Below are 114,245 nucleotides of genomic sequence, written 5' to 3'. Positions count from 1 at the left end.
GCGCCGCGGTCGTGAGCAGCTTCTTCGTTCCGCGGATACGGCCCTTAGGCCGCTCCTCGGTGTCGTCCGGGTCGCCCTCCACGTGCGGCATGACCGCCACGCCCGTCTCGAAGCCGGAGAGGCCGAGCGCCAGCTTGGGGAAGACCAGCAGGGCCACGCCGACCATCGCGAGGGCGTTGCCGTGCTCGGCGGTGAGGGCGCTGGACCAGTCGGTGATCACGTGGCTCTCCGTGGCCAGGTGCCAGAGGCCGGTGGCGACGACTACGGCGTTGAGCGCCAGGTAGAGGCCCACCAGGACGACCGCGACGCCGATCGCCTCCAGGAAGCCCTTGAGGAACACCGCGCCGAGCAGGGCGATGAGGATGAGGGTGATCAGCACCTGCTTGTCGTGCAGGACGCTGGTCAGGTGGGGGTTCTCCACCAGATGGGTGGAGGCGTCCGCCGCCGAAAGGGTGATGGTGATCAGGAAGTCGGTCGCGGCGAAGCCCAGCAGGGTGAGCACGAACAGCTTGCCCTTCCAGAAGGACAGCAGCCGCTCCAGCATCGCGATCGAGCCCTGACCGTGCGGGCTCTCCTCGGCCACCCGCCGGTAGACCGGCAGCGCGCCCGCCAGGGTGACGAGGACGAGCACGATCGTCGCCACGGGGGACAGCAGCCCGGCCGCCAGGGCGGCGATGCCGGGCTGGTAGCCGAGGGTGGAGAAGTAGTCGACGCCGGTCAGGCACATCACGCGCCACCACCGCTGCCCCTTGTGCGCGGGCACCGGCTCGGCGGGGCGGGGCACCTGGCGGCCTTTGCCCATGTCGGACAGGCCTTGCAGCATCCACGCACGCAGACGAGGCATACGGGGACGGCGCGTACCGGCATCGTGGTCGGCGGTGGCCATCGGCGTGCTCCTGACGTGCTGCCAAGCGGTGGGTTCCGATCATCGGGGCCGCGCCACATTGAGAGGAACGTCTCTGTTTGTCCGTGCCCATTGTGGCCATCAGGAGCGGGGTTGGCACGACGAGATCGTTGCGGGGCTGCCGATTCAGTCCAGCCCCGACACCTTGAACACCGTCACTGCCGTCTCGCGGTCGATGCGTTCCGAGACGCGGCGCAGTGCCGTGGCCCCGTAGGTGAGGGAGCCGCGCTCGGCGGAGATGCGCGCGTCGTCGTTCAGGCGGTGCCACAGCGGCGGGTTGGAGACCAGGACGCGGGGGTCGATCTCGACGCGGGCGCCGGAGGTGTCGCGCAGGACGAGCCGCCGGCCGACGCCGTCGAGGCAGCGTACGGACACAAGGCGGTCGGTCCGTACCCGGCGGCCGCGCAGCAGTCCGTGCGAGGACAGCCAGCCCTCCCCGGCGGCGACCCGGGCGGGGCAGAGGACCAGGAACAGCAGCACCGAGGCCTGAATCAGCCGGTCCGGAGAGACCTGCATCACGGTTTCGCGGGCCCCGCGCCAGAGGTCCCGCAGTGCCCCGTAAGGGATGCGTCAAAGGCGTACCGCGCCCCGTAAGGGAGGCGTCAACGGCGGCCGCATCCGGCCACGGAGGCGTTTTCCTCTAACAGTCAGTTCAACCCGAACCTCATCTAGGAGCTCACGATGGCCGACGTGGCCTTCGTCGTCACCACGATCGCGGTGTTCGCGCTGGTGGCCCTCGTCGCCAAGGGGGTGACGAAGCTGTGACCGCCGAAAACGTCGTCGGCCTCGTCGTGGCCGTCGCCCTGCTGGGCTATCTCGTCCTTGCTCTCGTTTTCCCGGAGAGGTTCTGAGCCCTGATATGAGCTCCGTCCTCGCCGGCGTGCTCCAGCTGCTCGCGCTCATAGCCGCACTGGCACTCGCCTACCGTCCCCTCGGCGACTACATGGCCAAGGTCTACTCCTCCGACAAGCACCTGCGCGTGGAGAAATGGATCTACAAGGGCATCGGCGCCAACCCGAACACGCAGATGCGCTGGCCCGCCTACCTGCGCGGTGTCCTTGCCTTCTCCGCCGTCAGCGTCCTCTTCCTCTACCTGCTGCAGCGCATCCAGGGCGTGCTGCCCGGCTCGCTCGGCTTCTCCGCGATCGACCCGGACCAGGCGTTCAACACCGCCGCGTCGTTCGTGACGAACACCAACTGGCAGTCGTACTACGGCGAGCAGGCCATGGGCCACGTCGTGCAGACCGCCGGTCTGGCCGTCCAGAACTTCGTCTCCGCCGCCGTCGGCATCGCGGTGGCCGTAGCCCTCGTGCGCGGCTTCGCACGCTCGCGCACTGGTGAACTCGGAAACTTCTGGTCCGACCTGGTGCGCGGTGTCGTCCGCATCCTGCTGCCGCTCTCCGTCGTCGCCGCGATCGTCCTGGTCGCCTGCGGTGCGATCCAGAACTTCTCCGGCGTCCACGAGGTCGGCCAATTCCTGAATGGGCACAGCATGGGAGGCTCGCAGGAGTGGAACGGTGGCGCGGTCGCCTCGCAGGAGGCCATCAAGGAGCTCGGCACCAACGGTGGCGGTTACTTCAACGCCAACAGTGCCCACCCCTTCGAGAACCCGACCCCGTTCACGAACCTCTTCGAGATCTTCCTGATCCTCCTCATCCCCTTCGCGCTGACCCGCACCTTCGGCCGCATGGTCGGCAGCCTGAAGCAGGGCTACGCGATCCTCGCCACGATGGTCACCATCTGGATCGGCTTCACGGCCTTGATGATGTGGACCGAGTTCTCCCATCACGGCCCGGCGTTCGACATCGCCGGGGGTGCGATGGAGGGCAAGGAGAGCCGCTTCGGCGTCGGCGCGTCGTCCATCTTCGCCGTGGCGACCACGCTCACCTCGACCGGCGCGGTGGACTCCTTCCACTCCTCGTTCACCGGTCTCGGCGGCGGCATCACCATGCTGGGCATGCAGCTCGGCGAGATCGCGCCCGGTGGTGTCGGCTCCGGCCTCTACGGCGTGCTGATCATGGCGATCATCGCGGTGTTCATCGCGGGGCTCATGGTCGGCCGTACGCCTGAATACCTGGGCAAGAAGATCGGCACTCGCGAGATCAAGTTCGCGGCCTGCTACATCCTCATCACCCCGGCGCTGGTGCTCGTCTTCACCGCCGCCGCGATGGCGCTGCCCACCCCGGGCAACTCGATGACGAACAGTGGCGCGCACGGCTTCTCCGAGATCCTGTACGCCTACACCTCGGGCGCCAACAACAACGGCTCGGCCTTCGCCGGTCTGAACGCCGACACGCAGTGGTTCAACACCACCATCGGTATCGCGATGATGCTCGGCCGCTTCCTGCCGATGGTGTTCGTCCTCGCGCTGGCCGGCTCGCTCGCCGAGCAGAGGCCGGTCCCGGCAACGGCGGGCACCCTGCGCACGGAGAAGCCGCTGTTCACCGGCCTCCTCGTCGGCACGATCCTGATCATCACCGGTCTGACCTACTTCCCGGCCCTGGCGCTGGGTCCGCTGGCCGAGGGGCTGGCGTCATGACCACTCGTACAGAGAAGCAAGAGGACTCGATGTCCACAGCCACTCCGACCCGGGCCCCGCACAGCGATGTGCCGACCGGCCACAAGGACGAAGGCAAGGTCGGCGCCGGCCTGTTCGACCCGAAGCAGCTGCTGAAGTCGCTGCCGGACGCCTTCCGCAAGCTCGACCCGCGGGTGATGATCAAGTCCCCCGTGATGTTCGTGGTCCTCGTCGGCTCGGTGCTGACGACGGTCTTCGCCTTCAAGGACCCGGGCGACTGGTTCGGCTGGGCGATCAGCGCCTGGCTGTGGCTGACGGTGATCTTCGCGAACCTCGCGGAGGCCGTGGCCGAGGGCCGCGGCAAGGCGCAGGCGGACACCCTGCGCAAGGCCAAGACCGACACCGTGGCGCGCCGGCTGGCCAAGAACGGCGAGCCCGGCAAGAACGAAGTGCAGATCCCCGGCACCGAGCTGCGCGTCGGCGACCTGGTCGTCTGCGAGGCGGGCGACATCATCCCCGGCGACGGTGACGTCGTCGAGGGTGTGGCCAGCGTCGACGAGTCGGCCATCACCGGCGAGTCGGCCCCGGTCATCCGTGAGTCCGGCGGCGACCGCTCGGCCGTCACCGGCGGTACGAAGGTCCTCTCCGACCGCATCGTCATCAAGATCACGACGAAGCCGGGCGAGACCTTCATCGACCGGATGATCGCCCTCGTCGAGGGCGCGGCCCGGCAGAAGACGCCCAACGAGATCGCGCTGAACATCCTGCTCGCGTCGCTCACGATCGTCTTCCTGCTCGCGGTCGCGACCCTGCCGCCGTTCGCGGACTACGCCGGCACGCACCTCACGATGGTCGTCCTGGTGGCCCTCCTGGTCTGCCTGATCCCGACCACCATCGGCGCCCTGCTCTCCGCGATCGGTATCGCGGGCATGGACCGGCTGGTGCAGAGGAACGTACTCGCCATGTCCGGCAGGGCAGTCGAGGCGGCGGGCGACGTGTCGACCCTCCTCCTCGACAAGACCGGCACCATCACCCTCGGCAACCGCCAGGCCTCCGAGTTCGTGCCCGTCATGGGCACCACCGAGGCCGAGGTCGCCAACGCCGCGCAGCTGTCGTCGCTGGCCGACGAGACCCCCGAGGGCCGTTCCATCGTCGTCCTGGCGAAGGAGCAGTACGGGCTGCGCGAGCGGCACCAGGGCGAGCTGGTGCACGCGGAGTGGATCGCCTTCACCGCCCAGACCCGTATGTCGGGTGTGGACGTGGACGGCAGGAAGATCCGCAAGGGTGCGGCCGGTTCGGTCATCACCTGGGTCAAGGAGCAGGGCGGTACCCTCTCCGAGGACGCCGGCACCCTCGCCAACCGGATCTCCGAGGCGGGCGGCACCCCGCTGCTCGTTGCCGTCGAGGACGCGGAAGGCGCCCGTGTCCTGGGCGTCATCCACCTCAAGGACGTCGTCAAGGACGGCATGCGCGAGCGGTTCGAAGAGCTGCGCCGCATGGGCATCAAGACCGTCATGATCACGGGTGACAACCCGCTGACGGCCAAGGCGATCGCCGAGGAGGCGGGCGTTGACGACTTCCTCGCGGAGGCCACTCCCGAGGACAAGATGGCGCTCATCAAGCGCGAGCAGGCGGGCGGCAAGCTCGTCGCGATGACCGGTGACGGCACGAACGACGCGCCGGCGCTGGCCCAGGCCGACGTGGGTGTGGCCATGAACACCGGTACCTCGGCCGCCAAGGAGGCCGGGAACATGGTGGACCTGGACTCCAACCCCACCAAGCTCATCGAGATCGTGGAGATCGGCAAGCAGCTGCTGATCACCCGGGGCGCGCTGACGACGTTCTCCATCGCCAACGACGTCGCGAAGTACTTCGCGATCATCCCGGCGCTGTTCGCGGCGGTCTACCCGGGCCTGGACAAGCTCAACATCATGCACCTGTCCTCGCCCGACTCCGCGATCCTGTCGGCGGTCATCTTCAACGCGCTGATCATCATCGCGCTGGTGCCGCTCGCCCTGCGGGGTGTGCAGTACCGGCCGGTCAGCGCCGACAAGATGCTGCGGCGCAACCTCGGGATCTACGGTCTCGGCGGCCTGATCGCGCCCTTCATCGGCATCAAGATCATCGACCTGCTCATCTCCCTCATCCCCGGAATCGGCTGATCGGCTATGAACAACTCGGTTACGAACACGGCCCGGTTGCTCTGGGCCGGCCTGCGAGCGCTTCTCGTGTTGACTGTGGTCACAGGTGTCATCTATCCGCTGGCCATCACAGGCGTTGCCCAGGGACTCTTCTCCGACCAGGCGAACGGCTCGGAGATCAAGGCGGACGGAAAGGTCGTCGGCTCCTCGCTGATCGGCCAGTCCTACAACCTGCCGCTGAAGAAGGGCCAGGAGACCCCTGAGCCCGACCTGAAGTGGTTCCAGGGCCGCCCGCAGAACGGCCTGGGCACGAACTCGGTCAACACGCAGTACAAGCTGATCCTGTCCGGCGCCACCAACCGTTCCGGCGACAACAAGGACCTGATCGACTGGGTGACCGCCGCCAAGAAGGCCGTCATCAAGGACAACTCGGTGAACGGCTACACGGTCAAGCCCTCCGACGTACCCGCCGAGGCGGTGACGTCCTCCGGCTCCGGCCTCGACCCGGACATCTCCCCGGAGTACGCCGACATCCAGGTCCACCGGGTCGCGGCCAGGAACAACGTGTCCGTCGCCCAGGTGCGGAAGCTGGTCGACGAGCACTCCCAGGGCCGCACCCTCGGCTTCATGGGCGAGCCCCGCGTCAACGTCCTCGAACTCAACATCGCGCTCAAGGAACTCGTGGCGAAGAGCTGATGGGCTGACACGCACCACGCAGGAGTTGACGGTTCCGGGAGACCTCCCGGAACCGTCAACTCCCGCTCCCGTGGGGGACATTGCCCACCGACCAGGCCTCCCCGCAACGCTCCGCACGATCCGGAGAGTCCGCCGTACACCCCTCTCTGCGACAGGAAAGGCCCACACCGATGACCCGCGTGCTGGTGGTGGAGGACGATCCACAGCTCGTACGGGCGCTCGTGATCAACATGCAGGCGCGCGGGTACGGGGTCGACGCCGCCCCCGACGGCGCCACGGCGCTGCGGATCGCCGCGGCGCGCCAGCCCGATGTGGTCGTCCTCGACCTGGGGCTGCCCGACATGGACGGCACGGACGTCATCAAGGCCCTGCGCGGCTGGACCCGCGTACCGATCCTGGTGCTGTCCGCGCGCCGGGCCTCCGACGAGAAGGTCGCCGCGCTCGACGCGGGCGCGGACGACTACATGACCAAGCCGTTCAGCATGGACGAACTGCTCGCCCGGCTGCGCGCCGCCGTACGCCGTAACGAGACGGTGGCGCTCGCCCCGGAGACCGTCGTGGTCACCACGGACGAGTTCACCGTCGACCTGGCCGCCAAGAAGGCCAGCCGCGACGGCCGCGATATCCGCCTCACCCCCACCGAGTGGCATCTGCTGGAGATCCTGGTCTGCAACCCGGGGCGGCTGGTGACGCAGCGTCAACTCCTCCAGGAGGTGTGGGGAGTCTCGTACAAAAACAAGACCAACTACCTGCGCGTCTACATGGCGCAGCTCCGGCGCAAACTGGAGGCTGACCCCTCCCATCCCCGCTATCTGATCACCGAGCCCGGCATGGGCTACCGCTTCGAGGCATAAAGGGCCGGGAAACACCATGGGACGCGGCAAACTCCGGATCTACCTGGGCGCGGCTCCGGGCGTCGGCAAGACGTACGCGATGCTCTCCGAGGCGCATCGTCGTGTCGAGCGGGGCACGGACTGTGTGGTGGCGTTCGTGGAGCACCACAGCCGGGCGCGCACCGAGGTGATGCTGCACGGCCTGGAGCAGGTGGCGCGCAAGGAGCTGGAGTACCGGGGCTCGGTGTTCACCGAGATGGATGTGGACGCCGTGCTCGGGCGTGCCCCGGCCGTCGCCGTGGTGGACGAGCTCGCGCACACCAACATCCCGGGCTCCCGCAACGACAAGCGCTGGCAGGATGTCGAGGAGCTGCTCGCTGCCGGGATCGATGTGATCTCCACGGTCAACATCCAGCACCTGGAGTCGCTGGGTGATGTCGTGGAGTCGATAACGGGTGTGCGGCAGCGGGAGACGGTGCCGGACGAGGTGGTGCGCCGGGCGGACCAGATCGAGCTGGTCGACATGTCGCCGCAGGCGCTGCGGCGGCGGATGGCGCACGGCAACATCTACAAGTCCGACAAGGTCGATGCGGCCTTGTCCAATTACTTCCGGCCCGGGAATCTGACCGCGCTGCGGGAGCTGGCGCTGCTCTGGGTCGCCGACCGGGTCGATGAGTACCTCACCGAGTACCGCAGTGAGCACCGGGTCTCGAAGATCTGGGGTTCCAGGGAGCGGATCGTCGTCGGGCTGACGGGCGGTCCCGAGGGCCGTACGCTCATCCGCCGCGCCGCCCGCCTCGCGGAGAAGGGCGCGGGCGGCGAGGTCATGGCGGTCTACATCTCCCGCAGTGACGGGCTGACCTCCGCCTCGCCCAAGGAACTCGCCGTCCAGCGCACGCTTGTCGAGGATCTGGGCGGAACCTTCCACCACGTCGTCGGGGACGACATACCCGTCGCCCTCCTGGACTTCGCGCGGGGCGTCAACGCCACCCAGATCGTGCTCGGCTCCTCGCGCCGCAAGACCTGGCAGTACGTCTTCGGGCCGGGCGTCGGCGCCACGGTGGCCCGGGAGTCGGGGCCCGACCTCGACGTCCACATCGTCACCCACGACGAGGCGGGCAAGGGGCGGGGCCTGGCCACCGTCCCGCGCAGCCAACTCGGCCGCGCCCGGCTCATCTGGGGCTGGCTTACCGGTGTCGCCGGTCCGCCGCTGCTCACCCTGCTGCTGAGCAGCGGGCCCGATCTCGGCCTCGCCAACGACATGCTGCTGTTCCTGACGGTGACGGTGGCGGCGGCGCTGCTCGGCGGCCTCTATCCGGCCCTCGCCTCGGCGGCCTTCGGCTCCCTGCTCCTGAACTACTACTACACGCCGCCGCTGCACCGGCTCACGATCGCGGACCCCAAGAACATCGTCGCCCTCGTGATCTTCGTCGGCGTCGCCGTGTCCGTGGCGTCGGTGGTGGACCTGGCGGCCCGCCGCACCCATCAGGCGGCGCGGCTGCGCTCGGAGTCGGAGATCCTCTCCTTTCTGGCGGGCAGCGTGCTGCGCGGCGAGACCAGCCTCGAAGCCCTGCTGGAGCGGGTGCGGGAGACCTTCGGGATGGAGTCGGTCGCGCTGCTGGAGCGCGAGAGCGACGTCGATCCGTGGACCTGCGCGGGCAGTGTGGGCCCGCGGCCCTGCGTGCGCCCCGAGGACGCGGACGTCGACATGCCGGTGGGCGACCACATGGCGCTGGCGCTCTCGGGCCGGGTGCTGCCGGCCTCGGACCGCCGGGTGCTGGCCGCCTTCGCCGCCCAGGCGGCGGTCGTGCTGGACCGCCAACGCCTCCAGCACGAGGCCGACCAGGCCCGCGACCTCGCCGAGGGCAACCGCATCCGTACGGCGCTGCTGGCCGCCGTCAGCCACGACCTGCGCACCCCGCTGGCCGGCATCAAGGCGTCGGTCTCCTCCCTCCGCTCCGACGACGTGGAATGGTCCGTGGAGGATCAGGCGGAACTCCTGGAAGCGATCGAGCAAGGGGCCGACCGCCTCGACCACCTGGTGGGCAACCTGCTGGACATGTCCCGCCTCCAGACCGGCACGGTCTCCCCGCTGATCCGCGAGATCGACCTCGACGAGGTGGTCCCGATGGCACTCGGCGGCGTCCCCGAGAACAGCGTCGGGCTGGACATCCCCGAGACCCTGCCGATCGTCGTCGTGGACCCCGGACTGCTGGAGCGCGCGGTCGCCAACGTCGTGGAGAACGCGGTCAAGTACAGCCCGGCGGGTGAACCGGTCCTGGTCTCCGCGAGCGCCCTCGCCGACCGCGTGGAAGTGCGCGTGGTGGACCGCGGCCCCGGCGTCCCCGACGAGGCCAAGGAACGCATCTTCGCCCCCTTCCAGCGCCACGGCGACTCCCCGCGCGGCGCGGGCGTAGGCCTTGGCCTCGCGGTCGCCCGCGGCTTCGCCGAGGCGATGGGCGGCACCCTCAACGCCGAGGACACCCCCGGCGGCGGACTCACCATGGTCCTCACGGTCCGGACGGCGGCGAGCCTTCACCCGGAACACACGGATCTGCCGGCGGCGCCGGTCAGTTGAGGCGCGGTGCCGGGGGCTGCGCTTGCGGACGCCCTGACGGACGGCCGCTGGGGCACGGCCCCGGTCGCCGTCGGGCACGAAGCACCGCCCTACCCGGAGGGTAAGGCGGTGTGGTTCGACCTGAGTGTGCGGTGAGGGGCCACCGGTGGTTCACAAGAGGTGGGCGAAGACGACCAGGTTCTCGGTGTAGTCCATGACGGTACGGTCGTAGGCACCGGCGCAGGTGATCAGCCGGACCTGGGCGTCGCGGGTGTCGGCGTACACGTACTCGTCGGGGAAGGCGTTCTTCGCGAACCTCTCGACGTCGTCGACCACGAACTCGGCCATGCGTCCGTCGGCCCTTTCCACGGCGAACTCGTCGCCCTTCTCCAGCCAGCTGAGCTTGGCGAACACGGCCGGGGACGTCGTCGTGTCCACGTGCCCGGCGATGAGCGAGGTCCCCAGCTCCCCGGGGGACGCGCCCTCGGCGTGCCAGCCGACCAGATTCGTGTCCTCGGCGGGCGGAGCCTCGAGCTTGCCCGTTTTGTCGGTGGCGAGGGCGATGAAGGGGGCATCGACGCCGATCTGCGGGATCAGCAGACGCGTCGGCTTGGCGCGCGGCAGGTGCTTCTCTTCGGCCGGCTGGGGGGTCGACTTCGACTTCGCCTTCGTCGTCGATGGCGGCGCGGGCGCCGCCACGGTACGCGGCGGGAGGGGGTCGTCGTTGGGCGGCTTTTCATTACCGCCGCCGATGAAGTTCAGCGCCAGGACCACAAGCGCGATGCCCCACAGCACGTAGGGCAGGCCGGAGTGAGAACCCCGGGCGGGCGGCACGGATTCGTTGTCGGCAGGGGAGGACGGCTTCGCTGCCATCGGGCACCACCTCACTAGGACACGGCAGCAGATCGAACAAAAGAGAGAGATGAGAAGAGAGACGAGAAGGAAGAGAGGTAAGGGCAGGTCAGGACGGGTCAGGCGGAAAGAAGGGGACCAGCCGGGCCGCCATCATGCGCGCAAGTGGCGGCCCGGTCTGCTATGTCACCTATGTCGTCTATGCCGTTGTCGGACATCGGTCAGGACGCATTCCCAGCGGCGTTCCTGCGGCGCAGCGCGTACATACCCGCGGCGCCCAGTCCAAGGACCGCCAGCCCGCCGGCCGTGAGACCCGGGTTGGCGAGCCCGCCGCCACCGGTGTGCACGCCGCCCTTGGGCTTGCCGTAGTCGGAGTCGCCCTTGCCGTAGCCGTTGTCGTCCTTGCCCTTGCCGTAGTCGGAGTCGTCCTTGTTGTAGCCGGAGCCACCCTTGCCGTAGCCGGAGTCGTCCTTGTAGGAGTCCGGGTCGAACTTCTTGTCGTCCTTGCTCCAGTCGTCGCCGCTGCCCAGGAAGGTCAGCGCACCGCCGCCGGCGTGGACGCCACCATTCGGCTTGTCGTAGCCGCCCTTGTCGTAGCCGCCCTTGTCGTGGCCGCCCTTGTCGTGGCCGCCCTTGTCGTGGCCGCCCTTGTCGTGGTCGTCGTCATCGTCCTTGTCGTGGCCGCCCTTGTCGTGGTCGTCGTCGTCATCCTTGTCCTTGCCGTTGTCGTCGTCGTCCTTGCCGTTGTCGTCGTCCTCGTCCTTGCCGTTGTTGCCGTTGTCGCCGTTGTCGTCCTTGCCGTTGTCGTCGTCGTCCTTGTCGTAGCCGTTGTCGCCGTTGCCGTTGCCGTTGCCGTTGCCCTTGTCGTGGTCGTCGTCGTCGCTGCTGCGCAGGGAGGTCAGCGCGCCGCCGCCGGTGTGGACGCCACCATTCGGCTTGTCGTAGCCGCCCTTGTCGTAGCCGCCCTTGTCGTGGCCGCCCTTGTCGTGGTCGTCGTCATCGTCCTTGTCGTGGCCGCCCTTGTCGTGGTCGTCGTCGTCATCCTTGTCCTTGCCGTTGTCGTCGTCGTCATCCTTGCCGTTGTCGTCGTCCTCGTCCTTGCCGTTGTCGCCGTTGTCGTCCTTGCCGTTGTCGTCCTTGCCGTTGTCGTCGTCGTCCTTGTCGTAGCCGTTGTCGCCGTTGCCGTTGCCGTTGCCGTTGCCGTTGCCGTTGCCCTTGTCGTGGTCGTCGTCGCCGCTGCGCAGGGAGGTCAGCGCGCCGCCGCCGGCGTGGACGCCACCATTCGGCTTGTCGTCATCGTCCTTGTCGTAGCCGCCCTTGTCGTGGCCGCCCTTGTCGTGGCCGCCCTTGTCGTGGTCGTCGTCATCGTCCTTGTCGTAGCCGCCCTTGTCGTGGTCGTCGTCGTCATCCTTGTCCTTGCCGTTGTCGTCGTCGTCCTTGCCGTTGTCGTCGTCCTCGTCCTTGCCGTTGTCGCCGTTGTCGCCGTTGTCGTCCTTGCCGTTGTTGCCGTTGTTGCCGTTGTTGCCGTTGTCGCCGTTGTCGTCCTTGCCGTTGTCGTCGTCGTCCTTGTCGTAGCCGTTGTCGCCGTTGCCCTTGTCGCCGTTGTCCTTGTCGCCGTGGTCGCTGTCGTCGTGGTCCCTGCTGTAGGAGGAGTCGTCGGACTTGTCCCAGTCGCTGGCGAAGGTGGCGTAGGCGCCGGGAGCGCCGATCGCGATAGCGGCCGTGGCCGTCGCGGTAGCGAGGAGCATGCGGGCAGATCGCATCTTCGGAATCCTTCCGTCGCAGCCAGGCAGCTGACACCGTGTCAGCGTGTGAGGAACCCGACCCCGACGTGATCCACCGTCAGGCCGTTGCGCGCGGCCCACCACTCGAGGCGCTCACCTGGCGGACGTCCGAGCTAACGCCCGCTCAGCCCCTCATGGCCCGTCAGAAGCGACCCGGACCGCCCTGACCTGGCCTTTCTCCCCGATTCTGGGGCCCCATCAAGCCTCGTAGCCCCCTCTACGCATAACCCTTTCGGTCGCAACACGAGTGCGCGCATGTGCTGTTCCTGGCGCGTCCTTGACCCCCCGGCGTGGCGGGGGGACGGCCACACTGGGCCCCGCGCTGATCCGCCTTCCCGCTGCCCCCTGGCCTCTCCCCCCTGCCCTCTTTGCACCGCGCGGTCCCCGGTGGCGTACGGTCTGGCCCGCCGCGAGCTGCGGCCGAGAGTCCCGTTGCGGCCGGGGAAGGGCGAGCGGCGGCACCTGACGAGTCTCGAAGGGCTCGCCGCGCTGCCGGAGACGCCGGCCATCGCCGCGTTGCTGACGGCCGCTCGCGCCCCCCGGCCGCGAGGTCGCCGCCGGATCGCCGTGCACGGCGATCCGGCGAAGGTCCATGCCCTGCAAGCGAGTTGGTGCCGAACCTGTGAGGCGCGGCCGGGGACACGGCTACAGCCCGACGTCCCGGCGGCTCATGTCGTCCAGCGATTCACGGCGTACGAGGACACGCGCGATGCCGTCGGCCACCGCGACGACCGGAGGCCGGCCGACCAGGTTGTAACCGGAGGCCATGGACAGCTGATAGGCACCGGCTGCCGGGACGGCGAGCAGGTCCCCGGGGCGTACGCACCCGGGAGCGCCACGTCGTCCGCCAGGACGTCGCCCGCCTCGCAGTGCCAGCCCACGACGGTGACTGCGCGGGGCGGCGCGGAGGAGCGGCGGCCGATGAGCCGGGGCGCGTACCGCACCCCGTACAGCGCGGGCCTCGGGTTGTCGCTCATGCCGCCGTCGACGGCGACGAAGGTGTGCTCGCCGGTGCGCTTGACGGCGAGGACCCGGTAGACGGCGACTCCGGCGGGACCGGCGACCGCCCGGCCGGGCTCGATGACGAGCTGGGGCACGTGCAGTTCGGCACGGGCGCAGCCGTCCTCCAGCTCGGCGCGGACCCGCCCGGCGAGGGCGGAGACGTCCATGCTCTCCTCGCCGGGCCGATAGGCGATGGAGTGGCCGCCGCCGATGTTCAGCTCGGGGAGGGTGACGCCGTGCTGGTCCCTGATCCGGGCCAGCAGTCCGACCACCCGTCCGCGACGCCCCGCGCCGACCACCAGCAGGTCAGCGTCCCGATCGGCCGTCTCCACCAGCGCGCGCCCCGCCGGCCCCCGTACGACCAGCCCCTGAAACGGAACCCCGGGCCCCGCGTCACCGAAGGCGGTCCGCAGAGCGTGGAGCAGCCGCTCGCCGGCCTCCCGGCGGAAGTCGAGCACCGGAGACGGACAGCTCGCGCGCCGCTGGCCGGCGTCACCGCCGGGCGGCTGCCAGGCGAGTACGGCCAGCAGCTCGGCGCGAGTACGCCGGGCCTCGTACGCGGATCGGTGCAGCGCCGCCAGACTCCCTATCGAGCCACTCACCCCGGCGACAACCCGCCCTCGCTGCCCATCGACTGCTCACCCCTTGGCGTACTCGCAGCAGGGCGGTGAAGCTGAGGACAGCCTTTCCCGGGAGGTGCCGGGGAGGGCGGGAGCGGTCCTGACAAAGCCGGGACGTGCCAGTACTGCCAGATGGTGGCGCACGCTGCACCGCTGGAGCGGGATGGAGGTCCGCCGCTGGCTCGTCAACCCGGCCAGGGGTCGATGGAACAGGCCAGTAGTGGAGGGGGTCGAACTGTTCAATCTCGCAGCAGTCCCCATCACCCGGTACCGCTACCGGGGAATCGCCAAGATCCCTAGCCCATGGGTCCTGCCCAACCACGCTTGCAGCAGAAACCGTGGAGAGCCCGGTGCGGTGAGAGTCGCACGCCGGTGGCGGCCCAGCCGGATCCGCGCGGTCTCGGAGGAGCCGGGGCAGGCGGCACCTCAGCGCCGGCCGCTGACCAACCGTGGTGACCTGATCAGGCGAGTTCTCCAGTTCAGGGCCACACCAGGCAGTACGGCTGATGCCCCGCCTCATGCAGCCGATGGCTGAAGTCCTGCCACTCGTGCAGCAGCTGATACACGTTGAACGCATCCCGCGGTCCGCCCCGGTCCGGCACCGTCGACCAGATGAAGGCCGCCGCGCCGACCGCCTCCTCGCCGATGCCCCGCAGGGGATCCACGACGGTCATGGGGAGTTTGACGACGGCGTAGTCGGGGTGGAGGACGACGAGTTCCAGTGGGGGGACCTTGTGGAGGGGGACGCCCTCGATGCCGGTGAGGACCATCGCGGCCATCGTCTCCGGCTTGATCTTGGTGAACATGCCGTTCATGCCGAGTTCGTCGCCGCCGAGCTCCTCGGGGCGCATCGAGATCGGGACGCGGGCCGCCGTCGCTCCGTCCGGCGCGCCGAAGTATTTGTACGTCACCCCCACCCGGCCACCATTCCCGCTCCCCGCCCGCAGCCGGTCGACCGTGCGGTCGAGCCGGTCGGACTCACCCTGCGATACCTGCGATCCCTGAGGCCCTTGAGAACCGTGCGCTCCCGGAGATCCCTGCGATCCCTGTGCCTGTCCGGCCCGGGTCTCGGCCGCCTCCTCCGCTTCGCGTCGGTGCCTTCCCCGCCGGGCACGCCGAGGACCGAGGTCATCGGTCCCCTCGCCCAGTCCGCCACCGCGATGCATATCTCCACCCGACTGCTTTTCTAAGGCGCGCGACCCCCGCCACGCAACCCGATCATCGTGACAGTGACCTCCCCCACGGCCGCACGCCGAAACGTGCGTTGAAACACCTGTCCGCAGGATATTCGCGGGCCCCTGAACGCCATCGTTCGTGTGACCTGTCCGTACGAAGTCCCAGTTTCGCAGATGGCCGGGGGACGGCGCCCGGCCGTTGTACCGGGGACCCGTCCACCGGCCACCACGATGGCCGGGATCTTCCCTACATCACAGCCGTACGTTGAGCGGGAATCCTCCGTTCACGGCCGCCCGCGGCCCCTGGCCTACCCTGAGGAGGTCACTAGCCCCCGGAGTCGGAGACGTCGCAGGTCATGACCGAACTGCCTTATCCCTACGAAGCACCAGCCTCGCAGTCTCTATTCGACCGTGCGACGGTTGTCACGCCCGGCGGCGTGAACTCGCCCGTGCGCGCCTTCCGCGCCGTGGGCGGTACGCCCCGGTTCATGGTGTCCGGTGACGGCCCGTACCTCACCGACGCCGACGGCCGTGAGTACGTCGACCTCGTCTGCTCCTGGGGGCCGATGATCCTCGGCCACTCCCACCCCGAGGTCATCGCCGCCGTCCAGGATGCCGTCTCTCGCGGTACATCCTTCGGTACGCCCGGTGAGGGCGAGGTCGCGCTCGCCGAGGAGATCGTCGCCCGCGTCGAGCCCGTCGAGCAGGTCCGGCTCGTCTCCAGTGGGACCGAGGCGACCATGTCCGCCATCCGACTCGCCCGCGGGTTCACCCAGCGGTCGAAGGTGATCAAGTTCGCCGGGTGCTATCACGGGCATGTGGACTCCCTACTCGCCGCCGCGGGCAGTGGGGTGGCCACCTTCGCGCTGCCCGACACCCCGGGCGTCACCGGCGCCCAGGCCGGCGACACCATCGTCCTTCCCTACAACGATGTCGAAGCCGTGCACGCCGCCTTCCACGCGCACCCCGGCGAGATCGCCTGCGTGATCACCGAGGCCTCGCCCGGGAACATGGGCGTGGTGCCGCCCGCGCCCGGCTTCAACCAGGGACTCAAGGACGCCTGCGCGAAGAACGGCGCCCTGTTCATCTCCGATGAGGTCATGACCGGGTTCCGCACCAGCAAGGCCGGCTGGTACGGGATTGACGGCGTCCGGCCGGATCTCATGACCTTCGGCAAGGTCATGGGCGGAGGGTTCCCCGCCGCCGCCTTCGGCGGGCGGGCCGATGTCATGGCGCACCTCGCCCCCGTGGGCCCGGTGTACCAGGCGGGCACGCTGTCGGGCAACCCCGTCGCCACCGCCGCCGGGCTTGCCCAGCTGCGGCTGCTCGACGACGCGGCGTACGGCAAGGTCGACGCGGTCTCGGAGCAGATCCGGACGCTGGTGACCGAGGCGCTCACCAAGGAGGGCGTGGTGCACCGGCTGCAGAACGCCTCCAACATGTTCTCCGTCTTCTTCACCGGGCGTCAGGTGCGCGACTACGAGGACGCCAAGGCGCAGGAGTCCTTCCGTTACACCGCGTTCTTCCACTCGATGCTGGCGCAGGGCGTGTATCTGCCGCCGTCCTCCTTCGAGTCGTGGTTCGTGTCGGCGGCCCACGACGACCAGGCGGTTCAGCGGATTGCCAACGCCCTTCCGGCGGCGGCACGGGCAGCGGCGGAGGCCACGGCATGAGCAACGGCGGCAACGGCGGCAACGGCCGCCACGGGAGCGTCGGCAACGCGGACGACATCACCGTCGTCCACCTGATGCGGCATGGCGAGGTCGCCAACCCGGACGGCGTTCTGTACGGGCGGCTGCCCGGGTACCACCTGTCCGAGCTGGGGCGGCAGATGGCCGAGCGGGTCGCCGAGCACCTCGCGTCGCGCGACGTGACGCATGTCGTCGCCTCGCCGCTGGAGCGGGCGCAGGAGACGGCCACCCCGATCGCCAAGGCGCACGGGCTGGATCTCGCGACCGACGGCCGGCTGATCGAGGCCGACAACGTCTTCCAGGGCAAGACGTTCGGCGTGGGCGACGGCGCGCTGAAGCGGCCGGAGAACTGGAAGCACCTCGTCAACCCGTTCAAGCCCTCCTGGGGCGAGCCGTACGTGGATCAGGTCGTACGGATGATGGGGGCGCTGGACGCGGCCAAGGACGCCGCGCGCGGGCATGAAGCGGTGCTGGTCAGCCACCAGTTGCCGATCTGGATCGTGCGCAGCTACGTGGAGAAGCGGCGGCTGTGGCACGACCCGCGCAAGCGGCAGTGCACGCTGGCGTCCCTGACGACCTTCACCTACAAGGGCGACAAGATCGTGTCCGTGGGCTACACCGAGCCTGCACGCGATCTCGTCCCGGCCCATCTCCTCGCGGGCGCCAAGCCGGTGAAGGGGAAGGACAAGGCGTTCGGCGCGTAGATCCCTATATGGGGAGACTCGTGTACGTGTAGACCCACGTACGTATGGAGTCGTTCCTTATACGTGTTACTTCGTAAAACAGACAAAAAATGCGCGTTTGATGGAACCTCCGTCTTCGTCGCGCCCTCTGAATGAGTGCCAGCTGGGAGCCAGTTGGGAGGGCGCGACGAAATGGGGACGGCATGCGGGACGTCAGCCGGAGGGGAATGATCGGCCTCGGGGCAGGTGCCGCGGCCGCGGTGGGACTCGCGGCGTGCGGGACCGGTACGGGTACCGGTCCCGGTTCCGGTGCCGCACGGCAGGACGGTGTGAGTCGGGGCGGCGACACCCAGGGTTCCGGGAGCGGGCGGCCGGGCGCCCCGAAGCACCCCGCACGTCCCATCGGTGACGGCTCCACCGCCTTCACCGGCAAGCAGCCCAACCAGCCCAAGTCGCCTCGGCCGTTGGAACCCGGCGAGACTCCCCCGCAGTTCGTGGTCTTTTCCTGGGACGGCGCGGGAGAGGTCGGCGCCGGTCTCTTCGACCGCTTTCTCGAACTCGCCAAAGATCACGACGCGCACATGACGTTCTTTCTCTCGGGGCTGTATCTGCTGCCCGAGTCGAAAAAGCGCATGTACGTGCCGCCCAATAACCCCAAGGGCGCCTCGGACATCGGTTATCTCACCGACGATCACATCAAGGCGACGCTGAAGCTCGTCCGTCGGGCCTGGCTCGACGGCCACGAGATCGGCACGCATTTCAACGGTCATTTCTGCGCCGGTTCCGGCTCGGTCGCCAACTGGACGTCCGCGCAGTGGCGCAGCGAGATCGACCAGGCGAAGTCCTTCGTGAAGGAGTGGCGGACCAACGCGGGCTGGACCGATCTGCCCGCGCTGCCCTTCGACTACGAGAAGGAGCTCATAGGCGGCCGCACCCCGTGTCTGCTCGGCCGGGACAACCTGCTGCCCACCGCCAAGGAGCTCGGCTGGCGCTACGACGCCTCCTCGCCAGGCGGTGTTCAGCGCTGGCCGCGCAAGCACCAGGGCCTGTGGGACCTGCCGCTGCAGGCGATGCCCTTCCCGGGACACACCTTCGAGGTGCTCTCGATGGACTACAACATCCTCGCCAACCAGTCGGTCAACTCGACCAAGGCACCCTCGTACAACTACCCGGCCTGGCGCACCCAGGCGACCCATTCCTACATAGCCGGATTCAAGCGGGCATACGAGACAAATCGTGCACCCTTCTTCATCGGCAACCACTTCGAGGAGTGGAACGGCGGCATATACATGGACGCCGTCGAGGGGGCCTTCACGTACATAGCCCGCGAGAAGGAGAAGGGCGCGGACGTACGCCTCGTCTCCTTCCGGCAGTTCGTGGACTGGCTGGACGTACAGAAGCCCGAGGTGCTGACCAGGCTCCAGTCGCTGGAGGTGGGACAGGAGCCGGCCGCCGGCTGGAAGTCCTACCTGGGTGGACAGGCCGCGTGAAATGCGGGTTTCCACCTGCAAGGGGGGTGCGGAAGATCCCCGAAACGGGCATGCGAAACTTTTCACATGAGTGCCGCCTCGCCCGCCTGCCGTGCCGACCAGCGCCCGCACCGCACCCGTAGCCGCGCCGCCCTGCTGACCGCCGGGGCCGCCGTCGCGGCGCTCCTTCTGTCCGCCTGCGGTTCCGGGGGCACCTCCGGAGGAGCGGGCAACACCAACTTCGTCGCCGGCAAGGACGGCGTCGACACCGCGGCCAAGGGCGAGCGGGCCGCCATCCCCGACCTCTCCGGCACGACCGTCGACGGCAGGCAACTGGACGTCCGCGCCTACACGGGCAAGGTCGTCGTCCTCAACGTCTGGGGCTCGTGGTGCGCGCCGTGCCGCGCCGAGGCCAAGAATCTCGAGAAGGTGTATCAGGACACCAAGGACCAGGGCGTGCAGTTCGTGGGCATCAACACCCGCGACTCCAGCACCAGTCCGGCCCTGGCGTTCGAGAAGGAGTTCGGGGTCACCTACCCGAGCCTGTACGACCCGACGGGCAAGCTGATGCTCCGCTTCGAGAAGGGCACGCTGAACCCGCAGTTGATCCCCTCCACGCTCATCATCGACCGGGACGGGAAGGTCGCGGCCAGGACGCTCCAGGCGCTCAGCGAGGACAACCTGCGCAAGATGCTCGCCCCCGTCCTCGCGGAGAAGTGACCTGACGTGTCCCTCCTCGCCATGACCCTGGCCGAGTCCACCGGCAGGAACGAGACGGTCTTCGGCGGCGCCCTGCTGCTCGCCCTGCCGATCGCCGTGCTCGGCGGACTCGTCTCCTTCTTCTCGCCGTGCGTACTGCCGCTGGTGCCCGGCTACCTGTCGTACGTCACCGGGGTGAGCGGCACCGACCTGGCGGACGCCAGACGGGGGCGGATGGTGGCGGGCGCGGGTCTGTTCGTGTTCGGCTTCACCGCCGTGTTCGTCTCCGGCGGCGCGCTGTTCGGATACTTCGGGTCGACCCTGCAGGAGTACCAGGGCACGCTGTCCAAGGTGCTCGGCGTGCTCATGATCCTCATGGGTGTCTTCTTCCTGGGTCTGATGCCCTGGCTCACCCAGCGCGAATTCCGTTTCCACAAGCGGCCGGTGGCCGGACTCTCGGGCGCTCCGCTGCTCGGCGCGCTCTTCGCGATCGGGTGGACCCCCTGCCTCGGCCCGACCCTCTCCTCCGTGCAGGCTCTCGCGATCAATGAGGCGAGCGCCGGCCGAGGGGCCATACTGACCGTCGCGTACTGCCTCGGTCTCGGCATCCCCTTCGTCCTCGCCGCGGTCGCCTTCCGCAAGGCGCTCGGTGCCTTCGGCTGGGTCAAGGCGCACTACGCGTGGGTGATGCGGATCGGCGGCGGCATGATGATCGTGACCGGCCTGCTCCTGCTCACCGGTGCGTGGGACAGCATCGTGCAGCAGATGCAGACCTGGTCCGACGGCTTCACGGTAGGGATCTGACCCATGAGCACGACTGACACCGGCAAGACGACGGACACCGGCGAGACCCGCGAGGCGGCGGACACCGGCGAGACGACGGACACCGGTACGGCACAGGCGGCGCAGGAGGCACAGGACGCGCGCGATCTCGGCGCGGCCGGATCCCAGCTCTCCACCGCCCCCGTGGAGACGGCTGTGCCCGGCTCGTTCGGCGGGATGCGCGGGCCCGGTGTCGCCGGGTGGCTGGCCTGGTCCGGCCGGGAGGTCCTCGGCTGGGCCCGCTGGTTCTGGCGGCAGCTGACGTCCATGCGGGTCGCGCTGATCCTGCTCTTCCTGCTGTCGCTCGGGGCGATCCCCGGCTCGCTGATCCCGCAGTCCGGGACCGACGCGGTGAAGGTGGCGGACTTCAAGGACGCGCACAGCGTGCTGGGGCCGATCTACGACAAGCTCGGGCTCTTCCACGTCTACAGCTCCGTGTGGTTCTCGGCGATCTACATCCTTCTGTTCGTCTCGCTCATCGGCTGCATCGTGCCGCGCACCTGGCAGTTCGTCGGGCAGCTGCGCGGCCGTCCGCCGGGCGCGCCCAAGCGGCTGACCCGGCTGCCCGCGTACGCGACCTGGCGCACCGACGCCGAGCCCGAGCAGGTCCGCGAGGCCGCCCTCACGGTGCTCAAACAGCACCGGTTCCGGGCCCATGTCGACGGCAACGCCGTCGCCGCCGAGAAGGGCTACCTCCGCGAGGCCGGCAACCTGATCTTCCACATCGCGCTGATTGTGCTGCTCGTCGCCTTCGCCTGGGGCCAGCTCTTCAAGTCGGAGGGCAACAAGCTGATCGTCGAGGGCGGCGGATTCTCGAACACGCTCTCTCAGTACGACGACTTCAAGTCCGGCAACCTCTTCAGCGACGACGACCTCACGCCGTTCAGCTTCGACCTGAAGAACTTCACCGGCACGTACGAGCGGAGCGGGCCCAACAAGGGCACCCCGCGCACGTACCAGGCGGAGCTCACCTACAGCGAGGGCGCCTACGGCAAGGAGAAGAAGACCACCGTCAAGGTCAACGAGCCGCTGGAGATCGGCGACTCGAAGGTCTACCTGGTCAGCCACGGCTACGCGCCCGTCGTCACGGTCCGGGACGGCAAGGACAACGTCGTCTACCGCGACGCCGTGCCGATGCTGCCGCTCGACTCGAATGTCACCTCGCAGGGCGCGATCAAGGTCATGGACGGCTACAAGAACGCGCAGGGCCGCAGCGAACAGCTCGGCTTCGCCGCCTTCTTCGTGCCGACCTTCGCGGGGGCGGGCAAGGGCGACATGTTCTCCGTGTTCCCCGCGCTCGACTATCCCGTGCTCGCCCTGTCCGGCTACCACGGCAGCCTGGGGGTCAACTCGGGCATTCCGCAGAACGTGTACCAACTGGACACCTCCAAGATGAAGCAGTTCAAGGACGCGAAGGGCGACATCCTCAAGAAGCGGCTGCTGCCCGGCGAGACCATGCAGCTGCCGAACGGCGCCGGCTCGATCACCTTCGAGAAGGACGTCAAGGAATGGGCCGGCTTCCAGGTCGCTCAGCAGCCCGGCAGCGTGTCGGCGCTGGCCGGAGCCTTCGCCGCGATCTTCGGTCTCGCCGGGTCGCTGTTCATCCAGCGCCGCCGCGTCTGGGTGCGGGCCACCACCGGCGCCGACGGAGTCACCGTCGTCGAGATGGCCGGTCTCGGCCGCAGCGAGTCCGCGAAGCTTCCCGAGGAACTCGGCGACCTGGCCGCGCTCGTACACGAACAGGCGCCCACGAAGGCCGACGAGCCCGCCGAGCCCGCCGAAGACGAACCGCACCCCGACGCCGAACCCCCCGTACCTGCCGCCGAAGGGGCTGAGAACAAGTGACTCTCGCCGCCGCAACCGAACTGGCCACGGCCACCAACGAAAACCTCGCCAATATCAGCAACACGCTGATCTACTCCGCGATGGCCGTCTACACCCTGGCGTTCTTCGCGTACATCGCCGAGTGGCTCTTCGGCAGCCGCAGCAAGGTCGCCCGTACGGCCGCCGCGCTCACCAAGGAGCCCGGGACGGCCAAGGCCGCCGCTCCCGCGGTCACCGTGAAGCAGGCGGGCGGCACCGCCGTCCTGGAGCGGCCGCAGGTCGTCACCCGGTCCGCGGCCGGCGCACGTGACGTGCCCGACGGGCCCGGTGCGCACGGCGGGGACGAGCAGGGCGACCTCTACGGCCGTATCGCCGTGTCCCTCACCGCGCTTGCCTTCATCGTCGAGTTCGCCGGCGTTCTCTCGCGCGCGCTCTCCGTGGAGCGGGCGCCGTGGGGCAACATGTACGAGTTCAACATCACCTTCACCACCGTCGCCGTCGGCGTGTACCTCTCGCTGCTCGCGCTGAAGAAGAACGTCCGCTGGCTCGGCCTGTTCCTGACCACGACGGTCCTCCTCGATCTCGGTCTCGCCGTCACTGTCTTGTACACCGCGAGCGACCAGTTGGTTCCCGCTCTGCACTCGTACTGGCTGTACATCCACGTCTCGACCGCGATCCTCTGCGGCGCCGTCTTCTACGTGGGCGCCGTCGGCACGCTGCTCTACCTCTTCAAGGACTCGTACGAGAACAAGCTCGCGGGCGGCGGAAAGCCCGGCCGTTTCGCGACCTCCGTCCTGGAGCGGCTGCCCGCCTCGGCCTCGCTCGACAAGTTCGCGTACCGCGTGAACGCCGCTGTCTTCCCGCTGTGGACCTTCACGATCATCGCGGGCGCGATCTGGGCGGGCGACGCCTGGGGCCGCTACTGGGGCTGGGACCCCAAGGAGACCTGGGCATTCATCACCTGGGTCGCGTACGCCTGCTACCTCCACGCCCGCGCCACGGCCGGCTGGAAGGGCCGCAAGGCCGCCTACATCGCGCTGATCGCCTTCGCCTGCTGGCTGTTCAACTACTACGGCGTCAACATCTTCGTCACCGGCAAGCACTCCTACGCCGACGTGGGCCTGAGCGCGCTGAGCTCCGTCGGGTTCTGACCGTTTCATAACCCAGGGAGGGGCTCCAGGTCCCCTCCTGGGGGCGCGGCCCCGGAGCCCGTCTCCGGTTCAGGGAAATGGCAGGTCAGCGCCCCTCACGCGTGCAGAAAAGCCCGTCACGCGCGACGCTGGAGTCATGACCTACCCCGTCGGCCAACCCATCGACTCACCCATCGAACAGGGCCCCACCGAGGCCCGGGGGGACGCGCGGCTCCTGCACTATCTGCTGCGGCTTCCCCAGCCTGTGGAGAAGGTCTGGACGGCGGTGGCCACCCTGGAAGGGCTGACGGGGTGGCTGGCCGTCGTCGAGGTGTTCGAGCCGCGGCTGGGTGGCGCGGTCAGTGTGCGCGGGCTGGGTTCCGGGCGGGTCACCGCCTGGGATGTGGAGCGGGTCGCCGAGTACACCGTGGAGGGGCGCGGGCGGATCCGGTTCCATCTGGAGCACGGGGTGCCGCGGGGTACGACGGTCCGGTTCACCCATGAGTTCGAGGGAGAGGACACGCCGGAATGGCGGGCCCGCTTCGAGCGGCTCCAGCACGCACTGGATCGCTAGGTCCTGTCGCCTCGGGGCAGACGGGAGTTTGACGACAGGGCCTAGGACGGCGGCAGGCACTCCGCCGCCGGTGGCTTCCCCTCCGGCCAGGCGATCCTCACGAAGCGCGTGCGGCTGTCGGGGGTCAGTTCCACGATCGGGACGGCTTTGTCGTACGGATTGCCGTGGGCGTCGAGGCAGATCCACCCGCTCGCCCCGCTGACCCGCAGCTGCGCGCCCTTCACCTGCGGCCACTGGAGGCCCACGTCCGCGAGCGCCGGGATCTTCCCGGTCGGCGACGCCCCGCGGATGCCGCGCACCGCGAGCCGCATCGCGTCGTACCCGATGATCAACTGGCCGTCGTCCAGGGCGACCTTGCCGATGGGCCCGGCCGGCTCCCGCTCCGCGCTGTCCAGCAACCGCTGCAGCACCTTGGCGTCGGCCTCGCTGCCGCCGGTCTTCGCGGAGTCCTTCAGCCAGGCCTGCGGATGGGCGAGGGCCGCGTAACGGACGGACAGCCGGGGGTCCTTGAGGGCGGTCGGGTCGAGGTCCTCGTCCCCGGCCAGGTACGAGCCCTCGTCACCGGTGAGCACGGTGAAGCGCCGGTCGACGCAGCCGCGTGCGCCCAACGCGTTGATGAACTGGCGCAGTTGGGTGTGCCGCCCGGCGAAGAGGAGGGTGTCCGTGCTCTTCGGCGTGTTGCACAGAATGTTGGTGATCTGCGCGAAGACGTTGGCGGTGCTGCCCTCCTTGCTGCGGTCGGCGGGCGGGGTGAACGGCTGGGCCTCGTAACGCGCGCCCTTGAGCATCTTCTCGAAGGACTGCTGCAGCGTGCGCGTGTACGGGTCGCCCGTACGGTCGTAGACCAGGAACGCGTTGGACGCCGAGACCTTGGCGAAGGAGGCGAGCGCGCGGGCCTCGTCGGTGTTGGTGGGGGAGACGCGGGCGAGCCCCGGGAACGGGTCCTTGCCGTCCTGCCCGTTGGCGAGGTCGTCCGCCGTGATCGAACTCCCTATCACCGGGATGCCGCGACGGGTCAGCTCCTTGACGGCCTCCTTGTTGTTGTCGGTGCTCAGCCCGACCCCGGTCACCGCGCGCAGCCGGTCGGGGCTCTTCGTCATGCGCTCCAGCTGGTCGACCGTGTGCCGCCAATGCGTGCCGGTGGCACCGGGGTTGGCGAGCACGAGACGGATCTTCGGCTTCAGCCCGGTGGTGTCGTGGTTGGCCTGGTACTGCGCCAGATAGGCACCCTGGAGCTCGTGCAGCACATCGTCCAGGTTGTCCGGGTCGGTCGCCGTGAAGGGTTCGAGCAGGGCGACGGTGACATAACTGCCGGGCGCCAGACGGTGGTTCTCGCGGTTGATCGCCCGTACGGTCTCGGTGAACTGAGCACGGCCGAAGGCGTACGTCGTCGACGACACGCCCACGCACTCGTCGCTGCCCTCCGGCCTGACGACCCCCGCGGCGCAGGAGCGGTCCTCCTTGGTGGCCGTCAGGCCGCCCCACGCGCCGAGACCCACGAGGACGGCCGCGAGGGCCAGCGCGACATAGCGCCGGAAACGAATCTCCCACACGTCCTCGCGCAGCCACGTCCACCAACGTGCCATCACCGGCCCCCGCCCCCGTTCCACATACGCGCCATCACCGGCCCCCGCCCCCGTTCTCGTCGTCGTCGCCCGGGATGCGGAAGGGGCGGCCGGCCAGGGCGTCCGACGGCCAGTCCCGCGAGGCCCGCCACAGCAGGGCGTTGCCCGCGGGCCGCAGATTCGACAGCTGCTCCAGTTCGAACCGCAGCCGCTCGGTCACCTTCGGGTCCGGCAGCACCAGCGGATCGGTCAGCTGCCAGACGGAGTGCAGCAGCCGTCGTACCCGCAGATGCAGTACGGCGTCCACGCCCGCCGGCGGTGTCTGTGCCGCGTCCGTGTGCCCGAGCGCGATGGAGGCGCGGTGGTCATGGCCGTCGAAGTCGCGGCCGTCCGGGTCGTGCGCGTGGTAGTAGGGCGCGGACGCGATGAAGACGAGGGAGGAGAGCCAGCCGCGGGTGTCGGTGCGGGGGAAGGTGTCGCGCAGGTGCGCCACCGCGAACTCCGCCGTGCCCAGCGCGAGTTCGTGATGCAGCCGGTAGCGGGCGCCGTCCGGCGGGTCCTCGTCGCCGTAGTGGTCGATGAGGGTGCGGTGCACGGTCCGCCACCGCTCGTGGTCCGGGTCGAAGTGGTGCAGCCGCAGCAGGAGCAGGGCGCGCAGGAAGGGGTCGCCGACGAACTGTCCCGCCGCCGTCGGCCAGCCCTCCGCCGCGAGCCGCTCCTCCAGGTCGAGGACGCCCGACGCGCCGAAGTCCTCCGGCAGTCGGGCCTGGGCGAGCGCGCAGGCCGAGTCGCGGTCGTGGGCGGCGGCGAGCACGGTCAGCTCGTCCAGGCGGCCGCCGGGCACGAGCCGGTCGAGGAGTTCCTGATAGGCGGGGCGGCCGTCGTGGTCCTCGTGCGGGGCGACGTCCGACGTGAGCAACTCGCCCAGTGACGCCGCCCCTTGGGGGAGGTTCTGCCGGGCCGACGCGGCGAGCACGGTGATGCCGAGCGGACTTCCGCCGGTCAACCGGTGGGTGGCGTGCGGGAATTGCGACGGTACGGTCGTGACGCCCGTACCGTTGGACGCGGTGTCCACGATGTGCAGCGTGTCGTCGGGCGTCAGCGGCGGCAGGGAGACGAGCAGCGCCCGCGAGGACGGCGAGGTGCCCGGCTCCCAGCCGGTCTCCCGGGCGGTCTCGGTGAGGGTGCGGCGGCCCGCGTTGCGCAGCGCCGGATGCGTGTACCCGCGGAGAGCCGCGAAGAAGACGACCCGGTCGGCGATGCCGTCGGTGCGGTCGCGCAGCACCGGCTCCAGGAGGCCGAGGCCCGCCGGTTCCTGCACGTTGTCGATCAGCACGACCGGGCGGCCGCGCCGGTGCGAGCGCTGCACGACCCCCGCGTACGCGTCGTCGAGGTCGGCCAGCAGGGCCCGTACGAGATAGCGCTCGGCGTGCGTGCGCGAGTCGCCGCCCGCCCGGAAGTGCCGGGAGAGCAGGATGAGCGCGAGCTTGGGGCTGCCGCCCGCGTTCGGATAGTCCCGGTACCAGCCGGCCGCCTTGCGCAGCCGGCGGTGGGCCGGGGCGACCCCCTCGGTGAACGCCTCCAGGGTCGCCTCGATGATCGGCTCGACCACCGGACCCGTACCGCTCATCGAGGCGATGAGCTTGGAGACGAGCTTGCTCACCCAGCGGCCCGCGAAGCCCGACAGCCACGAGCCGGTCTCGTTCAGCAGCAGGATCCGCTCTGCCTCCTGCCGGATGCGCGGCACGTCACGGTCGCTCCAGCCGCCCGCCGCCACGGCGAGCAGCCCCGACGCGAGCCGCGGGAAACCGACCCGCCCGGCGCCCGTCACCGGCTCGGCGAGCTGCTCGGCGATCGTGGTCAGCGCCTGTCCCACCGGCGACCAGGCCTCCGCCGGACGCTCGGCCGGGGGAGCGGCGAACTGCTGCTCCTCGCCGTCGATCAGCGCGACGGGAGTGTGCCCGCGGTACGCGTCGCGCAGTTCCCGCAGTACCGCGCTCTTGCCCAGCCCCCGGCCGCCCGCGAGCACCACGAAAGGCAGCTCGCCCGGGTGTTCGTACGGCGTGGCGCGGAGCTGGTTCGGACGCAGGCCGACAAGCCGTGACGCGAGCCCTGGCGGATCGGTGTCGAACAGCGCTCCCCGGCCGTGCAGCCCTCCTGGCACCGCATCTCCCCCTGGTCCGCGGTTCGTTCCGATGTGCTGCTGTGAGGTGTATCAACACCAGTGTAAAAAGGGGGACTTGATTCGGGATAGGGCGCCTGGTGTCCGTTGGGTTACGAAAAGTTTCCGCCCGTCACCCGACGGTGATCGCATCCAGCTTCTCGCGCAGATAGACATGGGAGTCGACGGGTTCGTACGCCACGCGGCCCACGGGGGCGGGTACGGACTCGACGACCGTTCCCGGCGTGCACTCCCCGAAGTACACGAGCGACATCAGCTCCTCGGCGGGCGCGTCCGCGGGCGGCGGCAGCACGCGGTGACGTCCGGAACGCCAGCGGTCGCCGGTCCAACGGGCCATCAGGTCACCGATGTTGATCGTGAACGCCTCCGGGTCGAACGGCGCGTCCTGCCAGCCGCCTTCGTCGGTGTAGACCTGGAGTCCGCCCTTGCCGGCCTGGCGGTCGAGGATCGTGACCGTGCCGAAGTCGGTGTGGGGGCCGATGCGGAACTGGTTTCCTTGGGGCTCTCCGATGATCTCCGCCCCCGGATACCAGTTGATGTTGAAGCCGTACGTCGGGTGGTCCATGTGCCGGGTGAAGAAGTCGGGGGCGAGTCCGAGGGCCTCGCCGAGGAGGGCGAGGAGATGGTTCTCCAGCTCGCCCATCCTCGTCAGGTACTCCTCGCACAGCTCCTGAAGCTCCGGGGTCTCGGCGGGCCACACGTTCGGCGCGTACCACTCCGCGTTGATCTGCGGGTCCTCGAACGGCTCGTGCGTCGCGAAGGTCAGCGACTCCTTGAGATCCGGCGGTGTCTCCGTCCCCTCCGCGTACGCGTTCGCCTCGGCCCCCGGGCCGAGCCAGCCGCGCCCGCCGACCCGGGCCGCGTACGGCTGCTTCGTCTCGGCGGGCAGCGTGAAGAAGGCGCGGGCGGCCGCGCGGATACGGGTGCGCAGGCCGGGGTCGACGCCGTGCCCGGTGACGAGGAGGAAACCGGCGCTCTGGAGGGCGTCGTCGACGGTACGGGCGATGGCGGCGCGGGCGGCGGGGCCGCCGGAGAGCCAGGGGCGCAGGTCGATGGTGGGGATGCGGGGGCCGGCCGGAGCCTGGGGGTCACTCACCGATGTCCTCGTTCCACAGGGCCGGGCTGTTCTTGATGAAGTCGCGCATCAGCGCGGTGCACTCGGTGTCGTCCAGGACCAGGATCTCCACGCCGTGCTCGGCGAGCCAGTCGTGTCCGCCGTGGAAGGTCTCGGCCTCGCCCACCACGACCCGGGAGATGCCGAACTGCCGGACCAGACCGCTGCAGTACCAGCACGGCGAGAGGGTGGTCACCATGGTCGTACCGCGATACGTCCGCTGCCGGCCGGCGGCCCGGAAGGCGGCCGTCTCGGCGTGCATCGAGGGATCGCCGTCCTGGACACGGCGGTTGTGGCCCCGGCCGAGGAGGGTGCCGTCCGCGCCGTACAGCGCCGCCCCGATGGGGATGCCGCCCTCCGCGAGCCCCGAGCGGGCCTCCGCGACGGCGGTAGCGAGCCACGCACGTGCCTGTGCCTGATCGATGCGCTCCATGAGGTCCACTCTCGCACTGACCCTCCGCGAGAAGCTGTCCGTCGGCTCCGTCGCGGCCGGCGCCTGCGCCCGGTCCTTACTTGCTGTGCACGATCTGAATCAGGTTGCCGCAGGTGTCGTCCAGGACCGCGGTGGTGACCTGGCCCATCTCCAGCGGCTCCTGCGTGAACCGCACGCCGAGCCCGCGCAGCCGCTCGAACTCCGCCTGTACGTCGTCCACGGCGAAGGAGACGGCCGGAATGCCGTCCGCGGCCAGCCCGTCCTTGTACGCCTTCACCACGGGGTGGCGGGAGGGCTCGAGGAGCAGTTCGGTCCCGTCGGGGTCCTCCGGTGAGACCACGGTCAGCCACCGGTCCTCGCCCAGCGGGACCTCGTGCTTCTTCTGGAAGCCGAGCACGTCCGTGTAGAAGCGCAGCCCTTTGTCCTGGTCGTCGACGAAGACGCTGGTCAGGTGGATCCTCATGGTGTGCCCTCCGGTGTTTCGGGCCTGAGCCACCGGGTCGCGATGCGCTCAAGCGGTTCGGTGTTCAGATCGTGGAACTTGTAGCGGCCCCGGCGCCGCGAAAGGACCAGACCCGCGGATTCCAGTACGGCCAGGTGCTGGCTGATCGCCTGGCGGGACAACGTCAGACCGTGCTTGGTCACCAGCCGTGTGCAGATCTCGAAAAGGGTCTGGCCGTCCCGTTCCACCAGCTCATCAAGGATGCGCCGCCGGGTGGGGTCGGCCAGTGCCTTGAAGACGTCCTCCGCCATGACCCACACCATAGGCAAGTGGCGACTTGCCTATCAAGTCAGGCAGAAGGCCAGACCGTCAGGCCCGTCCCGCATGCGCGTTTCGTGCAGCGACAACGCGCCGTTCGTGCAGGCGATCACACGGACATAACTCCCACACTCGGAAGCCATGCAAAGGCGCATCTCGACCGAGAAGGGGAGGCGGAACTCCATGCGGACGTTCGTCTACACATCCCATCCCTCACGGGTGGTCTTCGGTTCCGGCACGGTCGGCCGACTCCGCGAGGAGGTCGAGCGGCTCGGCCGCTCCCGGGTTCTGCTGCTGTCCAGCCCACCCCTCGCGGAGGCTTCCGCGAGGGTGCGTGAGGTGCTCGGCGACGCAGTGGTGGCGGAGTTCGACGGTGCCGCCATGCACACCCCGGTGGAGGTCACCGAGCGGGCGCTCGCCGTCCTGCGGGAGGCCTCGGCCGACTGCCTGGTGGCCGTCGGCGGCGGTTCGACGACGGGCCTGTCCAAGGCGCTGGCACTGCGCACGGACCTGCCGCAGGTGATCCTGCCGACCACATACGCCGGCTCCGAGGTGACGCCCGTGCTCGGCGAGACCCGGGACGGACGCAAGATCACACAGTCCTTGCCGGCGGTCCTGCCCGAGACGGTCGTCTACGACGTCGACTTCACCCTCTCCCTGCCCCTGGCCATGTCGGTGACCAGTGGTGTGAACGCGCTCGCGCACGCCGTGGAGGCGCTGTACTCCGCCGACGCGAACCCGGTGACCGACCGGCAGGCCCTCGACGCGGTCTCCGCCATCGCCGGGGCGCTGCCCCGCCTCGCCGCCGACCCGGCCGACCCGGACGCGCGTGCCGATCTGCTGTACGCGGCCTGGCTCGCCGGGACCTGCCTGGCCACGGTCGGCATGGGCCTGCACCACAAGCTGTGCCACACGCTGGGCGGCAGCTTCGACCTGCCCCATGCCGAGACGCACACCGTCGTCCTGCCGTACGCCATGGCCTACAACGCGCCCGCGGTGCCCGACGTCATGCGCCGCATCGCCGAGGCACTCGGCGTACCGGACGCTCCCGCCGGCGTCCACGACCTGGTGGCGTCCCTGGGCGGGCCGACCTCACTGCGCGACCTGGGCATGCCGGAGGACGGCCTGGCACGCGCGGCCGGGCTGGCCGCCTCGACGCCGTACCCGAACCCGCGCGAGGTGACCGCCGAGGGCATCGCGACTCTGCTGTCCGACGCCTGGCACGGGCGCCGTCCGACCAGTGGGCCGCCCTCTGCGGACCCCAAGCTGACCCGTCTCACCGAACAGGTCGTGGCCAGCTTCGAGAACGCGCCGAATCCCCGCGTCGGCGACCTGCTCACCGGACTCGTCCGGAGCCTCCACTCCTTCGTGATCGCCAACGACGTCACCGATTCCGAATGGCAGTACGCGATCGACTTCCTCACCCGGACCGGACAGATCTGCAGCCCGACCCGCCAGGAGTTCGTTCTGCTGTCGGACACCCTCGGAGTCTCCAGCGTGGTGGACCTGCTGACCAACTCCCGCACACCCGGCACCACTCCGTCCGCGGTTCTCGGCCCCTTCTACGTGGAGGGCCCGCCCGAGATCGCGCACGGCGGCGACATCTCCGGTGGACTCCCCGGCATGCCGCTGTGGGTGGACGTACAGATCACGGACACGGCCGGTGAGCCGGTCAAGGACGCGGTCGTGGACGTATGGCAGTCCAACGAGGACGGCTTCTACGACGTGCAGCTCCCGGATCTGGACGGGCCGGTGCTGCGCGCCCGGCTGCGCACCGACGCCGAAGGGAGGATCACGTTCTGGTCGATCCTGCCCTCGGAGTACCCGATCCCGGGCGACGGCCCGGTCGGGCAGATGCTCGACGCGGTCGGCCGCCATCCCTACCGGGCGCCCCACCTGCACTTCATGATCGACGCGCCCGGCCACCGCAGGCTCGTCACCCAGCTGTTCGTCGCGGGCGGCGCCTACCTGGACAGCGACACCGTCTTCGGCGTCAAGGACGAGCTCATCGTCGACTTCGCCCCGCAGACCGGTCCCGCCCCCGACGGCCATCGCGGCGACGGGGAATGGCGCCGCCTCGACCACACCTTCCGTATCGCCCCACTGGCCGACTGACCGAGGATCGCCGACCATGACTCACACGCACCCCACAGGACCAGGCACCTACGACACCGATGTCCTGGTCGTCGGCAGCGGCCCCGCCGGCGGCTCCGCCGCCCTGTTGCTCGCCACGTACGGCATACGCACCCTGCTGGTGACCAAGTACGGCTGGCTGGCCAACACGCCACGGGCGCATATCACCAACCAGCGCACCATGGAGGTCCTGCGCGACCTCGACGTCGAGGCCGAAGCGCTGGCGGTGGGCAGCCCGTCCCATCTCATGGGAGACACGGTGCTGTGCACCGCGCTCGCGGGGGAGGAGATCGGCCGGATCCGCAGCTGGGGCACCGGCCCCGCCTCGCGCACCGAGTACGCGTCGAAGAGCCCCTGCGAGATGATCGACCTTCCGCAGACCTACCTCGAGCCCATCCTGGTGAGCAAGGCGGCGGCCCGCGGCGCCAAGGTCCGCTTCGACACCGAGTTCCTGAGCTTCACCCAGGACGAGGAAGGCGTCACGGCGCTGCTGCGCGACCGGGTCCGTGGTGACGAATTCACCGTACGAGCCCGCTACTTGATCGGCGCGGACGGTGCGAACAGCCTCGTCGCCGAGCAGCTCGCCCTGCCGTTCGACGGCCGCATGGCCAAGGCCGGCAGCATGAACATCGTCTTCAAGGCCGACCTCGCCCGGCACTGCGCCCACCGTCCGAGCGTCCTGTACTGGGTGCTCCAGCCGGGCGCGGAAACGGGCGGGATCGGCATGGGACTGGTCCGCATGGTCCGCCCGTGGAACGAATGGCTGCTGGTGTGGGGCTACGACATCGAGCAGCCGCCGCCGGAGATGAACGAGGAGGAGGCACGCCGGATCGTGCGCGACCTCATCGGCGACCCCGAGCTGCCGGTGGAGATCACGTCGACCTCTCTGTGGACCGTCAACCACAGCTATGCCTCGGCGTTTTCGTCCGGGCGGGTGTTCTGCGCGGGTGACGCCGTGCACCGGCACCCGCCGTCCAACGGGCTCGGTTCCAACACCTCTGTGCAGGACGCGTACAACCTCGCCTGGAAGCTCGCGATGGTGATCCGCGGCGAGGCGGGGCCCGCGCTGCTCGACAGCTACTCGGCCGAACGTGCCCCCGTAGGACGGCAGATCGTCGAGCGGGCCAACCTCAGCCGCGACCAGTTCGGGCCGATCTTCGACGTGCTCGGCGTCGGCGGCGGCAGCGACGAGGGGACCATCGCCGAGGGGCTCGCGGCGGTACGGTCCCAGACCGCGGAGGGCGCCAAGCGGCGACGTCTGCTGGAGGAGGCGATCCAGCTCAAGAACTACGAGTTCAACGCACACGGTGTCGAGATGAACCAGCGCTATGTCTCCGGGGCGGTCCTCGCGGACGGCACTTCCGCGGAGGCCGAGGTCTGGGAGGAGGACCGGGAGCTGTCGGCCCGGCCGACGACCCGGCCGGGCGCCAAACTTCCGCACGCGTGGCTCGTCGACACCCGCGGTGAGCGGATCTCCACGCTCGACGTGGTCGGCAAGGGCGTCTTCACCGTCCTCACGGGTCTGTCGGGCGGCGTCTGGGACACGGCGGCGGACGCGTGCCGCGACGAACTCGGCATACCGCTGCGGTTCGTACGCATCGGCGACGCGGACTTCCGTGACGCGTACGGCGAGTGGAGCCGGGCGAGCGAGATCACCGAGGACGGGGTGCTGCTGGTCCGTCCGGACGGCCATGTCGCCTGGCGCCGCACCACCGCCCCGCAGACCGCGGCAGAGGCCCGGCAAGAGCTGCTCGGCACCCTCCGCCAGGTGCTCGGGCGACAGGAGTGACGATGGACAAGCAAGTCGCCACGGCCGCGGAGGCACTGGCGGATGTGGTGGACGGGCAGTCGTTCGCCGTCGGAGGCTTCGGGCTCAGCGGGGTGCCAGAGGTCCTGATCGGCGCCCTGTACGAGTCCGGGGCGCGTGACCTCTCGGTCGTGTCGAACAACTGCGGTGTGGACGGCCGAGGCCTCGGCGTCCTGCTGGCCGCGGGCCGCATCGCCCGGGTCACGGGCTCGTACATCGGGGACAACAAGGAGTTCGCGCGCCAGTACCTCGGTGGCGAACTGGAGGTCGAGCTGATTCCGCAGGGCACGCTCGCCGAGCGGCTGCGCTCGGGCGGCTGCGGCATTCCGGCCTTCTTCACGCCGGCCGGTGTCGGCACGCTCGTCGAAGAGGGCGGCCTGCCGTGGCGGTATGCCGCCGACGGCTCTGCCGCCCTGGCCTCGCCCCGCAAGGAGGTGCGTGTGTTCGACGGCAGGGAGTACGTCATGGAGCGGGCCATCACCACCGACTACGCGCTGGTCAGGGCCGCCCGGGGCGATCGGCACGGGAATCTCGTCTTCCACCGGGCGGCCCGCAACTTCAACCCGCTGACGGCGATGGCCGGGCGGATCACCGTGGCCGAGGTGGAGGAGCTGGTCGAGCCGGGAGAGCTCGGCCCCGACGAGGTGCACCTGCCGGGCGTGTTCGTGCAGCGCGTCGTCGCGCTGACGCCGGAGCAGGCGGCCGACAAGGGCATCGAGAAGAGGACGGTCCGCGAGCGATGAGACAGAACTTTTCGTGGCAGTCGTGGCAGTCGTGGCAGTCGTGGCAGTCGTGGAAGGCGGTGCGTACGCCGTGAGCTGGAGCAGGCATGAGATGGCGGCGCGGGCCGCGCGCGATCTGCGCGACGGCGACTACGTCAACCTCGGTATCGGACTGCCCACGCTGGTGGCCGACTTCCTGCCGCCGGACGCCGATGTCGTTCTGCACTCGGAGAACGGACTGCTCGGCGTCGGCCCCTATCCGACGCCGGAGGAGGTCGATGCCGACCTCATCAACGCGGGCAAGGAGACCGTGACCGTCCGTGCGGGGGCGTCCTTCTTCGACTCCTCGCTCTCCTTCGGCATGATCCGCGGCGGCCACATCGACACCGCCGTCCTCGGCGCGCTGCAAGTGTCGGCGCGTGGAGATCTGGCCAACTGGGCGGTCCCCGGAAAGATGATCAGGGGCATGGGCGGTGCGATGGACCTCGTCCACGGAGCCCGCCGGGTCGTGGTCCTCATGGAGCACACGGCCAAGGACGGCAGCCCCAAGATCGTCGAGGAGTGCACGCTGCCGCTGACCGGGCGGGCCTGCGTGGACCGGATCATCACCGACCTGTGCGTGCTCGACGTCACCCCGCGTGGCCTCGAACTCGTCGAGACCGCACCGGGTGTGCCGGTCTCCCAGATCACAGCCCGGACGGCCGCCGCCGTCAGCCTCTAGTCCCGCAAGGAGCCTTCGATGATCGAGCGACCCCGCGACGTCTACATCGTCGACGCCGTCCGCACCCCCTTCGGCCGCTACGGCGGCGCTCTGTCCGGCGTACGCCCGGACGACCTCGCCGCCGGAGTGCTGCGCGCCCTCCTCGACCGTAGCCCGGACCTGGACCCGGCCCGCATCGACGACGTGCTGCTCGGCAACGCCAACGGCGCCGGCGAGGAGAACCGCGACGTGGCCCGCATGGCCGCCCTGCTGGCCGGGCTTCCGGTCAGCGTGCCCGGAGCCACGGTCAACCGGCTGTGCGGTTCCGGAATGGAGGCCGTCGTCCAGGCGGCCCGCGCCATCGCCCTCGGCGACGCGTCCGTCGCGGTCGCCGGCGGTGTCGAGTCCATGAGCCGCGCCCCCTGGGTGCTGCCGAAGCCGGAGCGGGCCTTTCCCGCCAGGGACCAGCAGCTGTACTCGACCACGCTCGGCTGGCGGATGGTCAACCCGAAGATGCCGGACGAGTGGACGATCCCGCTCGGCGAGAGCGCGGAGCTGGTCGGCGCCAAGTACGCCATTACGCGCGAGGACCAGGACGCCTACGCTCTCGCCAGCCACCAGGGCGCCGCGCGTGCCTGGCGTGACGGTCTCTACGACGGAGAGGTGGTCCCCGTCGAGGGCGTGACCCTGCCGCGCGACGAGAACATCCGCGACACCACCTCGCTGGAGGCGCTCGCGGCACTGAAGCCGGCGTTCCTGGCGGACGGCACCATCACCGCCGGCAACGCCTCACCGCTGAACGACGGGGCGGCCGCTCTGCTGCTCGCCGACGAGGAAGGGCTCGCGGCGATCGGCCGCGAACCGCTGGCGCGGGTGCGGGCGGCCGCGGTCACCGGCATCGAGCCCCAGTACTTCGGACTCGGCCCGGTGGACGCCATCCGCAAGGTGCTCACCAAGGCGGACGTCACGCCTGACGCGCTGCACACGATCGAACTCAACGAGGCCTACGCGGCCCAGGTGCTGGCCTGTCTGGCGGCACTGCCGGAACTCGACCCGTCCGTCGTCAACCCGCGCGGCGGCGCCATCGCCATCGGCCACCCGCTGGGCGCCTCGGGCGCCCGCATCGCGGGGGCGGTCGCCCACCAGCTGGCCGCGGCGGGCACCGGGACGGGGCTGGCGGCGCTGTGCATCGGGGTGGGCCAGGCGGTGGCGCTCGTACTGGAACGCTGACGTGAGGACGGATCCGAAGCCGGTGCCGACGGTCCTCAGCCCGCGCGACGCACCGCGGCCGGGGTCGTGCCCAGCCGGGCGCGCATCACCCTGGTCAGATGTTCCTGGTGGGAGAAGCCGCAGTCGACGGCCACCTGTCCGATCGGCGCTGACCCGGTACGCAGCAGGCGGCTGGCCTGCTCCAGGCGCAGCCTGAGCAGGTACTGGTGCGGAGACTGCCCCGTGCTCGCCCGGAACTGCCGCGTGAACTGGCTGCTGCTCAGCGAGGCCGCGGCAGCCAGGTGACCGATCGGCAGCGGTTCGGCGAGCCGCTCCTCCATGAGGTCCTGTACGGCGGCGAGCTGCCGGGCGGACAGGCCGGACCGGGCGGACAGGCCGGACCGGACGGACGGCGGCTCGGCTGGACGGGCCCCATGCCGCCGCACGAGCTGCGCGGCGAGCATTCCCGTCAGCTGGTCCACGTACGTCCGGGCCGACGGCTCCCAGCATCGCACCGTGCCGTCCAGCGCGAGCATGAGCTGCTCGATGAGCGGATCCGTGACTCCGAGCTCCTCGGACAGCTCGACGGGGCGCCCGTCGTTGGCGTCGCGCAGCGCCTCGTCCGTCAGGTAGGCGTGCACCGAATCGAGCCGGCCGCCGAGCTCGACGGACAGGGTCCGGCCGGCCGGCTGAAGGAACAGTCCCCCGGCGGGGATCTTCCCCGACCGCGCCTCCGTGCCGCGCCCCCTTCGTACGGTGACGGGCCCGCTGAGATGCAGGATCAGCAAGTGGGTGGGGGCCGGGTCGAAGTCCGCACTATAGGACTGCTCCTCCTGGGCAGACAGATACAGCCGCTCCCACCCGAGCCCCGCACTGGTGCCCTGCGTCCGCACGCCGGGCCGGCGCAGGATCCCTACCGTGTCGGCGACGCCGAGCTCCGCCATGGCGAGACCTCCTCGTGGCCCCCCAATCATTGATTGAACATTGAATCACTGTTTGGTGAACGCGTCCAGCGGATCGCGGTGGGATCCGCGAAGCAAGGCCGTACAGGCGGCCCTATCGAAGGCGCCGATGGGCCCATCGGCAGGACGCCCCACTGGCTCGTGGCCCGGCCCCCGCCCCCGCTCCTACCTTCGGGCCATGACCTCAGAGAACAAGGGCACGGCACAGCTGACGGCAGCGATGATGCTCTCCGGCACCCTCGGCGTCTTCGTCGTCGAGTCCGGAGCCTCGCCCTTCAACGTCGTCTTCTTCCGCGTCCTCTTCGGCGCGCTCGCCCTCGGCGGCTACGCCCTCGCCCGCGGTTACTTCCGGGACCACGGACTCACTCCGCGCAAGCTCGGCCTCGCCGCGCTCGGCGGCGTGTTCATCGTCTTCAACTGGGTCTTCCTACCCGCCGCACCAGCTGCACCAGTCACACCCGCCAGACCAGCCGCAGTCGCCAGTTCGTGATCCGGCGCCGCCACCAGCGCCAGCGGTTCCACCGCCAGCACCTCGCTCTCCAGGCCCGGGTGACGGGTCTCCTCCTCCATCAGGAAGCCGAGGTCGTACGTTCCCTGCCGCAGCGCCTGCCGGGTCTCGTCGCCGATGGTCGTCCGCAGGGACAGGCGCACCTTCGGGTAGCGGTGGTGGAAGTACTCCAGCAGGGGCGGCAGCCGGTAGGACGTCAGCGACTCCATCGTGCCGACGGCGAGCGAACCGGCCGGCTCCTCCGTGCCGACGACCGCCGCCCGCGCCTCCTCGCTCAGCTCGATGATCTGCCGGGCGTAGGGGAGCAGCCGCTCGCCCGCCTCCGTCAGGCGGATGCGGCTGCCGAGCCGGTCGAAGAGCTCCGTGCCGAGCGAGGACTCCAGGGCGCGGATCTGGCTGGTCACGCTGGACTGCGCGTACGCCAGCCCGGCCGCGGCCTGGGTGAAGCTGAGTACGGTCGCGACCTTCTCGAAGGTGACGAGCAGCCGCAGTTCCACTCAGGACTCGTCGTCGCGCTCGCGCCGCTTCAGCTCCTCCTCGCGGCGGCGCAGGTCGGCCTCCCAGTCCTTGAGGAGGTCCTCGTCCTTCTTGTTCCCTTCCTTGAGGGACTTGAGGAACTCGGGGTTGTCGTCGGGTGCGACGTACTCCGTGCGATGGTTGCGGTGCCACGCGGAGGGCGTGGAGCCGTTCGCGGGGGCGCGGCGCACCTTGCCCGCGACGAGCCAGGCGATGGGACCGACCAGCACCTCGCCGAAGAGCAGGACGATGATCACCCAGACCACCTTGGGCAGCCCCCGCACCTCTTCCTCGGGGGTGTTCAGGCAGTCGATGAAGGCGTAGATCCACAGCGCCAGGACCAGCAGAAACGGCAGATACCTGAGCATGGCCGAACGTTCCCCCAGTGAGCGGTGGCGGGGCGGCACAGGCCCCCGGTGACGGGCACAGAGTAGCGGGTGGCCGATACTTGGGCCCATGGCTTACGACGATCTTCGCTCCCTGCTCAGGGCCCTGGAGCGCGAGGGAGACCTCAAGCGCATCAAGGCCGAGGTGGATCCGTACCTGGAGGTCGGGGAGATCGTCGACCGGGTGCAGAAGGCAGGCGGGCCCGCGCTGCTCTTCGAGAACGTGCGCGGGTCGAGCATGCCGCTCGCCATGAACGTCTTCGGGACCGACCGGCGGCTGCTGAAGTCCCTCGGGCTGAAGTCGTACGGCGAGATCTCCGAGAAGATCGGCGGACTGCTCAAGCCCGAGCTGCCGCACGGGTTCGTCGGAGTGCGCGAGGCCTTCGGGAAGCTCGGCGCGATGAGCCACGTACCGCCGAAGAAGGTCAAGGACGCGCCGGTCCAGGAAGTCGTCCTCCGCGGTGACGACGTCGACCTCGACGCCCTCCCCGCCCTGTTCACCTGGCCCCAGGACGGCGGCTCCTTCTTCAACCTGGGGCTCACCCACACGAAGGACCCGGAGAGCGGTATCCGCAATCTCGGGCTGTACCGCCTCCAGCGCCACGACAAGCGCACCATCGGCATGCACTGGCAGATCCACAAGGACAGCCGGAACCACTACCAGGTCGCCGCGAGGAGGGGCGAGCGGCTCCCGGTCGCGATCGCCTTCGGGTGTCCGCCCGCCGTGACATACGCCTCCACCGCCCCGCTGCCCGGTGACATCGACGAGTACCTCTTCGCCGGGTTCATCCAGGGCAAGCGGATCGAGATGGTGGACTGCAAGACGGTGCCGCTTCAGGTGCCGGCGCAGGCCGAGGTCGTGCTGGAGGGCTGGCTGGAGCCGGGCGAGATGCTGCCGGAGGGGCCGTTCGGCGACCACACCGGGTTCTATACGCCGCAGGAGCCGTTCCCGGCGCTGACCATCGACTGCGTCACCATGCGCAAGCGTCCGCTGCTCCAGTCGATCGTCGTAGGACGCCCTCCGACGGAGGACGGACCCCTGGGCCGTGCGACCGAGCGTTTCTTCCTCCCCCTCCTGAAGATCATCGTGCCGGACATCGTGGACTACCACCTGCCCGAAGCGGGGGGTTTCCACAACTGCGCGATCGTCGCGATCGACAAGAAGTACCCCAAGCACGCTCAAAAGGTGATGCACGCCATCTGGGGCGCCCACATGATGTCGCTGACGAAGCTCATCGTGGTCGTCGACTCGGACTGCGACGTGCACGATCTGCACGAGGTCGCATGGCGGGCCCTCGGCAACACGGACTACTCCCGTGACCTCACCGTCGTCGAAGGCCCGGTCGACCACCTCGACCACGCCTCCTACCAGCAGTTCTGGGGCGGCAAGGCGGGCATCGACGCGACGAAGAAGTGGCCCGAGGAGGGCTATACGCGGGACGGGGGCTGGCCGGAGATGGTGGTGTCGGACCCGGAGACATCCGAACGGGTGACGCGACGCTGGAAGGAATACGGACTGTGAGGGTCAGGGTGATGATGGGACGTGGTAGCGCGGCGGCGGGGCTTCTCCGCTGCCGCGGAGGTGACCCGGTCGATCGCCGTTGGACGGAGTACGGCCTGTGAGTGCCTCCGCCGCCGCGATGCCTCAGCCCGGGAGGGCCAAGGCGTTCCTGCGCCTCGTCATGATCGAGCACTCGGTGTTCGCGCTGCCCTTCGCCTACATCGCGGCGCTGACCGCGATGTTCCAGTGGGACAAGAACATCCACTGGGGGCGGCTGCTGCTGGTCACCGTCGCGATGGTCGGTCTGCGGACCTTCGCCATGGCGGCGAACCGGATCATCGACCGCGAGATCGACGCCCGCAACCCCCGCACGGCCCACCGCGAGCTGGTGACCGGCGCGATGACGGTGAAGCACGCGTGGACGGGCGCGCTGGTCGCGCTGGTGTTCTTCCTCGGCGCCGCCGCGCTTCTGAACCCCCTGTGCCTCGCGCTGGCGCCCATCGCGGTCATCCCGATGGTCGTGTACCCGTACGGCAAGCGGTTCACGAACTTCCCGCAGGCCATCCTGGGTCTGGCCCAGGCGATGGGCCCGGTCGGCGGCTGGCTGGCGGTCACCGGCGAGTGGTCCTGGGACGCCGTCGTCCTCGGTCTCGCGGTGGGCATCTGGATCGGCGGCTTCGACCTGATCTACGCCTGTCAGGACGTCGAGACGGACCGCGAGATCGGCGTGATGTCGGTGCCCGCGCGCTTCGGCATCCCGGCCGCGATCTGGGGCGCGCGCGGCTGCCATGCCGTCACCACGGCCCTGTTCGTCTGGTACGCCCTCGCCACCGGCGCCGGTGCCTTCTTCTGGCTCGGCCTGCTGATCGTCGCGGGCGCCTTCCTCTATGAGCACTCCATCGTCAAGCCGAACGACCTGTCCCGCGTGAACCGGGCGTTCTTCAGCGTCAACGGTTTCATCGGCATCGCTCTGTTCGCCTGCGCCCTGCTGGATCTGCTGGTGCGCGGGCTCACGGTCTGACTCCCGGCGGTGGCCGGATAGGCTCGACACCATGAAGCCAGGACAGACGCAGCGCCGGCCTTGGATCGTGGGGGTGTCGGGTGCCTCCGGTACGCCGTACGCCGCCGCCGTGCTGCGCGCGCTTCTGCGGGCGGGGGAGAGCGTCGACCTGGTGGTCTCGCGCGCCTCCCGGCTGACGCTGCTCGACGAGACCGGTCTGCCCTTCCGGGACGCCCACTGGCAGGACGACCTGCGGGAGTGGCTGGCGCGGGGCGCCGACGGCAAGCCCGGCACGTTCGACGTGAGCGTCGATGGCGTACGGCACTGGAGCGCGGGTGACCTGGCGGCGGGGCCGTCCTCGGGCTCGTACCCCGCGAAGGGCATGCTCATCGTGCCGGCCTCGACCGCCTGCGTGGCCGGAGTCGCCCTCGGGCTCTCCAAGGACCTGCTCCAGCGCGCGGCGAGCGTCACGCTCAAGGAGCGGCGCAAGCTGGTCGTCGCCGTGCGGGAGACTCCGCTGAACGGGCAGACGCTGCGCCACCTGGTCGCCCTGGACGATGCGGGCGCGACGGTGCTGCCCGCCTCGCCGGCGTTCTACGCGGGCGCCACGCACATTCAGGACCTGGTGGACTTCGTCGCCGGGCGGGTCCTCGACGCGGCGGGCGTCGAGCACGGCCTGTACCGGCGGTGGGAGGGCGAGCTGGGGGGCGGCGCGCGCGGCAGCACCCCCTGACCGACGCGCACGGGGGACTCATCGCTTCCCGGCATTTCAGTTCACTTCAGTTCAGGTAAGTACTTTCAGGCACGTCAGTTCAGGTAAGTCAGGACCTCTTCAGACCTTTTCAGCGGAAGGCTTCGATCGCATGGACGCGGTGGACAGGCAGCTCATCCAGGCCCTGAGGGAGAACGGCCGGGCCTCCTACGCGGAGCTGGGGCGCCTCGTCGGTCTGTCGGGACCCAGCGTCACCGACCGCATCAACCGGCTGGAGGCCGCCGGCGTCATCACCGGCTACCGCGCGACGGTCGACGCGGCCTCGCTCGGTCTCGGTGTCACCGCCCTGATCGGCATCTCGCTCTCCGACGCCGCCGACCACGAGGACGTGGCCCGGCGCCTGCGGGACCTCGGCGAGATCGAGGACTGCTGGTTCATCGCGGGCGACGACTCGTACATGCTCAAGGTGCGGGCGAACGACGTGGACGGCCTGGAGAAGATCATCCGGCGCCTTTCCGGGACGAAGGGCGTCTCCCGGACCCGTACGACGATCGTGCTCTCCACGAAGTGGGAGAACCGGGTGGGTGAGCTGCCGGAGGAGCAGTAGGGCACCAAGTGCCTGATGGGGGCTCCTCTCACCCGAAGGGTGGGGGAGTACGGTTGCCAGGGTTTGTCACGAGGAGAGGTAGAGGCATGGATGTCGGGCTCAAGCGCGAGCTGGAGGACAAGGTCCGGGCCGGTGAGCGGCTCACCCGCGAGGACGGCATCGCGCTGTACGAGTCGGACGACCTGGCCTGGCTCGGCGGGCTCGCGCACGAGGTGCGTACCCGCAAGAACGGTGACGTGGTCCACTTCAACGTCAACCGTCACCTCAACATGACGAACGTGTGCACCGCGTCCTGCGCGTACTGCTCGTTCCAGCGCAAGCCGGGCGAGAAGGACGCGTACACGATGCGCATCGAGGAGGCCGTCCGCCTCGCCAAGGCGATGGAGAACGAGAACCTCACCGAGCTGCACATCGTGAACGGTCTCCACCCGAACCTGCCGTGGCGGTACTACCCCCGGTCGCTCAGCGAGCTGAAGAAGGCGCTCCCGAACGTCTCCCTGAAGGCCTTCACGGCGACGGAGATCCACCACTTCGAGACGATCTCGGGTCTGTCGGCGTCGGAGATCCTCGACGAGCTGATCGACGCGGGCCTGGAGTCCCTGACCGGCGGCGGCGCGGAGATCTTCGACTGGGAGGTCCGTCAGCACATCGTCGACCACCGCACCCACTGGGAGGACTGGTCGCGCATCCACCGCCTCGCGCACGAGAAGGGTCTGAAGACCCCGTGCACGATGCTGTACGGCCACATCGAGCAGCCGCGGCACCGGGTCGACCACGTCCTCCGTCTCCGCGAACTCCAGGACGAGACAGGCGGCTTCCAGGTCTTCATCCCGCTGCGCTACCAGCACGACTTCGTGGACATGAAGGACGGCAAGGTACGCAACCGCCTTCAGGCGCGTACGCAGATGGCCACCGGAGCCGAGGCCCTGAAGACCTTCGCGGTCTCGCGCCTCCTCTTCGACAACGTTCCGCACGTCAAGGTCTTCTGGGTCATGCACGGCGTGCAGACGGCGCAGCTCGCGCTCCAGCACGGCGCCGACGACATGGACGGCTCGGTCGTCGAGTACAAGATCACGCACGACGCCGACAACTACGGCACGCCGAACAAGCTCACCCGCGAGGACCTGCTCGACCTGATCCGCGACGCCGGGTTCCGGCCGGTGGAGCGGAACACGCGCTACGAGATCATCCGCGAGTACGACGGCCCCGACCCGGAGCGCCGGGAGTCGCCGCAGCCGATGCGCGTGTGACTCGTAGTCGGACCCGGACCCGGCGTCGGGCGTGCGGCCGGCGGAACTTAGGGTCGCTGACCATGGAGCTCACCTACCGGCTTGACCCCGACCTCACGCCCGCGTTCCTCGACGAACTCACCCGGTTGTGGACGGACGTCAGCAACGCGGGCGGGGCGGTCGGCTTCGCCGGCGCGACGACGTACGAGGAGATACGTCCCCAGACCGACGCGTACGCGGAGTCGGTCGCGGCCGGGAGCCACCGTCTGCTCGCCGGTCTCGACGGCGACGGGCGGCTGCGGGCCACGGCCTTCCTCGGCTTCAACAGCCACCGGCTCCAGACCCACTTCGCCTGGCTGACCACTGTCATGATCGACCCGTCCCTCCAGCGCGGCGGCCACGGCCGCGCCCTGCTCGCGGCGGCCGAGGAACACGCCCGCACGTTCGGCCTGGAGGCGCTGAAGCTCACCTGCCGGGGCGGGCTGGGCCTGGAGCACTTCTACGCGTCCTGCGGCTACAAGGAGGTCGGCCGGGTGCCGGGCGGGCTGCGCGTCTCGGCGGACGACTACCGCGACGACATCGTGATGTGGCTCCCGCTCCTGTGACCCGTCGTGCGCCCCGTCGGGGACACCCCCTGCAAGATCGTGTGCGGGGCGTGCTTCACTGGACGATGCCCTTTGGGAAGGTTCGGAACGGAAGAGTGGATTGACATGGGCCGCTACACACTGATGCGCCTTGGTATCTTCGCGGGCTGCTTCATGGTCGTCTGGGGCCTCGTCTACTCCGGTATCGCCCCGCGCGGACTCGGCGGGTCCAACTTCATGTGGGTCATCCTGCTCTCCCTGGTGATCTCCGCCCCCATCAGCTTCGTCGTCCTGCGCAAGGAGCGCGACCGCGCCTCGGCCCAGGTCGTCGCCCGCGTGGACCGCGTCAAGACCAACCTGGAGCGCAACCGCAACCAGGAGGACACCGCGGACGACACGGCGCGTGAGGGTATCTAGCCCGTCCGGCGTTTGAGGACGAGGCCGTTCAGGCCGATACGGGGGTCTGGCGGCAGAGCCCCCAGAGAGGGCAAGCCCGGCCCCGGGCACCCCATTCCCCGCCAAGCCGCCGGCAGACAAACCGTACGCTTGCGCGTATGGGTGCAGTGAAGAACAAGCGGATGCCGCGTGCGGTACGTGAGCGGCAGATGCTGGACGCCGCCGTACGGACCTTCGGGCAGCGCGGGTACCGGGCCGCGTCGATGGACGAGATCGCCGATCTGGCGGGCGTGTCCAAGCCGTTGGTGTATCTGTACCTGAACTCGAAGGAAGACCTCTTCACCGCGTGTATCCGGCGGGAGGCCAAGGCGCTCACCGCCGCCGTCCGCGCGGGCGTACAGCCCGGCCTGCCCGCCGACCGTCAACTCTGGGACGGGCTGCGGGCGTTCTTCACGCACACGGCGGAGAACCCGGACGGCTGGGCGGTCCTGCACCTCCAGGCCCGTACGCACGGCGAGCCGTTCGCGGCCGAGGTCGCCGCGACGCGCGAGGAACTCGTCGTGTTCGTCACGCAGTTGATCGCCGTGGCCGCGCGTGAGGCGCACCGGAATCCGTCGCTGCCCGACCGCGAGGTCGCCGGGCTCGCGGAGGCGCTGGTCGGCGCCGCCGAGTCCCTCGCGACCTGGGCCAACGCGACGCCGGGTGTCTCCGCCAAGCAGGCCGCCGCGACCCTGATGGACTTCGCCTGGGCGGGCCTGGGCAACCTCATGGAGAGCCGCCCGTGGTCGGGTTCGGGCCCGGCGGACGGACTTCACCGGTGAGGTGAACGCGCTCGCCGCCCCGCAGTTCGAATGCGGGGCCCTCGGCGGCGTACGTGACCGTGCCCGGCAACAGCACCGGCGCCTTGAACTCGGCGCGCACGGTCACCGCGTCCCGCGGTCCGTACTCGGCGAGACAGCGGGCGACGGTCCACATGCCGTGGGCGATGGCGCGGCGGAAGCCGAAGAGCCGGGCGGTGACCGGGTACAGGTGGATGGGGTTCCGGTCCCCGGACACGGCCCCGTACCGCCGCCCTACGTCTCCGGCGAGGCGCCACTCGGCGAGGGCGGGCAGCGGCTCCCGCTCTTCCCGCGGCCTGTGCTGCGCCTCGCGCGGTTCCGGGGCGGGGCGGCTTTCGGTGCGGTGCCGCGCGAGGTACGTACTCCTCGACTCCCATACGCGCCCGCCGTCGGCCCGCGCCTCGGTCACGACGGTCGCCTCGGTGCCGCGCCGGTGCGGCGCCAACCCCTGGACGTACACGGTGAGTTCGTACTCCGCCGTGGCGGGCAGTCCACCCCACCGGGTGGCCTCGAACGAGGTGTGCACCAGGCCGAGCAGCGGCAGCGGGAACGCACGGCCCGACATGATCCGCATGGCCAACGGAAACCCCAGGACATGCGGATACGTGACCGGCAGCGCGTCCGCCCCCGTCGCGAACCCGCAGACCCGCTCGTACCCGGCCAGCCGCGCGAGATCGACGCGCACGCCCGGGACGACGAGCCGGGTCCTGGGGACGGGCGCGTCGGCGCGGGGCCGCTTGAGGGGGGAGAGCAGGGCACCGCGGGCGAGGAGGGGACTGAGGGAGGGGGACATCAGGGCTCTCCCGGCTCGGTGGACTCCGCAGTAAGGTTACCCGAGGTAAGGGCTACAGCCCGTCCGGCGTTTGAGGACGAGGCGACGAGCCGTGCCCCACCCACCCGCCCGAATTCCCACCCACCCCGGCCGGCGAAGGTGTCAGCCCGTCCGGCGTTTGAGGACGAGGCCGTTCAGGCCGATAGCGGGGGTCTGGGGGCGGCAGAGCCCAGGCACGGGACGGGTAGGGGCACAGGGGGCGAAAACTCCTCCCACCGCGACCGGCGGTGACGACCCCCGAACGCCCGCGACGCGGAGGCTGGTTGACCCCGGCCGGGAGGCACCGCGTGGTCGCCGAGGCTGCACACCCCCGCCCCCGGACCACCACGAACCCCCCACGCACGCACCGTACGATCTCCGGCCATCCAGCGCTAACCCCCGGCCGCGCGCGGCTGGTGAACACCTCGGTACGCACCGCGCGTATCTCATGCAGCAGAGCAGTCCACAGCTGCACGCCCCAGGAGCTGCCCATGTCCATCCCGCACGCGTCCGAGCCCTCGCCCGGCCTCAGCCCCACACCCGCACCCACGCCGGCCCCCGACTTCGACCTCGACTACGACGGCGGCCCCGTACTCGTGAAGCCGGAGATACGACGGCTGGACGGCGTGGCACGCGAGGCGTCCGTGCCACCGATCGCCCCGCCGGCGACCCACGGTTCGCTCGCCGACCTGCCCTTCGACAACGCGGAGGCGGCCCCGGACAAGGTGGTCCTCAGCCGCAAGGGGCCGGACGGCCGTTGGACGGACGTGACGGCGGCCGAGTTCGCGGCACAGGTCCGTGCCGTGGCGAAGGGGCTGATCGCCGAGGGGCTGGTGCCGGGCGACCGGATCGCCATCATGGCGCGGACGACGTACGAGTGGACGCTCCTGGACTTCGCCGCGTGGGCGGCGGGTCTGGTGACGGTTCCCGTCTACCCCACCTCCTCCGTCTTCCAGGTCCGCTGGATCCTCCAGGACTCGGGCGCGGTGGCCCTGGTCACCGAGACGGTGTCCCAGGCGGCGGCCCTCGGCCCGGAGCGCGAACGCCTGCCCGACCTCGGTTACATGTGGGTCATGGAGAAGGGCCACGTCGACCTCCTGGCGGAGTCGGGCGAGTCGGTCCCGGACCAGGAAGTGGACGTACGCCGGGGGATGTTGATCCCGGACACCCTCGCCACCCTCATCTACACCTCGGGCACGACGGGCCGGCCCAAGGGCTGCGCGCTCACCCACGGCAATTTCTTCGCCGAGATCGACAACGCGATCGAACTCCTCTACCCGGTCTTCAAGGCGAAGTCGGGCGACGAGGAGTCGGTCCTCCTCTTCCTGCCCATGTCGCACGTCTTCGGCCGCATGATCGCCATCGCGTGCATCCGCGCGCGGGTTCGGCTCGGCCACGCGCCGAGTCTCAAGGCGGACGACCTGCTCCCGGACCTGGCGAGCTTCAAACCGACGTGCCTGCTGGCCATCCCGTACATGCTGGAGAAGATCTTCAACGGCGCCCGCGCCCGCGCCGAAGCGGGCGGACGGGCCTCGTCCTTCGACCGCGCGGCGAACGTGGCCATCAAGTACGGCGAGGCCATGGAGGCCAAGCAGACCGGCACCGGCCCGGGCCCCGTCGGCACGCTGAAAGCCGCCCGCGTCTTCTACAACCCCCTCGTCTACCGCCGCATCCGCAACGCCATGGGCGGCCGCGTCCGCAACGCGATCTGCGGCGGCTCCCCGCTGGGCCGCCGCCTCGCCGCCTTCTACGCCGGCGCGGGCATCGAGATCTACGAGGGCTACGGCCTCACGGAGACGACGGGCGCGGCCACGGTCACACCCCCGCTCCAACCCCGCCTCGGCACGGTCGGCTGGCCGATGCCCGGCATGAAGGTCCGCATCGCGGCGGACGGCGAGATCCTGCTCTCCGGCGAACAGGTCCTCCGCGGCTACTGGGACCCCCAGGCGGGCGGCGTCGTCCCGGCCGCCCCCGACGGCTGGCTGCCCACCGGCGACCTCGGCGCCCTGGACGACGACGGCTACCTCACCATCACCGGCCGCAAGAAGGAACTCCTCATCACGGCGGGCGGCAAGAGCGTGGCCCCGGCCCCCCTGGAGAACTGGCTCCGCTCCCACCCCCTGATCTCCCAGTGCATCGTCCTGGGAGACGGCCGCCCCTTCGTCACCGCCCTGATCACCCTGGACCTCGACGGCATCACCCACTGGCGCCAGATGAACGGCAAGCACCCGGTGCCGGCGAAACTCCTCGTGAATGACGACGAGTTGCGCCAGACCCTCCAGCGCGCGGTGGACGAAGCGAACAAACTCGTCTCCCGCCCGGAGTCCATCCGCCGCTTCGCCGTCCTGCCCGTGGACTTCACGGAGGAGGCGGGCCACCTGACCCCGTCCATGAAGCTGCGGCGGGATGCGATCATGCGGGACTTCACGACACAGGTGGAGCAGCTGTACATGCCGTAGGGAGGCCCGCTTAGCCCACGTGGCCCACGCGACGGTGCCGGTCACCGGTCCGCGCCGCCTCCCGTGCTTCCATCGCGCCAGGAGGCATACGACATGACGATCGACAGCAGGACACCCACTCCAGACTGGCCGCGTCCCGCCACCGTGTGCGGGCCGCGGCCGGTCTTGCTCCCGTACGCACCGGGCGGTCGGCCGACGCCCATGCCCGACGTCGTACCCATGCCCGGAGAGGAGCCGGCCGATGACCGGTGACAAGGAGACGGCCGTCTGCCCGTTCGACTTCAGCGAAGCCCTGGAGTTCGACCCCGCCCTCGCGGAGTTCATGAACCGCGATTCCCCCACCCGGATCCGGCTCCCCTACGGCGACGCCGACGCCTGGCTGGTCACCGACTTCGACTCCGTCAAACGCGTGACCACCGACCAGCGGCTCAGCCGGGCAGGCATCATCGGCCACGACTACCCCCGGATGACGGCGGAGCCCATCGTCTCGCCCGAGTCGGTCAACGTGATGGACCCGCCGCACAGCAGCCGCGTCCGCCAGCTGGCCTCGCAGGCCTTCACCCAGCAGCAGGTCGACGGCATGCGGAGCCGGATCACCTGGCTCGCGGAGGTCCTGCTGGACGAGATGGAGGAGAAGGGCGCGCCGGCGGACCTGGTCCAGCACCTCTCCAACCCGCTTCCCCAGCACACCATCCTGGACCTCCTCGGCATCGAACGGAACGAATGGCCCCGGATGCAGGAGTCCGTGAGCCAGCTGCTCGTCGTCGGCGCGGACAACAAGGAGGCCGCGGCGCACGCCAAGGCCGATCTGACGGAATACTTCGCCAAACTCGTCAAGGAGCGCCGGAAGTCACCCGGCAAGGACATCATCAGCGCGATGGCCGAGGCGCGGGACGGCGAGGACCAGCTCGACGACAGGGAACTGGCGGTCATGGCCCTGACGCTGACACTCAGCGGCCAGGACACGGCGACATGCCAGATCAGCGACATCGCGTACCTGCTGCTGACGCGTCCCGAGCTGATGGAACACCTCAGGCGCAGGCCGGAGACCATCTCCGACGTCGTGCACGAGATGCTCCGCTACATCCCGTTCCGCAAGGGGGTCGGTATCCCCCGGATCGCCCTGGAGGACGTGGAGCTGGGCGGCGTACAGATCCGGGCGGGCGAATTCGTCCACGTGTCGTACCTGACGGCCAACCGTGACCCGGAGCGCTACCCGGGCGCGCACACCATCGACCCCGACCGGAAGTACCTGCCGCACATGACGTTCGGCTGGGGCGGACACCGGTGCATCGCCGTGCCCTTGGCCATGGCGGAGCTGGAAGTGGCGATCGGGCGCCTCTTGGAGCGTTTCCCCGGGCTGCGGCTCGCGGTGCCGCCGGAGGACGTGCGGTGGGACACGGATACGATCCGGCGGTTCCCGCACGAGCTGCCGGTGACTTGGTAGGGACAGGTTCGGCGGGGGCGGGGCGGTGGGGGCGGTGACGTTCAGTGCGCTGGTCGAGCCGCCGGCTCCGGCGGTCCAGGTGATTCGCGCAGGTCAGGGGCCCACCGTCGCCTCGGAGCAGGCCAACTACGTCGCGACCCTGCTCTCGGCCAGCCCTCCCGGTGCCCGCCGGGACCTCTACCACCTGCGGGCGGAGCCGGGCGCGGCCCGGGAGTCGCAGCCGCACATCCCGGGCACGGTGGAGCACCTGATCGTGAGCACGGGAAGGGTGAAGGCGGGCCCGGTCGCGGAGGCGGTGGAGCTGGGGCCCGGCGACTACATGGCGTACCGGGGCGACGTACCGCACGCGTACGAGGCGCTGGAGCCCGGGACGACGTTCGTCCTCGTGATGCAGCACGTATGAACGCGAAGACGCGCGACGGCGTACGAGTGCCCGCAGGCGGCGTACGAGTGCCCGCAAAGGAAGGCGTACGTGTGCGCAAAGGCAGGAGCCCCGCGACCGGCTGGCGCGGGGCTCCTTGGGTACTGCTATCCGTTCCGGATCAAAGCATTGGGCTCTTGGAGCCGAAGGCTTAGAGCGGGGTGACGTTCTCCGCCTGCGGACCCTTCGGGCCCTGGGTGACGTCGAAGGAAACCGACTGGTTCTCTTCGAGAGAGCGGAAACCGCTCGCGTTGATCGCGGAGTAGTGGACGAAGACGTCCGGGCCGCCGCCTTCCTGGGCGATGAAACCAAAGCCCTTTTCGGCGTTGAACCACTTCACGGTTCCGGTAGCCATAAGCCCTCCTTGGGCCCAAAGGGTTGCCCTGCTCCAGAACCTGCGATTGTGTAAACAACTGCATACGTCTGAAAACGACGAGAGCCCGCGGTCACATGCTCCGCAGGCTCTGTACTGCAAGGGAAACCAAACTGCAACTTGCGGCGAGCCTAGCACGCAGGCAGCCGAAAGCAATAGAGGGCAAGATCATGTCGCCCGGAGGTTTGACCCCGCTCGGGTATGGGTTGACGTCGCGGTGTCGACCTGCTGTCGCAAGGGTTGACATGAGGGGTCGGGACGGTTTCCGAAACCGCATCTGGACCCTGAAGACTGCACCGTACCGCATGGGGTCTAGCCTCGCGATGTGGACAATTCTCGCACCCGGCCGCGCGTCGGCCACATCCAGTTCCTGAACTGCCTGCCCCTGTACTGGGGGCTCGCGAGAACAGGCACGCTCCTCGACTTCGAGCTCACCCAGGACACCCCGGAGAAGCTCAGCGAGAAGCTGGTGCAGGGAGATCTCGACATCGGGCCCATCACGCTCGTCGAGTTCCTCAAGCACGCCGACGAGCTGGTCGCCTTCCCGGACATCGCGGTGGGCTGCGACGGCCCGGTGATGTCCTGCGTGATCGTCTCGCAGGTCCCGCTGGACCAGCTGGACGGCGCCCGGGTCGCCCTCGGCTCGACCTCGCGCACGTCCGTACGCCTCGCCCAGCTGCTGCTCGCCGAGAAGTTCGGCGTCCAGCCGTCGTACTACACGTGCCCGCCGGACCTCAGCCGGATGATGCAGGAGGCGGACGCGGCGGTGCTGATCGGGGACGCGGCGCTGCGCGCCAACCTGCACGACGGGCCGCGGTACGGCCTCGATGTGCACGACCTCGGTTCGCTGTGGAAGGAGTGGACCGGCCTGCCCTTCGTCTTCGCGGTGTGGGCGGCCCGCCGTGACTACCTGGAGCGCGAGCCCGCCGTCACCCGCGAGGTGCACGAGGCCTTCCTGGCGTCCAGGGACGTCTCGCTGGACGAGGTCTCCAAGGTCGCCGAGCAGGCGGCCCGTTGGGAGGCCTTCGACGAGAAGGTCCTGGAGCAGTACTTCACGACGCTCGACTTCCGCTTCGGCGGCCCGCAGCTGGCGGCCGTACGGGAATTCGCGCGCCGGGTCGGCTCAACCACCGGCTTCCCGGCGGACGTGAACGTACGGCTGCTGGAGGCCTGAGGTCCCGGGAGTGCTCGGGCCGGGGACGCGTACGGCACTACGCTGCTGGGCAGTGCGTCCACTGCGTACGTGTACGGGGGAGGTGTGAGCGCCATGCAGCCGCTCGGAGTCGACGAACCCACCGTTGTGGGGCCCTACCGGCTGCTCGGCCGGCTGGGCTCCGGCGGCATGGGGCGCGTGTACCTGGGCCGCAGCGCGGGCGGCCGTACGGTCGCCGTCAAGATCGTGCACCCGCACTTCGCGCTCGACGAGGAGTTCCGCGCCCGTTTCCGCCGCGAGGTCGAGGCCGCGCGTCGGGTGGGCGGCGCGTGGACGGCCTCCGTCCTGGACGCGGACCCGGAGGCGTCGGTCCCCTGGGTCGCCACGGCGTACGCGGCCGGCCCGTCGCTCGCCGCGGCGGTCGCGGACGGCGGCGGTCCGCTTCCGGCCCATTCGGTACGGGTGCTGGGCGCGGGCCTCGCCGAGGCGCTCTCGGCGGTCCACGCGCTGGGCCTCGTCCACCGCGACGTCAAACCGTCGAACGTGCTCCTGACCCTCGACGGCCCGTTGCTGATCGACTTCGGTATCGCGCGGGCGACGGACGGCACGGCGTCACTGACCTCGACCGGCGTCTCCGTCGGCTCGCCCGGCTACATGTCCCCCGAGCAGATCCTCGGCAAGGGGATCACGGGGGCCGCGGACGTCTTCTCCCTGGGCGCGGTCCTCGCGTACGCCGCGACCGGCGAGTCTCCCTTCCCCGGCGAATCCTCCGCCTCCCTCCTCTACAAGGTGGTCCACGAAGAGCCCCACTTGGACGCCGTGCAGGGCGAGTTGCGGGAGATCGTGGCGGCGTGCCTGGCCAAGGACCCCGCCGGGCGGCCGACTCCGGACGAGGTGGCGCGGCGCCTGGCCCCCGCGGGCGCGGCCCGGCTGGTGGCGGCCGGGTGGCTGCCGGGGGCCCTGGTGGAGCAGGTCAGCCGTAGTGCCGTACAGCTGCTGAATCTTGAGGCGGCGGAGGATGCGGCGCCCTCGGGGCCGGTGGGGTTCAGCAGTCCTTCGGTGGAGGCGGGTTCGGCGTCCGGGACTTCTGCGCCCGGCGGGGCGTTCGGGCCGCCGCCGGAGGGGTTCGGGCCGCCACCCGCGATGCCGCCGGCGCCCGGTCCCGCCGCGTCCGTGCCGGAGCAGCGCGAGGTGCGGGACGCGACGCCCCACCCCGAAGACCGCCCCGGCAAGGTGTCCGTCAGCGTGGCCGCCACCGCCGTACCCGGGGCGAACGGCCGTGGCCGCAAGCTGAGTTGCACCGTCGTGCTGGCGGTCGCGGGGGCCCTTGCCGCGGTGACGGTGGGCTCGGCGTTCCTGTTCGGCCTCATGCCGGGCGGTGGCGCGGAGAAGGACGGGGGGAACGTGGCGGGGCAGCGCCCCTCGGCCACCGCTCCCGGTGATGCGCAGCGGCCGTCCACGATCCCGGCGTCCTACCTCGGCACCTGGGAGGGCGACGGCCTGGCCCTGGGCGGCGCCCTCCCCATGGGCACCTTCCGGGTCACCGTCCACCAGGCCGCCGTGGGCAAGGAGTTGGGCACCTTCCGCCAGACCGATCAGATCGGCGGCATCTGCGACACCGTACTCATCCTGAAGAAGGTCACCAAGGAGCAGCTCGTCGCCACGAGCGTGGCCAAGGTGCCCAGCCGCGACGTGTGCACGAAGGGCAGGCACGAGGTGCGGCTGATTCCCGTCGGGGACGACCTCAAGTACGAGACGGACAACGCGGAGGCGGGGGATCCGGTGGCGCGGATGTCGAAGGTGAAGTAGCCGGAACAGCCGGTGATGCGGAGCGGGTTCTGTTCGCTGCCGTGGTGTGAATCCGGCCTGGTCCCCGGAGTTGCCGGGGACCAGGCCGGTGTCGTACTACATCGGCGTCGTCACGGTGAGCGGCTCCCCGTTCCCGAGGTGCAGCAGCCCCCTGCCGGGTGCGACCGGTCCGCCGACCATGCTCCGGTTGGTGCGGATGCCGATCAGCTCGCCCGCGGAGGAGTCCTGCGGGGAGAGCAGGATGCCCCGGCGGCCCTTCTTCATCTCGACCTGCCAGCCGGAGAAGCCGCTGCACACGTCTTCCTCGTCACCGGCGATGACCAGGCCGAGACCGCGCTCGGCGCCGCGCTGGACGATCCGCTTGAAGACGGTCTCGGCGTCGCAGTCCTCCAGGACCTCACCGTCGTCGACCAGGACCACGATCGGCTCCTCGGGCGTGGCCGAGTCGATGACCTCCCGCAGGTCGTCGCTCTCGATGTCGTCCTCGTCGAAGACCTTCAGCACGCCGTCCTGGCCGTCGAGTTCGCGCAGCGGCGAGGGCCGGGGCGCCGCGATGACGATCCGTACGCCCTGCGCCAGGTAGGACCGGGCCATGTTCAGCAGCGTCGTACTGCGGCCCGACTTGGCCGGACCCGCGATGACGAACGTCGGCACGCCCTGCGCGAGGTCGGGGCCGAAGCCCATGATGTCGTCGCCGCCGATGCCGACCAGGCCCCACAGCCTGGAGCGCGAGGCATCCGGGTCGCGCATCTCCCAGGCGTCCATGAAGCTGATCCGGGTGGGCAGGACGTCCACGCGGAAGGGACGGCGGCTGCGCGGCAGGTCCGCGTCCCGGGCCGTGGCCGCCTCGCCGATCGCCGTGATCGCGGCGGCCTGTCCCTGGCCCGTGGCGTCCTCGGTGAGCAGGGCGAACTGGGTTTCGGTGCCGTGCTCGTTGCGGTAGCCGCGGCCCGGCGGGATCTCCTCGGGGACCTTGCGGGGGTTGATGCCGACGAGGGAGAAGTCGGAGCGGTCGGCGAGCCGCAGACCGTACTTGTCCTCGGTGAGCGAGCCGATCCGGGCCGAGAGGATCTGGCGGTCGCCGGTCATCACCATGTGCAGGCCGACGCTCGCGCCCTCCCGCATCATCGCGGTGAGCTGGTCGGTCAGATCGCCGTGGTCGTACTCGCCGAGCGTCGGCAGCCAGCCCTCCCACCGGTCGAGCAGCACGACGATGTGCGGGAGCCGCTCCTCCTGCGGCACCGCGGCCCGCTGCTCGCCGATGTCGGCGAAGCCCTTGTCGGCCAACAGGTCCTGACGACGGGTGAGTTCGCCCTTCAGGCGGGCGATCAGGCGGACCACGCGCTCGGTCTGGTTGCGGCCGACGACCGCACCGCAGTGCGGCAGCCGGGTCAGCGCGTTGAGCGCGCCGTTGCCGCAGTCGATGCCGTAGAGGTGGACGTCCGCCGCGGAGTGCGTACGCGCCAGTGAGCCCGCGATGGTCCGCAGGATCTGCGAGCGGCCACTGCGCGGCGCACCGCCGATGAGGAGGTGCCCGAAGGAGGCGAAGTCCACGACGACCGGGCGGCGGGCCTGGTCGGCGGGCAGGTCCTCGACACCGTACGGCGCGGGCGGGAGCTTGCCCGGTCCGCCGGCGAAGGCGGGCAGCTGGATCTCGTCGAGCAGCAGCGTCTCGGAGAGCGCGGGCAGCCAGGGGCTGTGCTGGGCGGGGATGCCGAGGGCCTGGTTGGCCTCGCGCACCGCGTCCACCAGCACCTTGAGGTCGGTGATCTCCTCTTCCTCGCGCTGTTCGGCCTTTGGCTTCACCAGCGTGGCCCGCCCGAGGTCCTCCCAGCCGAGCGGTCCCGCCCAGGGGGCGAGCACCGTCGGATCGGCGGCACCGGGGCGGCGGCCGCCGACGCGGCCCGACTGGAACGGCACCAGCGAGGCGTGACCGAGACGGACGTACGCCCGGCCCGGGGTGCTCTTGGCGATGTGCCCGGCCTCGGGGGAGTCGATGACGTCGCTGGACTCGCTGCCGTCGGTCACGCGCAGGGCGATTCGGAGGTTGGTGTTGGCGCGGATCTCGGGGGACACGACACCGCTCGGCCGCTGGGTGGCGAGGAGGAGGTGAATGCCGAGGGACCGGCCACGCTGGGCGATGTTGACGAGACCCGTGACGAAGTCCGGCAGGTCACGCACCATCGACGCGAACTCGTCGATGACGATGAGGAGCCGGGGCACCGGAGCGCGGGAGGGATCCCGCCGCACCAGGTCCTGGTAGTCCTCGATGTCCTTGGCGTCGGCGGCGGCGAGGATGTGCTCGCGCCGCTTGAGCTCGGCGCCCAGTGACTCCAGGGCGCGCTCGACGAGATGGGCGTCGAGGTCGGTCACCATGCCGACGGTGTGCGGGAGTTTGACGCAGTCCTTGAACGCCGAGCCGCCCTTGTAGTCGACGAGGACGAAGGTCATGTTCTCCGGTGTGTTGGCCACGGCCAACGACGCCACGATGGTCTGCAGCAGCTCCGACTTACCCGAACCGGTCGTACCGGCGATCAGACCGTGCGGCCCGTCCCGCCGCATGTCGATGCCGAACGGCCCGTCGTACGACTCACCGATGACCGCCATGGTCGACTGCCCGCCCATGCGCCAGCGGGCCGTGATGGCGTCGCGCGTCGGCGGCTCCAGCTGGAGCACGTCGAGCAGCCGGCTGGCTCCCGGCAGGGCCGAGTCCTCGGTCTCCCCGCTGATGTCGCGGAGGGGGGAGAGGGCACGCGACAGCCGGGCGCACCAGGCGGCGGAGACGAAGTCCGGCCGTACGTTCCGTACGCGCGCGATGCCCGTCTGCTGGACGCGCAGCCGCAGTTCGAGCGGCTTCTGGGCGCCGGAGTGGGAGTCGTCGGGCGCGGTGGCGTGCCAGGCGTGGAAGGAGGGGAAGCCGCCGGGCGCCGCGGGGGCGGCCTGGGAGATGCTCTGCGGGGTCGCGTGCTCCTCGGGCTTCGGCTCGGCGATGACGATGGCCTGGCACTCGCCGGGCAGGAACCGCTCCTCGGCGTCGAGGCAGATCGCGTACATGGACATGGCCGGGCCCTCGCGCAGCAGCCGCACCACACCCGGCATGGACCGCAGCCGCCGCGAACCGTCCCAGACGACGATGATGTCGGGGTCGCTGAAGGAGGTCTTGTTGCCGTTCTCCTTGGCGGCCTTCTGGCGGGCGTCAAGCAGTTGGGTCAGCTCGCCGATGCGGGCGCCGACGGTCTCGGCGTCCGTGCCGATGAGAATGTTGGCGTCCTGGGCACCGGCGGGCCGGCTGTGCGGCAGCCAGCGCACCCAGTCCCAGCTCTCCCGCCCGCTGTTCTCCGTCAGTACGTAGAACTGCACATCCAGCGGGCTGTGCAGCACCGCGGTCTGGGCGACGGCCCAACGCCCCAGCGCGTGCGCCGAATCGCCGGGCCCGGCAATGCCGATGACCCCGCGCTCGCGCAGCGGAAGGGCGACCGGCGCGTCCCCGATGGTCCAGGTGACCTCGCGCTTGTGGTCGTCCTGCTCCGGGTCGTCGAGCACGACCTCGGAGGGCAACTGCCCGGTCCCGACCCGCAGCAGCAGATGGTCCGCGTCGGTTCGCCGCCGCTCCCACAGCCGCGTACGCGGTCCGGTGCTCAGCGACAGGATGGTGGCGGGGTCGGGTGTCGCGTGACGCCGGTCGAGCCGCTCGGCGACCAAGGCCTCCTGGGCGTCCTTCTCGATCCGCGCCTTGTGCTCGTTGTACTCCTTGACCTGCTTCGCATGGGACTTGCGCCCATGCTTCTTGTCCATGAAGTAGTTGGCGAACATGATGAGCGGGCTCAGCAGCGCCATGATCATGTAGTACCAGCGCCCGAAGATCATCACCATGACGACGGCACCGACCAACGGCGTCAGGGCCATCAGCCAGGGCAGCGGCCGGGCCTCGAAGTCCCGTACGGGACTGGGCAGCCGGAACTTCGTCTCCCGCTCCGGGGGATGCAGCCGCGGCGGCCGGTTGTAGTCGAGGCCCGCACCGTCGTCGGACCACTTGAGCGCGGCGTTCGGGGGCGAGTAGCGGTCGAATTCGAGGAGGGTGTTGCCGACGGCGATCTGGCTGCCGAGGGGCCACTCGTCGTCGTCGCGCGTCTCGATGGCTTCACCGTCGAGGGTGACGCCTTCCTTGTCTTTCTGGTCCCCCTGTACGGCGACCCGGCAGGTCCCGTCCGTCGCGACGGACAACGTCAGGGCTCGTTGCGGAAGTTCGGGGTCATCGATGCGGATGTAGGAGGAGGCCCCGGCGCCGATGTCGTACCGCCCGATCCCGAGCCGGTGCACGGCCCCGGCACCCGGACCGCTCGCCACGCGCAGCTCGACGAGCCCGGTCGGCTCACCCGGCAGACACCCGGCGGGGTCGTGCAGACTGACGACGGCGCCCTCACGCAGCGGCGAGGTGCCGATGGTGGCGGAGGGATCGACGGGATACCCGTCGACGTAAGCGACAGGCGCCCCCGTCTGGGCCGCCTGATGCTGCCCGATGGGGATGATCTGAGCACCCCCGCTGTACCCGACGTGCGCCGCCAGTTCCTTGGCGATGTCCCCCACCGAGGACTCAGGATCCGCATCTAGAACCACGTCGGCGGTGGCGCCGCCCAGCGGATCGACGACGGTCAGAGTCAGCCGCACGCTCGTCCTCCCCAGACACCTGAGACCGCTTCCGGAACGCGGGCCACAGTGCCCTCGACGATAGCCGCTTCCCCCTTCCCGCAGGCAACGAGCTGTGTGAGGGGCCGTTGGAGGCTCAGCGCTGATACGGCGGCGCTACGGCGTCGTCCGCGCGGCCTTTGCACGCCGTCTGGTGCGGGCCCGTGACAGAACCGGGGTGTGCTCCTGCAAGCGCCGTAAGTAAGCTGCTGGCTCAATGCGGACGATCGCATCATCCGCATCAGGAGCCACGGGGGTTGGCCCTGCGGCGAGTTGAAGTATGGAGGACGCCACATGGCCGGCGGCAAAGACGCAGATATCACATACGACAAGATGCGGACCGCTGCGAAGAAGCTGGGCCACGAGAAGGAAAAGATGGAGGACAAACTCCAGGGCCTGGACAGCTACATCGACGGCCTGGTCGCGGACGGCTACACGACCGCGAGGGGTTCCCAGGCCTTCGACGACTCCTTCAAGGAGTTCACCAAGGGCATGAAGGACACCCTGGAGGGCCTCAAGGGCATGGCCAAGTTCCTCGAGGACGCCGCGAAGGCGTATGAGGAACTGGATGACCAGCTGGCCAAGGGTGTGAAGGGCAAGTAGTCCGCGTCGCGGCGGTTTTGGGGTGCGGTGAGCCGTGTTGAGGCGGCTCACCGCACTGGTGGGTTCCCATTAGATCAGGCCGTCTGCGGGCGGTTCGGGGATCTTGCCGATCGTGCACCACGCTGCGGCGTCCGGAGTGACGCCGAGGCGGTTTCGTATGGTGCGGTCGGTGGTCCTGGACAACCGTCGCAACTTCCATGCTGCCGTCACCTATTGACGGACTGGATTTCCTGGACGGTGATGTTCTGGGTGTTGCCGAAGGTGCCGTTCGGGAGCTTGGCCGGGTTCGGGTTACCCGTGCCGGTCCAGGTGATCTCCCAGGTGACGGTTGCCCGGAGCTTGAAAGTGCCGTCGCCGGACGACCGCAGGTACTTGATGCCGCACGGCGGGGTCTCGTCGGCCTTGCCCTTGGCGTACGCCTCGCCGATCGACCCGTCGTTGATCTCGCACTCGCCGGAAGCCGGGTAGGTCTCGGCGTCCCGCGTGCCTGGCTCCAGCTTGAGAGCGATGGGCTTGGCCGTCGTGGTGGCCTGGATGTTGAGGCCTCCGACATTGATCTGAGCGGTGACGTCGACTTCTTTGAACTTGGCCTTGTCCAGCCAGGCCCACGTCGGGAGGTTCACCTTGGTGATGTCCTCAGGCGCGAGAGTGACCTCGGTCTCGGGAAGTTGCAGCCGGCTGTACGCCAGTTCGGCGAGAACCTCGGGGGTGACGGCGTTGGGGACATTCGGGGTGTCGCCGTTCACGACCCAGAAGGGCAATTCGTTGCAGAGCTGAGCCGCGGGCTCCAGCCAACGGTCGGGGTCCTGGACGGCGACCCACCACGTGCCCTCGTCAGCCTTGTCGAGGTTGTAGTTCTTGTACTTGCCGTCCTTGTACATTTCGCGGAACTGTCCGACGGCCGTCTTCGCGTAGCTGTGCTGTCCGGGGTAGTTGACGGTCTCGGTGTACATGTTCTCGACGTGCTTTTCGAAGTCCTCGGCCGTGCGCGGCTCGTACCAGCAGGCGGGCGGAGTCCAATTCCCCACCGGGGTGACGTTCCCCTTGCTGCCGCCGCTGCCCTTGGAACTTCCGCTGTAGCGGACCATGGACACGATGTCAGTGCCGGACTGCCCGCCGCCGGTCTCCGTGGTCCCGCCGTTCGACTTGCCTCCGGGACCCCATCCGGCCATCGCCGTACCCGGTATCAGTGCGCAGACTCCCGCCGTAGCGCCCACGACCAGCCATCTGCTGCGCCGCCTCGTCAAGGCGTGCATGTCTTGTTCCCCCGTTCCGATACGAGCTTGGTGGTCTGCCAGACACCGTTCTCGGCCTTCTCCAGACGCGTGCTGTAGAGCACGTACGAGTCGTCGTTCGCCGGCGTCCTCTCGACCTCTTGCGTCTTCCGGTTCTTGTTGAACGCCTTGCTCTCGTCGGAGCAGTAGGCAAGCCCCGCCGACTTCTTGTCGAACACTTCAAGATCGGGTGAGTGGTAACGGACAGCGCCGGTGAATGTGGAGCCGGAGTCGACGATCGTCTTCACCCAGTCCTGGCTGCCCGGGAGGGCCGTGCCGGCCTGATAGAAGGACAGCACCGCGGACTTGGGGTCCCCCTTGACGACCGCGTACGTGACTGCCGTCTGGGCGCGCCCGGCATCTGCCAGGATCGCGTCCTTCGTTGCGTCGCCCGTCTTCCACCCCTCGAAGGTCTCCTTGATGTCGGCCGGGAGCGTCATGTCGGGACGCTCAATGCTGCCCGACGTGCTCGCACTCGGCGACGCCGACGGACTGCCGTCCTGATCGGCGCCCGCGATCTTGTCGTTGTCCTTCGAGCTGTCGTCCCCGCTGCCGCAGGCCGTCAGCAGTAGGGCCGCTGTCGTGGCGAACGCGGCAGCAACGGGCAAAGAGCGGCGCTTCACAGTGGACTCCCCGTGAGACAAAGATGCAGTCAAGGGTATGGACGGTATCGGTGGGGCTGATGGTTTCGCCAGGCTGAACTTCCACCAGGGTGCCGGGAATTGTGGATCTATTTGAGCAAATCGGTTCGGCTTCCGTGGCCTGATCGTGGCCCGCTGGAGATACGTCTGGCCCCGGACGCTTGAGGAGCGTCCGGGGCCAGGTATTTCTGTCCGGCTTCGCGGGAGTTATCGGGTCGAGCGGCATCCTGCACACATGCAGGGTGGGAAGGCGGCCGTCTGCGGGGTTGGGTCGATGCGGCTGCCCGTCCAGGTCCGGACCTCGCCACGGTCTTCGGTGACCGCACCCTCCGCGGTGACCTTGTAGACGCGGATGGTCATCCGGGAGCGGCGTGGGGTGAGTTCGAGGAGTTCCAGGGGGTCCGTCAGGGGCGGGTAGTGGTCGGCGCACTCTGGGCAGGCGTAGACGTTGAAGCCGGGGCCGGTTGCCGCGTGGACCTCGTGGACCAGGACCGGGTCTTCGGTGGTGCGCTGGCAGCGGGCGCACATACGGACGGGGCGGCGAGCGGCGGGGTCGGTCATCGGGTGGCTCCGACGGGGATGCCGTGGATGTGGTCCGGGCCGACGTCGATGCCGAGGGCGGCCAGGTAGAGGGCGCGGCGGCGTTCGCGTTGGCGGTGGCGTTCGTCGGGGCGAGGAGGTAGGGGCGTACGAGATGGGAGGCGCTGCCGTCGAGGAGTTCGGTGAAGCGGGGTAGGGGCGGGGCTGTCCGTTGCGCGCGGAGGGTTCCGGCGCGGTGGCGACCGCGTGGTTGCGGCATCCATGTGCTCAGCACCCACGCCAGGAATCGGACGGTAAGGTCCAGCATGTTGACGCTCCTACTAAGCGTTGGCCACGCCCCGGGACGGTTGCCTCCGTCGCCGGGGTCTTTAAGTGACAGGCACGCTACAGGGTGTAACTGGGGGGTGTATAGCGGTTATGCGCACTCCATTGAGTCGTAGAGCTAGGTGCTGTCGTACGTTGTTCGATATGACGCCAGACCCCGGACAGTCGCCGATCGATCCGAACAAGATCGCGTACGTCTACATGCAAATGGCGGACCACATCGCCGAACGCATTGCCAAGGGTGAGCTCCGGCCCGGCGCACGGCTGCCAGGAGAGCGTGATCTTGCCGCGGAGTACGGAGTTGCGCACCTCACAGCCCGCCGAGCCACCCGCGAACTGCGCGATCGAGGTCTGGTCGTCACGCTTCCGTCCAAGGGGACCTTCATCGCGCACCCGGAGTCGGACGACACCGCTGGTGGCGATCAGCAGTAGCGCCGACCGGGACGGTGCTCGAAGGTGCCCTCTGATTGTCTTCGGCCAGCCATAATGCCCACAGGAGGTGAACTGCCGTGACTGTCATGAGCGATCTGATCGAGCGAGGCGGTATCCCCGAGGGCTACAAGGTCGAGGTCTTCGACGGGAGGGTGATCATGACCCCGCAGAGTCCGGAGCAGCATTGGACCGTCAGGGATGTCGAGGGTGCCGTCGCGGCTGCTGGTATCGCCCGGGAACGTGTCTTCGGTGATGTCCTCGTGACATTCCCCGGTGAGAACGACGCGGCGCCCGACCTGACGATCATCGGCTTCGACGCCGAGCGCCGGAAGAACAGTTACTCCTGCATCGACGTGCTGGCCGTGGTCGAGGTCCCCTCCGAGCCGGAGGACGAGAAGGACTACGTACGGAACGTCCAGAAGTACGGCCGCTACGGGATCGACTTTTACCTGATCGCCGACCCGTTCAAGAAGCTCGTCACGCTGATGTCCGAGCCATATGCCTCCGGCTACGGCCGCATCCTCGAGATCCCGTACGGGGAGTCAGTGAGTCTTACCTTGGCGACCGGTGAGCGCGTGAAGATCGACACCAGTACCTTCCCTACGCGTGATGCGTGAGGTTTCGCTGCCGCCGAGGCGAGCCTGATAACGAGGGTCGCGAGGCTGCGCGGTTCAGAGCTCCGCGCCCTCCGTGGCGTTGGCGCTCACGCCGTCCCGTGCGCTTCGGCGCTGCTGGCTGTAGGCCACGTACAAGCCGATCAGCAGCTTGGCCGTGGCGATTCCCGCGCGTGGTGGATCAGTACCGCAGCACAGCCGCCACGCCGCCGGCCGCTGCGAGCGTCCCGTCGGGCACGAACAAGACTCGGGAGCCCGCGCTGATCGCGTTGTCCACAAGCTGTTCGACGATGTCGGTGGCCACACCGTAGGTGTGCGGCGGCGGCTCGACATCGGGTTTCGGGTTCGGCAAGGTCACCGGCTGCGGTACCTCTGCGACCTCCAGTACCCGGCCGTCCCCGGTGATCCGGCCCGCCACCATGAGCCCCTCTTCCACCAGGAGTTGGTGGACCCGCTTGTCGGCGACCGCGGTCCACACTTCCGGTGCGCCGCCGACGTACTTGCCGTGTCCGTGCGCTTCTTCCAGCTCGGCGACAGCTTGGGCGACCTGCTTCGTGTGAAAGTCGGCAAGGACGGGCTGCATCCGCTTCGCCAGATCCGGCGCCGGGAAATTGTCCATGCCGGTGAGCGGCAATGTCCCGGCGATCCGGTTCTCGTATCCGGTGAGGCCCTTGAACGTCGAGAGGATCTTGTCGCCGCCGATGACGAACAGCGGCAGTCCGTCGTGCTCTTTGAGGGCGTCCCCCAGCCGTTTGTCCACGGTCCGCAGGTACTGCTCGACCCGCTCCTCATGCCCCTCGTACGGCGCCGCGTGGGGGATCTCCCCGGGAATCGCGTCCTCGGGCGACGGGATCTGCGGCGCGCCCGGCCACCCGTCCCTCTCCACCTCCTCCAGCCGTCGCACGGACCCGTGGTACAGCCGGCACATGTCCTGATCGAGGACGAGAACCAAGTACGGCTTGGACCGCTGCTCGGCGGCCACCAGGTACCGCGTCAGGAACGCCGTGGCGAACTCCACCCGCGGTTGCACGGCCGCGAGCGACGTCATCCGCCACACCTGAACCGGCTCGTCCGCGGCCACATAGACCACCATGGCGTCGTCGGGGTGGAACGGATCGGCGGCGCGCTCGATCACCGTGGGATCCAGCCTGTGGTCCCGCAACTCCAACCTCGCGTCCCGCTCCACCTCGGGGTCATCCGCCAGCCGGCGCTTGGCCTCGGTGCAGAGGTCGCGCAGAAGGATCCGGTCCTTCTCGCTGAAGGGGAAATCCGGATCGGTCGGCATGACCAACGTGATCGCGGGATACGGCCGCGGCTTGCTCAGGGCGGCCCGGACTTCGGGAGTGAGATCAGAGGTATGCACCATCTCAGATTCGCACCGATCCCTGGGACACGCAGGGGGAGACGGCCAACCGAAGTAGCGAGGGGGACGTGCGAGGAGTGAGGGGTCCAGGGTGAGTGGTGAGGAGGTCGGGCGCGCGGGCACGCCTCGTCCCAGGGGGAAGGGCCCTCGGCAGCGGCGCGAGAAGATCAATCCGGCAGCGGTGCGCGAAGATCAATCCGCAGGTTGCGGTCCACGCGGTCCGCGCAGGCTGCAGTCCACTCGTGATGGTGGAGGGCGTGTGTGGGCGACGTAGCCTACCCGGCCTGTCGCCTCGTGGCCCGGTCGCAGCGTCCGAATGGGCGGCGTACCGTAAATCGCACGGAAGGCGCGATCGGGGCTTTCCGGACGTGCGGAGCTGACGCGAGACCGCGAGGAGCCGAGCCATGCGTAAGAACTCACCGGTGAAGGGCCACCACGGCCTGGGGGCGCGTGGACAGGGCAAGCTGCTCTACTACCACACGCAGATCCCCCAGACGGCGGCCCGGCAAGCGAAGGACCAACCGGCTGGTAAACGCCAGCAGCCTCACGATCACCGTCAACCCAACGGCCGCTGGGCTCCGTGACGGGGCAGCGTCCCTACCTCGCAGAGTAGTTCTCCGGGGCCGAGCGGCTGCTCGTTCGGCCCCGAGGCACATACAAGGCCGGCCGCTCGGAACGCCGGTCAACTCGCTCCGTCACGCCTTATCTCTGATCCGGAGGCTTCTGGCGAAGTCGTCGATGGCGCCAACTTCGCCCGAACACGGTTCACTTCATGTGCGTCGGGTGGCCGCGATCAGCGCTGAGCCCGCTCGATCTTCGTGGCGGCGTGCCGGAGCCAGGAGCACCGACCAGGTAGGCGGCTGTGTCGAATGCCCGGCCGCATGGCGATCGCGAACGCCCTGCGGCCGGGAGTGGCGACGGGGCGGGTCACGTCTTCGAGGTCCCCCCTGCGTATGCACCTGCCGCGGAACCTGAGCCGCTCGGCGGACCGTTCGAAGCAGCGTTCCACTGCCGCAACAGGCTGTTGACCGCCTGACGGCCGGAGCGGTTGGAGCCGACGGTGGACTGAGACGGTCCGAAATCGGCGGCGACCTTGGCGACGATCTCACGGCCGGCGACCTCGGGCTCGAACTCACCGTCACGGAAGACGGGTACGCGACGCGTGTACCAGAACGTGGTGGCCCCGTGATATCTCCTCGGGCCCCGCTGCTCCCCCAGCCCGAGCGAGTGCGTCAGCGTACATCGGCCCGAACACCGGACGGGGGTTGTGCGGTTCCACCGGTGGCCAGACGCATGAGATCGGTGTCGAAGTCGACGTTTTCGATGCCGCGTTCGGCGCGGGTGGCGTTGCCGCCGAACGTGTGTTGGTAGCCCGCCCAGTTGCCGTCGGCGATTTCGCGGCCGGCGCCGCTGCGCAGGACGGCGGCGAGTTCGCCGGTCGCGCGGGCTATGCGCTTGCCGAGATCGGCCGAGCCCCAGTCCTCCGGTGCGGCGTAAAGGGAGGTCGGCATCGGGATCGTCCGTAGGAACGCGAACAGCGGTCGGAGGTGGTCGTCGACGACCATGCTGTGCCTGGCCGAGCCGCCGGTGGCGGCGAGGATGACCGGTTTGGCGATGAGCAGGTCGTTGTCGATCAGGTCGGCAAACGACTTGAACAGGCCGCTGATCCCCGCCTTGTAGACCGGAGCAGCGGCGATGATCGCCTCCGACTCGGCGAGCTGTGCGATGGCGTCCTGCACCTTCGAGTCGGGCATACCCGAGACGATCGACCGTGCGATCTCAACGGCGAGAGGTCCCAGATCGATCGAGCGCACGGTCGCGGCAATGCCCATGTCGCGCAGGGCGTCAATGCTCTTCTGGGCGATCCGGTCAGCCAGCAGCCGGGTCGAGGACGGATCACTCACGCCGGCATTGACGACCGTGATGGTGAGAACTTGTCGGGGGGCGATGGGCACGTTGTTCACGCGGTGTTCCTTGTATCCGACGCGGAGTGCTGCGAGGTTGCCGAGGGAGCTGCGGCGACCAGTGCCTTTCCCAGGTCGCGCAACGTTTCCAGTTGTGACGCGGTGAGCGCGCGGGTCATCGCCCTCGCGACGTGTCGCGCGTGCGCGCGACCGAGGCGCCGCTGGACATCGCGTCCCTCACTGGTCAGGACGATGCGGCAGGCGCGGCCATCGTCGGGATCCGGGAGACGCTCGACGAGGCCGCGCTTCTCCAGCCGCGCCACCAGTCGGGAGACCCCCGCCTGAGTCAACAGGACGTCGTCGATCAGGTCGGTGATACGCAAACCGTCCTCGACGTCGGCGAGGGCATAGAGCACGCCATACTCCCGGGGCGGGAAGTCGCCCCAATCGCCGTCGAACTCGAACTCGCGCGCCAGTGTCGCCTGCGCCCTGAACATCGCTTCCCAGGCCTCGTTCGCCAACCTGGTCAAGCCCCTGGCCGGCGCCATCACAGTACCGTCGGGAAACTGGCGGCGTCCTTCGGGTCGCTGTCCTGGTACGGCGAGGTGCCCGAGAGGTTGTCGCCCCGGTTGGGGTTCGGCCGCAGCCGGCGCGGTTCAGCGTCACCGTACTTCGCCTTGACCAGCGAAGCGTGCGTCGGTGCGTCCGGCACGCCGGGCTTGCGGCGCGCCTCCATTTCCTTGCGCAGTACCGGGACCACCTCGGTGCCCAACAACTCGACCTGTTCCAGGGCCATGTCGAGCGGGAGGCCCATTGCGTCGACGGCGAAGAGCTGGCGCTGGTAGTCACCGAATCCCTCCTGGAAGGTGAGCACCTTCTCGATGACCTCCTGTGGACTGCCCACCGTCAGCGGCGTGTTGGCCATGAAGTCCTCGAGCTTGGAGCCGCGGAAGGCCGGGTAGTTCTCGAAGTAGGGCCGGAAGGTGTTGATCGCGTCCTGCGAGCGCTTGGCGATGAACCCCTGGCCGCCCAACCCGACGATGGCCTGCTCGGCAGTGCCGTGGCCGTAGTGCTCGAACCGCTGCCGGTAGAGGTCGACGAGCGGCTTGAAGTGGAAGTTCGGCGCCAGGATGTGGTTGGCGAAGAACCCGTTGCCGTAATACGCGGCCTGCTCGGCGGTCTCCGGGGTGCGGATCGAGCCGTGCCACACGAACGGCGGGACGTCGTCCAGCGGGCGCGGGGTGGAGGTGAAGCCCTGCAGCGGGGTGCGGAACTTCCCTTCCCAGTCGACCACGTCCTCACGCCACAGCCGGTGGAGCAGGTTGTAGTTCTCCAGGGAGAGTGCGACGCCCTCGCGGATGTCCTTGCCGAACCACGGGTACACGGGGACGGTGTTTCCGCGTCCGAGCATCAGGTCCAGCCGCCCCTTGGCGACATGCTGCACCATCGCATAGTCCTCGGCGATCTTCACCGGGTCATTGGTCGTGATCAGAGTCACCGCGGTGCTCAGGATGATCCGCTCCGTCAGCGCCGCGATATGAGCGAGCAGGGCCGGCGGCGAGGACATCACGAACGGTGGATTGTGGTGCTCACCCAGCGCGAAGACGTCGAGGCCCACCTCGTCGGCCCGTTGGGCGATCTTGATCAGGTTGCTGATGCGCTCTGCCTCGCTCTGGGTGTAACCCGTCGTCGGGTCCGGCGAGATGTCGCCCACACCGAAGATGCCGAACTGCATGCTGCACTCCTTGCTGATATATGACTTCGCATGTAATCCAAACAACATGACGCCGCATGTATTCCCGGCCTTCCCGGCGGCGCTGTGATCCTGGTCATAGCCCGTACAGCAACCCGGGTTGTCGTCGACGAGGCCGCCCGGGACCTGATGAGGGCCTGCGAGGATGAACGCGGGGACCTGATGCGGGCGCGGCATCGGCTGTCCAAGCTGCTGTTGCGGCAGGACCTGCTGTGGCAGGGCACGGCCTGGCCCCAGGCACACGAACGCTGACTGCACTCGCTGACAGGCCCCGATTCCGACTCCTCCAGCAGTTTCATCAACACCGGTGAGAGGTGAACCACCTGGGCGCCACCTCGACCCCCACCTCGTAGGCTGACCCGAGCCGAACAGAGGACCGGACAGAGGTCGAACGGGGGACACACCATGGCCCGCTACATGGAGACGCTCACCATCGAGCGCGGCGGCTTCCGGATCAAGGTGCCGGAGTCGTGGTGGGAGTTCGACGTACGGCCCGAGTCGCGTGACGACTCCATCCGGCGCATGGTCAACGAACGGGTGCAGCAGCGCCCGGAGTTGGCCAAGTACCGCGACACGTACGCCGCCTTCCTGCAGAAGTCGGCGGCCGACGCCTGGAAGTCCGGCGCCCTGTACTGCGGCTGCATGGCGGAGAGTTTCGGCGGCGACACCCCGATCACCGGCTCGGTCACCGTCTCGATCGTCGGCGGCCGCACCCAGTCCGGCGAGCCCCTCTCCACCGACCCGCAGACCATCGCGAGCCAGCTCGCCGTACGCGAGGCCAAGAAGGAGGGCGACGCCTGGCGCAAGGTCACCACCGTCGACATCCCCGGCGTCGGCCCCGCCGCGCGCACGTACGGCATCGAGGACATCCCCGTACCCGACGACTCCCTGAACCGCACCATCCGCGCCGTGCTCATGCAAACGTTCATCCCCGTCCCGGGCCAGGAGGGCAAGGTCGCCCTGATTGCCGGCAGCAGCCAAGTCCTCGACCTCGCCGACTCGTTCTTCGACATCTTCGACGCGATCACGTCGACGTTCCGCTTCGCGGAGTAGCCCGAACCTCCTTCCCGCGGTTCGCGCGTATCCAGTGACTTCGCTCATGCGTACGGTTATTGGTGAGTCGAACGTGACGGGGGTTGCGTGGTGGCGGGGTATCGGCCGAAGGACTGGCATGTCCTGGACCTGGACAAGGACCCGGGCGAAGACCGGGTATGACGTCCGAATACGACTGGGCAAGCGGCGAGGGCCTGTTGGGCATCGACGACCCCGCCGCGGTGGATGCCGCGTTCGAGCGCGGCGAGCGTCACCTCGGCACGGCGGTGATCGGGCTTGCCTTCACATGCCCGCTGGCCGAGGCGTCGCCTCGGATCGTCCGGGCGATGCGGCTGCCGGACGCCACTCAGCGGCAGTTCGCGTTCACCGCGGCGGGCACGGCGGCGCGGCTCAACGGTGAGCTGACGCCGGAGCTGTACGCCGCGCTGCGCGCCGAGGCCCCCGGCGGCTTCGCCGAGGACGCCATCAACGACACGCTGACGTTCGTGCCGTTCCGGAAGCTCCCGCCGTGGTTCAAGTGGCGGTGGCTGCTGGCCACACTGCGGAACACCGTGCTGGGCTGGTGGCTACGGACCGCGGACGCGGCCGGTGACGCCTGGCGGGCCCTGCGCGGACGCCGTTCCTGAGCGGGTGCCCGCACGGCAGCAGCAAGAGTTGGGGGTTTCTGCCGTGCGACTGACCCCGTCGTCGCGCCGGCCCCGTCACCCTCGCGGCTGAAAGATCACCCCGCCTGATCCTCGCTGGTGAGCACTTCGTGCAGGCCTCGTGCCCACCCCGTGGCCACCCCCGAGGTCAGCCCCCCTGCCGGATTCGCGCCCGCACAGCAGCCCCGCACCCCGGATCCACACCCCCAACCGGGAACCGCTCACCGCTCGTTGCGCGTGGATAACGTCGGGCACCGTGAGGTTCACGATCCTTAACGCGCCTTGAGGGGCTTATGTGCGGCTGATACGGTGCCATGGCTTGACACTCGCTTCAGCGCTGGCTATTTGGCCAGGTCGGGCGGTACGGGTGGACCGGGGTGGAGTGTCCCAATTGGCCTGTGAATTGGCAGAAATCTTCTTGGGTGTACGGGGAGCGGTTGCGTGAAGATCCAAGAGCGTACGGGGGCGGGCAACCCCCGTTCCGCCGCGTCGGTTCAGCCGGCGATGGGTGAGCGTCTTCCCACGCCGCCTCGCGAGCGCAAACCCGCGCTGGCCGCTCTGGCGGTGCTCCTGATCCTCGTCGGTGCGCTGGGCGCGACCATGCTGGTGCTGCGTGCCGGGGACCGTGTCGAGGTCGTGCAGGTGACGAGTGACATCCAGGCAGGTGAGTCGGTGGGTGACCACGTGACCTCCGTGATGGTCGCCGACGACGCCGGCGTCAACTACATCAAGTGGTCACAGCTGGGCACCCTCAAGACCCTCAAGGCCAAGACCACGATCTACAAAGACACTGTCGTCATGGGCCAGATGTTCGCCAAGACCGCCACTCTCCCGGCGGGCAAGGCCAACGTCGGACTCTCCCTCAAGGAGGGCCAGTACCCCGTAGGCCTCAAGGCGGGCGACTCCGTGGCCGTGTACCGCGTCGGCGGCGACAGCGGCTCCAGCAGCAGCGGTTCGTCGAGCTCTTCGAGCTCCTCGAGCGACAGCAACACCCTGATCGTCGACAGGGCGTTGGTGAGCTTCGTGAAGGACGAGAAGGACAGCACGATCAGCAGCACCAGCCTGCCCGTCAACCTCACGGTGGACAGCGGCGACGCGGCCGCTGTCTCCGAGGCATCCTCGGCCGGTGAAGTCGCCCTCGTTCTCGTCCCCGGCAACTAAAGGCGAGTGAGTAAACAGAAATGGCGCTCATCGCCCTCGCCGCTGACAAGGGTTCCCCCGGCGTCACCACCGCCGCGGTGGCCCTGTCGGCGGTCTGGCCCCGTAGGGTCCTGCTCGCCGAGACGGACCCCGCAGGCGGCGACCTCGTGTACCGGAGTGCGGCGGCGCATGGCGGTCCGCTGAACCCGAACACCGGCATGCTGTCGATAGCGGCGACCGCCCGCCGCGGTCTCGTGCCGGACCAACTCTGGGACCATGTGCAGCCGTTGAGCGGCGGGCTCGAAGTCCTCGTCGGGCTCGGTATCGCCGAGCAGGCCGCCGGGCTCGCGGGCCTCTGGCCCACACTCGGGCGGGCCTTCGCCCAGCTCGCCGACTCCCCGCACGCCCCCGCCGACGTCATCGCCGACTGCGGGCGCATCAGCGGCGACACCCCGGCCGTCGAGATGTTCTCCCAGGCCGCCCTCGTCCTGCTGATCTCCCGCACCGAGCCCGAGGCCATCGCCCGCGTACGGGACCGGGCCGCCGCCCTCGCCGCCAAGCTGCACGGCGGCCCCCGGGGCGCCGCCAGCCTCGCCACGCCCCTCATCGGCGTCATCCTCATCGCCGACCCGAGCGACTCCGCCAAGCTCGTCCACCAGGTCAACGACATGCTCGTGGCGGCGCAGACAGGTGCCCGTGTCGTGGGCACGCTCGCCGACGACCCCGCGGGCGCCGACCAGTTGGCCGGACGCAAGCGCGGACGACTCGACAAGTCGCTGCTCATCCGCTCGGCCCGCAAGGTCACCGCGGACCTCTACCAGCAGTACGGCGCCGCCTGGGCCGTACCGGCGGCCGGACCGCACGCACCCCATGGAACGCATGGTCAGCCCGCCGCCGGAGCCGGACGATGACCGCCGTCGACCACCAGTTGGTCAAGCGGTTCCGGCAGGAGGCCGGTGACCGGATCTCCGAGCAGCGCCGCGAGGACCAGGTCCGCGGCGTCACACCGATGTCCTCGGAGGACGAGCGGCACTACGCGCGCGCCGTCATCGCCCAGATACTCGAGGACTACGCCCGTACCGAGATCAACCTCGGCCGCACCCCCCTCGACGCCGAGACCGAGGAGCAGTACGCGGCCGCCGTGCACGCCGCCCTCTTCGGCGTGGGGCGCCTGCAGCCGCTGCTCGACAACCCGGAAGTCGAGAACATCGACATCAACGGGTACGACCAGGTCTTCATCGGGTACGCCGACGGGCGCGAGGTCAAAGGCGATCCCGTCGCCGAGAACGACGAAGAGCTCATCGAGCTGATCCAGGTCCTCGGCGCGTACTCGGGGCTTTCCTCCCGGCCCTTCGACTCCGCCAATCCCCAGCTCGACCTGCGGCTTCCGGACGGGTCCCGGCTCTCCGCCGTCATGGACGTGACGCGTCGCCCCGCCCTGTCCATCCGTCGCGCCCGCATGGGCAAGGTCTTCGTCTCCGACCTGGTGGGCAACGGGACGATCACGCCCGAGGTCGCGCACTTCCTCGCGTGCGCGGTCCGCGCCCGTAAGAACATCATGATCGCGGGCGCCACCAACGCCGGCAAGACGACCCTCCTGCGTGCCCTCGCCAACGAGATCCCGCCGCACGAGCGTCTCATCACCGTCGAGCGCGCCCTGGAACTCGGGCTCGACACCTTCGCGGACCTCCACCCGAACGTGGTGGCGTTCGAGGAGCGGCTGCCCAACTCCGAGGGCCAGGGTGCCATTTCCATGGCCGAACTCGTCCGCCGTTCCCTGCGGATGAACCCCTCCCGCGTCATCGTCGGTGAGGTCCTCGGCGACGAGATCGTGACCATGCTCAACGCGATGTCGCAGGGCAACGACGGCTCGCTGTCCACGATCCACGCGAACAGCTCCAGCGAGGTCTTCAACCGTATTTCCACGTACGCGCTCCAGGCGTCCGAGCGGCTGCCCATCGAGGCCAGCCAGATGCTCGTCGCGGGCGCGGTGAACTTCGTCGTCTTCATCCAGCGGCGCAACAACTACCAGACGGGCGGCAGCCTCCAGCGCATGGTCACCTCGGTCCGCGAGGTCAACGGCGTCGACGGACGCGTGCTGTCCAGCGAGGTGTTCGCCGAGGCCGCGGACGGCCGGATCGTCCCGCATGCGCCCATAGCCTGCCTGGACGACCTCGTCCAGCACGGCTACCGGCTGCCCGGCGGCGGGAATTGGGGCTGATGACACCCATGACGATGACACAAACGACTGCGTCTCCTGTCGACTCGCTCGGCTCCATGGGCGGGCTGTTCTCCACCACCGTGCTGTACGCGCTCGCGTCCGGTGTCGCCGTCGGTGGCGGCCTCGCGCTGTTCGCCGTCGCCGTGCGCGGACTGCCCGCCAAGCCCGAGCACGAGAAGCAGAAGGCGAGCGAACGGGCCAACGAGCTGATCCGGTTCGCCGGGCAGCGCGGTTCGGTCGCCGCCATCGCCGGTCTCCTCGTCCTTCTCCTCACCCGCTGGGCCGTCGCCGGTATCGCGGCCGGTGTCCTCGTCTTCTTCTGGGACAAGCTCTTCGGAGGCGCCTCGGAGGAGCGTGCCGCCATGCGCCGCGTGGAGGCCCTGGCCTCCTGGACCGAGTCGCTGCGCGACACCATCGCGGGCGCGGTCGGCCTGGAGCAGGCCATCCCCGCTTCCGCGCGTGCCTCCGCCCCCGTCCTGCGTCCGCACCTCGACGCGCTGGTGGACCGGCTGCGTTCCCGTACGCCGCTGCCGGAAGCCCTGCAACAGCTCGCCGACGAGATCGACGACGCCTCCGCCGACATCATCGTCGCGGCTCTCATCCTCAACGCGCGGCTGCGCGGCCCCGGTCTGCGGCAGGTGCTCGGCGCGCTCGCCAAGTCCGCGCGCGAGGAGGTCGACATGCGGCAGCGCGTGATGGCCCAGCGCGCGTCGACCCGCCGCTCGGTGCAGATCGTCGTCGCGGTCTCGATCGCCTTCGTCCTCGGCCTGTCGATCTTCAACCGCGACTTCGTCGAGCCGTACGGAACGGCGGTCGGACAGCTCGTACTCGCCTGTGTCTGCGGCCTGTTCGGGCTCGGCTTCTGGTGGCTGCGCAAGCTGTCCACCATCGAGACCCCGGAACGGTTCCTGGTGCGGGACGAGTCGTCGGTGCAGTTCGTACGTCCCCGTACGCCGGCTTCTGCGGATGAGGCGGTACGCCGATGAACCTGACCATGCCGATTCTGATCGGCGCCGTCCTGGGCCTGGGCGTCTACGCCCTCGTACGCGCCCTCATGCCGTCCAAGCGCAGCGCGGTCGCGCAGGTCGCGCGCATCGACGCGATGCGGGCGCGCGGGGCCGCTTACGAGTCCGCGCATCACGGCGGGCGGGATGCCGGGCCCGGGCGGCTGGGCAGCGCACGGGCCCAAGTGGGCGCAAGGGTCGCCGAGTTCTACCTTCAGCAGGGCTGGGAGCAGCGCTCGCTGCGGGCCGATCTCGCCGTCCTGGACCGCAGTTGGGAGAACTTCCTCGCGACGAAGGTCCTGCTGGCGGCCGCGGGAGTCTTCTTCGGGCCGTTCCTCTTCGCCGTCGTCTGGACGCTCGGCTTCGGCACCAGCCCGGTCATCCCGGTCTGGCTGGCGCTGTTCTTCGCGCTCGTCTTCTTCTTCCTCCCCGATGTGGAGGTACGGCGGGACGCGGCGGACAAGCGGCGTGACCTGCGGCGCGTCATCGGCGCGTATCTCGACCTGGTGTCGATGAGCCTGGCCGGCGGCCGGGGCCTCCCCGAGGCGCTGATGACCGCCGCCGAGGTCTCCGACGGCTGGGCCACGCAGCGCATCCGCAACGCGCTCGCCGACGCCCGTATCACCGGCATCAGCCAGTGGCAGGCGCTGGGCTCCCTCGGTGAGGAGCTGGGCGTCGAGGAGCTGAAGGACTTGTCGGCCTCCCTGGGGCTGGTCGCGGACGACGGCGCGAAGGTGCGCGAGTCGCTCGCCTCGCGCGCCGAGACGATGCGGCACCGCGAACTCTCCGAGATCGAGGGCAGCGCGGGCGAGAAGTCCCAGTCGATGCTGGTCGCGCAACTGCTGCTGTGCGCGGGCTTCCTGGTCTTCCTGATCTTCCCGGCGGCGATGCGCGTGTTCCAGGTCTGACGTCTCCTACCTCCCCATCTTTTTCCGAGAGGACAACTCATCATGAACGGACGGAACTTCAGCACCGGCATCCCGGGGGTGGACTTCCTGATCACCTTCCTCCAGGGCCGTGTGCAGCGTGCCCGGTCCGGTGAACTCGACCGCGGCGCCTCGGCCGTCGAGTGGGTCATCATCTCCGCCGTCGTCGTCGCGATCGTCGGCGTCGTCGCCGCGATCATCAACGCCGCGCTGAGCGACGGCGCCAACAAGGTCGGCGACTGCATCAAGGGCGCCGACGCGGGCAAGACCTGCTGAGCCCTTCGTCTGCTTCTCATACGGGAATACGGGTGCGCGCAGGTCGAGGAGTACGTCGCGGGGTACGTCGCGACGTACGGGCCGGGGTACGTGGCTGGGTGCGCCGCAGGGTGGAGGCCGCCTCCGCCCGCGGCGAGTCCGGCATGACCGCGATCGAGTTCGTGCTGCTCACTCCGGTGCTCTTCTTCATGATCTTCGCGACGGTGCAGTTCGCGCTGTACTTCTTCGCGGACCATGTGGCCCAGGCGGCGGTCCAGGCGGGCGCCCGCGAGGCGCGCGCGACGGCCGACGAACAGCCCGGCGCGTGGCGCGGCGAGGCGCGGGATGTGGTGGACAGCTATATCCGCCAGCTCGGCCCGCAGTTGGTTCTGTCCCCGGACGTGACGATGCTCCAGCCGGAGCCGAACACGGTGGGCGTGGAGATCACGGCACGGGTGCCGACGGTGTTTCCGGGGCTGGATCTGACGGTGCACGCGCGGTCGGCGGGGCCGGTGGAGCGGTTCGTGAAGGAGGAGGGGAACTGATGACGTCGCTCCTCTCCCGCGTACGGGAGCGGGTGTCCGGCGACCGGGGTCTGTCCACCGTGGAGGTGGTGATCCTCGCTCCCGTGATGATCCTCTTCATCCTGGTACTGGTGGCTTTCGGGCAACTGGTGGACGGGCGCGGCGCGCTGGACGGTGCCGCGCGGGATGCCGCGCGTGCCGGGTCGATCCAGAAGGAGGAGGCCGTCGCCATGTCGGAGGCCCAGAAGGCGGCCGACGCCAACCTGGCGGACGTCTGCTCCGGCCTGGTGACCGTGACCAAGACCAGCACGGGCTGGGCGAACGCCGATCTCTTCACGGTCGAGGTGAGCTGCGAGGTGCGGGGCCTGGCGATGCTGGGCCTGGACGTTCCGACGCGGCTGACGTCGACGTTCACGTCGCCGCTGGATCCCTTCAAGAGGAAGGCGTGATGGGGGAGATGAGAGGGTCTGCGGGGGCGGCGATGGGCGGCGCCGGGGCCGCCGTGCGCGCTGGGGTCGCTGAGCGCGCCTGGGCGGAGGCCCGTGCTTGGGCGGAGGCCCGTCGTACGCGTATGGACGACCGCGGCTCGGGCGCCGGCGCGGTCATCATCTTCGCGATCGTCTTCCTCTCCCTCTCGGCCTTCGTCATCGACGGCGGCATGTCCATCTCCAAGCGCGAACGCGCCGCCGACATCGCCGAACAGGCCGCCCGTTACGCCGCCCAGGACATAGACCTCGAGTCCCTCTACGAGAACGAGAACGGCCCCGCCCCGATCAACTACCAGAACTGCGGCGCCCGAGTGAAGGCCTTCGCCCGCGAAATGGGGATGTCCGGCCCCGACGTCGCGGCCACCCACTGCGTGGCCGCCAACGCCGACGAGGTCGAGGTCGAGGTCCAGCTCACGTACTCCCCGGTGTTCACGGGGATGTTCTACGGGGGAGACGTGGTCGTCCACGGCCAGGCGGTGGCGGAGAACGAGGTCGGCTGAACGGGCAGGGCGGATCGGGCTTGGGCGAACGGGCAGGGCTCGGCGGGGCTGAACGCCCTACTTACCGCCGCCTTCCCCGCCACCCTTACCGCCCTCCTGCTTCACCCCGTCCTTGACCTGCTTGGCGAGATCGTCGTCGAGCTTCTTGAACTCGCGGACGACGGCGTCGGACATATCGGCCAGGGCGTCGAGGGCCTGGGTGATGTCCTCGCGGCCGTCCTCCCAGCCGGACTCGAAGTCGTCGAGGGCGTCGTAGACGGTGTGGTCGCCGAGGTCGTCCTTGTAGGACTCGAAGAGCTTCTTGGTGTGGTTCAGCCGGGACTTGATGTCCCGCAGCCGCCCGCCGTAGTCCTCCAACTCGCTGAGCGGGAGCGCGAGGTCGCTCTTGCCGTTGCCCATGTGAAGGTCCCCCAGGGATCGTCGGATCGTGTCAGACGAAGCGGAAGGTGCTGGTCACCGCCTCGAAGATGTCGTGGAACGCCTCCGCCAGGTCCAGCACGGGGCTGGCCCCGGAGACGAGCACGACATGGTCGGTGGTTCCCGGGACGGGAATGTACGTCTGAGTCAGCACCATACGAAGGGTACGGGTGTCGCCCTGCGCGACGGGCAGGTCCTCGACGCCGTACGTCCGCGCGACGCTCCCGACGCCGGGAATGTCCACGGTGGTCACCGTCCGCCAGGCGTCGCCGTCGCGGCGGGCGGTGATGGTGCGCAGGCTGTCGGCGATGGCGCGCGGGTCGGTGGACAGGGCCACGCCCTGCTTGTCCTTCGCACCGATCACGGAGACCGTGACGGTCGCGGACAGCGGCACGCCGTCGAAATTCTCCGCCATGCATCCCATGTACACGGCACCGGAGTCGTGGGCGTCCTTGGCCATCTTGCGGAGCATGTTCGTCAAGTCCGTGTGGCAAGGGGCGAGTTCGGGTATCTCGCGAGTCCGCTCGTCGATGGCACGTAGAGGGGATCGGGGCAGCCATGGGGGATTGTGTGCGGGCTGTGAGAACCGTGACATGACGGTTGCGAATGCTGTGGAGGCCAGGCGGTGCGGCGGTGGTGCGCCGGACGGCAACTCGGGCTTAGGGGACGGTTGGTGAGAAAACAGACGGAGTCCCCGAGGTCGCCCTCTGTCTGACCTTCGACACGATCCTTAAGATCTCAGTAGGCTCATCTCACCCCCAGACCCACTCCCTCCCCACACCACCCCAGGACACCCGCCATGGCGCGACGCACCACTTCCAGCTCGACGGGCAGCTCGCCGGGTCCGAGGAATCGGACGCCGCAGCCCCTGCCCGGGCGTCGTCGGACGTTCGGGGACTTCGTCAAGGCGTTCGGGGCGTTCGTCGCTCTGGCCGTGCTGCTGGTCGGGGTGCCGGGGGCGCTGGTCGTCAGCGTCGGGTGGCCGTTGCCGCACGGGGCGCCCTCGCTGGACTGGCTGCAGCAGGAGATCACCGTCGGCACGTTCATCCGCGTGCTGACCGTGATCGTGTGGTTGGCCTGGGCCCAGTTCACCGCCTGTGTGCTCGTCGAGGTGAAGGCCGCGCTGTCCGGCGTGGGCCTGCCCAACCGCGTACCGGGCGCGGGCGCCAGCCAGTTGCTGGCGCGCCAGCTCGTCGCCGCGCTGCTGCTGGTCGGCGCCACCGCGGCCAGCTTCACGCCGGGGCTGTCGCAGCTCGGGCAGGGCCTGGAGGGCAACCAGCGGGGGACGGTCGCGGCGGCGCAGCAGACCCCGGGCGGGCTGTTCGGGCAGCAGCAGGAGCAGGCCGCCTCCAGCGCGGCCGCCGCGATCGCCGAGCAGGCCGCCAACGCGGCGTCCCATGCGGAGGCCGGGGGCGGCCACGCCGCCAAGGGCGGCGACACCAAGTACTACCGGATCCAGCCTCCCGAGGGACGGCACCACGACTCGCTGTGGGAGATCGCCGAGCGGCACCTCGACGACGGACGCCGGTACAAGGAGATCTACCAGCTCAACAAGGACCGTACGCAGCCCGACGGTTCCAAGCTCTCCGAGGCCAGCCTGATCCGGCCGGGCTGGATCCTCGAAATGCCCGCCGACGCCCACGGCGGCGACCTCGTCGAGATGCCCGACGAGTCGCCCAAGGTCTCGGAGGAAGTCCAGCGGCAGATCCACGACTACTCCAGGACCGGGGATCACCAGCAGGCCCAAGGCGACCAGCAAGCCGGTCAGGGCGACCGGGACACCGCTCACATCCACGTGCCCCAGCAGCGGCCCAGCGGTGACCAGCAGCACGACCAGGGCGGCCAGCAGGCCCAGGGCGACCGGCAAGCCGCTTCCGACGAATCCGCTTCCGAAGAGACCGGCTTCTCCTTCGGCCTTCCCGAAGCCCTCGTCGGCGCCCCCCTCCTCGCCGCCGGCCTCCTCGGCGCCCTCGGCCGCCGCCGCCGTCAGGCGCTGTGGCAGTCGGCGCTCGGCGCCGTCGGCGGACGGCGCGGCATGGAGCCGCCGGTCCCGACCGGGGCCGCCGCCAACGCGCAGGACGCGCTGCTCGTCGGCGCCGACCCCGAGGGCGTACGCCTGCTCGACCTGTCGCTGCGCGGACTCGCGGCCGCGCTCGCGGCCGAGTCCCGTCCGCTGCCGACCGTCTACGCGGCCTGGCTCAGCGGCAACGTCGACCTGCATCTGCAACTCGCCCAGCCGGCCGGCAAGCCGCCCGCGCCGTGGCAGCTCGGCCAGGACCAGACGTTCTGGATGCTGGCGCGCACGGACGCCGAGCGGTACGAGGACGTCGACACCGCCGCCCCGTACCCGGGCCTGGTCAGCCTCGGCACCATGGACGACTCCCGGCTGCTCCTCAACCTCGAGTCCGTCCCCGGCATCGTGTCGCTGAGCGGCAGTGAGCGCGACCGCGCGGGCGTCTTCGCCTCCGTCGCCGCCGAGCTGGCCACCAACGGGTGGTCCGACCGCATGACGATCACGCTCGTCGGCTTCGGGCAGGACCTGACGCCCCTCGCCCCGAACCGGCTGCGCCACCTCGACGACGTCGAGGCGCTCGTGGAGACCATGGAGGCGGAGACCAGGCAGCGGCGCGGTGCGCTGGGCGCCGCCGGGCACGACTCCGTACTCACCGGCCGCACCGGGCCCGCCCAGCACACCCGTTGGGCCCCGCACCTCGTCCTGCTCGCCGCCGAACCGTCCGCCGAGGACGCCGTCAAACTCGCCGAACTCGCCGCCGACGCCAGCCGGCTGGGCATCGGCTACCTCGTCGGCACCGAGAGCGGCGACCTGCCGGGCGCCGCCTGGGAGATGGAGGTCACCAGCGACGGCAAGCTCCTCGCCCCGCTGCTCGGGCTCGAACTCGACGCGCAACTGCTGCCGGTGGACCAACAGCGGGCGGTCGTCGAGCTGTTCGTCGAGGCAGACCCCGAGCGCGGCTCCGACGGGCCGACGAACACCCCGCCATTCCTCGTCGACATCAGCGAGCAGGGGCGGCCCGCTGTGTACGCGCGACTCGTGGGTTCGTACGAGATCATCGGCCTGGAGACGCCCGACGGCGAGCGCAGCCCACTGCTGCACGAGGCGCTGGCGCTGCTGCTTCTGCACCGCGAGGGTGTGCACCCGCGGGTGCTGTCCTCCGCGCTGTGGCCGCGCGGTGTCACCGAGGACGTACGCGACGCGCTCGTCGAGCGGCTGCGCGGCTGGCTCGGCAACGACCCCGACGGCACGCCCCGCCTCGGCACCGACGCGACCGGGCGGCTCACGCTCGCCAAGTCCGTCGTCTCCGACCTGGACGTGCTGCGCTCCCTCTACCACGAGGCGACGCAGGGCAAGGGCGTCAACAGCCGTGCGGTGCGTGGGCGGTTGCTCACGGATGCGCTGGTGCTCGTCCGCGGGCCGCTGCTCGCCGACCGCCCGCAGGGACGCTACGGCTGGCTCACGCACGAGATCATCGACGCCCAACTCCCGCTGCTCGTCGCGGACATCGGGCTCGCGCTCTCCGCGTTCCACCTGGAGAAGGACCGCGCGGAGAAGGCCATCGAGGCGCTGACCGCCTCCCTGAACTCCGCGCCCGCCGACGAGCGCCTGTGGAACGAACTGCTCCGCGCGACCCACGCCACCGGCGACAGCGACCGACTCAAGCGGCTCGCCGCCGACCTCGTCTCCCGCAGCGGCGCCCGCGGGCTGCCGCCGCGCACCGAGGCCCTCCTCGACGAACTGCTGCCGACCTGGCGCAGCGGCGTCGCCGCGGTGGGATGAGCGACCTGACGCTGGCCGCCGTCGCCGCCCTCTGGGGCGCGGCGGCGGGCCTCCTGGTACCGCGGGCCGCCTACCGCTTCGGCGTCCCTCCGGACCAGCCGTGGCGCGACCGCTGCCCCGAGGGGCACCTGATCAGGGGGGCCGTGGGCGGCTGGCTGGGGTTCGGCCGGTGCGGCGAGTGCGCGGGCTCCGGGCGTACGTCGTCGGGGGCACCTGATGGCGACAGCCGTACGTCGTCGGGGGCGCCCGAGGGTGACGGTCGTATGTCGTCGGAGGCGCCCGACGACGGCAGTCGTACGGCGTCGGAGGCGCCCGAGGGTGACAGCCGTACGTCGTCGGAGGCGCCCGACGACGGCAGTCGTTCGGCGTCGGAAACGCCCAAAGGCAACGGCGGCACGCCCGCAAGCAGTTCCCCCTCCTACGGCCCTAACACCCCCCTCGTCTCTGTCATCACCGCGCTCATCTGCGCAGGCCTCGCCCTTGCCACAAGCACCCGCCCCGAACTCGCCGTCTGGCTGCTGCTCGCGCCGCTCGGTGTGCTGCTCGCCGTCGTGGACTTCACGGTGCAGCGGCTGCCCGATGTGCTCACCCTGCCGCTCGCGGGCGCCGCGCTCGTGTTGCTCGGGGCGGTCGCGGCCGTGCCGGAGCACGCGGGGGACTGGCTGACGGCGCTGTACGGGGCGCTCGCGCTCGGGGGCGCGTACTTCGTGCTGTTCCTCATCGACCCGAACGGCATGGGCTTCGGGGATGTGAAGCTCGCGCTGGGCATCGGTGCCGTCCTCGGCTGGTACGGCTGGGGTGTGGTGTTCCTGGGGACCTTCGCCGGGTTCCTGTTCGGCGGGCTGTACGGGATGGCGCTGGTGGTGGTGCGGCGCGCGGGGCGGAAGACGTCCATCCCCTTCGGCCCGTTCCTGATCGCGGGGGCGTATGCCGGGCTGCTGATCGGGGCGTAGTGCAACGTCTGGTTTCTGATGGTCCTTTCCGGGCGTTCGTGTCCCTTGTCCGGCCCTGAGGGCAAGGGAGTGGAAGTTGGACGTACAAGTGGGTTGGCGTTCCCCTGTTCCGATGGACGCGCCCTCTCTCCGCTCCGCGTAGTCATTGCCTGACATGGTGACGATCGGTCGGCGGTAGCACATGGACGCCCTGACCTGTACGCGGCGTCAGGGAGCGGCCCCAGCCGTGGTCACTTCTGCTCGTCACCTGGCCGTCGTTTGTCGGAAGGCCTAGCAAAACCGGCCGGTTCGGTCGCAGTCCAAGGGTGGGGACTGCCCATCGGCATTCCTTATGAAAAGGACACGACTTTCATGCAAAACTGTCATGAGCGCCGCACGCGCCGCATCGTGGCGCGCACGGTTACTGCGCTTGCCGCCGGCGCCTGCGCCCTTGCTGTGGCCGTGCCGCTCGCGGCTGCCGACGCCGGCCCCGCGCCGGTCCGGCCGGAGCTGAGCCAGGGACACACCTTCGGTCCGCGGGGATTCGACCTGCAGGCCCACCGGGGAGGTCTGGGGCTGGTCGTCGAGAGCACTCCGGCCTCCTTCAGCAACGCCCTGCGGACCGGGGTGAGCACGCTCGAACTCGACATCCAGATCACCGAAGACCACCAGGCGGTCGTCACGCACGATCGGAAGATTTCCGGCGCCAAGTGCCAGGACACTGGTCCCGTCACGGCGAACGACCCGGAGTACCCCTACGTCGGCAAATACATCGTCAACCTGACCCTGGCGCAGGTCCGCACCCTCGACTGCGGGACCCAGACCCTGCCTCAGTACCCCGGACAGCGCCCGAGCCCGGGCGCCCGGATGCCGCTGCTCACCGAGGTCTTCGACCTGGTCAAGCAGTACAAGGCGGACAAGGTCTGGATGAACATCGAGACCAAGGTCGAAGCCGGAGCCCCGCAGGAGACCGCCCCCCGCGAGGAGTTCGTCCAGATCGTCTCGCGTCAGGTGCGGGAGTCCGGCCTTGCCTCTCAGGTGTCCATCCAGAGCTTCGACTGGGGTGCGCTCATGCGCATGCGCGAGGTCGCCCCAGAACTGCCGATCGTGGCGCTGACCAACGGTCAGCAGTTCCTGCAGGTCGGCCAGCCGGGCGCCTCGCCGTGGCTCGGAGGCATCGACATTGACGACTTCGGCGGCGACCTGGTCGCAGCAACCAAGTCCTTCGACGCGGACGCGATCTCGCCGGTGCACGGCTATCCGCAGAACGGCCAGGTCACCGACCCCGGCTACGTCCCGTACACCACCAGGAAGCTGGTGGACGACGCGCACCGGGCCGGCCTGAAGGTCATCCCCTGGACGGTGGACGACCAGCCCACGATGAACAAGCTCATCGATGATGGCGTGGACGGCATCATCACCGACTACCCGGACCGGCTCCGCGAGGTCATGGAGCAGCGCGGTCTCAAGCTGCCGAAGCAGTACACCACTCCGACCGAAGGCTGAGCCCGGGCGAGGGGGAATCTGCAAGGAAACGATCAGCGACACGCCGAGGCGGATGGCGTGTCGCTGATTCCCCGCAGTTGCGGTTCCTGCCGGATACGCCGACAGCATCCGGCAAAACGCCGAAGTTCTGGAAGACAAAGCCGATCCTCTCGGCCCGTACCTGGGTGAGCCGCGCCTCCGGAAGGGCCGCGAAGTCGACCCCGTCGAGGACGACGGGCCCCTCCGAGGGGCGGTCCAGGCCGCCGGGCATATGCGGCAGCGTCGACTTTTCCAGCACCTTGGCCTGCACTGTCGACTGACTTTGCCGTCCAGGGACAGCCACGAAGCATCGACGAACGTTGCTCACTGTTGCTTAAGGGATCACCCGCCACGCCTCCCCCGGACTCTCCCCAGGGAGACACAAAACTCGGACGAACCGCCGGGGACATCTGACGAGACGGTCCACTCCGCAGCAGTCCAGGCGCCCCCCGAGGGACGTGGGCGCCTGGAACCTACACGTACAGGGCCTGAGTCGCGCTCGTGACCGGGGCCGTGCGCGGCCCGACGGCGGGCACCTGATCGGGGCGTACGCGGCCTGACGTCGGGTGACCGAACCGGCTGGCGTAGGCTGGATCGGTCCGCCCACCCGTCTCCCACCACCACCCCTATTGCGAAGCGCTACGCGCCTATCTGATTTCCTGCCGAAAGGGACGCTCCGGTGACCGAGAAGGCCGACCTTCAGTCCGTCCTCGACCGCGCCGCCGCCGGTGGTCGGATCACTCCCGAAGAGGCGCTCGACCTCTACCGCGACGCCCCGCTGCACGCGCTGGGCGCCGCCGCCGACGCCGTACGCCGGCGCAGGTACGCCGGTACCGAGCACATCGCCACGTACATCATCGAGCGCAACATCAACTACACGAACGTGTGCGTCACGGCGTGCAAGTTCTGCGCCTTCTACGCGGCCCCGAAGGACACCGCGAAGGGGTGGACCCGGGATCTGGACGACATTCTGCGGCGGTGTGCCGAGACCGTCGAGCTCGGCGGTACGCAGATCATGTTCCAGGGCGGGCACCACCCGGACTACGGCGTCGAGTACTACGAGGAGCACTTCGCCGCCATCAAGGCCGCGTACCCGCAGCTTGTGATCCACTCCCTCGGCGCGTCGGAGGTCGAGCACATGGCTCGTATCTCCAAGGTGAGCGTGGAGGAGGCCATCCAGCGGATTCACGCCGCCGGGCTCGACTCCTTCGCCGGCGCCGGTGCGGAACTGCTCCCCGCGCGGCCGCGCAAGGCGATCGCCCCGCTGAAGGAGAGCGGCGAGCGCTGGCTGGAGATCATGGAGACCGCGCACGGGCTGGGCGTCGAGTCGACGTCCACCATGCTCATGGGCACCGGCGAGACCAATGCCGAGCGCATCGAGCACCTGCGGATGATCCGTGACGTACAGGACCGGACGGGTGGCTTCCGCGCCTTCATCCCGTACACGTACCAGCCCGAGAACAACCACCTGAAGGGGCGGACGCAGGCCACGCTCTTCGAGTACCTGCGGATGATCGCCATCGCGCGGCTGTTCATGGACAACATCGCGCACATCCAGGGCTCGTGGCTGACCACCGGCAAGGAGGTCGGCCAGTTGTCACTGCACTACGGCGCGGACGACCTCGGCTCGATCATGCTGGAGGAGAACGTCGTCTCCTCGGCGGGCGCCAAGCACCGCTCCAACCGCCTGGAGATCATCGACCTGATCCGCAGGGCCGGGCGTGTGCCCGCCCAGCGGACGACGACGTACGAGCACATCGTCGTCCACGACGACCCGGCGAACGACCCGGTCGACGAGCGGGTCATGTCGCACATCTCGTCCACCGCGATCGAGGGCGGCACCGCCCACCCCGAGCTGAAGCTGCTCGCCTCCAACTAGCCGTGCCGTGCTGACGATTCACGCCGCCGACGAGGTGCGGCTCAGCTGGGACGATCCGCACCCGGTCCAGGACGGCGCCGTCGCCGTGGACGGCGACCGGGTTGCGGGGGTCGGGCCGCTGGACGCGCTGCTGGAACGGTTTCCGGGGGCGCGTGTGCGGCGGTGGCCCGGGGTTCTCGGGCCCGCCCTCATCCATGCGGGCCCGCTCGCGGACGCGCCGACACCACGCGAACGCGTCCACGCGGTACTGAAGTCGGGCGCGGTGGCGGTCCTCGAGGAGCACGCCGGTACGCCGGAACTCCGGGCCGCCGCCGCGCGGAACGGCGTCGTGGTCCTGCCGCGTACTCGGCCGACGGCGATCGTCGACGCGGCCCGCGCCGACCTCGCCGTCTTCGACGAGACCGGCGCGTGCATCGCCACCGTGTGCGCGGGCCGCCTGGTCCACAGACGCCGATAGCGGTCAGCCGGCCAACGGGACCGGCGTACGAGCCGGGCGCTCTTGAGCCCCGTACGGGCCGGGCGCTGGAGAGTCGTCCGCCCCCTACTGCCACAATGGGACGGTGATCCGCGCATCCCTGGACAAGCAGCCGCACGAAGTCGCCTCGATGTTCGACGACGTGGCGGAACGGTACGACCTGACGAACGACCTGCTGTCGCTCGGCCAGGACCGGGTGTGGCGCAAGGAGGTCGCGAAGGCGGTCGACGCGCGGCCCGCGCAGAAGATCCTGGACCTGGCGGCCGGCACGGCCACCTCCTCCCTCCCCTTCGCCCGCACGGGCGCGTACGTCGTGCCCTGCGACTTCTCCCTCGGCATGCTCCGGGTAGGCAAGAAGAACCACCCCTGGCTGCCGCTCACGGCGGGCGACGCGACGAAGCTGCCCTTCAAGGACGACACCTTCGACGCGGTCACGATCTCCTTCGGGCTGCGCAACGTGCAGGACACCGACGCCGCGCTGAGCGAGCTGTACCGGGTGACCAAGCCCGGCGGCCGCGTCGTGATCTGCGAGTTCTCGCACCCCACCTGGGCGCCGTTCCGCACGGTGTACACCGAGTACCTGATGCGCGCGCTGCCGCCGGTCGCCCGCGCTGTCTCCTCCAACCCCGACGCGTACGTCTACCTCGCCGAGTCCATCCGCGCCTGGCCGAACCAGCCCGAGCTGGCCGAGCGCCTGCGCAAGGCCGGCTGGTCGAAGGTCGCCTGGCGGAACCTGACGGGCGGGGTCGTCGCGCTGCACCGCGGCTTCAAGACCGTCTAGCGGCTCACCGTGGGCCGGAGGGTCACCATGGCCCGGCGGTTCACCTGAGGACCTCGAACGGGTCGCCCGGCTCGTCGAGTTCGCGCCGCATGCCGCCCGACGGCGGCCGTGGCAGACGTGTCTCGCGCACCCCCGCGCCGCCCTCGGCGTCCCCGAGGTCGAACCACACCGTGACCACCGCACCGCGCGGGACCTCGGTGCCGGGCAGGGGGTACTGGCGTACGACGTAGTCGACGACCGTGAGATGGAAGTCCGGCCGGTCGGGCGCGGCGAGCAGCACGCCTCTCGCCTCGGCCGTCTCACGCGCGTCCACGGCCATCAGGCCCACGAGCCGCGGCACGCGCACTTCGGGTGTCTTGGGTGTTATGCGCACAGACGTCACCCCCAGCGGTACCGGAAGGGTAAGCCCCGGCCGTGCCCTTCCGGAAGCCGTAAGAAAGCCGTGAGAAGGCTTGCCAGGGCGGGTTTACAGGGCCAGCCGGTAGCGGTGTCCCTCCTGCCCCGACCCCGGGATCGTGCACCGCTCGGCGAGCTCCATGCCGAGCCGTTGCGTCACCGCGATCGAGCGTTCGTTGCGCGCGTCGACCATCGCGACGACGCCGGAGACGCCCGCCGTGCGGACCCGCTCAAGGGTGGTGCGGGCGGCCGCCGTGACGTACCCCTTGCCCCAGTGCGCCCGCCCCAGCCGCCAGCCGATCTCGATCTGCCCGGTCGGGCCCCACGCGTGCGGCCACGGCTGCGCCCCGGTGAAACCGAGCACCTCGCCGGCCGGGCCGACCATCGTCCACAGGCAGAACCCGCGCTCCGCGTCGTGCCGCCGCTGCCGCGCGGTGAGCTCCTCGTACTCCGACAGCTCCGCCGCACTGCCCCCGTGGAACTCCATGACCTCCGGGTCGGCGAAGATCCGGTGCCAGGCGATGGCGTCCTCGTCGGTGGGGACACGGAGCTGTACATCGGGGAGAGCTCGGTTCACAGGGCAACCCTTCAGCCAGGTGATCAGTACCGCTGCATAGACTGCCCATGTCCAGTGCCCGTCGGCACGTTGATTTCGAATCTTGGGGAGAACCCGCCGTGACCGAGCCCCAGCCCCTCTCCGAAAACACCGCCGATGTCATCGTCGTCGGGGCCGGGCCAGCCGGTTCCACCACCGCGTACTACCTCGCCAAGGCGGGACTGGACGTCCTGCTCCTGGAGAAGACCGCGTTCCCGCGCGAGAAGGTGTGCGGCGACGGGCTGACCCCGCGTGCCACCAAGCAGCTGGTCTCGATGGGGATCGACATCTCGGAGGAGGCGGGCTGGCTCCGTAACAAGGGCCTGCGCATCATCGGCGGCGGCGTCCGCCTCCAGCTGGACTGGCCGGATCTCGCCTCCTTCCCCGACTACGGACTCGTCCGCAAGCGGGACGACTTCGACGAGCAGCTGGCGCGCCAGGCGCAGAAGGCGGGCGCGCGGCTGTTCGAGCGCTGCAACGTCGGCGCCCCGATCATCGACGACCGCACGGGCCGCATCACGGGCGTTCACGCGAAGCTCGGCGACTCGGGAGAGAAGCGGGAGGTCACCTTCCACGCCCCGCTGGTGGTGGCCGCCGACGGCAACTCCACCCGCCTCTCGCTCGCGATGGGGCTGCACCGCCGCGAGGACCGCCCGATGGGCGTCGCGGTCCGCACGTACTTCACCTCCCCGCGCCACGACGACGACTACCTGGAGTCGTGGCTCGAACTGTGGGACCGCCGGGGGCCGGGCGAGGACCGTCTGCTCCCCGGCTACGGCTGGATCTTCGGCATGGGCGACGGTACGTCGAACGTCGGCCTCGGTGTGCTGAACACCTCGGACTCCTTCAAGGAGCTCGACTGGCGCGAGGTCCTCAAGGCCTGGTGCGCGTCGATGCCGGAGGACTGGGGCTACACCCCCGAGAACATGACCGGCCCGATCCGCGGCGCCGCCCTCCCCATGGCCTTCAACCGCCAACCGCACTACACGAAGGGCCTGTTGCTGGTCGGCGACGCCGGCGGCCTGGTGAACCCCTTCAACGGCGAGGGCATCGCCTACGCCATGGAATCCGGCCAGATCGCCGCCGACGTCATCGTCCAGGCCCACGCGCGCGCCACCCCCGGCCAGCGCGAACTCGCCCTCCAGCGCTACCCGCGCGTCCTCAAGGACACCTACGGCGGCTACTACAACCTCGGCCGCGCCTTCGTGAAGCTCATCGGCAACCCGAAGGTCATGAAGATCGCCACCCAGCGCGGCCTGACCCACCCCCTGCTGATGAAGTTCACCCTGAAGATGCTCGCGAACCTCACGGACCCGACGGGCGGCGACGCGATGGACCGCATCATCAACGGCCTGTCGAAGGTGGCGCCGAAGGCGTGATCAGCGGCGGCGTCGCGACGGGTGGCTCCGGCGTGACGGGTGGGCGAGGCGCGGTGGGTGGCCGAGGTGCGGTGGGCGAGGCGTGACCGGTGGGCGAGGCGTGATCAGCCGCTGAGGGCCGCCGTGTTGGCGGCCCGTCGCGCGAACACCTCCTCCCGCCGGTCCGCCACCTGCCGCAGCGCCTCCTTCCGCTCCCGCTTGGAGAGCCGGTCCAGGTAGACGTGGCCGTTGACGTGGTCGGTCTCGTGCTCCAGGCACCGCGCGAAGTACCCCGTCCCCTCGACGACCAGGGCGTTCCCGTCCTTGTCGACGCCGCGTACGACGGCACGGTCCGGGCGGGGTACGTCCATGACCGCGCCCGGGACGGACAGGCACCCCTCGCCCTCGTCGAGGAGCCGCCGGTCGGCCGGGTCGAGCCGGTCCAGGACCGGGTTGGCGATGTGCCCGACGTGCCGGACGCCGTCGTCGTCCGGGCAGTCGTAGACGAAGAGCCTGAGGCCGACGCCGACCTGATTCGCGGCGAGCCCCGCGCCTTCGGCGACGTACATGGTCAGGAACATGTCGTCGATGAGCGCGGCGAGATCGGGACCGAACTCGGTCACGTCCCGGCACGGCTTGTGCAACACCTCTTCACCCACTTCAGTGATGCGCCGCACCGCTCCCCGCCCGGCCTCGGGCGCGAGCCCCGGATACGAGTCGACGGGCTGTCCCTGCACGAAAACGCGTGGCATCGCTGTCTCTCCCTCTGTTGTCGCGTGTCTGTTGTCGCGTGTCTGTTGCCGCGTGTTGTGAGGATGCTGTGGTGGCCGGGAACGTGGGTTCCGACCTTTGGCACCCCTCCCTACCCTCCCGTAGTCATGACAACAGAACACACGCAGGAGCCTCAGGAGCAGACCGGTCACACGCGCAGACGCTTCCTGGCCGCCGCCGGGGGAGCGGTGGGAGCGGTGGGCGTCACCGCCTTGATGCCCGTCCAGAGCGCGGCCGCCGCCCCGTCCGGCCCACGCGTCGCCGTGCTCGGCGGCGGCGTCTCCGGACTCAGCGCCGCCCACGAACTCGCCGAACGCGGCTACGCGGTGACCGTCTACGAGTACTACGACGTCCTCGGCGGCAAGGCCCGCTCGATGGACGTACCCGGCACGGGCGGCGGCGGCCGCAAGCCGCTCCCCGGCGAACACGGCTTCCGGTTCTTCCCCGGTTTCTACCGGAACCTCCCGGATGTGATGCGCCGGATCCCCTTCCCGGGCAACGCGAACGGCGTCCACGGCAACCTCCGCAGCGGCACGGAGGCCCTCTTCGCCCGCGCGGGCGGACGGCCCGACCTCCACTTCCCGCTGCGGCGGGCGACGACACCGCCCGCGCCCGGCGACCTCACCCCGTCCTGGATCCGCGACCAGCTCCTGGCCGCCCTCGACCTGGGCACCCGGCTGCCCGCCCATGAGGTCGCGTACTTCGCCGACCGTCTCCTCGTCCACCTCACCAGCTGCGACGCCCGCCGAGAGGACGAGTGGGAGAAGACCTCCTGGTGGGACTTCATCCGTGCCGGGGACATGAGCGCGGAGTACCAGACGGTCCTCGGCATCGGCCAGACCCGCAACCTCGTCGCCACCCGCGCCGAGGTGGCCTCCACGCGGACGGTCGGCCGCGTCATCATGGAGGCCTTGCTGCTGTGGGGCCTGCTCGGCCGCGGCATGGACGGCGACGCCGACATCGACCGCGTCCTCAACGCCCCGACGAGCGAGGCCTGGATCGCACCCTGGGAGACGTATCTGCGCTCACTGGGCGTCGAGTTCGTGACGCGGACTCAGGTGCGGGAGGTTCTGTACGCGGGCGGGCGCGTCGTCGGCGTACGCGTTTCGGCCCCGGACGGGAGCCAGGAACGTACCGTCACCGCCGATCACTACATCTCCGCGCTCCCGGTCGAGCACGCCCGTCGCACCTGGGGCCCTGCCCTGCGCGCCGCCGACCCGCAGCTCGCCAGGTGCGATGCCCTGGAGACGGACTGGATGGTGGGCATCCAGTTCTATCTGCGCACGCCGACACCCGTGGTGCACGGGCACATCAACTGCCTCGACTCACCGTGGTCGGTGACGGGCATCGGGCAGGCCCAATTCTGGGACGTACGAGACTTTCCGGCCGACTACGGAGACGGCAGCGCCCATGACTGCCTCTCCGCGATCGTCTCGGAGTGGGACAAGCCCGGGATCCTGTACGGCAAGACGGCCCGGGAGTGTACGAAGGAGGAGATCGTCGCCGAGACCTGGGCGCAGCTCAAGGACGGCCTCAACGACGCCGGGAAGACCACGCTCACCGACGCCGACCGGCTCGGCTGGTTCATGGACCCGGCGGTGACGGGGCTCGGCGGCCCGGACCCGCAGAACCGCGAGCCGCTCCTCATCCACCCGACGGGAACCCTCTACAACCGCCCCTCCGCCCGGACCGCGGTGCCGAACTTCTTCCTCGTCGGCGACTACGTGCGCACCGACGTGGACCTGGCCACCATGGAAGGCGCCAACGAGTCCGCGCGCCGCGCCGTGAACGCGCTCCTGGACGCGGACCATTCGGACGCCGAGCGCTGTGAGATCTGGGAGCTGTACCGGCCGCCGGAGATGGAGCCCCTGAAGCGGATCGACGAGGTCCGCTACCGGCTGGGCCTGCCCAACACCTTCGACCTCGGCTGAGCGCGTTGGGGAACGCCCCCGAAGGGCCGCTGCCCCCGAGCGGCTGCGGCCCTTCCGGTCGTACGTTCGCGGGACGCGGCTCAGAGCACGCGCACCGCACCCGACGCCGGGTACCCGGACAGGTCCTGGATGACGACGCCCTTGGACGGGTTGGCCGCGTCCAGGTACTGGCCGTCGCCGACGTAGACGCCCACGTGGTACGCGGAGCCCTTGCCACCCCAGTAGAGGATGTCGCCGACCTGCAGGTTGGAGAGCGAGACGTCGGTGCCGGCCATCGACTGGTCCTGCGACACACGCGGGAGGTCCACACCGACCTGCTTGAACGCGGCCTGGACGAGGCTGGAGCAGTCCCAGGCGTTGGGGCCGGTGGCGCCCATGACGTAGGCGTCCCCCAGCTGCGCCTTGAGGAAGGAGATGACGGTCGAGACACTGCCGCTGGCCGGGGCGGAGACGTCCGAGGAGGCCGGCGCGGAGGCGGACAGGGTTGCCCGCTCGGCGGCGCGTGAGGCGGCCTCTTCAGCGGCGGCCTTGCGCGCGGCCTCGGCCGCCTTCTTCTTGGCCTCTGCCTTCTTCTTGGCCTCGGCGAGGTCGGCCTTGGCCTGCTTGGCGGCCTTGGCGGCGGCCGCGTCGCGCTCCGCCTGCAGCTCGTAGTTCGCCGCGGCCTGCTGCGTGGCGTCGGCGGACTGCGCGACCTGGGAGGCCAGATCGGCCGTCAGGGTGGGCAGTTCGAGGGTCTGCGCCACGGGCTCGGCGGCGCTCGCCGAACCGGACGCGCCGGCCACTGCCAGGGTGCTGAGGACGCCACCGGCAACTCCGGCGCGCATCGCGAGCGACGGTGCGTTGCGGCGGGGCTTCCGGTGGCTGCGTATGTGAGCGGTGTGGGACATGAGTACAACCGGTATCAGGGGCTCCTCCATACCTTCAAGAAACGTGTGGTGCGCCACAGTTGTTCAATCTACGGCCGAATTCGTCGAGGGCGGCTCCTTATTGACGGCGTAACGGGCATTGCGGACACGGCCCGTCAAGCCCGTGATCAAGGCCTTTCCGCATTACGTCCGAATTGCCCGCCACCTACCATTGGTTGAGCCGATGGCCAAGTCCGGCTTATGTGATCCATAGGGAGATGTGGCGCAGGTCACGGAACGGTCACCCCGCTGATGGCGTCACGCGAGAGTCCCAGCCTCCTCCGCTCGCGGAGCCTCGACGCCTTTTCCTTGCGGAGCTCCGCCCCCCTGTTCGCGGAGTCCCGACCCCTTCTCCTAGCGGAGTCCCCGCCCCCTGTTCGCGGAGTCTCAACCCCTTCTCCTCGCGGAGTCCCGGCCCCTTCGCTCGTGAACGCGTGCACGCGTCCACAGTCGTCCGCGCGCCTCCCCCAGAGGTGTGAATGCTTCCTGTATCAAGCCTCCCTGCCCAGCACCAATTTGCATGCATCGGAAGTCTCTTGATATGGAGACGCCGCCCTCGAGCTGCGGTGACGAGCGGAAATATCACCTCTGGTGATTGCCTGGACGCTTCACGTATGAAGATCACTTCTCATCCGACTTCATGATCGTTCGTCAGGTGGTGGAGATCACAAAGCTTGTGTAATACCCCGTGTCGCAGATCACAGACCGGCGGGCATAAGATGCGAGGCAGTTGGGCTTGTGACCTGCTTCACATGTTCGCGATCTTCGTCGGGACGGGCGGGGCTCGTGGGACAGGTGGGGCGGATGTGAGTCCGACGCAACCGCCAGCAGTCAGTGCCGACTGAGAGGAGCGAGGAGCGTGAACGCGTATGCGCCGATCCTCGTACTGGGAGCCCTCGGGGCAGGCTTTGCGATCTTCTCCGTGGTCATGGCCACGCTGATCGGTCCGAAGCGGTACAACCGGGCCAAGCTCGAGGCCTATGAGTGCGGTATCGAGCCGACCCCCACGCCGGCCGGCGGCGGGCGCTTCCCCATCAAGTACTACCTGACGGCGATGCTCTTCATCGTCTTCGACATCGAGATCGTCTTCCTCTACCCCTGGGCCGTCACCTTCGACGCCCTGGGTGTTTTCGGGCTCGTGGAGATGTTGCTCTTCGTGCTCACCGTCTTCGTCGCGTACGCGTACGTATGGCGGCGCGGCGGCCTGGAATGGGACTGAGGGGCCTTTAGGACATGGGACTCGAAGAAAAGCTGCCGAGCGGATTCCTGCTGACCACCGTCGAGCAGGCCGCGGGCTGGGTGCGCAAGGCGTCCGTCTTCCCCGCCACGTTCGGACTCGCCTGCTGCGCCATCGAGATGATGACGACCGGCGCCGGGCGCTATGACCTGGCGCGCTTCGGCATGGAGGTCTTCCGCGGATCGCCGCGCCAGGCGGATCTGATGATCGTGGCCGGCCGGGTCAGCCAGAAGATGGCGCCGGTGCTGCGGCAGGTCTACGACCAGATGCCCAACCCCAAGTGGGTGATCTCCATGGGGGTTTGCGCGTCATCAGGTGGAATGTTCAATAACTACGCCATTGTGCAGGGGGTCGACCACATCGTCCCGGTCGACATCTATTTGCCCGGCTGTCCGCCGCGGCCCGAGATGCTGATGGACGCGATTCTCAAGCTCCACCACAAGATCCAGACCTCCAAGCTCGGCGTGAACGCCGAGGAGGCGGCCCGCGAGGCGGAGGAAGCGGCACTCAAGGCGCTCCCCACCATCGAGATGAAGGGCCTGCTGCGGTGAGCGACGTGAACGGCGCCGGTAACGGCGTGAACCCGGAGAAGGACCTCGGCGCGTCCAACCTCCCCGGCCAGCGTGGCGAGGGCGGCGAGGAGATCCGCGTCCAGCGCGGCATGTTCGGCGCCAACAACGGCGGCGACACCTCCGGCTACGGCGGCCTGGTCCGCTCGATCCGGCTCCCCGGTCCGGCCACCCGCCCCTATGGCGGCTGGTTCGACGAGGTCGCCGACGAGCTGGAAGGCGCCCTGGAGGAACAGGGACTCGTCCCCGAGAACGCCATCGACAAGACGGTCGTCGACCGCGACGAGATCACCTTCCACATCGAACGCGAATATCTGGTCCGCGTCGCCCAGACCCTGCGCGACGACCCGGCCCTCCGCTTCGAACTGTGCACGGGCGTAAGCGGAGTGCACTACCTCAGCGACAAGGGCCGCGAGCTGCACGCCGTCTACCACCTGCGCTCGATCACCCACAACCGGCTGATCCGCCTGGAGGTCAGCGCCCCCGACGCCGACCCGCACATCCCGTCGCTCGTCTCCGTCTATCCGACGAACGACTGGCACGAGCGCGAGGCGTACGACTTCTTCGGGCTGATCTTCGACGGCCACCCGGCACTGACACGGATCATGATGCCGGACGACTGGCAAGGCTTCCCGCAGCGCAAGGACTACCCCCTCGGCGGCATTCCCGTCGAGTACAAGGGCGCCCAGATCCCGGCTCCGGACCAGCGGAGGTCGTACTCATGAGCACGCAGACCCCTTCGTCCGGGGCATCCGCCGCCTCGGCGCGCGAGACGACCGAGGGCACCGTATATACGGTCACGGGCGGTGACTGGGACGAGGTCGTCCAGACCGCGGCCAAGGCCGACGACGAGCGCATCGTCGTCAACATGGGTCCGCAGCACCCCTCCACGCACGGCGTGCTCCGGCTCATCCTGGAGATCGAGGGCGAGACGGTCACCGAGGCCCGCTGCGGCATCGGCTACCTCCACACCGGCATCGAGAAGAACCTCGAATACCGCACGTGGACCCAGGGCACCACGTTCGTGACGCGCATGGACTATCTGACGCCGTTCTTCAACGAGACGGCGTACTGTCTCGCCGTCGAGAAACTCCTCGGCATCGAGGAGCAGATCCCCGACCGCGCGACGATCATCCGCGTGCTCCTGATGGAGTTGAACCGGATCTCCTCCCACCTGGTGTGCATCGCCACCGGCGGCATGGAGCTGGGCGCCACCACGATCATGATCTACGGCTTCCGTGATCGTGAACTCATTCTCGACATCTACGAGCTGATCACCGGCCTGCGGATGAATCACGCGTACATCCGCCCCGGCGGACTCGCCCAGGACCTGCCCCCGGGTGCGGTGGACCAGATCCGCGAGTTCGTGAAGAAGATGAAGAAGAACCTTCCCGAGTACGACAAGCTCGCCACCGGGAACCCCATCTTCAAGGCCCGTATGCAGGACGTCGGCTATCTGGACCTGGCCGGCTGCATGGCGCTCGGTGCCACGGGCCCGATCGTCCGCTCGGCGGGTCTTCCGCACGACCTGCGCAAGACCCAGCCGTACTGCGGCTACGAGACCTACGACTTCGATGTCCCGACCGCCGACACCTGCGACGCCTATGGGCGCTTCCTGGTCCGGCTGGAGGAGATGCGCCAGTCGCTGCGGATCGTCGAGCAGTGCCTGGACCGGCTGGAGCCCGGGCCGGTCATGGTTGCCGACAAGAAGATCGCCTGGCCCGCCCAGCTTGCGCTCGGCCCCGACGGTCTGGGCAACTCCCTCGATCACATCAAGAAGATCATGGGCACCTCCATGGAGGCCCTGATCCACCACTTCAAGCTGGTGACCGAGGGCTTCCGCGTCCCGCCGGGACAGGTGTACGCGGCGGTCGAGTCGCCCAAGGGCGAGCTCGGGGTGCACGCCGTTTCCGACGGAGGCACCCGTCCCTACCGGGTCCACTTCCGTGACCCGTCCTTCACCAACCTGCAGGCCATGGCGGCGATGTGCGAGGGCGGCCAGGTCGCCGACGTCATCGTCGCCGTCGCGTCCATCGACCCCGTGATGGGAGGCGTCGACCGGTGACCACTTCCTCCGAGGGCGTCAGCCTGGGCATGCCGCAACTGCCCGCGCCCGACTATCCGGACGACGTTCGAGCACGGCTCGAAGGGGACACGCGCGAGATCATCGCCCGCTACCCGGACTCCCGCTCGGCGCTCCTTCCGTTGCTGCATCTCGTGCAGTCGGAGGAGGGCCATGTCACGCGCACGGGCATGCGGTTCTGCGCCGACATGCTCGGCCTGACCACGGCCGAGGTCACCGCGGTCGCGACCTTCTACTCGATGTACCGGCGCAAGCCGAGCGGTGACTACCAGGTGGGTGTCTGCACCAACACCCTGTGCGCGGTCATGGGCGGCGACGCGATCTTCGAGGCCCTCCAGGACCACCTGGGCGTCGGCAACGGCGAGACCACCGACGACGGCAAGGTCACCCTGGAGCACATCGAGTGCAACGCGGCCTGCGACTTCGCGCCGGTCGTGATGGTCAACTGGGAGTTCTTCGACGACCAGACCGTGGACTCCGCGAAGCGCCTCGTCGACGACCTGCGCGCGGGAGCACAGGTCGTACCCACCCGCGGCGCCCCCTTGTGCACCTTCAAGGAAACCGCCCGGATCCTCGCGGGCTTCCCCGACGAGCGCGAGGGGGCCGTGGAGGCCGGCGGCAGCGCGGGCCCGGCATCACTGATCGGGCTGCGCCTGGCCAAGGGCGAGACGCAGCCTGCGCGCGTAGTACATCCGCGTGGCGAGGGTCCCCAGGACGCACGGCCGTCCGACCGGGCCAGTGAGGAGGGGGAGTGATGACCTTGGCAACCGAGATCAACGAATCCAGCCCCGAGAAGCTGCTCGCACCCGTGCTGTCGGCCTTCTGGGACGAGGAGAAGTCCTGGACGCTGGACGTCTACCGAAGGCACGAGGGGTACGAGGGCCTGCGCAAGGCGCTCGCGATGTCGCCGGACGACCTGATCGCGTACATCAAGGACTCCGGGCTGCGCGGCCGAGGCGGCGCGGGATTCCCCACGGGAATGAAGTGGCAGTTCATTCCGCAGGGCGATGGCAAACCTCACTATCTAGTTGTCAACGCCGACGAATCGGAGCCGGGCACCTGTAAGGACATCCCGCTCCTGTTCGCGAACCCGCATAGCCTCATCGAGGGCATTGTGATCGCGTGTTATGCCATTCGGTCTTCGCATGCCTTCATCTATCTGCGCGGTGAAGTGGTCCCCGTACTACGGCGGTTGCACGAGGCCGTGCGTGAGGCCTACGCGGCGGGCTACCTCGGCGACAACATCCTGGGCAGCGGACTCGACCTCCAGCTCACCGTGCACGCGGGCGCGGGCGCGTACATCTGCGGTGAGGAGACCGCACTGCTCGACTCGCTCGAAGGCCGCCGTGGGCAGCCGCGACTTCGTCCCCCCTTCCCTGCTGTCGCGGGCCTCTACGCGTGCCCGACTGTTGTGAATAACGTCGAATCGATCGCGTCAGTTCCCGCAATTCTGCACAAAGGCAAGGAATGGTTCCGGTCGATGGGAAGCGAGAAGTCCCCCGGCTTCACGCTCTACTCGCTCAGCGGCCACGTCGCCAGTCCCGGCCAGTACGAGGCGCCGCTCGGCATCACGCTGCGTCAGCTCCTCGACATGAGCGGCGGGATGCGGCCCGGCCACCGGCTGAAGTTCTGGACGCCGGGCGGCTCCTCGACGCCGATGTTCACCGACGAGCACCTCGACGTCCCTCTTGATTACGAAGGAGTGGGTGCCGCGGGTTCCATGCTCGGCACCAAGGCCCTGCAGTGCTTCGACGAGACGACCTGCGTCGTCCGCGCCGTCACCCGCTGGACCGAGTTCTACGCCCATGAGTCCTGCGGCAAGTGCACGCCCTGCCGCGAAGGGACCTACTGGCTCGTGCAGTTGCTGCGCGACATCGAGGCCGGCAAGGGCGTCATGTCCGACCTCGACAAGCTGAACGACATCGCCGACAACATCAACGGCAAGTCCTTCTGCGCCCTCGGCGACGGCGCCGCCTCGCCGATCTTCTCCTCGCTCAAGTACTTCCGCGAGGAGTACGAGCAGCACATCACGGGCCGCGGCTGCCCCTTTGACCCGGCCAAGTCGACGGCTTGGGCCGACCGCACGGAGGTGAACGCATGACAGTGACCACCAGCGCTCCCTCCGGAGGCGGGGATGCGGCGGTCCCGCGGGAAGATCTCGTCTCGCTGACGATCGACGGCGTCGAGATCAGCGTGCCCAAGGGCACCCTGGTCATCCGCGCCGCCGAACAACTCGGCATCGAGATTCCCCGGTTCTGCGACCACCCTCTCCTCGACCCGGTAGGCGCCTGCCGCCAGTGCATCGTCGAGGTCGAGGGCCAGCGCAAGCCCATGGCGTCCTGCACGATCACCTGCACGGACGGGATGGTCGTGAAGACCCAGCTCACCTCTCCCGTCGCCGAAAAGGCCCAGAAGGGTGTGATGGAGCTCCTGCTCATCAACCACCCGCTGGACTGCCCGGTCTGCGACAAGGGCGGCGAGTGCCCCCTGCAGAACCAGGCCGTGTCGCACGGCCACGCCGAGTCCCGCTTCGAGGGCAGGAAGCGGACGTTCGAGAAGCCGGTCCCGATCTCCACGCAGGTGCTGCTCGACCGCGAGCGGTGCGTGCTGTGCGCCCGCTGCACCCGGTTCAGCAACCAGATCGCGGGCGACCCGATGATCGAGCTGCTCGAGCGGGGCGCGCTCCAGCAGGTCGGCATCGGTGAGGGCGATCCCTTCGAGTCGTACTTCTCCGGCAACACGATCCAGATCTGCCCGGTGGGCGCGCTGACATCGGCGGCGTACCGCTTCCGCTCGCGGCCCTTCGACCTCATCTCCTCGCCGTCCGTGTGCGAGCACTGCTCCGGCGGCTGCGCGACCCGCACCGACCACCGGCGCGGCAAGGTCATGCGGCGTCTCGCGGCCAACGACCCCGAGGTCAACGAGGAGTGGATCTGCGACAAGGGACGCTTCGCGTTCCGGTACGCGCAGCAGCGGGACCGGCTGGACACACCTCTCGTACGCAACGCGGACGGTGTCCTCGAACCCGCTTCCTGGCCGGAGGCTCTTTCGATCGCCGCCGAGGGGCTGTCGGCGGCGCGCGGCCGGACCGGCGTTCTGACCGGTGGCCGCCTCACCGTCGAAGACGCCTACGCCTACAGCAAGTTCGCGCGCGTGGCCCTCGACACGAACGACATCGACTTCCGCACGCGCGTGCACAGCGCCGAGGAGGCCGACTTCCTGGCGGCCCGGGTCGCCGGACGCGGACGGGACCTCGACGGTACGGGCGTCACGTACACCGCTCTGGAGAAGGCGCCCGCCGTTCTGCTCGTCGGATTCGAGTCCGAGGAGGAGGCGCCCGGCGTCTTCCTGAGGCTGCGCAAGGCGTGGCGGGGGCACGGGCAGAAGACCTTCTCGCTCGGCACGCACGCGACACGCGGCCTGGAGAAGGCGGGCGGCACGCTGCTGCCCGCCGCGCCCGGCACCGAGACCGAGTGGCTGGACGCCCTCGCGAGCGGCGTCGGCCTGGAGGGCGACGGCGCCAAGGCCGCCGAGGCGCTGCGCACTGAGGGCGCCGTGATCGTCGTCGGTGAGCGACTCGCCGCCGTGGCGGGCGGGCTGACCGCCTCCGTACGGGCCGCGTCCGCGACCGGTGCCCAGCTGGTGTGGATTCCGCGCCGGGCAGGGGAGCGCGGCGCGATCGAGGCGGGTGCGCTGCCGTCGCTGCTGCCGGGCGGGCGTCCGGCCACCGACCCGCGCGCGCGGGACGAGGTCGCGGTCGCCTGGGGCGTCTCCGGACTGCCGCACCGCTACGGCCGCGACACTGGCCAGATCGTCGAGGCCGCCGCCGGGGGCGAACTGCAGGCCCTGGTGGTCGCGGGCGTGGAGGTCGCCGACCTTCCCGACCCGGCACGCGCGCGTGCGGCACTTTCCGAAGTGGCCTTCCTGGTGTCGATGGAACTGCGCCCCAGCGAGGTCACCGAGCACGCGGACGTCGTCCTTCCTGTCGCCGCGGTCGCCGAGAAGGCGGGCACCTTCCTCAACTGGGAAGGCCGGGTGCGCCTCTTCGAGGCCGCGCTCAAGCCCGACCAGATGACCCGCCGCCTGGCGCCCACGGACGCGCGCGTCCTGCAGATGCTGGCCGACGCCATGGACGTACACCTGGGTCTGCCCGATCTGCGCACCGCGCGCGCTGAGCTGGACCGGCTCGGTGCCTGGGACGGGCCGCGGGCCACCGAACCCCTGGAGGTCGCGGCCCAGTTGCCACGCCCGGCCGCCGGAGAGGCCGTACTGGCCGGGCACCGGCTGCTGCTCGACCAGGGCCGTCTCCAGGAGGGCGACGAGGCGCTTGCCGGGACCCGGCACGCTGCACGCGCGCGCGTGTCGGCCGCCACGGCCGCGGAGGCGGGCGTCGAGGAAGGCGAGCTCCTCGCCGTGACCGGTCCCTCCGGAGTGGTCGAACTCCCCTTGCACGTCACCGAGATGCCCGACCGCGTGGTCTGGCTCCCGCTGAACTCCACCGGAGGGGGCGTCGCCTCCGACACCGGGGCACTGCCCGGCGCACTCGTCCGTATCGGCCCGGCGACCCTCGCCGCCGAGGCACCCAAGGAGGTGGAGGCATGACGCCGTACCTCGCCGCTGAAGACCTCTCCATGTTCGGCCAGGATCCCTGGTGGCTGGTCGTCATCAAGGCGGTCTTCTGCTTCGCCTTCCTGATGGTGACCGTGCTCTTCTCCATCGTGTGGGAGCGCAAGGTCGTCGCCTGGATGCAGCTGCGCATCGGCCCCAACCGGCACGGCCCCTGGGGCATGCTCCAGTCGCTCGCCGACGGCATCAAACTGATGCTCAAGGAAGACGTCGTCGTCAAACGCGCGGACAAGGTGGTCTACGTCCTCGCACCGATCGTCGCGGCCATCCCCGCCTTCATGGCGATCGCGGTGATCCCCTTCGGGCCGGCCGGCAACGAGATCTCGATCTTCGGTCAGCGCACCACGATGCAGCTCACCGACCTGCCGATCGCGATGCTCTACATCCTCGCCGTCGCCTCGGTGGGCATCTACGGGATCGTGCTGGCGGGTTGGAGTTCTGGATCCACCTATCCGCTGCTGGGCGGTCTGCGCTCCTGCGCGCAGATGATCTCGTACGAGATCGCGATGGGCGCCGCCTTCGCCTCGGTGTTCCTCTACTCCGGGTCGATGTCGACCTCGGCGATCGTCGAGCAGCAGCACGACCGCTGGTACATCATCCTGCTGCCGGTCTCGTTCGTGATCTACATCGTGACGATGGTCGGCGAGACCAACCGCGCCCCCTTCGACATGCCGGAGTCCGAGGGCGACCTCGTCGGCGGCTTCAACACCGAGTACTCGTCGATCAAGTTCGCGTTGTTCATGCTCGCCGAGTACGTGAACATGGTGACGGTCTCGGCCGTGTCGGTGACGCTCTTCCTGGGCGGCTGGCGGGCTCCCTGGCCGATCAGCACCTTCTGGGAGGGCGCCAACCACGGCTGGTGGCCGATGGCCTGGTTCGTGCTGAAGGTGCAGCTGCTGCTGTTCTTCTTCATCTGGCTGCGCGGCACGCTCCCGCGCGTCCGCTACGACCAGCTGATGAAGCTCGGCTGGAAGGTCCTCATCCCGGTCTCCGTGGCCTGGCTGATGCTCGTCGCGACCGTACGGGCCCTGAGGAACGAGAACTACGACTTCGCGGACATCGCCCTGTACGTCGGCGGAGGCGTCCTCGTCCTGCTGCTGCTCTCGTTCGTCGCGGACATCTTCCGCGACAGGCAGGGAGCCCAGGAGGCGCCCGCCGAGCCCGCCGCCTTCGACCCGATGGCCGGCGGATTCCCCGTACCGCCGCTGCCGGGACAGGAGCTGCCGCCGGTGCCGCGGCGCCGCCCGCGCCGCGAGCGGGAGTTGATTGTCAGTGGTGGGTCCGATACTGCGAGTGACGGATCACTGGACGGATCTCGTGACGGAAAGGAGGGGTCCGATGGCTGAGGAGCCGAAGGAGACCAAGCCCGGTTTCCAGAACCCCGTCGCCGGCTTCGGCGTGACCTTCAAGGCCATGTTCAAGAAGCGGCTGACCGAGCAGTACCCGGAGCAGCAGAAGACCACCGCCCCGCGGTTCCACGGCCGGCACCAGCTCAACCGCCACCCGGACGGCCTGGAGAAGTGCGTCGGCTGCGAGTTGTGCGCCTGGGCGTGTCCCGCGGACGCCATCTATGTGGAAGGCGCGGACAACACGGACGAGGAGCGCTACTCGCCGGGCGAGCGGTACGGCCGCGTCTACCAGATCAACTACGCCCGCTGCATCCTGTGCGGCCTGTGCATCGAGGCGTGCCCCACGCGCGCGTTGACGATGACCAACGAGTTCGAGCTGGCCGACAGCAGCCGCGCCAACCTGATCTACACCAAGGAGCAGCTGCTCGCCGGCCTCGAAGAGGGCATGGTCGACACGCCGCACGCGATCTACCCCGGCACGGACGAGCAGGACTACTACCGGGGCCTGGTGACCGAGGCGGCCCCCGGCACCCAGCGCCAAGTAGCCGTCTCCAAGGATGAGAAGGCCTCCGGCGAGGAGGTGGACGCATGACGACCGACCTGGCCGCCTACTCCACCTCCACGGGAGAGGCCTTCCAGTTCTGGGTTCTCGGCACCGTCGCCGTGATCGGCGCCCTGTGCACCGTCTTCATGAAGAAGACCGTGCACAGTGCGCTCTGCCTCGCCGGCACCATGATCGTCCTGGCGGTGTTCTACCTGGCCAACGGCGCCTACTTCCTGGGCGTCGTGCAGATCATCGTCTACACCGGCGCGATCATGATGCTGTTCCTCTTCGTGGTGATGCTCGTCGGCGTCACCGCGGCGGACTCCCTGAAGGAGACCATCAAGGGCCAGCGCTGGCTGGCCCTGGTGTGCGGTCTCGGCTTCGGCATCCTGCTGCTCGGGGGCATCGGCAACGCCTCGCTCACGGAGTTCAACGGCCTGGCGCAGGCGAACGCGAACGGCAACGTTGAGGGCCTCGCCGCCCTCCTGTTCACGAAGTACGTGTTCGCCTTCGAAATCACCGGCGCCCTGCTCATCACGGCCGCCGTCGGCGCCATGGTGCTCACGCACCGCGAGCGCACCGAGCGTGCGAAGACCCAGCGTGAGCTGTCCGAGCAGCGTGTACGCGAGGGCAAGCACCTACCGCCGCTCCCGGCGCCCGGCGTCTACGCCCGGCACAACGCGGTGGACATCGCGGGCCTGCTCCCCGACGGCACCCCGTCCGAGCTGACCGTGAACAAGACGCTGCGCGAGCGCGGCCAGATCCGCGACGTGTCGACCGAGGCGCTGAACGACCTGAAGGCCCTGGAGCAGCGCGCCGAGGAGCGTCTGGAGCGCACGAAGACGGAGGAGGCGTCCAAGTGAACCCGGTCAACTACCTCTATCTCGCCGCCCTGTTGTTCACGATCGGCGCCACCGGCGTACTGATCAGGCGGAACGCGATCGTGGTGTTCATGTGCGTCGAGCTCATGCTCAACGCCTGCAACCTCGCGTTCGTCGCCTTCTCCCGTATGCACGGCAATCTCGACGGCCAGATCATCGCCTTCTTCACGATGGTCGTCGCCGCCGCGGAGGTCGTGGTCGGGCTCGCGATCATCGTGTCGCTGTTCCGTTCCCGCCACTCGGCCTCGGTCGACGACGCCAGCCTGATGAAGCTGTAAGGGGTCGCTGAATCGTGGAGAACCTGATTGCGCTGCTGGTAGCGGCGCCTCTGCTCGGAGCGGCCGTACTGCTGTGCGGCGGCAGGCGCCTGGACGCCGTCGGTCACTGGATCGGTACGGTGCTCGCGGCCACCTCCTTCGTGATCGGCGTCGTGCTCTTCGCCGCCATGCTGGGGAAGGGCGCCGAGGACCGGACCCTGAGGCAGTACCTGTACAGCTGGATCCCGGTCAGCGGCTTCCAGGCGGATGTCTCCTTCCAGCTCGACCAGCTGTCGATGACATTCGTGCTGCTGATCACCGGCGTCGGCTCGCTCATCCACCTGTACTCGATCGGGTACATGGAGCACGACGAGCGCCGGCGCCGCTTCTTCGGCTATCTGAACCTGTTCCTCGCGGCCATGCTGCTGCTCGTCCTTGCCGACAACTACCTTCTGCTGTACGTCGGCTGGGAAGGCGTCGGCCTCGCCTCGTACCTGCTGATCGGCTTCTGGCAGCACAAGCCCAGCGCCGCCACCGCCGCGAAAAAGGCCTTCCTGGTCAACCGCGTCGGCGACATGGGCCTGTCGATCGCGATCATGCTGATGTTCACGACGTTCGGCACCTTCGCCTTCGGCCCGGTGCTCGGCACCCACGAGGAGGCCGGCCTCGCGGCTGACACCAGCGAGGCCACCCTCACGGGCATCGGCCTGCTGCTGCTGCTCGCCGCCTGCGGCAAGTCCGCCCAGGTTCCGCTGCAGTCCTGGCTCGGGGACGCGATGGAGGGCCCGACCCCGGTCTCGGCCCTCATCCACGCCGCGACGATGGTGACGGCGGGCGTGTACCTGATCGTCCGCTCCGGCGCGATCTTCGACGCGGCGCCCGACGCGCAGCTGGTGGTCACCGTGGTCGGTGCGGTCACGCTCCTCTTCGGTGCGATCGTCGGTTGCGCGAAGGACGACATCAAGAAGGCGCTGGCCGGCTCGACCATGTCGCAGATCGGCTACATGATCCTCGCCGCGGGCCTCGGCCCCATCGGCTACGCGTTCGCGATCATGCACCTGGTGACCCACGGCTTCTTCAAGGCCGGGCTCTTCCTCGGTGCCGGTTCGGTCATGCACGGCATGAACGACGAGGTCGACATGCGGAAGTACGGCGGCCTCCGGAAGTACATGCCGATCACCTTCGTGACGTTCGGCCTCGGCTACCTGGCCATCATCGGCTTTCCGGGTCTGTCCGGCTTCTTCTCCAAGGACAGGATCATCGAGGCGGCGTTCGCCAAGGGCGGCACCGAGGGATGGATTCTTGGAGGCGCGGCCCTGCTGGGAGCGGCCATCACCGCGTTCTACATGACGCGCGTGATGCTGATGACCTTCTTCGGGGAGAAGCGCTGGCAGCCGGACGCCGAAGGCCATGAGCCGCACCCGCACGAGTCGCCCAGGTCCATGACGATCCCGATGATCGTGCTGGCCTTCGGATCGGTCTTCGCGGGTGGCTTCTTCAGCATCGGCGACCGCTTCCTGCACTGGCTGGAGCCGATCACCGGGCACGCGGAGGGCAACCCGCCCGTCAGCGCCCTCACGGTCACGCTGGCCACCATGGTGGTGCTCGTCATCGGCGCCGGCATCGCCTACGCCCAGTACGGGCGCCGTCCCGTCCCGGTGGTCGCCCCGCGCGGCTCGCTGCTCACCCGGGCCGCCCGGCGCGACCTGCTCCAGGACGACTTCAACCACGTCGTGCTGGTGCGCGGCGGTGAGCACCTCACGCGCTCCCTGGTGTACGTCGACCACACCCTGGTCGACGGGGTCGTCAACGGCACGGCTGCCTCGATGGGCGGTCTCTCCGGACGGCTGCGCAAGCTGCAGAACGGCTATGCGCGCTCGTACGCGGTCTCGATGTTCGGCGGTGCGGCGGTCCTCATCGCCGTGACCCTGCTGATGAGGGCGGTCTGATACCGATGTCCTTTCCACTGCTGACAGCGGCGGCGGCGCTCCCGGCCCTCGGGGCGATCGCCACGGCCGCAGTACCGGCCGCGCAGCGCGTCGCCGCCAAGTGGCTGGCGCTGCTTGTATCGCTCGGCACCCTGGTGCTCGCGGCCGTGATCCTGGTGCGTTTCGATCCCGGCGGCAACCGCTACCAGCTCACCGAATCCCACGCCTGGATCAAGGACTTCGGGGTGCGGTACGAGCTCGGTGTGGACGGCATCGCGGTGACGCTCATCGCGCTCACGGCGCTGCTGGTCCCGTTCGTGATCCTCGCCGGCTGGCACGACGCGGACCCGCAGGAGACCGGGAGCAAGCGCTGGCGGCCGACCCAGGGCTTCTTCGCCCTGATCCTGGCCGTCGAGGCGATGGTGATCATCTCGTTCGAGGCCACCGACGTCTTCCTCTTCTACATCTTCTTCGAAGCCATGCTGATCCCGATGTACTTCCTCATCGGCGGCTTCGGGGACCGCGCTCACGAGCACGGCGAGCAGGCGGCGTCGACGCAACGCTCGTACGCCGCCGTGAAGTTCCTCCTCTACAACCTGGCCGGCGGCCTGGTCATGCTGGCCGCCGTCATCGGCCTCTACGTAGTGGCCGGAAACTTCTCTCTCACGGAGATCGCCGAGGCGCGGGCCAACGGGTCGCTGCATATGGCGACCAGCACGGAGCGGTGGCTCTTCCTCGGCTTCTTCTTCGCGTTCGCGGTGAAGGCGCCCCTGTGGCCGCTGCACACCTGGCTGCCCAATGCCATGGGGGAGGCCACCGCCCCGGTCGCGGTGCTGATCACGGCGGTGGTCGACAAGGTCGGCACCTTCGCGATGCTCCGCTTCTGCCTCCAGTTGTTCCCGGAGGCGAGCAAGTGGGCGACGCCCGCCATCCTCGTACTGGCGCTCATCAGCATCATCTACGGAGCGCTGCTCGCGGTCGGCCAGCGGGACATCAAGCGGCTGGTCGCGTACGCGTCGATCTCGCACTTCGGGTTCATCATCATGGGCATCTTCGCGATGACCAGCCAGGGCCAGTCGGGCGCGACGCTCTACATGGTCAACCACGGGATCTCGACCGCCGCCCTGATGCTGGTGGCGGGCTTCCTGATCTCGCGGCGCGGTTCGCGTCTGATCGCCGACTACGGAGGGGTGCAGAAAGTCGCCCCGGTGCTCGCGGGCACCTTCCTGATCGGCGGACTCGCGACCCTCTCGCTCCCCGGGCTCGCGCCCTTCGTGAGTGAATTCCTGGTCCTGGTGGGCACGTTCGCGCGCTACCCGGCCGTCGGCATCATCGCTACCTTCGGCATCGTCCTCGCCGCGCTCTACACGCTCGTCCTCTACCAGCGGACGATGACGGGCCCGGTGAAGGCCGAGGTCGCCAAGATGCCCGACCTCAGGGTGCGCGAGCTCCTGGTGGTCGCCCCGCTGATCGCACTGCTGATCTTCCTGGGCGTCTACCCGAAGCCGGTCACCGACATCGTCAACCCGGCGGTCCAGCAGACCATGTCAGACGTACAGAAGAAGGACCCCCAGCCCGAGGTGGAGGCGGCCAAGTGAGCGCAGCAGCCGTCCACAGCCTGTGGACAACCGCGGCCGACCCGATCTCGAAGATCGACGCGCCGAAGATCGAATACGGGCAATTGTCGCCCACCCTGATCGTCATCGGCGCGGCGGTGATCGGAGTGCTGGTCGAGGCGTTCGTACCGCGCAAGTCGCGCTACTACGCGCAGGTGTTCGTCTCCGTCGTCGCGCTCGCCGCCGCGTTCGCCGCGGTCGTCGCGCTCGCGGCGGGCGGATACGGCACCACCAAGGCGCAGATCGCGGCGATGGGCGCGATCGCGGTCGACGGACCGTCCCTGTTCCTGCAGGGCACGATCCTGCTGGCGGGCATCCTCGGCGTCTTCACCTTCGCCGAGCGGCGGCTCGACCCGGAGGCGCACGGCAACCGGGTCGACTCGTTCGCGGCGCAGGCCGCGTCCGTGCCCGGCAGCGACAGCGAGAAGGCCGCGGTGAAGGCCGGGTTCACGACGACGGAGGCCTTCCCGCTTCTGCTCTTCGCGGTCGGCGGCATGCTGGTCTTCCCGTCGGCCAACGACCTGTTGACGCTGTTCATCGCGCTGGAGGTCTTCTCGCTTCCGCTGTACCTCCTGTGCGCCTTGGCCCGCCGCAAGCGGCTCATGTCGCAGGAGGCCGCGGTCAAGTACTTCCTGCTCGGCGCCTTCGCCTCCGCGTTCACGCTGTTCGGCATCGCCCTGCTGTACGGCTACGCGGGCTCGGTGTCGTACGCGACGATCGCGCAGGTCGTCGACGGCACCATCCAGAACGTCAGCCTGGCGCTCGCCGGCACCATGGGCAACGACGTGCTGTTGCTCATCGGCGCCGCCATGGTCGTCATGGGCCTGCTCTTCAAGGTCGGCGCGGTGCCGTTCCACATGTGGACGCCGGATGTCTACCAGGGCGCGCCGACGCCGGTCACCGGCTTCATGGCCGCGGCGACGAAGGTGGCCGCCTTCGGCGCGCTGCTGCGTCTGCTGTACGTCGTCCTGCCGGGCCTGCGCTGGGACTGGCGGCCGGTCATGTGGGCGGTCGCCATCGTCACCATGCTGGGCGGTGCGATCGTCGCGATCACCCAGACCGACATCAAGCGGCTCCTGGCGTACTCGTCCATCGCGCACGCGGGCTTCATCCTGGCGGGTGTCATCGCGACGACTCCGGACGGTATCTCGTCCGTCCTCTTCTACCTGGGCGCGTACTCGTTCGTCACGATCGGCGCGTTCGCGGTCGTGACGCTCGTACGGGACGCGGGAGGCGAGGCGACCCACCTGTCCAAGTGGGCGGGCCTGGGACGCAGGTCGCCGCTGGTGGCGGCCGTGTTCGCGGTCTTCCTGCTGGCCTTCGCGGGTATCCCGCTGACCTCCGGTTTCGCCGGAAAGTTCGCCGTGTTCAAGGCGGCGGCTGAGGGCGGCGCGGCCCCGCTGGTCGTGGTCGGTGTGATCTCGTCGGCGATCGCGGCGTTCTTCTACATCCGTGTGATCGTGCTCATGTTCTTCAGTGAGCCGCGGCCGGAGGGCCCGACGGTCGCCGTGCCGTCGCCGCTGACCATGACGGCGATCGGGGTGGGCGTGGCGGTCACGCTGGTGCTGGGTGTGGCGCCGCAGTACTTCCTGGATCTGGCGGGGCAGGCGGGGCTCTTCGTCCGCTGAACCACGGTGAACCATGCAGGGCCAGGGGCCCGCTCCTGCAGGCATGGGGAGCGGGCCCCTGGCATGTTCACGGCGGAGCGCGGCGAGCCGGACGCGGACGCGGGTGCGGACGAGGCCGCTGTGGACGGAAGCCGCTGCGGACGGAAGCCGCTGCGGACGGGAGCGGATCGGTCGCAGCCTGTGGATAACTCCGAGACTGTCCGTGCGGACCCCTATGGTGGCTGTCGTGGGCGAAGCACGACATTCGGGGGACGACGGGCCATGAGCGGGATGGGCGGGACAGGTGTGATGACCGGAGCGGACACGACGGAGACACTCGGTGAGAGCGAGGCGCTGGCCACGCTCCACCGGGTCTTCGGATACGACGCCTTCCGCGGCGAGCAGGAAGCGATCGTCGAGCATGTGGTGGCGGGCGGTGACGCCGTCGTCCTGATGCCGACGGGTGGCGGCAAGTCGCTCTGCTACCAGATTCCGGCGCTGGTCAGACCGGGTACGGGCGTCGTGGTCTCCCCACTCATCGCGCTGATGCAGGACCAGGTGGACGCGCTGCGGGCGCTGGGCGTGCGCGCCGGGTTCATGAACTCCACCCAGGACTTCGACGAGCGCCGGGTGGTGGAGGCGGAGTTCCTGGCGGGGGAACTGGACCTGCTCTACCTGGCCCCCGAGCGGCTGCGGCTGGACACGACGCTCGACCTGCTGTCGCGCGCGAAGATCTCGGTCTTCGCGATCGACGAGGCGCACTGTGTGGCCCAGTGGGGCCACGACTTCCGCCCCGACTATCTGGCGCTCTCGCTGCTGGGTGAGCGCTGGCCGGACGTCCCGCGGATCGCGCTGACGGCCACGGCCACCCGCGCCACACACAGGGAGATCACCCAGCGGCTGGGCATGCCCGAGGCCCGCCACTTCGAGGCGAGCTTCGACCGTCCCAACATCCAGTACCGGATCATCGCGAAGGCCGACCCCAGGAAGCAGCTGCTGTCCTTCCTGCGCGAGGAGCACGCGGGCGACGCGGGCATCGTGTACTGCCTCTCGCGCAACTCCGTGGAGAAGACCGCCGAGTTCCTCTCCCGCAACGGCATCGAGGCAGTGCCGTACCACGCGGGCCTGGACGCGGGCACCCGCGCCGCCCACCAGTCGCGCTTCCTGCGCGAAGAGGGCCTGGTCGTGGTCGCCACCATCGCCTTCGGCATGGGCATCGACAAGCCGGACGTACGGTTCGTCGCCCACCTCGACCTGCCGAAGTCCGTCGAGGGCTACTACCAGGAGACGGGCCGCGCGGGCCGCGACGGACTGCCGTCCACGGCCTGGATGGCGTACGGCCTGCAGGACGTGGTCCAGCAGCGCAAGCTGATCCAGAGCGGGGAGGGCGACGAGGCGTTCCGCCGCCGGGCGGCCACGCATCTGGACTCGATGCTGGCGCTGTGCGAGACGGTCCAGTGCCGGCGCTCCCAGCTCCTGGCCTACTTCGGCCAGGACCAGCGGACCCCCGCGTGCGGCAACTGCGACACGTGTCTGGCACCTCCCGAGACCTGGGACGGCACGGTCGCGGCGCAGAAGCTGCTGTCCACCGTGGTGCGGCTGCAGCGCGAGCGGGGGCAGAAGTTCGGCGCGGTACAGATCGTCGACATCCTGCTGGGGCGCCGGACGGCCAAGGTCATCCAGTTCGACCACGATCAGCTGTCCGTCTTCGGCATCGGGGAGGATCTGTCCGACTCCGAATGGCGGGGTGTCGTACGGCAGTTGCTGGCCCAGGGGCTGCTCGCGGTCGAGGGCGAGTACGGGACGCTGGTGCTGACCGAGGCCAGCGGGACGGTGCTGCGGCGCGAGCGCGAGGTGCCGTTGCGCAAGGAGCCGCCGAAGCCGGCCGTGTCCCGCTCGTCGGCCTCCAAGGGCGAGCGCAAGGCCAAGACCGCCGCGGCCGAGCTGCCTCCGGAGCTCGTCCCCGCCTTCGAGGCCCTGCGCTCCTGGCGCGCCGAACAGGCTCGCGAGCAGGGCGTTCCCGCGTACGTGATCTTCCACGACGCAACGCTGCGGGAGATCGCCACGGTGTGGCCCACCTCGGTGAGCGACCTGGGCGGCATCAGCGGTGTCGGCGAGAAGAAGCTGGTGACGTATGGGGAGGGGGTCGTGGGGGTGCTCGCCTCGCTGGGCGGCGCTCCCGGGCGAGCGCCTACTCCGGAGACGGGTGAGGGGCCGGACCCGGACTGGCCCGAGATGGACGAGGAGCCCGGGCCGGAGGACTGGATATAGGGGCCTGAGGCTCCGCCCCAGACCCCGTATCGCGCCGCGCGCTCGTCCTCGAAGGCCGGATGGGCTGAGGATCGCCGGCCCGGCTCAGTGGATCTCGGGCGCCGGCGTGATCCGGCCCCTCACCTCGCCCAGTCCCACCCGCGTTCCGCCGGGACCCGGAGCCCAGGCGGTCAGCGTCACCTCGTCGCCGTCCTCCAGGAAGGTGCGCTTGCCGTCCGGGAGTTCGAGGGTGTCGCGGCCGTTCCAGGTGAGTTCGAGGAGGGAGCCGCGCTCGGCTTCCGAGGGGCCGCTGACCGTGCCCGAGCCGTACAGGTCGCCGGTGCGCAGGGAGGCGCCGTTGACCGTCATGTGGGCCAGCTGCTGGGCGGCCGTCCAGTACATGGTGGAGAAGGGAGGTTCGGAGACGACGTGACCATTGATGGCGACGGAGATGCGGAGGTCGTAGCCGCCGGGTTCCTCGGACGCGTCGTCCAGGTAGGGCAGCAGGGGGTGGGTGCGCGTCGGGGGTGAGACGCGGGCGTCGTCCAGGGCGTCGAGCGGGGTGATCCACGCCGAGACCGACGTCGCGAAGGACTTGCCGAGGAAGGGGCCGAGCGGGACGTACTCCCAGGCCTGGATGTCGCGCGCCGACCAGTCGTTGAGGAGGCAGAGGCCGAAGACGTGGTCGCGGAAGGCGGAGAGGGGGACGGGTGTGCCCATGGCCGAGGGCGCGCCGACGACGAAGCCGACCTCCGCCTCGAGGTCCAGGCGGATCGAGGGTCCGAAGACGGGTGCGTTGTCGGAGGGGGCCTTGCGCTGGCCCGACGGGCGCACGACCTCCGTTCCGGACACCACGACCGTGCCGGAGCGGCCGTGATAACCGATCGGCAGATGCTTCCAGTTGGGGGTGAGGGAGTCGGCGGCGTCGGGACGGAAGATCTGGCCGACGTTCCGGGCGTGGTTCTCGGAGGCGTAGAAGTCGACGTAGTCGGCTACGTCGAAGGGGAGGTGCAGGGTCACCTCGGAGAGGGGGTGGAAGTGAGGCTCGAGGGTCTCCCGGTGGGCCGGGACCGTCACCCAGGCGGTGAGCGCGCGTCGTACGTCGGACCAGGCAGTGCGGCCCGCCGCGAGCAGCAGGTTCAGGGTCGGTTGCGCCAGCAACTCGGCGTACGGGGAGCCGAGCGCGTGGGCCGCCGCGCCCGCGTCGAGTACGTGGTCCCCGAGGCGGACGCCGACGCGCCGCCCGGGGGAGCCTGCCCGGGCAGAGCCGGCAGAGCCAGCGGAGTCAGCGGAGTCGGCAGAGCCGGCAGAGCCGGCTGAGGCGTTGGAGGCGGCGGGGTCGGCCGGGCCGTTCAGGGAGAACACGCCGTAGGGGAGGTTGTGCGGGCCGAAGGGGTCGCCCTCGGGGACTTCGAAGGGGGGCATCGGTTGGTGCCTCGCTCTCGGATTCGTACTCGCCATGTGATCCATGTTTTTCCACGCGGGATCCATGGGTTCCACGCGTGGTCCACGCATTCCATGTGGTCCCGGCACACGTTACGGGGGAGTGACCATGCTGTGGCAGTGTCTAAAGAGTTCGCAATGTCCGAATAAGCGTTGTCGGACGCGTCGATTCCGGCTTAGCCCCCTTTGGGGGATACGGGCGGGGTGGTTCCGGTCCGTTGGGGGGATGCGTGGGGGGACGTGTGGCGAGGAGTTCCAGCAGGGTGCCGGTCGACGCCGACCGGGATGTCCCGGGCCTCATCGTGAAGTTGGGCGACTATCCGCTGCATCACGGTGGGGTGGGCACCATTCGCAGTCTGGGCCGACTGGGCATACCGATGTATGCGATGACCGAGGACCATTACCGGCCGCGAGCTCGCGCTATCTGCACCATGCCTTCGTCTGGCCGACGACCGGCACGGAGGAACCGGAGAGGCTCGTCGAGGGGCTGTTGCGCATCGGGCGTCGCATCGGCCGGCCGACGGTTCTCGTCCCGACGGACGAAGACGCCGCCGTGCTGATCGCCGAGCACCAGGACGAGCTGGGGGACCGTTTTCTCTTTCGGCGTGTCCACGCCAAGCTGCCGCACCGCCTCGCCAGCAAGCAGGGGCTGCACGAGCTGTGCGTGGAACACGGCATCCCGAGCCCGGCGGCGGCCTTTCCGGAGTCGTACGAGGAGATCGTCGCGTTCGCCGAGGGTGCCCGCTTCCCGCTCGTGGCCAAGAACCGCGAGGCGTTCGTGCGCCGCAGCCTGCCGGCGGTGAACGGCACGACCAAGATCGCGAACCGCGAGGGCCTGCTCGCGCTCGCCCGGGACTGGGGCGCGCGACCGGGTGTGATCCTCCAGGAATACCT

At 69.4% G+C, this 114,245-nt stretch carries 101 protein-coding genes and 6 pseudogenes (2 of these 107 only partly in view); 72 read left to right on the top strand and 35 right to left on the bottom strand.

Annotation, left to right across the window (positions count from 1 at the left end; genetic code table 11):
- Together C4B68_RS17255 and C4B68_RS17250 are read right to left on the bottom strand one after the other, a co-directional pair.
- A protein-coding gene (locus C4B68_RS17255) for an APC family permease (RefSeq protein ID WP_240634389.1) crosses the window boundary here: on the bottom strand, positions 1-886 show its start. Its footprint begins 1,085 nt before the window's first position; only the first 886 of its 1,971 coding nucleotides appear in the window; the start codon lies at positions 884-886; the stop codon falls past the left edge of the window.
- A 144-nt stretch (positions 887-1,030) separates the two neighbouring features.
- Complete coding sequence (locus C4B68_RS17250; RefSeq protein ID WP_240634388.1) at positions 1,031-1,420, bottom strand: hypothetical protein; 390 nt, start codon at positions 1,418-1,420, stop codon at positions 1,031-1,033.
- Positions 1,421-1,665: 245 nt separating this feature from the next.
- Here C4B68_RS17250 and kdpF point away from each other — a divergent pair, with 245 nt between their 5' ends.
- The 6 genes from kdpF to C4B68_RS17220 all read left to right on the top strand — a co-directional run bounded on the left by kdpF (position 1,666) and on the right by C4B68_RS17220 (position 9,670).
- The gene (gene kdpF / locus C4B68_RS17245) at positions 1,666-1,755 is read left to right on the top strand and encodes a K(+)-transporting ATPase subunit F (protein ID WP_037802756.1); all 90 of its coding nucleotides are present in this window, start codon (positions 1,666-1,668) and stop codon (positions 1,753-1,755) included.
- 8 nt (positions 1,756-1,763) lie between these two features.
- Complete coding sequence (gene kdpA / locus C4B68_RS17240; protein ID WP_099506197.1) at positions 1,764-3,443, top strand: potassium-transporting ATPase subunit KdpA; 1,680 nt, start codon at positions 1,764-1,766, stop codon at positions 3,441-3,443.
- On the top strand, positions 3,440-5,584 hold the full coding sequence (kdpB, locus tag C4B68_RS17235; RefSeq protein ID WP_099506198.1) for a potassium-transporting ATPase subunit KdpB: 2,145 nt from the start codon (positions 3,440-3,442) through the stop codon (positions 5,582-5,584). Before kdpA ends, kdpB begins: the two co-directional genes overlap by 4 nt.
- A gap of 6 nt (positions 5,585-5,590) precedes the next feature.
- Positions 5,591-6,259, top strand: a complete 669-nt coding sequence (locus C4B68_RS17230) for a potassium-transporting ATPase subunit C (protein WP_099506199.1) — start codon at positions 5,591-5,593, stop codon at positions 6,257-6,259.
- A gap of 170 nt (positions 6,260-6,429) precedes the next feature.
- Complete coding sequence (locus C4B68_RS17225) at positions 6,430-7,113, top strand: response regulator (RefSeq protein ID WP_099506200.1); 684 nt, start codon at positions 6,430-6,432, stop codon at positions 7,111-7,113.
- Between the two features lie 16 nt (positions 7,114-7,129).
- Positions 7,130-9,670, top strand: coding sequence for a sensor histidine kinase (locus tag C4B68_RS17220; protein ID WP_104879989.1), 2,541 nt, complete (start codon positions 7,130-7,132; stop codon positions 9,668-9,670).
- Between the two features lie 150 nt (positions 9,671-9,820).
- Here C4B68_RS17220 and C4B68_RS17210 read toward each other — a convergent pair whose 3' ends face one another.
- The 5 genes and pseudogenes from C4B68_RS17210 to C4B68_RS17195 form a co-directional block, all read right to left on the bottom strand.
- On the bottom strand, positions 9,821-10,522 hold the full coding sequence (locus tag C4B68_RS17210) for a class F sortase (protein ID WP_099506829.1): 702 nt from the start codon (positions 10,520-10,522) through the stop codon (positions 9,821-9,823).
- Between the two features lie 200 nt (positions 10,523-10,722).
- Positions 10,723-12,264: a DNA primase gene (locus C4B68_RS41885; protein WP_167459100.1), complete on the bottom strand. Its 1,542-nt coding sequence runs from the start codon at positions 12,262-12,264 to the stop codon at positions 10,723-10,725.
- A gap of 666 nt (positions 12,265-12,930) precedes the next feature.
- Positions 12,931-13,562, bottom strand: a pseudogene (locus tag C4B68_RS17200) (diaminopimelate decarboxylase family protein); the annotation flags it as partial.
- 42 nt (positions 13,563-13,604) lie between these two features.
- Positions 13,605-13,889: pseudogene (locus C4B68_RS44730) on the bottom strand (universal stress protein); the annotation flags it as partial.
- A gap of 497 nt (positions 13,890-14,386) precedes the next feature.
- The gene (locus tag C4B68_RS17195; RefSeq protein WP_180289201.1) at positions 14,387-15,073 is read right to left on the bottom strand and encodes a hypothetical protein; all 687 of its coding nucleotides are present in this window, start codon (positions 15,071-15,073) and stop codon (positions 14,387-14,389) included.
- Positions 15,074-15,438: 365 nt separating this feature from the next.
- Here C4B68_RS17195 and hemL point away from each other — a divergent pair, with 365 nt between their 5' ends.
- The 8 genes from hemL (at position 15,439) to C4B68_RS17150 (ending at position 23,974) form a co-directional block, all read left to right on the top strand.
- A complete protein-coding gene (gene hemL / locus C4B68_RS17185; protein ID WP_099500479.1) occupies positions 15,439-16,755 on the top strand; it encodes a glutamate-1-semialdehyde 2,1-aminomutase in 1,317 nt (438 codons plus the stop codon).
- A complete protein-coding gene (locus C4B68_RS17180) occupies positions 16,752-17,477 on the top strand; it encodes a histidine phosphatase family protein (RefSeq protein ID WP_099500480.1) in 726 nt (241 codons plus the stop codon). Before hemL ends, C4B68_RS17180 begins: the two co-directional genes overlap by 4 nt.
- Positions 17,478-17,659: 182 nt before the next feature.
- Complete coding sequence (locus C4B68_RS17175; protein WP_099500481.1) at positions 17,660-18,946, top strand: polysaccharide deacetylase family protein; 1,287 nt, start codon at positions 17,660-17,662, stop codon at positions 18,944-18,946.
- 66 nt (positions 18,947-19,012) lie between these two features.
- On the top strand, positions 19,013-19,645 hold the full coding sequence (locus C4B68_RS17170; RefSeq protein ID WP_099500482.1) for a TlpA family protein disulfide reductase: 633 nt from the start codon (positions 19,013-19,015) through the stop codon (positions 19,643-19,645).
- Positions 19,646-19,666: 21 nt separating this feature from the next.
- Positions 19,667-20,428, top strand: coding sequence for a cytochrome c biogenesis CcdA family protein (locus C4B68_RS17165; protein ID WP_099500755.1), 762 nt, complete (start codon positions 19,667-19,669; stop codon positions 20,426-20,428).
- Between the two features lie 3 nt (positions 20,429-20,431).
- On the top strand, positions 20,432-22,291 hold the full coding sequence (gene resB / locus C4B68_RS17160; RefSeq protein WP_099500483.1) for a cytochrome c biogenesis protein ResB: 1,860 nt from the start codon (positions 20,432-20,434) through the stop codon (positions 22,289-22,291).
- Positions 22,288-23,421 (top strand): c-type cytochrome biogenesis protein CcsB, encoded by a 1,134-nt coding sequence (gene ccsB / locus C4B68_RS17155; protein WP_099500484.1) that lies wholly within the window; start codon positions 22,288-22,290, stop codon positions 23,419-23,421. The genes resB and ccsB overlap by 4 nt, the downstream gene beginning before the upstream one ends.
- A 136-nt stretch (positions 23,422-23,557) precedes the next feature.
- Positions 23,558-23,974 (top strand): SRPBCC domain-containing protein, encoded by a 417-nt coding sequence (locus C4B68_RS17150; RefSeq protein ID WP_240634387.1) that lies wholly within the window; start codon positions 23,558-23,560, stop codon positions 23,972-23,974.
- Positions 23,975-24,015: 41 nt separating this feature from the next.
- On the opposite strand, the gene C4B68_RS17145 is transcribed toward C4B68_RS17150, so the two are convergent.
- The 6 genes from C4B68_RS17145 to C4B68_RS17120 form a co-directional block, all read right to left on the bottom strand.
- Complete coding sequence (locus tag C4B68_RS17145) at positions 24,016-25,560, bottom strand: ABC transporter substrate-binding protein (protein ID WP_099500485.1); 1,545 nt, start codon at positions 25,558-25,560, stop codon at positions 24,016-24,018.
- A 34-nt stretch (positions 25,561-25,594) separates the two neighbouring features.
- Complete coding sequence (locus tag C4B68_RS17140; protein WP_099500486.1) at positions 25,595-27,703, bottom strand: hypothetical protein; 2,109 nt, start codon at positions 27,701-27,703, stop codon at positions 25,595-25,597.
- Positions 27,704-27,833: 130 nt separating this feature from the next.
- Entirely contained in the window at positions 27,834-28,817 is a 984-nt protein-coding gene (locus C4B68_RS17135) for an isopenicillin N synthase family dioxygenase (RefSeq protein WP_099500487.1), read from the bottom strand.
- Positions 28,810-29,268 carry a nucleoside deaminase gene (locus C4B68_RS17130; protein ID WP_099500757.1) on the bottom strand — a complete coding sequence of 153 codons (459 nt, stop codon included), beginning with the start codon at positions 29,266-29,268 and terminating at the stop codon, positions 28,810-28,812. The genes C4B68_RS17135 and C4B68_RS17130 overlap by 8 nt, the downstream gene beginning before the upstream one ends.
- 76 nt (positions 29,269-29,344) lie before the next feature.
- A complete protein-coding gene (locus tag C4B68_RS17125) occupies positions 29,345-29,731 on the bottom strand; it encodes a VOC family protein (RefSeq protein WP_099500488.1) in 387 nt (128 codons plus the stop codon).
- On the bottom strand, positions 29,728-30,021 hold the full coding sequence (locus C4B68_RS17120) for an ArsR/SmtB family transcription factor (protein WP_099500758.1): 294 nt from the start codon (positions 30,019-30,021) through the stop codon (positions 29,728-29,730). The genes C4B68_RS17125 and C4B68_RS17120 overlap by 4 nt, the downstream gene beginning before the upstream one ends.
- A 190-nt stretch (positions 30,022-30,211) precedes the next feature.
- On the opposite strand from C4B68_RS17120, the gene C4B68_RS17115 reads away from it, so the two are divergent.
- The 5 genes from C4B68_RS17115 (at position 30,212) to C4B68_RS17095 (ending at position 36,620) form a co-directional block, all read left to right on the top strand.
- Complete coding sequence (locus C4B68_RS17115) at positions 30,212-32,143, top strand: maleylacetate reductase and hydroxyquinol 1,2-dioxygenase domain-containing protein (RefSeq protein WP_099500489.1); 1,932 nt, start codon at positions 30,212-30,214, stop codon at positions 32,141-32,143.
- A gap of 16 nt (positions 32,144-32,159) precedes the next feature.
- Positions 32,160-33,950, top strand: a complete 1,791-nt coding sequence (locus C4B68_RS17110) for an FAD-dependent oxidoreductase (protein ID WP_099500490.1) — start codon at positions 32,160-32,162, stop codon at positions 33,948-33,950.
- Between the two features lie 2 nt (positions 33,951-33,952).
- Positions 33,953-34,711: a CoA transferase subunit A gene (locus C4B68_RS17105; RefSeq protein ID WP_099500491.1), complete on the top strand. Its 759-nt coding sequence runs from the start codon at positions 33,953-33,955 to the stop codon at positions 34,709-34,711.
- A gap of 70 nt (positions 34,712-34,781) precedes the next feature.
- Positions 34,782-35,411 (top strand): CoA transferase subunit B, encoded by a 630-nt coding sequence (locus C4B68_RS17100; RefSeq protein ID WP_099500759.1) that lies wholly within the window; start codon positions 34,782-34,784, stop codon positions 35,409-35,411.
- An 18-nt stretch (positions 35,412-35,429) separates the two neighbouring features.
- On the top strand, positions 35,430-36,620 hold the full coding sequence (locus C4B68_RS17095) for a thiolase family protein (protein ID WP_099500492.1): 1,191 nt from the start codon (positions 35,430-35,432) through the stop codon (positions 36,618-36,620).
- A gap of 35 nt (positions 36,621-36,655) precedes the next feature.
- Here the strand turns inward: C4B68_RS17095 and C4B68_RS17090 are convergent, their stop codons facing one another.
- Positions 36,656-37,543: a helix-turn-helix domain-containing protein gene (locus C4B68_RS17090; protein ID WP_099500493.1), complete on the bottom strand. Its 888-nt coding sequence runs from the start codon at positions 37,541-37,543 to the stop codon at positions 36,656-36,658.
- 196 nt (positions 37,544-37,739) lie between these two features.
- Here C4B68_RS17090 and C4B68_RS43265 point away from each other — a divergent pair.
- Positions 37,740-37,991: pseudogene (locus tag C4B68_RS43265) on the top strand (EamA family transporter); the annotation flags it as partial.
- Here C4B68_RS43265 and C4B68_RS17080 read toward each other — a convergent pair.
- A complete protein-coding gene (locus C4B68_RS17080) occupies positions 37,904-38,566 on the bottom strand; it encodes a LysR family transcriptional regulator (RefSeq protein WP_306511159.1) in 663 nt (220 codons plus the stop codon). The pseudogene C4B68_RS43265 and the gene C4B68_RS17080 sit on opposite strands and share 88 nt — an antisense overlap.
- Entirely contained in the window at positions 38,567-38,953 is a 387-nt protein-coding gene (locus C4B68_RS17075) for a PLD nuclease N-terminal domain-containing protein (protein ID WP_099500494.1), read from the bottom strand. It abuts the gene before it with no gap.
- Positions 38,954-39,041: 88 nt separating this feature from the next.
- Between C4B68_RS17075 and C4B68_RS17070 the strand changes: the two genes are divergently transcribed.
- The 8 genes from C4B68_RS17070 (at position 39,042) to C4B68_RS17035 (ending at position 45,821) form a co-directional block, all read left to right on the top strand.
- Positions 39,042-40,493, top strand: a complete 1,452-nt coding sequence (locus C4B68_RS17070) for a menaquinone biosynthesis decarboxylase (protein ID WP_099500495.1) — start codon at positions 39,042-39,044, stop codon at positions 40,491-40,493.
- Between the two features lie 97 nt (positions 40,494-40,590).
- A complete protein-coding gene (gene mqnP / locus C4B68_RS17065; protein WP_099500496.1) occupies positions 40,591-41,493 on the top strand; it encodes a menaquinone biosynthesis prenyltransferase MqnP in 903 nt (300 codons plus the stop codon).
- A gap of 31 nt (positions 41,494-41,524) precedes the next feature.
- The gene (locus C4B68_RS17060; protein WP_099500497.1) at positions 41,525-42,205 is read left to right on the top strand and encodes a UbiX family flavin prenyltransferase; all 681 of its coding nucleotides are present in this window, start codon (positions 41,525-41,527) and stop codon (positions 42,203-42,205) included.
- 130 nt (positions 42,206-42,335) lie between these two features.
- A complete protein-coding gene (locus C4B68_RS17055; RefSeq protein ID WP_099500498.1) occupies positions 42,336-42,791 on the top strand; it encodes an Lrp/AsnC family transcriptional regulator in 456 nt (151 codons plus the stop codon).
- Positions 42,792-42,877: 86 nt separating this feature from the next.
- A complete protein-coding gene (mqnE, locus tag C4B68_RS17050) occupies positions 42,878-44,041 on the top strand; it encodes an aminofutalosine synthase MqnE (RefSeq protein ID WP_099500499.1) in 1,164 nt (387 codons plus the stop codon).
- Between the two features lie 62 nt (positions 44,042-44,103).
- Positions 44,104-44,625, top strand: coding sequence for a GNAT family N-acetyltransferase (locus C4B68_RS17045; RefSeq protein ID WP_099500500.1), 522 nt, complete (start codon positions 44,104-44,106; stop codon positions 44,623-44,625).
- Positions 44,626-44,730: 105 nt separating this feature from the next.
- Positions 44,731-45,021 (top strand): DUF4229 domain-containing protein, encoded by a 291-nt coding sequence (locus tag C4B68_RS17040; protein WP_099500501.1) that lies wholly within the window; start codon positions 44,731-44,733, stop codon positions 45,019-45,021.
- A 137-nt stretch (positions 45,022-45,158) separates the two neighbouring features.
- Positions 45,159-45,821 (top strand): TetR/AcrR family transcriptional regulator, encoded by a 663-nt coding sequence (locus C4B68_RS17035; RefSeq protein ID WP_099500502.1) that lies wholly within the window; start codon positions 45,159-45,161, stop codon positions 45,819-45,821.
- On the opposite strand, the gene C4B68_RS17030 is transcribed toward C4B68_RS17035, so the two are convergent.
- A complete protein-coding gene (locus C4B68_RS17030) occupies positions 45,766-46,632 on the bottom strand; it encodes a MaoC/PaaZ C-terminal domain-containing protein (protein WP_099500503.1) in 867 nt (288 codons plus the stop codon). The genes C4B68_RS17035 and C4B68_RS17030 overlap by 56 nt on opposite strands.
- Before the next feature lie 509 nt (positions 46,633-47,141).
- Between C4B68_RS17030 and C4B68_RS17020 the strand changes: the two genes are divergently transcribed.
- A complete protein-coding gene (locus tag C4B68_RS17020) occupies positions 47,142-49,109 on the top strand; it encodes an AMP-dependent synthetase/ligase (RefSeq protein WP_099500505.1) in 1,968 nt (655 codons plus the stop codon).
- Positions 49,110-49,150: 41 nt separating this feature from the next.
- Here C4B68_RS17020 and C4B68_RS41355 read toward each other — a convergent pair whose 3' ends face one another.
- A complete protein-coding gene (locus C4B68_RS41355) occupies positions 49,151-49,330 on the bottom strand; it encodes a hypothetical protein (protein ID WP_143674297.1) in 180 nt (59 codons plus the stop codon).
- Between the two features lie 20 nt (positions 49,331-49,350).
- On the opposite strand from C4B68_RS41355, the gene C4B68_RS17015 reads away from it, so the two are divergent.
- Together C4B68_RS17015 and C4B68_RS17010 are read left to right on the top strand one after the other, a co-directional pair.
- Entirely contained in the window at positions 49,351-50,556 is a 1,206-nt protein-coding gene (locus tag C4B68_RS17015) for a cytochrome P450 (RefSeq protein ID WP_099500506.1), read from the top strand.
- 34 nt (positions 50,557-50,590) lie between these two features.
- Positions 50,591-50,959: pseudogene (locus C4B68_RS17010) on the top strand (cupin domain-containing protein); the annotation flags it as partial.
- A gap of 169 nt (positions 50,960-51,128) precedes the next feature.
- Here C4B68_RS17010 and C4B68_RS17005 read toward each other — a convergent pair.
- The gene (locus tag C4B68_RS17005) at positions 51,129-51,332 is read right to left on the bottom strand and encodes a cold-shock protein (RefSeq protein ID WP_010986243.1); all 204 of its coding nucleotides are present in this window, start codon (positions 51,330-51,332) and stop codon (positions 51,129-51,131) included.
- 343 nt (positions 51,333-51,675) lie between these two features.
- Here C4B68_RS17005 and C4B68_RS17000 point away from each other — a divergent pair, with 343 nt between their 5' ends.
- Positions 51,676-52,524 (top strand): menaquinone biosynthetic enzyme MqnA/MqnD family protein, encoded by an 849-nt coding sequence (locus C4B68_RS17000; RefSeq protein WP_099500507.1) that lies wholly within the window; start codon positions 51,676-51,678, stop codon positions 52,522-52,524.
- 93 nt (positions 52,525-52,617) lie between these two features.
- The gene (locus C4B68_RS16995; protein ID WP_099500508.1) at positions 52,618-54,312 is read left to right on the top strand and encodes a serine/threonine-protein kinase; all 1,695 of its coding nucleotides are present in this window, start codon (positions 52,618-52,620) and stop codon (positions 54,310-54,312) included.
- A 96-nt stretch (positions 54,313-54,408) separates the two neighbouring features.
- Here the strand turns inward: C4B68_RS16995 and C4B68_RS16990 are convergent, their stop codons facing one another.
- Entirely contained in the window at positions 54,409-58,980 is a 4,572-nt protein-coding gene (locus C4B68_RS16990; RefSeq protein WP_099500509.1) for an FtsK/SpoIIIE domain-containing protein, read from the bottom strand.
- A 312-nt stretch (positions 58,981-59,292) separates the two neighbouring features.
- Between C4B68_RS16990 and C4B68_RS16985 the strand changes: the two genes are divergently transcribed.
- Positions 59,293-59,601, top strand: a complete 309-nt coding sequence (locus tag C4B68_RS16985; protein ID WP_099500510.1) for a WXG100 family type VII secretion target — start codon at positions 59,293-59,295, stop codon at positions 59,599-59,601.
- Between the two features lie 206 nt (positions 59,602-59,807).
- Here C4B68_RS16985 and C4B68_RS16980 read toward each other — a convergent pair whose 3' ends face one another.
- The 3 genes from C4B68_RS16980 to C4B68_RS16970 all read right to left on the bottom strand — a co-directional run bounded on the left by C4B68_RS16980 (position 59,808) and on the right by C4B68_RS16970 (position 62,077).
- Positions 59,808-60,857 carry a hypothetical protein gene (locus C4B68_RS16980; RefSeq protein ID WP_373682197.1) on the bottom strand — a complete coding sequence of 350 codons (1,050 nt, stop codon included), beginning with the start codon at positions 60,855-60,857 and terminating at the stop codon, positions 59,808-59,810.
- Entirely contained in the window at positions 60,845-61,498 is a 654-nt protein-coding gene (locus tag C4B68_RS16975; RefSeq protein ID WP_167459099.1) for a hypothetical protein, read from the bottom strand. Before C4B68_RS16975 ends, C4B68_RS16980 begins: the two co-directional genes overlap by 13 nt.
- 225 nt (positions 61,499-61,723) lie before the next feature.
- Entirely contained in the window at positions 61,724-62,077 is a 354-nt protein-coding gene (locus C4B68_RS16970; RefSeq protein ID WP_099500511.1) for a hypothetical protein, read from the bottom strand.
- A 447-nt stretch (positions 62,078-62,524) separates the two neighbouring features.
- Between C4B68_RS16970 and C4B68_RS16965 the strand changes: the two genes are divergently transcribed.
- Both C4B68_RS16965 and C4B68_RS16960 read left to right on the top strand, forming a co-directional pair.
- Complete coding sequence (locus C4B68_RS16965; protein WP_099500512.1) at positions 62,525-62,812, top strand: winged helix-turn-helix domain-containing protein; 288 nt, start codon at positions 62,525-62,527, stop codon at positions 62,810-62,812.
- An 86-nt stretch (positions 62,813-62,898) separates the two neighbouring features.
- Positions 62,899-63,429 carry a Uma2 family endonuclease gene (locus C4B68_RS16960; RefSeq protein ID WP_167459098.1) on the top strand — a complete coding sequence of 177 codons (531 nt, stop codon included), beginning with the start codon at positions 62,899-62,901 and terminating at the stop codon, positions 63,427-63,429.
- A 178-nt stretch (positions 63,430-63,607) separates the two neighbouring features.
- Here the strand turns inward: C4B68_RS16960 and C4B68_RS16955 are convergent, their stop codons facing one another.
- The 4 genes from C4B68_RS16955 to C4B68_RS16930 form a co-directional block, all read right to left on the bottom strand.
- Positions 63,608-64,711 (bottom strand): baeRF3 domain-containing protein, encoded by a 1,104-nt coding sequence (locus tag C4B68_RS16955; protein WP_240634386.1) that lies wholly within the window; start codon positions 64,709-64,711, stop codon positions 63,608-63,610.
- A 1,310-nt stretch (positions 64,712-66,021) separates the two neighbouring features.
- The gene (locus tag C4B68_RS16940) at positions 66,022-66,753 is read right to left on the bottom strand and encodes a CE1759 family FMN reductase (RefSeq protein WP_240634385.1); all 732 of its coding nucleotides are present in this window, start codon (positions 66,751-66,753) and stop codon (positions 66,022-66,024) included.
- Positions 66,750-67,214, bottom strand: a complete 465-nt coding sequence (locus tag C4B68_RS16935) for a MarR family winged helix-turn-helix transcriptional regulator (protein ID WP_240634384.1) — start codon at positions 67,212-67,214, stop codon at positions 66,750-66,752. Before C4B68_RS16935 ends, C4B68_RS16940 begins: the two co-directional genes overlap by 4 nt.
- Positions 67,215-67,240: 26 nt before the next feature.
- Positions 67,241-68,428, bottom strand: a complete 1,188-nt coding sequence (locus tag C4B68_RS16930) for a CE1758 family FMN-dependent luciferase-like monooxygenase (protein WP_099500516.1) — start codon at positions 68,426-68,428, stop codon at positions 67,241-67,243.
- Between the two features lie 84 nt (positions 68,429-68,512).
- On the opposite strand from C4B68_RS16930, the gene C4B68_RS16925 reads away from it, so the two are divergent.
- From C4B68_RS16925 to C4B68_RS16870, 12 genes are all read left to right on the top strand, one after another.
- The gene (locus tag C4B68_RS16925) at positions 68,513-68,698 is read left to right on the top strand and encodes a hypothetical protein (protein ID WP_206337080.1); all 186 of its coding nucleotides are present in this window, start codon (positions 68,513-68,515) and stop codon (positions 68,696-68,698) included.
- A 153-nt stretch (positions 68,699-68,851) separates the two neighbouring features.
- Complete coding sequence (locus tag C4B68_RS16920) at positions 68,852-69,499, top strand: hypothetical protein (protein WP_099500517.1); 648 nt, start codon at positions 68,852-68,854, stop codon at positions 69,497-69,499.
- A 158-nt stretch (positions 69,500-69,657) separates the two neighbouring features.
- Positions 69,658-70,125 carry a hypothetical protein gene (locus tag C4B68_RS16915; protein ID WP_099500518.1) on the top strand — a complete coding sequence of 156 codons (468 nt, stop codon included), beginning with the start codon at positions 69,658-69,660 and terminating at the stop codon, positions 70,123-70,125.
- A gap of 459 nt (positions 70,126-70,584) precedes the next feature.
- Positions 70,585-71,304 carry a hypothetical protein gene (locus C4B68_RS16910; protein ID WP_099500519.1) on the top strand — a complete coding sequence of 240 codons (720 nt, stop codon included), beginning with the start codon at positions 70,585-70,587 and terminating at the stop codon, positions 71,302-71,304.
- 20 nt (positions 71,305-71,324) lie between these two features.
- A complete protein-coding gene (locus tag C4B68_RS16905; protein WP_099500520.1) occupies positions 71,325-72,194 on the top strand; it encodes a hypothetical protein in 870 nt (289 codons plus the stop codon).
- The gene (locus C4B68_RS16900) at positions 72,191-73,504 is read left to right on the top strand and encodes a TadA family conjugal transfer-associated ATPase (RefSeq protein ID WP_099500521.1); all 1,314 of its coding nucleotides are present in this window, start codon (positions 72,191-72,193) and stop codon (positions 73,502-73,504) included. The genes C4B68_RS16905 and C4B68_RS16900 overlap by 4 nt, the downstream gene beginning before the upstream one ends.
- 8 nt (positions 73,505-73,512) lie before the next feature.
- Positions 73,513-74,490, top strand: a complete 978-nt coding sequence (locus tag C4B68_RS16895) for a type II secretion system F family protein (protein WP_099500764.1) — start codon at positions 73,513-73,515, stop codon at positions 74,488-74,490.
- Positions 74,487-75,416, top strand: a complete 930-nt coding sequence (locus C4B68_RS16890) for a type II secretion system F family protein (RefSeq protein WP_167459097.1) — start codon at positions 74,487-74,489, stop codon at positions 75,414-75,416. Before C4B68_RS16895 ends, C4B68_RS16890 begins: the two co-directional genes overlap by 4 nt.
- 42 nt (positions 75,417-75,458) lie before the next feature.
- Positions 75,459-75,710 (top strand): hypothetical protein, encoded by a 252-nt coding sequence (locus C4B68_RS16885; RefSeq protein ID WP_028805786.1) that lies wholly within the window; start codon positions 75,459-75,461, stop codon positions 75,708-75,710.
- Positions 75,711-75,853: 143 nt separating this feature from the next.
- Positions 75,854-76,234: a TadE family protein gene (locus tag C4B68_RS16880; protein WP_240634711.1), complete on the top strand. Its 381-nt coding sequence runs from the start codon at positions 75,854-75,856 to the stop codon at positions 76,232-76,234.
- Positions 76,234-76,662 carry a TadE/TadG family type IV pilus assembly protein gene (locus tag C4B68_RS16875; RefSeq protein ID WP_099500523.1) on the top strand — a complete coding sequence of 143 codons (429 nt, stop codon included), beginning with the start codon at positions 76,234-76,236 and terminating at the stop codon, positions 76,660-76,662. Before C4B68_RS16880 ends, C4B68_RS16875 begins: the two co-directional genes overlap by 1 nt.
- A 122-nt stretch (positions 76,663-76,784) precedes the next feature.
- Positions 76,785-77,201 (top strand): Tad domain-containing protein, encoded by a 417-nt coding sequence (locus C4B68_RS16870; protein WP_240634710.1) that lies wholly within the window; start codon positions 76,785-76,787, stop codon positions 77,199-77,201.
- Between the two features lie 57 nt (positions 77,202-77,258).
- Here the strand turns inward: C4B68_RS16870 and C4B68_RS16865 are convergent, their stop codons facing one another.
- Together C4B68_RS16865 and C4B68_RS16860 are read right to left on the bottom strand one after the other, a co-directional pair.
- Complete coding sequence (locus C4B68_RS16865; RefSeq protein ID WP_099500525.1) at positions 77,259-77,600, bottom strand: hypothetical protein; 342 nt, start codon at positions 77,598-77,600, stop codon at positions 77,259-77,261.
- 31 nt (positions 77,601-77,631) lie between these two features.
- The gene (locus C4B68_RS16860; RefSeq protein ID WP_240634383.1) at positions 77,632-78,090 is read right to left on the bottom strand and encodes a hypothetical protein; all 459 of its coding nucleotides are present in this window, start codon (positions 78,088-78,090) and stop codon (positions 77,632-77,634) included.
- Positions 78,091-78,417: 327 nt separating this feature from the next.
- Here C4B68_RS16860 and C4B68_RS16855 point away from each other — a divergent pair, with 327 nt between their 5' ends.
- The 3 genes from C4B68_RS16855 to C4B68_RS16845 all read left to right on the top strand — a co-directional run bounded on the left by C4B68_RS16855 (position 78,418) and on the right by C4B68_RS16845 (position 83,852).
- Positions 78,418-81,414, top strand: a complete 2,997-nt coding sequence (locus C4B68_RS16855; RefSeq protein WP_099500526.1) for a BTAD domain-containing putative transcriptional regulator — start codon at positions 78,418-78,420, stop codon at positions 81,412-81,414.
- Positions 81,411-82,367, top strand: coding sequence for a prepilin peptidase (locus tag C4B68_RS16850; RefSeq protein WP_099500527.1), 957 nt, complete (start codon positions 81,411-81,413; stop codon positions 82,365-82,367). The genes C4B68_RS16855 and C4B68_RS16850 overlap by 4 nt, the downstream gene beginning before the upstream one ends.
- Before the next feature lie 351 nt (positions 82,368-82,718).
- Positions 82,719-83,852 (top strand): glycerophosphodiester phosphodiesterase family protein, encoded by a 1,134-nt coding sequence (locus C4B68_RS16845; RefSeq protein ID WP_099500528.1) that lies wholly within the window; start codon positions 82,719-82,721, stop codon positions 83,850-83,852.
- 109 nt (positions 83,853-83,961) lie between these two features.
- Here C4B68_RS16845 and C4B68_RS43260 read toward each other — a convergent pair.
- Positions 83,962-84,120: pseudogene (locus C4B68_RS43260) on the bottom strand (ABC transporter ATP-binding protein); the annotation flags it as partial.
- 429 nt (positions 84,121-84,549) lie between these two features.
- Here C4B68_RS43260 and mqnC point away from each other — a divergent pair.
- From mqnC to C4B68_RS16825, 3 genes are all read left to right on the top strand, one after another.
- Positions 84,550-85,749: a cyclic dehypoxanthinyl futalosine synthase gene (mqnC, locus tag C4B68_RS16835; protein WP_099500529.1), complete on the top strand. Its 1,200-nt coding sequence runs from the start codon at positions 84,550-84,552 to the stop codon at positions 85,747-85,749.
- A gap of 7 nt (positions 85,750-85,756) precedes the next feature.
- On the top strand, positions 85,757-86,206 hold the full coding sequence (locus C4B68_RS16830; protein WP_099500530.1) for an imidazolonepropionase-like domain-containing protein: 450 nt from the start codon (positions 85,757-85,759) through the stop codon (positions 86,204-86,206).
- A gap of 103 nt (positions 86,207-86,309) precedes the next feature.
- Positions 86,310-87,005: a demethylmenaquinone methyltransferase gene (locus C4B68_RS16825; protein ID WP_099500531.1), complete on the top strand. Its 696-nt coding sequence runs from the start codon at positions 86,310-86,312 to the stop codon at positions 87,003-87,005.
- Between the two features lie 40 nt (positions 87,006-87,045).
- Here C4B68_RS16825 and C4B68_RS16820 read toward each other — a convergent pair whose 3' ends face one another.
- Positions 87,046-87,378, bottom strand: a complete 333-nt coding sequence (locus C4B68_RS16820) for a PASTA domain-containing protein (RefSeq protein WP_099500532.1) — start codon at positions 87,376-87,378, stop codon at positions 87,046-87,048.
- Positions 87,379-87,471: 93 nt separating this feature from the next.
- Positions 87,472-87,978, bottom strand: coding sequence for a GNAT family N-acetyltransferase (locus C4B68_RS16815; RefSeq protein WP_099500533.1), 507 nt, complete (start codon positions 87,976-87,978; stop codon positions 87,472-87,474).
- Positions 87,979-88,076: 98 nt separating this feature from the next.
- On the opposite strand from C4B68_RS16815, the gene C4B68_RS16810 reads away from it, so the two are divergent.
- Entirely contained in the window at positions 88,077-89,375 is a 1,299-nt protein-coding gene (locus C4B68_RS16810) for a geranylgeranyl reductase family protein (RefSeq protein ID WP_099500534.1), read from the top strand.
- A 104-nt stretch (positions 89,376-89,479) separates the two neighbouring features.
- Here C4B68_RS16810 and def read toward each other — a convergent pair whose 3' ends face one another.
- The gene (gene def / locus C4B68_RS16805) at positions 89,480-90,106 is read right to left on the bottom strand and encodes a peptide deformylase (RefSeq protein ID WP_099500535.1); all 627 of its coding nucleotides are present in this window, start codon (positions 90,104-90,106) and stop codon (positions 89,480-89,482) included.
- Positions 90,107-90,232: 126 nt separating this feature from the next.
- Here def and C4B68_RS16800 point away from each other — a divergent pair, with 126 nt between their 5' ends.
- Complete coding sequence (locus C4B68_RS16800; protein WP_099500536.1) at positions 90,233-92,056, top strand: hydroxysqualene dehydroxylase; 1,824 nt, start codon at positions 90,233-90,235, stop codon at positions 92,054-92,056.
- Between the two features lie 80 nt (positions 92,057-92,136).
- On the opposite strand, the gene C4B68_RS16795 is transcribed toward C4B68_RS16800, so the two are convergent.
- Complete coding sequence (locus C4B68_RS16795; protein ID WP_099500537.1) at positions 92,137-92,973, bottom strand: C40 family peptidase; 837 nt, start codon at positions 92,971-92,973, stop codon at positions 92,137-92,139.
- Positions 92,974-93,820: 847 nt separating this feature from the next.
- Here C4B68_RS16795 and C4B68_RS16790 point away from each other — a divergent pair.
- The 15 genes from C4B68_RS16790 to recQ all read left to right on the top strand — a co-directional run bounded on the left by C4B68_RS16790 (position 93,821) and on the right by recQ (position 111,929).
- Positions 93,821-94,180: an NADH-quinone oxidoreductase subunit A gene (locus C4B68_RS16790; protein ID WP_007383963.1), complete on the top strand. Its 360-nt coding sequence runs from the start codon at positions 93,821-93,823 to the stop codon at positions 94,178-94,180.
- Positions 94,181-94,194: 14 nt separating this feature from the next.
- Positions 94,195-94,749, top strand: coding sequence for a NuoB/complex I 20 kDa subunit family protein (locus tag C4B68_RS16785; protein ID WP_023547484.1), 555 nt, complete (start codon positions 94,195-94,197; stop codon positions 94,747-94,749).
- A complete protein-coding gene (locus C4B68_RS16780; RefSeq protein ID WP_099500538.1) occupies positions 94,746-95,492 on the top strand; it encodes an NADH-quinone oxidoreductase subunit C in 747 nt (248 codons plus the stop codon). Before C4B68_RS16785 ends, C4B68_RS16780 begins: the two co-directional genes overlap by 4 nt.
- On the top strand, positions 95,489-96,832 hold the full coding sequence (locus C4B68_RS16775) for an NADH-quinone oxidoreductase subunit D (protein ID WP_099500539.1): 1,344 nt from the start codon (positions 95,489-95,491) through the stop codon (positions 96,830-96,832). The genes C4B68_RS16780 and C4B68_RS16775 overlap by 4 nt, the downstream gene beginning before the upstream one ends.
- Positions 96,829-97,605: an NADH-quinone oxidoreductase subunit NuoE gene (gene nuoE / locus C4B68_RS16770; protein ID WP_099500540.1), complete on the top strand. Its 777-nt coding sequence runs from the start codon at positions 96,829-96,831 to the stop codon at positions 97,603-97,605. The genes C4B68_RS16775 and nuoE overlap by 4 nt, the downstream gene beginning before the upstream one ends.
- On the top strand, positions 97,602-98,951 hold the full coding sequence (nuoF, locus tag C4B68_RS16765) for an NADH-quinone oxidoreductase subunit NuoF (protein WP_180289202.1): 1,350 nt from the start codon (positions 97,602-97,604) through the stop codon (positions 98,949-98,951). The genes nuoE and nuoF overlap by 4 nt, the downstream gene beginning before the upstream one ends.
- Complete coding sequence (locus tag C4B68_RS16760; protein WP_099500542.1) at positions 98,948-101,452, top strand: NADH-quinone oxidoreductase subunit G; 2,505 nt, start codon at positions 98,948-98,950, stop codon at positions 101,450-101,452. The genes nuoF and C4B68_RS16760 overlap by 4 nt, the downstream gene beginning before the upstream one ends.
- Positions 101,449-102,822: an NADH-quinone oxidoreductase subunit NuoH gene (gene nuoH / locus C4B68_RS16755; RefSeq protein WP_099500543.1), complete on the top strand. Its 1,374-nt coding sequence runs from the start codon at positions 101,449-101,451 to the stop codon at positions 102,820-102,822. Before C4B68_RS16760 ends, nuoH begins: the two co-directional genes overlap by 4 nt.
- A complete protein-coding gene (nuoI, locus tag C4B68_RS16750) occupies positions 102,815-103,417 on the top strand; it encodes an NADH-quinone oxidoreductase subunit NuoI (protein ID WP_099500544.1) in 603 nt (200 codons plus the stop codon). The genes nuoH and nuoI overlap by 8 nt, the downstream gene beginning before the upstream one ends.
- Complete coding sequence (locus C4B68_RS16745) at positions 103,414-104,232, top strand: NADH-quinone oxidoreductase subunit J (RefSeq protein WP_099500545.1); 819 nt, start codon at positions 103,414-103,416, stop codon at positions 104,230-104,232. Before nuoI ends, C4B68_RS16745 begins: the two co-directional genes overlap by 4 nt.
- A complete protein-coding gene (gene nuoK, locus C4B68_RS16740) occupies positions 104,229-104,528 on the top strand; it encodes an NADH-quinone oxidoreductase subunit NuoK (RefSeq protein ID WP_004927567.1) in 300 nt (99 codons plus the stop codon). Before C4B68_RS16745 ends, nuoK begins: the two co-directional genes overlap by 4 nt.
- 14 nt (positions 104,529-104,542) lie before the next feature.
- Positions 104,543-106,456: an NADH-quinone oxidoreductase subunit L gene (gene nuoL, locus C4B68_RS16735; RefSeq protein WP_099500546.1), complete on the top strand. Its 1,914-nt coding sequence runs from the start codon at positions 104,543-104,545 to the stop codon at positions 106,454-106,456.
- A gap of 5 nt (positions 106,457-106,461) precedes the next feature.
- A complete protein-coding gene (locus C4B68_RS16730; RefSeq protein WP_099500547.1) occupies positions 106,462-108,033 on the top strand; it encodes an NADH-quinone oxidoreductase subunit M in 1,572 nt (523 codons plus the stop codon).
- A complete protein-coding gene (gene nuoN / locus C4B68_RS16725) occupies positions 108,030-109,679 on the top strand; it encodes an NADH-quinone oxidoreductase subunit NuoN (protein ID WP_099500548.1) in 1,650 nt (549 codons plus the stop codon). Before C4B68_RS16730 ends, nuoN begins: the two co-directional genes overlap by 4 nt.
- Before the next feature lie 270 nt (positions 109,680-109,949).
- Positions 109,950-111,929 (top strand): DNA helicase RecQ, encoded by a 1,980-nt coding sequence (gene recQ, locus C4B68_RS16720; protein WP_099500549.1) that lies wholly within the window; start codon positions 109,950-109,952, stop codon positions 111,927-111,929.
- Between the two features lie 84 nt (positions 111,930-112,013).
- Here the strand turns inward: recQ and fahA are convergent, their stop codons facing one another.
- On the bottom strand, positions 112,014-113,333 hold the full coding sequence (gene fahA, locus C4B68_RS16715; RefSeq protein ID WP_099500550.1) for a fumarylacetoacetase: 1,320 nt from the start codon (positions 113,331-113,333) through the stop codon (positions 112,014-112,016).
- A 281-nt stretch (positions 113,334-113,614) separates the two neighbouring features.
- On the opposite strand from fahA, the pseudogene C4B68_RS16710 reads away from it, so the two are divergent.
- Positions 113,615-114,245, top strand: a pseudogene (locus tag C4B68_RS16710) (ATP-grasp domain-containing protein) (its annotated part continues 70 nt past the right edge of the window); the annotation flags it as partial.

Origin of the sequence: Streptomyces dengpaensis, assembly GCF_002946835.1 — a bacterium.
Classification (GTDB): Bacteria; Actinomycetota; Actinomycetes; order Streptomycetales; family Streptomycetaceae; genus Streptomyces; species Streptomyces dengpaensis.
This window is presented reverse-complemented; position numbering and strand designations above follow the sequence as displayed.

What these genes read in the sequence shown, in the direction of transcription:
- C4B68_RS17220 (WP_104879989.1), top strand. Translation starts at nt 7,130, where the DNA reads ATGGGACGCGGCAAACTCCGGATCTACCTGGGCGCGGCTCCGGGCGTC.
- C4B68_RS16860 (WP_240634383.1), bottom strand. Translation starts at nt 78,090, where the DNA reads ATGCTCCGCAAGATGGCCAAGGACGCCCACGACTCCGGTGCCGTGTAC.
- C4B68_RS16745 (WP_099500545.1), top strand. Translation starts at nt 103,414, where the DNA reads ATGACGACCGACCTGGCCGCCTACTCCACCTCCACGGGAGAGGCCTTC.
- C4B68_RS17095 (WP_099500492.1), top strand. Translation starts at nt 35,430, where the DNA reads ATGATCGAGCGACCCCGCGACGTCTACATCGTCGACGCCGTCCGCACC.
- C4B68_RS16900 (WP_099500521.1), top strand. Translation starts at nt 72,191, where the DNA reads ATGACCGCCGTCGACCACCAGTTGGTCAAGCGGTTCCGGCAGGAGGCC.
- C4B68_RS17170 (WP_099500482.1), top strand. Translation starts at nt 19,013, where the DNA reads ATGAGTGCCGCCTCGCCCGCCTGCCGTGCCGACCAGCGCCCGCACCGC.
- C4B68_RS16905 (WP_099500520.1), top strand. Translation starts at nt 71,325, where the DNA reads ATGGCGCTCATCGCCCTCGCCGCTGACAAGGGTTCCCCCGGCGTCACC.
- C4B68_RS16890 (WP_167459097.1), top strand. Translation starts at nt 74,487, where the DNA reads ATGAACCTGACCATGCCGATTCTGATCGGCGCCGTCCTGGGCCTGGGC.
- C4B68_RS16850 (WP_099500527.1), top strand. Translation starts at nt 81,411, where the DNA reads ATGAGCGACCTGACGCTGGCCGCCGTCGCCGCCCTCTGGGGCGCGGCG.
- C4B68_RS17045 (WP_099500500.1), top strand. Translation starts at nt 44,104, where the DNA reads ATGGAGCTCACCTACCGGCTTGACCCCGACCTCACGCCCGCGTTCCTC.
- kdpB (WP_099506198.1), top strand. Translation starts at nt 3,440, where the DNA reads ATGACCACTCGTACAGAGAAGCAAGAGGACTCGATGTCCACAGCCACT.
- C4B68_RS16870 (WP_240634710.1), top strand. Translation starts at nt 76,785, where the DNA reads ATGGACGACCGCGGCTCGGGCGCCGGCGCGGTCATCATCTTCGCGATC.
- C4B68_RS16895 (WP_099500764.1), top strand. Translation starts at nt 73,513, where the DNA reads ATGACGATGACACAAACGACTGCGTCTCCTGTCGACTCGCTCGGCTCC.
- nuoI (WP_099500544.1), top strand. Translation starts at nt 102,815, where the DNA reads ATGGCTGAGGAGCCGAAGGAGACCAAGCCCGGTTTCCAGAACCCCGTC.
- C4B68_RS41885 (WP_167459100.1), bottom strand. Translation starts at nt 12,264, where the DNA reads ATGCGATCTGCCCGCATGCTCCTCGCTACCGCGACGGCCACGGCCGCT.
- C4B68_RS17110 (WP_099500490.1), top strand. Translation starts at nt 32,160, where the DNA reads ATGACTCACACGCACCCCACAGGACCAGGCACCTACGACACCGATGTC.
- C4B68_RS16995 (WP_099500508.1), top strand. Translation starts at nt 52,618, where the DNA reads ATGCAGCCGCTCGGAGTCGACGAACCCACCGTTGTGGGGCCCTACCGG.
- C4B68_RS17055 (WP_099500498.1), top strand. Translation starts at nt 42,336, where the DNA reads ATGGACGCGGTGGACAGGCAGCTCATCCAGGCCCTGAGGGAGAACGGC.
- C4B68_RS17195 (WP_180289201.1), bottom strand. Translation starts at nt 15,073, where the DNA reads ATGCATCGCGGTGGCGGACTGGGCGAGGGGACCGATGACCTCGGTCCT.
- C4B68_RS16865 (WP_099500525.1), bottom strand. Translation starts at nt 77,600, where the DNA reads ATGGGCAACGGCAAGAGCGACCTCGCGCTCCCGCTCAGCGAGTTGGAG.
- def (WP_099500535.1), bottom strand. Translation starts at nt 90,106, where the DNA reads ATGCCACGCGTTTTCGTGCAGGGACAGCCCGTCGACTCGTATCCGGGG.
- C4B68_RS17125 (WP_099500488.1), bottom strand. Translation starts at nt 29,731, where the DNA reads ATGAGGATCCACCTGACCAGCGTCTTCGTCGACGACCAGGACAAAGGG.
- C4B68_RS17070 (WP_099500495.1), top strand. Translation starts at nt 39,042, where the DNA reads ATGGCTTACGACGATCTTCGCTCCCTGCTCAGGGCCCTGGAGCGCGAG.
- C4B68_RS17030 (WP_099500503.1), bottom strand. Translation starts at nt 46,632, where the DNA reads ATGTCCCCCTCCCTCAGTCCCCTCCTCGCCCGCGGTGCCCTGCTCTCC.
- C4B68_RS16855 (WP_099500526.1), top strand. Translation starts at nt 78,418, where the DNA reads ATGGCGCGACGCACCACTTCCAGCTCGACGGGCAGCTCGCCGGGTCCG.
- C4B68_RS17250 (WP_240634388.1), bottom strand. Translation starts at nt 1,420, where the DNA reads ATGCAGGTCTCTCCGGACCGGCTGATTCAGGCCTCGGTGCTGCTGTTC.
- C4B68_RS17105 (WP_099500491.1), top strand. Translation starts at nt 33,953, where the DNA reads ATGGACAAGCAAGTCGCCACGGCCGCGGAGGCACTGGCGGATGTGGTG.
- C4B68_RS16730 (WP_099500547.1), top strand. Translation starts at nt 106,462, where the DNA reads ATGTCCTTTCCACTGCTGACAGCGGCGGCGGCGCTCCCGGCCCTCGGG.
- C4B68_RS16785 (WP_023547484.1), top strand. Translation starts at nt 94,195, where the DNA reads ATGGGACTCGAAGAAAAGCTGCCGAGCGGATTCCTGCTGACCACCGTC.
- C4B68_RS16920 (WP_099500517.1), top strand. Translation starts at nt 68,852, where the DNA reads ATGGCCCGCTACATGGAGACGCTCACCATCGAGCGCGGCGGCTTCCGG.
- C4B68_RS16955 (WP_240634386.1), bottom strand. Translation starts at nt 64,711, where the DNA reads ATGCCGACCGATCCGGATTTCCCCTTCAGCGAGAAGGACCGGATCCTT.
- fahA (WP_099500550.1), bottom strand. Translation starts at nt 113,333, where the DNA reads ATGCCCCCCTTCGAAGTCCCCGAGGGCGACCCCTTCGGCCCGCACAAC.
- C4B68_RS17230 (WP_099506199.1), top strand. Translation starts at nt 5,591, where the DNA reads ATGAACAACTCGGTTACGAACACGGCCCGGTTGCTCTGGGCCGGCCTG.
- C4B68_RS17040 (WP_099500501.1), top strand. Translation starts at nt 44,731, where the DNA reads ATGGGCCGCTACACACTGATGCGCCTTGGTATCTTCGCGGGCTGCTTC.
- mqnE (WP_099500499.1), top strand. Translation starts at nt 42,878, where the DNA reads ATGGATGTCGGGCTCAAGCGCGAGCTGGAGGACAAGGTCCGGGCCGGT.
- C4B68_RS17180 (WP_099500480.1), top strand. Translation starts at nt 16,752, where the DNA reads ATGAGCAACGGCGGCAACGGCGGCAACGGCCGCCACGGGAGCGTCGGC.
- C4B68_RS16930 (WP_099500516.1), bottom strand. Translation starts at nt 68,428, where the DNA reads ATGCAGTTCGGCATCTTCGGTGTGGGCGACATCTCGCCGGACCCGACG.
- C4B68_RS17015 (WP_099500506.1), top strand. Translation starts at nt 49,351, where the DNA reads ATGACCGGTGACAAGGAGACGGCCGTCTGCCCGTTCGACTTCAGCGAA.
- C4B68_RS16885 (WP_028805786.1), top strand. Translation starts at nt 75,459, where the DNA reads ATGAACGGACGGAACTTCAGCACCGGCATCCCGGGGGTGGACTTCCTG.
- C4B68_RS17120 (WP_099500758.1), bottom strand. Translation starts at nt 30,021, where the DNA reads ATGGCGGAGGACGTCTTCAAGGCACTGGCCGACCCCACCCGGCGGCGC.
- C4B68_RS16965 (WP_099500512.1), top strand. Translation starts at nt 62,525, where the DNA reads ATGACGCCAGACCCCGGACAGTCGCCGATCGATCCGAACAAGATCGCG.
- C4B68_RS16915 (WP_099500518.1), top strand. Translation starts at nt 69,658, where the DNA reads ATGACGTCCGAATACGACTGGGCAAGCGGCGAGGGCCTGTTGGGCATC.
- C4B68_RS16845 (WP_099500528.1), top strand. Translation starts at nt 82,719, where the DNA reads ATGCAAAACTGTCATGAGCGCCGCACGCGCCGCATCGTGGCGCGCACG.
- C4B68_RS17035 (WP_099500502.1), top strand. Translation starts at nt 45,159, where the DNA reads ATGGGTGCAGTGAAGAACAAGCGGATGCCGCGTGCGGTACGTGAGCGG.
- C4B68_RS16985 (WP_099500510.1), top strand. Translation starts at nt 59,293, where the DNA reads ATGGCCGGCGGCAAAGACGCAGATATCACATACGACAAGATGCGGACC.
- C4B68_RS16875 (WP_099500523.1), top strand. Translation starts at nt 76,234, where the DNA reads ATGACGTCGCTCCTCTCCCGCGTACGGGAGCGGGTGTCCGGCGACCGG.
- hemL (WP_099500479.1), top strand. Translation starts at nt 15,439, where the DNA reads ATGACCGAACTGCCTTATCCCTACGAAGCACCAGCCTCGCAGTCTCTA.
- C4B68_RS17145 (WP_099500485.1), bottom strand. Translation starts at nt 25,560, where the DNA reads ATGGCACGTTGGTGGACGTGGCTGCGCGAGGACGTGTGGGAGATTCGT.
- recQ (WP_099500549.1), top strand. Translation starts at nt 109,950, where the DNA reads ATGGGCGGGACAGGTGTGATGACCGGAGCGGACACGACGGAGACACTC.
- kdpA (WP_099506197.1), top strand. Translation starts at nt 1,764, where the DNA reads ATGAGCTCCGTCCTCGCCGGCGTGCTCCAGCTGCTCGCGCTCATAGCC.
- C4B68_RS16980 (WP_373682197.1), bottom strand. Translation starts at nt 60,857, where the DNA reads ATGCACGCCTTGACGAGGCGGCGCAGCAGATGGCTGGTCGTGGGCGCT.
- C4B68_RS16775 (WP_099500539.1), top strand. Translation starts at nt 95,489, where the DNA reads ATGAGCACGCAGACCCCTTCGTCCGGGGCATCCGCCGCCTCGGCGCGC.
- C4B68_RS17075 (WP_099500494.1), bottom strand. Translation starts at nt 38,953, where the DNA reads ATGCTCAGGTATCTGCCGTTTCTGCTGGTCCTGGCGCTGTGGATCTAC.
- C4B68_RS16795 (WP_099500537.1), bottom strand. Translation starts at nt 92,973, where the DNA reads ATGGAGGAGCCCCTGATACCGGTTGTACTCATGTCCCACACCGCTCAC.
- C4B68_RS41355 (WP_143674297.1), bottom strand. Translation starts at nt 49,330, where the DNA reads ATGGGTACGACGTCGGGCATGGGCGTCGGCCGACCGCCCGGTGCGTAC.
- C4B68_RS16970 (WP_099500511.1), bottom strand. Translation starts at nt 62,077, where the DNA reads ATGACCGACCCCGCCGCTCGCCGCCCCGTCCGTATGTGCGCCCGCTGC.
- C4B68_RS17225 (WP_099506200.1), top strand. Translation starts at nt 6,430, where the DNA reads ATGACCCGCGTGCTGGTGGTGGAGGACGATCCACAGCTCGTACGGGCG.
- C4B68_RS16880 (WP_240634711.1), top strand. Translation starts at nt 75,854, where the DNA reads ATGACCGCGATCGAGTTCGTGCTGCTCACTCCGGTGCTCTTCTTCATG.
- C4B68_RS17005 (WP_010986243.1), bottom strand. Translation starts at nt 51,332, where the DNA reads ATGGCTACCGGAACCGTGAAGTGGTTCAACGCCGAAAAGGGCTTTGGT.
- resB (WP_099500483.1), top strand. Translation starts at nt 20,432, where the DNA reads ATGAGCACGACTGACACCGGCAAGACGACGGACACCGGCGAGACCCGC.
- C4B68_RS17115 (WP_099500489.1), top strand. Translation starts at nt 30,212, where the DNA reads ATGCGGACGTTCGTCTACACATCCCATCCCTCACGGGTGGTCTTCGGT.
- C4B68_RS17060 (WP_099500497.1), top strand. Translation starts at nt 41,525, where the DNA reads ATGAAGCCAGGACAGACGCAGCGCCGGCCTTGGATCGTGGGGGTGTCG.
- C4B68_RS16800 (WP_099500536.1), top strand. Translation starts at nt 90,233, where the DNA reads ATGACAACAGAACACACGCAGGAGCCTCAGGAGCAGACCGGTCACACG.
- C4B68_RS17150 (WP_240634387.1), top strand. Translation starts at nt 23,558, where the DNA reads ATGACCTACCCCGTCGGCCAACCCATCGACTCACCCATCGAACAGGGC.
- C4B68_RS16760 (WP_099500542.1), top strand. Translation starts at nt 98,948, where the DNA reads ATGACAGTGACCACCAGCGCTCCCTCCGGAGGCGGGGATGCGGCGGTC.
- C4B68_RS17090 (WP_099500493.1), bottom strand. Translation starts at nt 37,543, where the DNA reads ATGGCGGAGCTCGGCGTCGCCGACACGGTAGGGATCCTGCGCCGGCCC.
- nuoH (WP_099500543.1), top strand. Translation starts at nt 101,449, where the DNA reads ATGACGCCGTACCTCGCCGCTGAAGACCTCTCCATGTTCGGCCAGGAT.
- C4B68_RS17165 (WP_099500755.1), top strand. Translation starts at nt 19,667, where the DNA reads ATGACCCTGGCCGAGTCCACCGGCAGGAACGAGACGGTCTTCGGCGGC.
- C4B68_RS16960 (WP_167459098.1), top strand. Translation starts at nt 62,899, where the DNA reads ATGAGCGATCTGATCGAGCGAGGCGGTATCCCCGAGGGCTACAAGGTC.
- C4B68_RS17130 (WP_099500757.1), bottom strand. Translation starts at nt 29,268, where the DNA reads ATGGAGCGCATCGATCAGGCACAGGCACGTGCGTGGCTCGCTACCGCC.
- C4B68_RS17175 (WP_099500481.1), top strand. Translation starts at nt 17,660, where the DNA reads ATGCGGGACGTCAGCCGGAGGGGAATGATCGGCCTCGGGGCAGGTGCC.
- C4B68_RS17020 (WP_099500505.1), top strand. Translation starts at nt 47,142, where the DNA reads ATGTCCATCCCGCACGCGTCCGAGCCCTCGCCCGGCCTCAGCCCCACA.
- C4B68_RS17210 (WP_099506829.1), bottom strand. Translation starts at nt 10,522, where the DNA reads ATGGCAGCGAAGCCGTCCTCCCCTGCCGACAACGAATCCGTGCCGCCC.